This is a genomic window from Shewanella sp. 2_MG-2023, assembly GCF_030548905.1.
In the GTDB taxonomy this organism is placed as follows: Bacteria; Pseudomonadota; Gammaproteobacteria; order Enterobacterales; family Shewanellaceae; genus Shewanella; species Shewanella electrodiphila.
In genome coordinates this window covers 115,344-223,948 of the sequence record NZ_JAUOSO010000007.1, presented here as the reverse complement: position 1 = coordinate 223,948, position 108,605 = coordinate 115,344, and the positions used below count along the sequence as shown (strand labels likewise).

The 108,605-nt window shown below is 41.5% G+C and carries 91 protein-coding genes (1 of these 91 only partly in view); 54 read left to right on the top strand and 37 right to left on the bottom strand.

The genetic code is table 11. The features are described 5' to 3' along the window. The 15 genes from Q4600_RS09550 to Q4600_RS09480 form a co-directional block, all read left to right on the top strand. Nucleotides 1–235: hypothetical protein (locus Q4600_RS09550; RefSeq protein WP_303515691.1), on the top strand; the 235-nt coding region annotated here is incomplete at its 5' end. A 678-nt stretch (nucleotides 236–913) separates the two neighbouring features. Continuing rightward, nucleotides 914–1,369 (top strand): hypothetical protein, encoded by a 456-nt coding sequence (locus Q4600_RS09545; RefSeq protein ID WP_229371226.1) that lies wholly within the window; start codon nucleotides 914–916, stop codon nucleotides 1,367–1,369. Nucleotides 1,370–1,542: 173 nt separating this feature from the next. After that, nucleotides 1,543–2,001 carry a tRNA (adenosine(37)-N6)-threonylcarbamoyltransferase complex ATPase subunit type 1 TsaE gene (gene tsaE / locus Q4600_RS09540; protein WP_303515689.1) on the top strand — a complete coding sequence of 153 codons (459 nt, stop codon included), beginning with the start codon at nucleotides 1,543–1,545 and terminating at the stop codon, nucleotides 1,999–2,001. A gap of 24 nt (nucleotides 2,002–2,025) precedes the next feature. Beyond that, nucleotides 2,026–3,333: an N-acetylmuramoyl-L-alanine amidase gene (locus tag Q4600_RS09535; protein ID WP_102529198.1), complete on the top strand. Its 1,308-nt coding sequence runs from the start codon at nucleotides 2,026–2,028 to the stop codon at nucleotides 3,331–3,333. A gap of 3 nt (nucleotides 3,334–3,336) precedes the next feature. Beyond that, entirely contained in the window at nucleotides 3,337–5,274 is a 1,938-nt protein-coding gene (gene mutL / locus Q4600_RS09530; RefSeq protein WP_303515687.1) for a DNA mismatch repair endonuclease MutL, read from the top strand. Nucleotide 5,275: 1 nt separating this feature from the next. Next, nucleotides 5,276–6,202, top strand: a complete 927-nt coding sequence (miaA, locus tag Q4600_RS09525) for a tRNA (adenosine(37)-N6)-dimethylallyltransferase MiaA (protein ID WP_102529200.1) — start codon at nucleotides 5,276–5,278, stop codon at nucleotides 6,200–6,202. Nucleotides 6,203–6,291: 89 nt separating this feature from the next. Continuing rightward, the gene (gene hfq, locus Q4600_RS09520; protein WP_102529201.1) at nucleotides 6,292–6,552 is read left to right on the top strand and encodes an RNA chaperone Hfq; all 261 of its coding nucleotides are present in this window, start codon (nucleotides 6,292–6,294) and stop codon (nucleotides 6,550–6,552) included. A 19-nt stretch (nucleotides 6,553–6,571) separates the two neighbouring features. After that, nucleotides 6,572–7,891: a ribosome rescue GTPase HflX gene (hflX, locus tag Q4600_RS09515; protein WP_102529202.1), complete on the top strand. Its 1,320-nt coding sequence runs from the start codon at nucleotides 6,572–6,574 to the stop codon at nucleotides 7,889–7,891. A gap of 33 nt (nucleotides 7,892–7,924) precedes the next feature. Further along, a complete protein-coding gene (hflK, locus tag Q4600_RS09510) occupies nucleotides 7,925–9,082 on the top strand; it encodes an FtsH protease activity modulator HflK (protein ID WP_102529203.1) in 1,158 nt (385 codons plus the stop codon). Nucleotides 9,083–9,085: 3 nt separating this feature from the next. Next, the gene (hflC, locus tag Q4600_RS09505) at nucleotides 9,086–9,976 is read left to right on the top strand and encodes a protease modulator HflC (RefSeq protein ID WP_102529204.1); all 891 of its coding nucleotides are present in this window, start codon (nucleotides 9,086–9,088) and stop codon (nucleotides 9,974–9,976) included. 399 nt (nucleotides 9,977–10,375) lie between these two features. Next, nucleotides 10,376–10,966 (top strand): ubiquinol-cytochrome c reductase iron-sulfur subunit, encoded by a 591-nt coding sequence (gene petA, locus Q4600_RS09500; RefSeq protein ID WP_055024958.1) that lies wholly within the window; start codon nucleotides 10,376–10,378, stop codon nucleotides 10,964–10,966. Continuing rightward, on the top strand, nucleotides 10,966–12,180 hold the full coding sequence (locus Q4600_RS09495; RefSeq protein WP_055024957.1) for a cytochrome bc complex cytochrome b subunit: 1,215 nt from the start codon (nucleotides 10,966–10,968) through the stop codon (nucleotides 12,178–12,180). The genes petA and Q4600_RS09495 overlap by 1 nt, the downstream gene beginning before the upstream one ends. Continuing rightward, nucleotides 12,180–12,878, top strand: a complete 699-nt coding sequence (locus Q4600_RS09490) for a cytochrome c1 (RefSeq protein WP_303515674.1) — start codon at nucleotides 12,180–12,182, stop codon at nucleotides 12,876–12,878. The genes Q4600_RS09495 and Q4600_RS09490 overlap by 1 nt, the downstream gene beginning before the upstream one ends. Before the next feature lie 96 nt (nucleotides 12,879–12,974). After that, nucleotides 12,975–13,604 (top strand): stringent starvation protein SspA, encoded by a 630-nt coding sequence (gene sspA / locus Q4600_RS09485; RefSeq protein WP_102529207.1) that lies wholly within the window; start codon nucleotides 12,975–12,977, stop codon nucleotides 13,602–13,604. Beyond that, nucleotides 13,604–14,077 (top strand): ClpXP protease specificity-enhancing factor, encoded by a 474-nt coding sequence (locus Q4600_RS09480; RefSeq protein WP_102529208.1) that lies wholly within the window; start codon nucleotides 13,604–13,606, stop codon nucleotides 14,075–14,077. The genes sspA and Q4600_RS09480 overlap by 1 nt, the downstream gene beginning before the upstream one ends. A 105-nt stretch (nucleotides 14,078–14,182) precedes the next feature. Here the strand turns inward: Q4600_RS09480 and Q4600_RS09475 are convergent, their stop codons facing one another. Next, nucleotides 14,183–15,451, bottom strand: a complete 1,269-nt coding sequence (locus tag Q4600_RS09475) for a hypothetical protein (RefSeq protein ID WP_303515671.1) — start codon at nucleotides 15,449–15,451, stop codon at nucleotides 14,183–14,185. A gap of 274 nt (nucleotides 15,452–15,725) precedes the next feature. On the opposite strand from Q4600_RS09475, the gene Q4600_RS09470 reads away from it, so the two are divergent. The 7 genes from Q4600_RS09470 to Q4600_RS09440 all read left to right on the top strand — a co-directional run bounded on the left by Q4600_RS09470 (nucleotide 15,726) and on the right by Q4600_RS09440 (nucleotide 25,533). Next, entirely contained in the window at nucleotides 15,726–16,298 is a 573-nt protein-coding gene (locus Q4600_RS09470) for an aminodeoxychorismate/anthranilate synthase component II (RefSeq protein ID WP_303515668.1), read from the top strand. A gap of 142 nt (nucleotides 16,299–16,440) precedes the next feature. Next, nucleotides 16,441–18,924: a prolyl oligopeptidase family serine peptidase gene (locus Q4600_RS09465; protein ID WP_303515666.1), complete on the top strand. Its 2,484-nt coding sequence runs from the start codon at nucleotides 16,441–16,443 to the stop codon at nucleotides 18,922–18,924. A 172-nt stretch (nucleotides 18,925–19,096) separates the two neighbouring features. Continuing rightward, complete coding sequence (locus Q4600_RS09460) at nucleotides 19,097–20,239, top strand: HDOD domain-containing protein (protein ID WP_229371158.1); 1,143 nt, start codon at nucleotides 19,097–19,099, stop codon at nucleotides 20,237–20,239. Nucleotides 20,240–20,575: 336 nt separating this feature from the next. Further along, the gene (locus Q4600_RS09455) at nucleotides 20,576–21,793 is read left to right on the top strand and encodes an aspartate aminotransferase family protein (protein ID WP_102529213.1); all 1,218 of its coding nucleotides are present in this window, start codon (nucleotides 20,576–20,578) and stop codon (nucleotides 21,791–21,793) included. A gap of 118 nt (nucleotides 21,794–21,911) precedes the next feature. After that, nucleotides 21,912–22,931, top strand: a complete 1,020-nt coding sequence (gene astA / locus Q4600_RS09450) for an arginine N-succinyltransferase (RefSeq protein WP_102529214.1) — start codon at nucleotides 21,912–21,914, stop codon at nucleotides 22,929–22,931. A 10-nt stretch (nucleotides 22,932–22,941) separates the two neighbouring features. Beyond that, on the top strand, nucleotides 22,942–24,402 hold the full coding sequence (astD, locus tag Q4600_RS09445; RefSeq protein WP_229371160.1) for a succinylglutamate-semialdehyde dehydrogenase: 1,461 nt from the start codon (nucleotides 22,942–22,944) through the stop codon (nucleotides 24,400–24,402). 330 nt (nucleotides 24,403–24,732) lie between these two features. Further along, nucleotides 24,733–25,533 (top strand): DUF1338 domain-containing protein, encoded by an 801-nt coding sequence (locus Q4600_RS09440; protein WP_303515659.1) that lies wholly within the window; start codon nucleotides 24,733–24,735, stop codon nucleotides 25,531–25,533. Nucleotides 25,534–25,706: 173 nt separating this feature from the next. Here the strand turns inward: Q4600_RS09440 and Q4600_RS09435 are convergent, their stop codons facing one another. The 4 genes from Q4600_RS09435 to crp form a co-directional block, all read right to left on the bottom strand. Then, nucleotides 25,707–27,092 carry an ATP-binding protein gene (locus tag Q4600_RS09435; RefSeq protein WP_303515656.1) on the bottom strand — a complete coding sequence of 462 codons (1,386 nt, stop codon included), beginning with the start codon at nucleotides 27,090–27,092 and terminating at the stop codon, nucleotides 25,707–25,709. Then, nucleotides 27,089–27,763: a response regulator transcription factor gene (locus Q4600_RS09430; RefSeq protein ID WP_102529218.1), complete on the bottom strand. Its 675-nt coding sequence runs from the start codon at nucleotides 27,761–27,763 to the stop codon at nucleotides 27,089–27,091. Before Q4600_RS09430 ends, Q4600_RS09435 begins: the two co-directional genes overlap by 4 nt. Further along, nucleotides 27,738–28,022 carry a PepSY domain-containing protein gene (locus tag Q4600_RS09425; RefSeq protein WP_133146652.1) on the bottom strand — a complete coding sequence of 95 codons (285 nt, stop codon included), beginning with the start codon at nucleotides 28,020–28,022 and terminating at the stop codon, nucleotides 27,738–27,740. The genes Q4600_RS09430 and Q4600_RS09425 overlap by 26 nt, the downstream gene beginning before the upstream one ends. 152 nt (nucleotides 28,023–28,174) lie before the next feature. Beyond that, complete coding sequence (gene crp / locus Q4600_RS09420) at nucleotides 28,175–28,810, bottom strand: cAMP-activated global transcriptional regulator CRP (protein WP_102529220.1); 636 nt, start codon at nucleotides 28,808–28,810, stop codon at nucleotides 28,175–28,177. Between the two features lie 375 nt (nucleotides 28,811–29,185). Between crp and Q4600_RS09415 the strand changes: the two genes are divergently transcribed. Together Q4600_RS09415 and Q4600_RS09410 are read left to right on the top strand one after the other, a co-directional pair. After that, nucleotides 29,186–29,977 carry a tetratricopeptide repeat protein gene (locus tag Q4600_RS09415; RefSeq protein WP_198589600.1) on the top strand — a complete coding sequence of 264 codons (792 nt, stop codon included), beginning with the start codon at nucleotides 29,186–29,188 and terminating at the stop codon, nucleotides 29,975–29,977. A gap of 193 nt (nucleotides 29,978–30,170) precedes the next feature. Continuing rightward, nucleotides 30,171–30,590: a hypothetical protein gene (locus Q4600_RS09410; protein WP_303515645.1), complete on the top strand. Its 420-nt coding sequence runs from the start codon at nucleotides 30,171–30,173 to the stop codon at nucleotides 30,588–30,590. 205 nt (nucleotides 30,591–30,795) lie between these two features. Here Q4600_RS09410 and Q4600_RS09405 read toward each other — a convergent pair whose 3' ends face one another. The 3 genes from Q4600_RS09405 to Q4600_RS09395 all read right to left on the bottom strand — a co-directional run bounded on the left by Q4600_RS09405 (nucleotide 30,796) and on the right by Q4600_RS09395 (nucleotide 33,047). Then, nucleotides 30,796–31,671, bottom strand: coding sequence for a phosphoribulokinase (locus Q4600_RS09405; protein WP_102529222.1), 876 nt, complete (start codon nucleotides 31,669–31,671; stop codon nucleotides 30,796–30,798). A 161-nt stretch (nucleotides 31,672–31,832) separates the two neighbouring features. Further along, complete coding sequence (locus tag Q4600_RS09400; protein ID WP_102529223.1) at nucleotides 31,833–32,081, bottom strand: YheU family protein; 249 nt, start codon at nucleotides 32,079–32,081, stop codon at nucleotides 31,833–31,835. A 3-nt stretch (nucleotides 32,082–32,084) separates the two neighbouring features. Continuing rightward, the gene (locus Q4600_RS09395) at nucleotides 32,085–33,047 is read right to left on the bottom strand and encodes a hydrolase (protein ID WP_303515641.1); all 963 of its coding nucleotides are present in this window, start codon (nucleotides 33,045–33,047) and stop codon (nucleotides 32,085–32,087) included. A 166-nt stretch (nucleotides 33,048–33,213) separates the two neighbouring features. On the opposite strand from Q4600_RS09395, the gene Q4600_RS09390 reads away from it, so the two are divergent. The 5 genes from Q4600_RS09390 to arsJ all read left to right on the top strand — a co-directional run bounded on the left by Q4600_RS09390 (nucleotide 33,214) and on the right by arsJ (nucleotide 38,311). Further along, nucleotides 33,214–33,714, top strand: coding sequence for a TAT leader-containing periplasmic protein (locus Q4600_RS09390; protein ID WP_102529225.1), 501 nt, complete (start codon nucleotides 33,214–33,216; stop codon nucleotides 33,712–33,714). Nucleotides 33,715–33,758: 44 nt separating this feature from the next. After that, entirely contained in the window at nucleotides 33,759–35,348 is a 1,590-nt protein-coding gene (locus Q4600_RS09385) for a GMC family oxidoreductase (protein ID WP_303515628.1), read from the top strand. Nucleotides 35,349–35,652: 304 nt separating this feature from the next. After that, nucleotides 35,653–35,991 carry a metalloregulator ArsR/SmtB family transcription factor gene (locus Q4600_RS09380; protein WP_102529227.1) on the top strand — a complete coding sequence of 113 codons (339 nt, stop codon included), beginning with the start codon at nucleotides 35,653–35,655 and terminating at the stop codon, nucleotides 35,989–35,991. A gap of 49 nt (nucleotides 35,992–36,040) precedes the next feature. After that, nucleotides 36,041–37,057 carry an ArsJ-associated glyceraldehyde-3-phosphate dehydrogenase gene (locus tag Q4600_RS09375; protein ID WP_102529228.1) on the top strand — a complete coding sequence of 339 codons (1,017 nt, stop codon included), beginning with the start codon at nucleotides 36,041–36,043 and terminating at the stop codon, nucleotides 37,055–37,057. A gap of 27 nt (nucleotides 37,058–37,084) precedes the next feature. Further along, nucleotides 37,085–38,311, top strand: coding sequence for an organoarsenical effux MFS transporter ArsJ (gene arsJ / locus Q4600_RS09370; protein ID WP_303515609.1), 1,227 nt, complete (start codon nucleotides 37,085–37,087; stop codon nucleotides 38,309–38,311). Nucleotides 38,312–38,398: 87 nt separating this feature from the next. Here the strand turns inward: arsJ and Q4600_RS09365 are convergent, their stop codons facing one another. Next, nucleotides 38,399–38,872, bottom strand: coding sequence for a DUF2390 domain-containing protein (locus Q4600_RS09365; protein ID WP_303515606.1), 474 nt, complete (start codon nucleotides 38,870–38,872; stop codon nucleotides 38,399–38,401). Nucleotides 38,873–39,123: 251 nt separating this feature from the next. Then, nucleotides 39,124–41,034, bottom strand: a complete 1,911-nt coding sequence (locus Q4600_RS09360) for an ABC transporter ATP-binding protein (protein WP_229371180.1) — start codon at nucleotides 41,032–41,034, stop codon at nucleotides 39,124–39,126. A gap of 151 nt (nucleotides 41,035–41,185) precedes the next feature. Here Q4600_RS09360 and Q4600_RS09355 point away from each other — a divergent pair, with 151 nt between their 5' ends. After that, nucleotides 41,186–41,383, top strand: coding sequence for a YheV family putative zinc ribbon protein (locus Q4600_RS09355; RefSeq protein WP_229371182.1), 198 nt, complete (start codon nucleotides 41,186–41,188; stop codon nucleotides 41,381–41,383). A 105-nt stretch (nucleotides 41,384–41,488) separates the two neighbouring features. Here the strand turns inward: Q4600_RS09355 and Q4600_RS09350 are convergent, their stop codons facing one another. The 8 genes from Q4600_RS09350 to sfsA all read right to left on the bottom strand — a co-directional run bounded on the left by Q4600_RS09350 (nucleotide 41,489) and on the right by sfsA (nucleotide 48,383). Then, a complete protein-coding gene (locus Q4600_RS09350; protein WP_102529233.1) occupies nucleotides 41,489–42,019 on the bottom strand; it encodes a hypothetical protein in 531 nt (176 codons plus the stop codon). Between the two features lie 286 nt (nucleotides 42,020–42,305). Beyond that, entirely contained in the window at nucleotides 42,306–43,151 is an 846-nt protein-coding gene (gene panC / locus Q4600_RS09345) for a pantoate--beta-alanine ligase (protein ID WP_303515599.1), read from the bottom strand. An 85-nt stretch (nucleotides 43,152–43,236) separates the two neighbouring features. Further along, on the bottom strand, nucleotides 43,237–44,031 hold the full coding sequence (gene panB / locus Q4600_RS09340; protein WP_248955617.1) for a 3-methyl-2-oxobutanoate hydroxymethyltransferase: 795 nt from the start codon (nucleotides 44,029–44,031) through the stop codon (nucleotides 43,237–43,239). Between the two features lie 66 nt (nucleotides 44,032–44,097). After that, complete coding sequence (gene folK, locus Q4600_RS09335) at nucleotides 44,098–44,577, bottom strand: 2-amino-4-hydroxy-6-hydroxymethyldihydropteridine diphosphokinase (RefSeq protein ID WP_303515598.1); 480 nt, start codon at nucleotides 44,575–44,577, stop codon at nucleotides 44,098–44,100. Between the two features lie 2 nt (nucleotides 44,578–44,579). Continuing rightward, nucleotides 44,580–45,941, bottom strand: a complete 1,362-nt coding sequence (pcnB, locus tag Q4600_RS09330; protein WP_241906469.1) for a polynucleotide adenylyltransferase PcnB — start codon at nucleotides 45,939–45,941, stop codon at nucleotides 44,580–44,582. 180 nt (nucleotides 45,942–46,121) lie between these two features. Next, the gene (gene gluQRS, locus Q4600_RS09325) at nucleotides 46,122–46,994 is read right to left on the bottom strand and encodes a tRNA glutamyl-Q(34) synthetase GluQRS (protein WP_303515594.1); all 873 of its coding nucleotides are present in this window, start codon (nucleotides 46,992–46,994) and stop codon (nucleotides 46,122–46,124) included. Between the two features lie 122 nt (nucleotides 46,995–47,116). Then, complete coding sequence (gene dksA, locus Q4600_RS09320; protein ID WP_055024924.1) at nucleotides 47,117–47,560, bottom strand: RNA polymerase-binding protein DksA; 444 nt, start codon at nucleotides 47,558–47,560, stop codon at nucleotides 47,117–47,119. Between the two features lie 118 nt (nucleotides 47,561–47,678). Then, nucleotides 47,679–48,383, bottom strand: coding sequence for a DNA/RNA nuclease SfsA (gene sfsA, locus Q4600_RS09315; RefSeq protein WP_102529239.1), 705 nt, complete (start codon nucleotides 48,381–48,383; stop codon nucleotides 47,679–47,681). Nucleotides 48,384–48,525: 142 nt separating this feature from the next. On the opposite strand from sfsA, the gene pepB reads away from it, so the two are divergent. Next, nucleotides 48,526–49,800 carry an aminopeptidase PepB gene (gene pepB / locus Q4600_RS09310; protein WP_229371193.1) on the top strand — a complete coding sequence of 425 codons (1,275 nt, stop codon included), beginning with the start codon at nucleotides 48,526–48,528 and terminating at the stop codon, nucleotides 49,798–49,800. A gap of 109 nt (nucleotides 49,801–49,909) precedes the next feature. Here the strand turns inward: pepB and thpR are convergent, their stop codons facing one another. Continuing rightward, nucleotides 49,910–50,485: an RNA 2',3'-cyclic phosphodiesterase gene (gene thpR / locus Q4600_RS09305; RefSeq protein WP_303515587.1), complete on the bottom strand. Its 576-nt coding sequence runs from the start codon at nucleotides 50,483–50,485 to the stop codon at nucleotides 49,910–49,912. A 238-nt stretch (nucleotides 50,486–50,723) separates the two neighbouring features. Here thpR and Q4600_RS09300 point away from each other — a divergent pair, with 238 nt between their 5' ends. The 3 genes from Q4600_RS09300 (at nucleotide 50,724) to mrcB (ending at nucleotide 58,069) form a co-directional block, all read left to right on the top strand. Then, complete coding sequence (locus tag Q4600_RS09300) at nucleotides 50,724–52,970, top strand: bifunctional diguanylate cyclase/phosphodiesterase (protein ID WP_303515585.1); 2,247 nt, start codon at nucleotides 50,724–50,726, stop codon at nucleotides 52,968–52,970. A 114-nt stretch (nucleotides 52,971–53,084) separates the two neighbouring features. Beyond that, nucleotides 53,085–55,673 (top strand): ATP-dependent helicase HrpB, encoded by a 2,589-nt coding sequence (hrpB, locus tag Q4600_RS09295; protein WP_303515584.1) that lies wholly within the window; start codon nucleotides 53,085–53,087, stop codon nucleotides 55,671–55,673. Between the two features lie 29 nt (nucleotides 55,674–55,702). Then, nucleotides 55,703–58,069 carry a penicillin-binding protein 1B gene (mrcB, locus tag Q4600_RS09290; protein WP_303515582.1) on the top strand — a complete coding sequence of 789 codons (2,367 nt, stop codon included), beginning with the start codon at nucleotides 55,703–55,705 and terminating at the stop codon, nucleotides 58,067–58,069. 184 nt (nucleotides 58,070–58,253) lie between these two features. Here the strand turns inward: mrcB and Q4600_RS09285 are convergent, their stop codons facing one another. Further along, nucleotides 58,254–60,431 (bottom strand): TonB-dependent receptor, encoded by a 2,178-nt coding sequence (locus tag Q4600_RS09285; RefSeq protein ID WP_303515580.1) that lies wholly within the window; start codon nucleotides 60,429–60,431, stop codon nucleotides 58,254–58,256. A 322-nt stretch (nucleotides 60,432–60,753) separates the two neighbouring features. Here Q4600_RS09285 and Q4600_RS09280 point away from each other — a divergent pair, with 322 nt between their 5' ends. Together Q4600_RS09280 and Q4600_RS09275 are read left to right on the top strand one after the other, a co-directional pair. Continuing rightward, nucleotides 60,754–61,452 carry a DUF3581 domain-containing protein gene (locus Q4600_RS09280; protein ID WP_102529246.1) on the top strand — a complete coding sequence of 233 codons (699 nt, stop codon included), beginning with the start codon at nucleotides 60,754–60,756 and terminating at the stop codon, nucleotides 61,450–61,452. 290 nt (nucleotides 61,453–61,742) lie between these two features. Continuing rightward, nucleotides 61,743–62,129 (top strand): RNA polymerase subunit sigma, encoded by a 387-nt coding sequence (locus Q4600_RS09275; RefSeq protein WP_102529247.1) that lies wholly within the window; start codon nucleotides 61,743–61,745, stop codon nucleotides 62,127–62,129. Nucleotides 62,130–62,228: 99 nt separating this feature from the next. Here the strand turns inward: Q4600_RS09275 and Q4600_RS09270 are convergent, their stop codons facing one another. Together Q4600_RS09270 and Q4600_RS09265 are read right to left on the bottom strand one after the other, a co-directional pair. Beyond that, nucleotides 62,229–62,885 carry a lysozyme inhibitor LprI family protein gene (locus Q4600_RS09270; protein ID WP_157936236.1) on the bottom strand — a complete coding sequence of 219 codons (657 nt, stop codon included), beginning with the start codon at nucleotides 62,883–62,885 and terminating at the stop codon, nucleotides 62,229–62,231. Between the two features lie 95 nt (nucleotides 62,886–62,980). Further along, nucleotides 62,981–63,172 (bottom strand): cytoplasmic protein, encoded by a 192-nt coding sequence (locus tag Q4600_RS09265; RefSeq protein ID WP_102529249.1) that lies wholly within the window; start codon nucleotides 63,170–63,172, stop codon nucleotides 62,981–62,983. Nucleotides 63,173–63,365: 193 nt separating this feature from the next. Here Q4600_RS09265 and Q4600_RS09260 point away from each other — a divergent pair, with 193 nt between their 5' ends. Both Q4600_RS09260 and chrA read left to right on the top strand, forming a co-directional pair. Then, on the top strand, nucleotides 63,366–63,803 hold the full coding sequence (locus Q4600_RS09260) for a MarR family winged helix-turn-helix transcriptional regulator (RefSeq protein WP_303515577.1): 438 nt from the start codon (nucleotides 63,366–63,368) through the stop codon (nucleotides 63,801–63,803). Nucleotides 63,804–63,968: 165 nt separating this feature from the next. Next, a complete protein-coding gene (gene chrA / locus Q4600_RS09255) occupies nucleotides 63,969–65,120 on the top strand; it encodes a chromate efflux transporter (RefSeq protein ID WP_303515575.1) in 1,152 nt (383 codons plus the stop codon). Nucleotides 65,121–65,187: 67 nt separating this feature from the next. Here chrA and Q4600_RS09250 read toward each other — a convergent pair whose 3' ends face one another. Continuing rightward, complete coding sequence (locus Q4600_RS09250; RefSeq protein WP_102529252.1) at nucleotides 65,188–65,604, bottom strand: MarR family winged helix-turn-helix transcriptional regulator; 417 nt, start codon at nucleotides 65,602–65,604, stop codon at nucleotides 65,188–65,190. A gap of 125 nt (nucleotides 65,605–65,729) precedes the next feature. Continuing rightward, complete coding sequence (locus tag Q4600_RS09245; RefSeq protein ID WP_303515571.1) at nucleotides 65,730–66,806, bottom strand: cation diffusion facilitator family transporter; 1,077 nt, start codon at nucleotides 66,804–66,806, stop codon at nucleotides 65,730–65,732. A 402-nt stretch (nucleotides 66,807–67,208) separates the two neighbouring features. On the opposite strand from Q4600_RS09245, the gene Q4600_RS09240 reads away from it, so the two are divergent. Then, the gene (locus Q4600_RS09240) at nucleotides 67,209–67,763 is read left to right on the top strand and encodes a TMEM165/GDT1 family protein (RefSeq protein WP_102529254.1); all 555 of its coding nucleotides are present in this window, start codon (nucleotides 67,209–67,211) and stop codon (nucleotides 67,761–67,763) included. A 277-nt stretch (nucleotides 67,764–68,040) separates the two neighbouring features. Here Q4600_RS09240 and fdhF read toward each other — a convergent pair whose 3' ends face one another. Then, entirely contained in the window at nucleotides 68,041–72,273 is a 4,233-nt protein-coding gene (fdhF, locus tag Q4600_RS09235) for a formate dehydrogenase subunit alpha (protein WP_303515566.1), read from the bottom strand. A gap of 455 nt (nucleotides 72,274–72,728) precedes the next feature. On the opposite strand from fdhF, the gene Q4600_RS09230 reads away from it, so the two are divergent. The 3 genes from Q4600_RS09230 to lysS all read left to right on the top strand — a co-directional run bounded on the left by Q4600_RS09230 (nucleotide 72,729) and on the right by lysS (nucleotide 77,380). Continuing rightward, entirely contained in the window at nucleotides 72,729–74,393 is a 1,665-nt protein-coding gene (locus tag Q4600_RS09230; RefSeq protein WP_102529256.1) for a methyl-accepting chemotaxis protein, read from the top strand. A 373-nt stretch (nucleotides 74,394–74,766) separates the two neighbouring features. After that, nucleotides 74,767–75,865 (top strand): peptide chain release factor 2 gene (gene prfB, locus Q4600_RS09225; protein ID WP_198589602.1). Its coding sequence is split into 2 segments (ribosomal slippage): nucleotides 74,767–74,841 and nucleotides 74,843–75,865, totalling 1,098 coding nucleotides; the frame shifts between segments, so codons are not numbered across the junction. A gap of 12 nt (nucleotides 75,866–75,877) precedes the next feature. After that, nucleotides 75,878–77,380, top strand: coding sequence for a lysine--tRNA ligase (gene lysS / locus Q4600_RS09220; RefSeq protein WP_229371221.1), 1,503 nt, complete (start codon nucleotides 75,878–75,880; stop codon nucleotides 77,378–77,380). A gap of 102 nt (nucleotides 77,381–77,482) precedes the next feature. On the opposite strand, the gene Q4600_RS09215 is transcribed toward lysS, so the two are convergent. The 3 genes from Q4600_RS09215 to Q4600_RS09205 all read right to left on the bottom strand — a co-directional run bounded on the left by Q4600_RS09215 (nucleotide 77,483) and on the right by Q4600_RS09205 (nucleotide 80,880). Then, nucleotides 77,483–77,926 carry a hypothetical protein gene (locus Q4600_RS09215; RefSeq protein ID WP_303515560.1) on the bottom strand — a complete coding sequence of 148 codons (444 nt, stop codon included), beginning with the start codon at nucleotides 77,924–77,926 and terminating at the stop codon, nucleotides 77,483–77,485. Next, nucleotides 77,923–78,774, bottom strand: coding sequence for a hypothetical protein (locus Q4600_RS09210; protein WP_303515558.1), 852 nt, complete (start codon nucleotides 78,772–78,774; stop codon nucleotides 77,923–77,925). The genes Q4600_RS09215 and Q4600_RS09210 overlap by 4 nt, the downstream gene beginning before the upstream one ends. Before the next feature lie 918 nt (nucleotides 78,775–79,692). Next, the gene (locus Q4600_RS09205; RefSeq protein ID WP_303515556.1) at nucleotides 79,693–80,880 is read right to left on the bottom strand and encodes a BamA/TamA family outer membrane protein; all 1,188 of its coding nucleotides are present in this window, start codon (nucleotides 80,878–80,880) and stop codon (nucleotides 79,693–79,695) included. A gap of 279 nt (nucleotides 80,881–81,159) precedes the next feature. Here Q4600_RS09205 and pyrC point away from each other — a divergent pair, with 279 nt between their 5' ends. Both pyrC and Q4600_RS09195 read left to right on the top strand, forming a co-directional pair. Continuing rightward, entirely contained in the window at nucleotides 81,160–82,197 is a 1,038-nt protein-coding gene (pyrC, locus tag Q4600_RS09200) for a dihydroorotase (RefSeq protein WP_229372046.1), read from the top strand. Nucleotides 82,198–82,470: 273 nt separating this feature from the next. Continuing rightward, complete coding sequence (locus Q4600_RS09195) at nucleotides 82,471–84,087, top strand: methyl-accepting chemotaxis protein (RefSeq protein WP_303515548.1); 1,617 nt, start codon at nucleotides 82,471–82,473, stop codon at nucleotides 84,085–84,087. 88 nt (nucleotides 84,088–84,175) lie between these two features. Here Q4600_RS09195 and Q4600_RS09190 read toward each other — a convergent pair whose 3' ends face one another. Next, nucleotides 84,176–85,636 carry an OmpA family protein gene (locus Q4600_RS09190; RefSeq protein ID WP_303515546.1) on the bottom strand — a complete coding sequence of 487 codons (1,461 nt, stop codon included), beginning with the start codon at nucleotides 85,634–85,636 and terminating at the stop codon, nucleotides 84,176–84,178. Between the two features lie 159 nt (nucleotides 85,637–85,795). After that, nucleotides 85,796–88,312, bottom strand: a complete 2,517-nt coding sequence (locus Q4600_RS09185) for a putative Ig domain-containing protein (RefSeq protein WP_303515543.1) — start codon at nucleotides 88,310–88,312, stop codon at nucleotides 85,796–85,798. A gap of 352 nt (nucleotides 88,313–88,664) precedes the next feature. Here Q4600_RS09185 and Q4600_RS09180 point away from each other — a divergent pair, with 352 nt between their 5' ends. Further along, nucleotides 88,665–89,261 (top strand): hypothetical protein, encoded by a 597-nt coding sequence (locus Q4600_RS09180; protein WP_303515540.1) that lies wholly within the window; start codon nucleotides 88,665–88,667, stop codon nucleotides 89,259–89,261. Nucleotides 89,262–89,480: 219 nt separating this feature from the next. On the opposite strand, the gene rluF is transcribed toward Q4600_RS09180, so the two are convergent. After that, nucleotides 89,481–90,443 carry a 23S rRNA pseudouridine(2604) synthase RluF gene (rluF, locus tag Q4600_RS09175; protein WP_303515538.1) on the bottom strand — a complete coding sequence of 321 codons (963 nt, stop codon included), beginning with the start codon at nucleotides 90,441–90,443 and terminating at the stop codon, nucleotides 89,481–89,483. A gap of 255 nt (nucleotides 90,444–90,698) precedes the next feature. Here rluF and Q4600_RS09170 point away from each other — a divergent pair, with 255 nt between their 5' ends. Continuing rightward, a complete protein-coding gene (locus Q4600_RS09170; protein ID WP_303515535.1) occupies nucleotides 90,699–91,184 on the top strand; it encodes a GNAT family N-acetyltransferase in 486 nt (161 codons plus the stop codon). Nucleotides 91,185–91,260: 76 nt separating this feature from the next. Here the strand turns inward: Q4600_RS09170 and Q4600_RS09165 are convergent, their stop codons facing one another. From Q4600_RS09165 to Q4600_RS09150, 4 genes are all read right to left on the bottom strand, one after another. Next, nucleotides 91,261–91,803 carry a DUF4287 domain-containing protein gene (locus Q4600_RS09165; protein WP_102529638.1) on the bottom strand — a complete coding sequence of 181 codons (543 nt, stop codon included), beginning with the start codon at nucleotides 91,801–91,803 and terminating at the stop codon, nucleotides 91,261–91,263. Nucleotides 91,804–92,506: 703 nt separating this feature from the next. Further along, nucleotides 92,507–93,277 (bottom strand): hypothetical protein, encoded by a 771-nt coding sequence (locus Q4600_RS09160; protein ID WP_303515531.1) that lies wholly within the window; start codon nucleotides 93,275–93,277, stop codon nucleotides 92,507–92,509. A gap of 238 nt (nucleotides 93,278–93,515) precedes the next feature. Next, on the bottom strand, nucleotides 93,516–95,444 hold the full coding sequence (locus tag Q4600_RS09155; RefSeq protein WP_303515528.1) for an alkaline phosphatase: 1,929 nt from the start codon (nucleotides 95,442–95,444) through the stop codon (nucleotides 93,516–93,518). A gap of 13 nt (nucleotides 95,445–95,457) precedes the next feature. Further along, complete coding sequence (locus Q4600_RS09150; RefSeq protein WP_303515525.1) at nucleotides 95,458–97,041, bottom strand: alkaline phosphatase; 1,584 nt, start codon at nucleotides 97,039–97,041, stop codon at nucleotides 95,458–95,460. 398 nt (nucleotides 97,042–97,439) lie between these two features. On the opposite strand from Q4600_RS09150, the gene Q4600_RS09145 reads away from it, so the two are divergent. From Q4600_RS09145 to Q4600_RS09125, 5 genes are all read left to right on the top strand, one after another. Continuing rightward, on the top strand, nucleotides 97,440–98,696 hold the full coding sequence (locus Q4600_RS09145) for a DEAD/DEAH box helicase (protein WP_303515522.1): 1,257 nt from the start codon (nucleotides 97,440–97,442) through the stop codon (nucleotides 98,694–98,696). 249 nt (nucleotides 98,697–98,945) lie between these two features. Next, nucleotides 98,946–101,009, top strand: a complete 2,064-nt coding sequence (locus tag Q4600_RS09140; protein ID WP_303515519.1) for a PhoX family phosphatase — start codon at nucleotides 98,946–98,948, stop codon at nucleotides 101,007–101,009. A gap of 141 nt (nucleotides 101,010–101,150) precedes the next feature. After that, nucleotides 101,151–101,534 carry a VOC family protein gene (locus Q4600_RS09135; protein ID WP_102526458.1) on the top strand — a complete coding sequence of 128 codons (384 nt, stop codon included), beginning with the start codon at nucleotides 101,151–101,153 and terminating at the stop codon, nucleotides 101,532–101,534. Nucleotides 101,535–101,786: 252 nt separating this feature from the next. Next, nucleotides 101,787–104,114, top strand: coding sequence for a TonB-dependent siderophore receptor (locus Q4600_RS09130; RefSeq protein WP_303515514.1), 2,328 nt, complete (start codon nucleotides 101,787–101,789; stop codon nucleotides 104,112–104,114). Between the two features lie 20 nt (nucleotides 104,115–104,134). Continuing rightward, complete coding sequence (locus Q4600_RS09125; protein WP_303515511.1) at nucleotides 104,135–104,815, top strand: Fe2+-dependent dioxygenase; 681 nt, start codon at nucleotides 104,135–104,137, stop codon at nucleotides 104,813–104,815. Nucleotides 104,816–104,918: 103 nt separating this feature from the next. On the opposite strand, the gene Q4600_RS09120 is transcribed toward Q4600_RS09125, so the two are convergent. Beyond that, nucleotides 104,919–105,416 carry a hypothetical protein gene (locus Q4600_RS09120; RefSeq protein WP_133146610.1) on the bottom strand — a complete coding sequence of 166 codons (498 nt, stop codon included), beginning with the start codon at nucleotides 105,414–105,416 and terminating at the stop codon, nucleotides 104,919–104,921. Nucleotides 105,417–105,732: 316 nt separating this feature from the next. Between Q4600_RS09120 and Q4600_RS09115 the strand changes: the two genes are divergently transcribed. The 3 genes from Q4600_RS09115 to Q4600_RS09105 all read left to right on the top strand — a co-directional run bounded on the left by Q4600_RS09115 (nucleotide 105,733) and on the right by Q4600_RS09105 (nucleotide 108,085). Beyond that, nucleotides 105,733–106,554, top strand: coding sequence for an ion transporter (locus Q4600_RS09115; protein WP_303515507.1), 822 nt, complete (start codon nucleotides 105,733–105,735; stop codon nucleotides 106,552–106,554). Nucleotides 106,555–106,949: 395 nt separating this feature from the next. Further along, a complete protein-coding gene (locus tag Q4600_RS09110) occupies nucleotides 106,950–107,786 on the top strand; it encodes an AzlC family ABC transporter permease (RefSeq protein WP_303515703.1) in 837 nt (278 codons plus the stop codon). Further along, nucleotides 107,783–108,085 (top strand): AzlD domain-containing protein, encoded by a 303-nt coding sequence (locus tag Q4600_RS09105; protein WP_102526463.1) that lies wholly within the window; start codon nucleotides 107,783–107,785, stop codon nucleotides 108,083–108,085. Before Q4600_RS09110 ends, Q4600_RS09105 begins: the two co-directional genes overlap by 4 nt. 97 nt (nucleotides 108,086–108,182) lie before the next feature. On the opposite strand, the gene Q4600_RS09100 is transcribed toward Q4600_RS09105, so the two are convergent. Continuing rightward, a protein-coding gene (locus tag Q4600_RS09100; RefSeq protein WP_303515504.1) for a glycoside hydrolase family 9 protein crosses the window boundary here: on the bottom strand, nucleotides 108,183–108,605 show its 3' portion. Its footprint extends 1,377 nt past the window's final position; 423 of the gene's 1,800 nt are visible here — the last part of the coding sequence; its start codon lies beyond the right edge, outside the window; its stop codon occupies nucleotides 108,183–108,185.

Genomic DNA, 108,605 nt, shown 5'->3' with positions numbered 1-108,605 from the left:
CGACATTAGCTCAGTTGGTAGAGCGATACCTTGCCAAGGTATAGGTCATCAGTTCGAACCTGATATGTCGCTCCAAACTTCCCAAAAAGTAAATCAACTATATCTTTTCTGGATAGGTCATCAGTTCGAACCATTCTTGTTGAAAATATTAGGTCGCTCCAAACTTCTTTCAGTAATACCTCTTGCAAGAAACCCTCCTTATTTAAAAATTAGCTCAGTTGCGTTTTTAGCATAGTGATACCTTTATTTTGCCAAGGTATAGGTCATCAGTTCGAACCACTCTTTTGAAAATATAAGATCGCTCCAAACTTCCTCTTTGTTTTATCTCAAGTAAACTTTCAAATTAACAATTAGCTCAGTTGTGTTTTTAGCATAGTGATACCTTTATTTTGCCAAGGTATAGGTCATCAGTTCGAACCACTCTTTTTGAAAATCAGGTCGCTCCAAACTTCCCAAAAAGTAAATCAACTATATCTTTTCTGGATATGCCATCAGTTCGAACCACGTTTGTTGAAAATATTAGGTCGCTCCAAACTTCTTTCAGTAATACCTCTTGCAAGAAACCCTCCTTATTTAACAATTAGCTCAGTTGCGTTTTTAGCATAGTGATACCTTTATTTTTCCAAGGTATAGGTCATCAGTTCAAACCATGCTTGTTGAAAATATCAGGTCGCAGCTAATTTCCTTTAGTTATACCCCGAATTAAAAATTTCTTTAGATTTAATGAACACGTAGGCTGGATTTAACAGGTTTAATGTCTGTTTATTTCATATTTGCTAATTTACCTGTCTTTTATATGTAAAATATGAGCTTGCTCAAATATTCCTTGTGATTTTTCAACCATAATAAATACAAGCTTTTACAAACTAATTTATTAGCTGCAAGAGAATGCAGATACCGTGGAGTGTTTATGATACGTATCCAACAACTAAGTGAGTTACTTGAGTTTATTGCTAAGTCACGTTTAGACATGAAACAACTCTATAGCCGATTACAGCGCAATGCTGATTCGACTCGAGTAAAAATGATGTTGGAGTATTTGCAACAACATCAACAACATGTGCATGACAGTATTGAAGATTACATTGATGAAGCACCAACGCGGATGCTGGATACTTGGTACAAAGATATCACTTTCGAAGACTTTAAAAAGCGTTGCGATGACTCAACTCTAGCTGCCAACATGAATGAAGATGATGTACTCGAACTGCATCTTGATTTAGAAAATAGATTAATTGGACTGATAGAAAAGACTGCTAACAGTACTGCAGTTACAGAGATTAAAGAGGCTTTACTAGACTTGGTAAGAGTTGAACGAACTCAACAAAAAAGACTCGTGCATAGTGCATTAAGAATGGAAGATATTTAACAGATATTTTGCCCATTTCTATTTTATGTTAATATTTCCAAATAGAGTCAGCTATTAAGCTGGCTCTATTTTTTTCAGCTGTTTAAATCGGGTAATATTACAGTTAAGCGTATTTAATCTCTGTGAAATGATACTTTTTATATGATTAATCCCTCAAGTGCTGGTAAGTTAACATGACTTCTATAACAAAAAATCTTCAAGACGAACAAGCTACAATTGAATTAGGCATTGATTTGTCGCTCTGGGTTTCAGCGCCTTTGGTGATATATTTAACCGGTGACTTAGGTGCGGGTAAAACGACGTTAAGTCGTGGCCTAATTCAAAGTTTAGGTCACGAAGGTAATGTAAAGAGTCCGACTTATACTCTGGTTGAGCCTTATGAGTTAAAAGATATGGAAGTATTTCACTTTGACTTATATCGTTTACTCGATCCTGAAGAGCTTGAGTACATGGGGATCCGTGATTATTTTACTGAAAAAAGCATCAGTATCGTAGAGTGGCCTGATAGAGGGCATGGTTTACTGCCAGCAGCTGATCTTGCGATTCATTTGAGTTATCAAGGTGAGCAGAGACAAGTTGAAATTACTGGACTGACACCTTCAGGGCAGTTCATCGTCAATAAATTAAAATAATAATGACTTAAGACTTAAGATAAAATGACTCGATTTTTTGCGTTTATATTGTTGCTTAGCTTCTCATATACAGTTGATGCAGCTAATAAATTAGATAGCATCCGCATTTGGGATGCCCCCAATTCTACCCGGGTCGTTTTTGATTTATCGAAAGCGCCATCATATAGTCATTTCTCGCTAACAAACCCTCAGCGTTTGGTTATCGATCTCAAAGATGCTTCCACAAAAGTGAAATTTGATAATTTAGCCAAAGATAGCAAGCTGATTAATAAAGTTCGACTCAGTTCTCCGCCTAAAAAAGGCACCCTACGTTTGGTTTTAGAGTTGGCGTCTCCGGTTAAGGCGAGTTTATTTTCTTTGACACCAACAGCGCCTTACGGCAATCGATTAGTGGTCGATTTAGATAATTCTGCTAACCAGCCAGCAGCTAAAAAGCAAGTGGTGCAAACGAGTAAGCGATCAACTGATGTGATTGTTGCCATTGACGCTGGCCATGGTGGTGAAGATCCTGGCTCTATTGGTCCTAAAGGGACCTTTGAGAAAAAAGTCGTATTAGCTATTTCAAAAAGACTCGAACGCAAGATTAATGAAACGCCCGGTATGAAAGCGGTAATGACCCGAAGTGGTGACTACTTTGTTAACTTGAACCAACGCTCCGAGTTAGCAAGAAATAGCCGAGCGGATTTATTGTTATCTATTCATGCAGACGCATTTACGACACCTCACCCTAAAGGTGCTTCAGTTTGGGTATTGTCTAAACGCCGTGCAAATACTGAAATTGGTCGTGTGTTTGAAGATAAAGAAAAACACTCGGAGCTGTTAGGTGGAGTGGGCGACATTATTCAAAACACTGATAGTGAACAGTACCTTGTGATGACCTTGATTGATATGTCGATGGATCATTCAATGGCGGAAAGCCACAGTATTGCGACTGATATTTTATCAGGCTTAGGTAAAGTGACTAAGCTGCATAAAAATAAACCTGAATCAGCAAGTTTTGCAGTATTAAAATCAACAGATATTCCTTCAATTTTGATTGAAACAGGCTTTATTTCTAATCCAAAAGAAGAGAAACAGTTACTAAATGGCAATCACCAGCAGAAATTAGCCAATGCGATTCACAAAGGGGTGGTGAACTATTTTGAGGCCAACCCGCCTGCAGGTACTGCATTCGCAAAGACAAGTAATGTGAAGCATACGGTAAGAAGCGGTGAATCATTATCTGTGATTGCCCAGCGTTATAAAGTCAGTGTCGCCAGCATCAAGAAAAGTAATAACTTAAAGTCCGATGTATTACGAATAGGCCAAAAGCTGGTCATTCCGAGGGCATAAACTATGGCAATTCAAATTCTACCACCGCAACTTGCCAACCAAATTGCAGCAGGTGAAGTCGTTGAAAGACCAGCATCAGTCGTTAAAGAGCTCGTCGAAAACAGCTTAGATGCTGGAGCGACGCGCGTCGATATCGAGATTGATAAAGGCGGCAGTAAATTAATCCGTATTCGAGATAATGGTAAAGGCATTGCAAAAGATGAACTTGCATTAGCTTTATCACGTCACGCGACATCCAAAGTTCACTCGCTAGATGATCTAGAAGCGATTTTAAGTTTTGGTTTTCGTGGTGAGGCGCTAGCGAGTATTAGCTCTGTTGCGCGCCTGAGTTTAACTTCAAAGCCTGCTGAACAATCAGAAGCTTGGCAGGCAAACGCTGCAGGCTCGCAAATGGATGTAAAAATTACTCCAGCTGCACACCCAAAAGGCTCAACCATCGACGTGGTGGATTTATTTTTTAATACCCCCGCTAGAAGACGTTTTTTAAAAAGTGATAAGACTGAGTTTACCCATATTGATGAGTGGCTTAAACGGATTGCGATTGCTAGAACCGATGTGCATTTTACCCTAACGCATAATGGTAAATTGGTGCGCCAATATCGACCTGCAAATACCGAAATCCAGTATCAGCAACGCTTGGGGCAAATTTGTGGGCGCGGATTTGCTGAGCAAGCGCTGCACTTATCGTGTGAGCATGATGGTCTGACACTATCAGGGTATTTACAGTCTCCAAGTGATACGCATGTTACCGATAGCTGCTACTTTTATGTCAATGGCAGACTAGTGCGAGATAGACTAGTTAACCATGCGGTTAAACAAGCTTTTGGTCGTTTTAATATTCAGCATCAACCTGGGTATGTGTTGATGCTTGAGATTGACCCGCATCAAGTTGACGTTAATGTTCACCCAGCAAAACATGAAGTCAGGTTTCATCAAAACCGTTTAGTTCATGATTTTATACTTCAGGCTTTGCAGTCGGTACTTGAGCAGATTTCTGAATTGGCGATCGGTCCTGAAGGTCACTTTTCAGATAGTGTGAATGTAAATGGGCAAAGTATTACAACTACCGACTCCCATGAATCGTCACATGCTCAGGCAAATAATCCACATCAGAATGGGCGTCATCAGGGGGATTTGTATCGTGGAGAAGGAACTCAAGCGAGTGCATATTTAACCCAAATAGGTGCCAACCATACCGATAGTGATAAGGAATATCAGCCTAGAGAGGTGAGTAATAATCGCTTTGGTAGCATGTCGATACCGGCACAAGGTCATCAATATGGTGGTTCTCAAGGTGGTAATGCCAGGGCCATTGACTCTGCAGAAGTGACACCCACTGCGATAGCAAATTATGGTCAATTACTACAAACCAATAAAGAAAATGCATCGTTAACACAAATTAATGAAGTTAATACTTCAGTTGTTAATACCATGCCGCCTTTATTAGATGGTCAATATTGGGTGATGGCCAAAGAAAGCCAATTACTCTTGCTCGATATATCGCAAGTGTCAGTTATTGTTACAAAAAATGAAATACTTTCTAAAATTAACACTGGTTTAGTGGGGCAGCCTTTGCTGATGCCTGTGTCAATTCAAGCTGATGTGGATTGGAAAGCATTACTGGAAGAACGAGATATATTACTGCGCAGACTAGGATTAACCCTATCAATTCGCTACCAACAGTTGATAATAAAGAATGTGCCCCCATATCTGAGAGACAGCCAGTTAGCTGTATTAATTCCAGAACTATTAAACTGGATTAAATTAGAAACTCCTTCAGATGAAGCATTATCACTGTGGATTGCAAAACACCAAACGCAATCATTTACAGCAGCATCAGAGATTTGGTTTAAATACAGTCAATTAGATAACGAACAGAAATTGAGCCTTGAGTCACAAGCAAAGTCGTTACCATGGAAAACCTGGTTAGAAGAGAATTAATGTGAACCAAGCTAAACAACCTAAAGTATTGTTTTTGATGGGGCCAACGGCCTCAGGCAAGACATCTTTAGCCATTGAAATGGCGCAAAAGCATAACTGTGAAATTATTTCAGTTGATTCTGCGCTGATATATCGTCAAATGGACATTGGTTCAGCTAAACCTAATGCTGATGAGTTAGCATTAGCACCGCATCGTTTAATTGATATATTAGATCCGAGTGAAAGCTATTCGGCTGCAGACTTTAGACGTGATGCACTGATTGAAATAGAACAAATTATTGCTCGTGGTAAGACCCCATTACTTGTCGGTGGCACCATGATGTACTTTAAAGCACTACTTGAAGGGTTATCTCCGCTTCCTGCGGCTGATGACGATATTAGAGCTGAAATAATTAAAGAAGCAGAAGAGTTTGGTTGGGATGTGTTACACCAGCAACTTTGCGAGGTTGACCCTGTAGCGGGTGAGCGAATTCACCCTAATGATCCGCAGCGACTTTCTCGTGCTTTAGAAGTTTTTAGAATAACAGGTAAGACAATGACTGAGTTGACAGCAACTAAGTCAGAGGCGTTACCATATGATGTGGTTCAATTTGCTATTGCACCACTTGATAGAAAAGTATTACATGAATTAATCGCGAAAAGATTTAAACTGATGATGGAACAGGGTTTTATCGAGGAAGTTGAGCGATTAAAATCCCGAGGCGATTTGCATTTAGACATGCCTTCTATGCGCTGCGTTGGTTATAGGCAGTGTTGGCAGTATTTAGATGAAGAATTTGACTATGATACTTTGATAGAAAAAGCCACTGCAGCTACTAGGCAATTAGCTAAACGTCAATTAACATGGTTGAGAAGTTGGCCAGACTTAAATTGGCTTGAAAGTGGAGCCGAAGGAAATTTAGTTACACTTATACGACATTCGAGCTAGATTATTCGCCGTTGCTGTATAATACTCAAACTAAACAATAAAACATTATTCAAAAAATTTATTTTGAAAATAAAAAAAAGGAAATCGAAATGGCTAAGGGGCAATCTTTACAAGACCCATTTTTGAACGCACTGCGTCGTGAACGTGTACCAGTTTCAATCTATTTAGTGAATGGTATTAAGTTGCAAGGACAAGTTGAGTCATTCGACCAATTCGTTATTTTGTTAAAAAATACAGTAAGCCAAATGGTTTACAAACATGCTATTTCGACTGTAGTACCTGCGCGTCCATTTAATGTGACAGCTCAAAGTACTCATACACAGCATGATGAAGCACCTGCATCAGAATAATATTTAAGGAGTTTGCTACTTGTTTGATCGCTATGAAGCGGGTGAAACCGCAGTTCTTGTACATATTGACTTTTCTGATGACGACCGAAGAGAAGACATAACTGAGTTACAATTATTAGTTGAATCAGCAGGAGCTCGCTCTGTTGGTGTTATTACCGGAAGCCGTCGTTCACCTGATCGAAAGTTTTTTGTTGGTACAGGTAAAGTTGAAGAGTTAGCCGCAATGGTGGCAGCTACTGAAGCAAATGTGGTGATTTTTAATCACGCGTTAAGTCCTGCACAAGAAAGAAATTTAGAGCAAATTTGTGAATGCCGAGTATTAGATCGGACAGCACTGATTTTAGATATTTTTGCTCAACGAGCGAGAACGCACGAAGGTAAGTTACAAGTGGAGCTAGCGCAATTGCGCCACATGTCGACTCGCCTTATTCGTGGTTGGACTCACTTGGAGAGACAGAAAGGTGGTATTGGTATGCGAGGACCTGGGGAAACCCAGCTCGAAACCGATAGACGTTTGTTGCGTGGGCGAATTAAGAGTATTAATCGTCGACTTGATAAAGTAGACAAGCAACGTGAACAAAGCCGCCGATCGCGTAAACGCAGTGACTTATCAACTGTGTCATTGGTGGGTTACACCAATGCGGGTAAGTCAACTTTGTTTAATGCGTTAACCGCTTCAGAAGTCTATGCAGCGGATCAGTTATTCGCCACGTTGGATCCAACGTTGCGTAAACTAAATCTACCTGATGGTGCCGTCATTTTAGCGGATACCGTTGGGTTTATTCGTCATTTACCTCATGATTTAGTCGCAGCCTTCAAAGCTACATTGCAAGAAACTCGTCAAGCTGACTTGTTATTGCATGCCATAGACTGTGCTGATGAAAATATGACGGAAAATTTCGAACAAGTGCAAAATGTACTTGAAGAAATTGACGCAGATACTATTCCTCAACTGGTCGTTTGTAATAAAATCGACTTATTGGAAGACTTTGTACCTCGAATCGATTACGACGATGAGGGGATGCCTGAACGAGTTTGGGTATCTGCACAAAAACAAATTGGATTTGAATTGCTATTACAGGCTATCAACGAGTTAATCGGTGAAGTGATTGTAGAGCAAACATTGAAAATACCAGCGACGGCTGGGCATTATCTTGGTCAGTTTTATGGACTGGACGCGATACAGCAGAAAGAGTATGACGATCTGGGGAACTGTATTTTGTCTGTTCGTTTGTCGGAAGCCAATTGGCGCCGATTAACAAAACAGAGTCAAGGCGAATTAGAGACGTTTATCTCTGAATCTTCACTTGAAGATTCAGCAGTAGACGTTACTTGCTAATAACATTTATTTCATCCACTTATGGAGTGCTAAATGGCTTGGAATGAGCCCGGTAACAAGGGAAAAGATAAAGACCCTTGGGGAAACAAAAACGGTAACGATAAAGGCCCACCAGATTTAGACGAAGTATTTCGTAATCTTTCAAAGCGCTTTGGCGGTGGTAAAGGTGGTTCAGGTGGATCGTCAAGTCCTTCATTTAACTCAACCAGCATTATTGTTGTTTTAGTTATTGGTTTGTTGGTTTGGGGGGCTTCAGGTTTTTATACCATTAAAGAAGCTGAACGTGGGGTGACCTTACGTTTCGGTCAACATTCTGGCGAAGTTGGACCTGGTTTACATTGGAAAGCGACTTTTATTGATGAAGTTTTCCCTGTGAACATCAAAGCAGTTCGATCAATTCCATCTTCTGGCAGCATGCTAACATCTGATGAAAACTTGGTTAAAGTTGAATTAGATGTTCAATACCGCGTAGATGATGCTTATTTGTATTTGTTCAGCGCTGTTGATGCCAATGCAAGTTTAAGAGAAGCGACAGATAGTGCTTTACGTTATGTGATTGGACATAACACTATGGATGACATCTTGACCACTGGTCGTGATGCAATTCGTCGTGATACTTGGTCTGAACTAGAACGTATTCTTGAACCATATAAATTAGGTTTATCAATTCAAGACGTCAACTTCTTGCCTGCGCGTCCGCCTGAAGAAGTAAAAGATGCCTTTGATGATGCGATTTCTGCGCAAGAGGATGAGCAACGATTCATTCGTGAAGCTGAAGCTTACGCACGTGAAATTGAACCTAAAGCGCGTGGTCAAGTAGAACGTATGGCTCAAGATGCTAGCGCTTATAAACAGCGTGAAGTGTTAGAAGCTCAAGGTAAAGTAGCGCGTTTTGAACAGTTATTGCCTGAGTATGAAATGGCACCAGAAGTGACTCGTAAGCGTCTTTATTTAGATGCGATGCAAGCAGTCATGGCTGACACGAATAAAGTACTTATTGATACCAAAAACAGTGGTAACTTAATGTATTTGCCTTTAGATAAAATGATGGATAATCAAACTAAACGTGAAGTGGTTGAGCCTGTAGCGGAAACGCATATCAATACTCCTTCAAATAATTCGTTTGGTTCTTCAATGCCGCTTGATGGCCGCCAAACTCGCGAAGCTCGTTCTCGCCAAGGGAGGGACTAACTCATGGGTAGATTTGGACTGATTATTTTAGTCATCCTTTTAGGGATTGGTTTTTCATCTTTGATGGTCGTAAATGAAGGCGAACGTGCCATTGTTTCGCGTTTTGGTGAAATTTTAAAAGATGATGTCAACGGCGAAGCTGTTACTCGTGTGCTTGCACCGGGGATCCATTTTAAAATACCTGCTATCGATAAGGTTAAATACCTTGATGCACGTATTCAAACTCTAGATGGCGCAGCTGACCGTTTCGTGACTTCTGAAAAGAAAGATTTGATGGTTGATTCATACGTTAAATGGCGTATTAACGACTTTGAAACCTTCTACCTTTCAACAGGTGGCGGTAACATCGTAACTGCAGAAGACTTGCTACAACGTAAAATTAACAATGATTTACGTACTGAGTTTGGTCGTCGCACCATTAAAGAAATTGTTTCTGGCAAACGTGATGAACTGCAAAATGATGCTTTAGAAAATGCAGCTGAAAGCTCACAGGATTTGGGTATTGAAGTGGTTGACGTTCGTGTTAAGCAAATCAATTTACCTGCTAACGTGAGTAGCAGTATTTTCCAGCGTATGCGAGCAGAACGTCAAGCTGTTGCTAAAGAGCATCGTGCACAAGGTAAAGAGCAATCTGAAATCATTCGTGCAACGATTGATGCTGATGTAACGGTTAAAGTTGCAGAAGCTGAACGTAAAGCGTTAACTGTTCGAGGTGAAGGTGATGCACTATCTGCTAAAATTTATGCAGATGCGTATAACAAAGATCCTGAATTTTATGGTTTTTTGCGTAGCTTAGAAGCCTACAAAGAAAGTTTTGCTGGCAACAGTGATGTGATGGTTCTAGAACCTGATAGTGACTTCTTTAAGTATATGAAATCAATTGATGGTAAGTAAATTGTCATTTAGTTGATTAAAAACCCGGTTATTACCGGGTTTTTTTATGTCTGCGACTTTTTATATAAACAAATTGAATTTTTTGCACTTTGGCTTAATTAATCAGCTATGACTAATTTAGAAGCAAAGTATTTCATTAAATTTTATTAATTAACAGTAAGTTATAAAATTCACTTCAGCATATATTCTCTAAAAAGTATCAAAATGCTTGGTTGTTTTTTGTGCGCCTTAAAAAAAACATACAATTCCCGCAACTTAGTTGTGTGTTTTACTATGATCTGGTTCTAATTTTTCGCTATAATGAGCCCCGCCTCAAAGTATAGATTTAGCGATTAGTGATTCTAATGTTGCTAAGTTATTAAAATATAAGAATTCCAACACCCTCTGGGAGATAAGTGGATGAGCAATGCGCCAGTCGATACCGGACGCCGCAGATTCCTGACAGCCGCAACCGCCGTAGTTGGTGGAGCTGGTGCCGTCGCTGTAGCGGTGCCTTTTATCAAGTCATGGAATCCGAGCGCTAAAGCGAAAGCTGCAGGTGCACCGGTTGAAGTTAATATTAGTAAAGTAGAACCAGGTCAATTAATTCGTGTTGAATGGCGTGGCAAACCTGTATGGGTTGTACGTCGTACAGATGCAATTCTAAGTGAACTGCCAAAATTAGATGGTCAATTACGCGATCCTGCCTCTGAAGAATTACAACAGCCTGAATATGCAGCTAACCCTGCTCGTTCAATTAAGCCTGAGTTTTTCATTGCTGTAGGTATTTGTACTCACCTAGGTTGTTCACCAACTTATTTGCCTGATTCATTTGGCGAGCAAGTCGAAGGTGTTACGGCTGGATTCTTCTGCCCATGTCATGGTTCTAAGTTTGATATGGCTGGTCGTGTATTCCAAGGTGTACCTGCGCCATTAAACCTTGTTGTACCACCACATCAATATGTTGATGACGGCACGGTACTCATCGGTGTAGACACAGGAGCTGCATAATGGTTAAGAATATCGTTGATTGGATTGATGCTCGCATCCCAATGACGGCGACTTATAATCGTCACGTTGGTCAATATCCAACTCCAAAGAACTTTAACTTCTGGTATTTCTTTGGTTCATTAGCTCTACTTGTTTTAGTTAACCAACTACTGACTGGTATTTGGTTAACCATGAATTACGTGCCAACAGCAGAAGGCGCGTTTGCTTCTGTTGAATACATCATGCGTGATGTTGAATACGGTTGGTTACTTCGTTATATGCACTCCACTGGGGCCTCGGCGTTCTTTGTGGTGGTTTATCTGCATATGTTCCGTGGTCTTATCTACGGTTCTTACCAAAAGCCAAGAGAACTACTTTGGTTATTCGGTATGTTGATTTTCCTAGTGTTAATGGCTGAAGCCTTTATGGGTTACTTGCTTCCTTGGGGACAAATGTCTTACTGGGGCGCACAGGTAATTATCTCTTTGTTTGGTGCAATACCGTTTATTGGTGATGACTTAACATTGTGGATCCGTGGTGACTATGTTGTTTCTGGCGCTACGCTAAACCGCTTCTTCGCATTGCATGTTATTGCTTTGCCATTAGTGCTTGTTGTACTTGTTTTCCTTCACTTAATTGCATTACACGAAGTGGGCTCAAACAACCCAGACGGTGTTGAAGTTAAGAAGAATAAAGATGAAAACGGATGGCCAGTAGACGCTATTCCTTTCCACCCTTATTACACAGTAAAAGACATTATGGGCGTAGCCGGTTTCTTAATCGTGTTCTGTTACGTATTGTTCTTTATGCCTGAAGGTGGCGGTTACTTCCTTGAAAAGCCAAATTTCGAAGCGGCTAACCCAATGAAGACTCCTGAACATATTGCTCCGGTTTGGTATTTCACTCCGTTCTACGCAATCTTACGTGCGATCCCTGACAAGCTATTAGGTGTTGTCGGTATGGGTCTTGCGATTGCGGTATTGTTCGTTCTACCTTGGCTAGATCGCTGTAAAGTGAAGTCTATTCGTTACCGTGGTCTAATCCACAAGATTAACATTGCACAATTTACTGTGTCTTTCTTAATCCTTGGTTACTTAGGTGCTGTACCAGCAACACCAACGTTAACTATTGCAGCTCGTATCTTTACACTTACTTATTTTGGCTTCTTCGTTGCGCTGTGGGTTTACAGTAAAAATGAAAAGACAAAACCGGTTCCTACGAGGGTGACGCACTAATGAAAAAGTTATTAATTGCATTAGTTACATTGTTACCATCACTTGCTATCGCAGCAGGTGGCAGCAATGTTCATTTAGAAAGTGCCAATGTGGACTTACATGATAAAGAGTCGTTAGAACGTGGTTTGAATTTATTTCAGCAATACTGTTCTGGCTGTCACAGTACTCAATATCAACGTTATGGTCGTGTAGCTGAAGATTTAGGTATTTCAGTTGATGACATGCGTACAAAGTACATGTTTACCGATGCTAAAGTTGGTGAGTTGATGGAAAACGCGATTCCACCTGCAGATGCTGCAAAGTGGTTTGGTGGAGCGGCTCCTGACTTAACGCTAGTTGCACGTGTTCGTGGTCAAGACTGGGTTTATTCATACCTTAAAGGTTTTTATAAAGATGAAAGCCGTCCATTTGGTGTGAACAACACAGTATTCCCATTAGTGGGCATGCCTCACGTTCTTGAAGATTTACAGGGTATCCCTGTTAAGCAAGAAGATGGCACTGTTGTGACGACTGGCGGTTCTATGAACGCTGAAGAGTATGACCAAGCCGTTCGCGATATCACTGGTTTCCTTGCATATTCTGCAGATCCAGTAAAATTAGAGCGCGAAGCTTTAGGCTGGTGGGTACTCGGATTCTTGTTTATTTTCTTCATCGTTGCTTATTTGTTGAAGAAAGAATACTGGAAAGATGTGCACTAGACACGAATAACGGGTAAAATACATTATTCGCATACTTTAAACGAGGGGCTTTGCCCCTCGTTTGTTTTGTTTTTTCCGTTTTACTGGAGGGTAACAATGGCTGTAGCTGCCAACAAACGCTCTATCATGACACTTTTTTCTGGTGCCGATGATTTATATAGCCACCAAGTACGTATCGTCTTGGCTGAAAAAGGTGTAACTGTTGATGTATTGCAGGTAGAACCTAGTGAGAAACCTCAAGAGTTATTGGATGTTAATCCATACAACTCAGTACCGACTCTAGTTGATCGTGAATTAGTGCTGTATGAATCTCGTATCATTATGGAATATTTAGATGAGCGTTTTCCTCATCCTCCATTGATGCCTGTATACCCGGTTGCTCGTGGCCAAAGCCGTCTAATGATGCACCGTATTGATACAGACTGGTATGTACTAGTTGATCGTATCCGTAAAGGTGAAAAAGCTGACGCAGCTCGTAAAGAGTTAACTGAAAGCTTAGTTGCTTTAGCGCCAGTATTTGCTGAAATGCCTTACTTCATGAGTGAAGAATTTGGCTTAGCTGATTGTTACTTAGGTCCGTTATTATGGCGTTTACCTGAGTTAGGTATCAACTTAGATGTTCGTACATCTAAAGATATCCATGCTTACATGACACGCATTTTTGAGCGTGAATCATTTAAAGCATCGTTAACTGAGGTTGAGCGCGAAATGCGCATGGGTATGTAATGAAAGCGATTACACCTAACCGTCCATATTTGTTGCGGGCTTACTACGAGTGGTTGATGGATAACCACTTTACCCCACATGTTGTTGTGGATGCATTTGTAAAGGGCACACAGGTACCTCAAGAGTTTGTTAAGGACGGTCAAATCGTGCTTAATATTGCTGGCGGTGCAGTGGGCAACTTACAAATGACCAATGAATTTGTTGAGTTTAATGCTCGATTTGGTGGTGTGCCTCAGCAAGTTGTTTTACCTATGGCTGCAATCGTTGCGATTTATGCGCGCGAAAACGGTGCTGGGACTGTGTTTGATATGGAAGATGCTTATATGCCTGAAGATGAATCGGAAGATTTAGCTCCAGCACCACGCTCTTTCTCTGCAGTTGAAACAACGGATAAAGCTGACGTTACAGAAGAAAAGCCTACAAGCAATTCTGAAAAACCAAAAGGACGTGCACATTTAACCGTCGTCAAGTAACGATGTAATGTGTCAGTTCGGTTCATAAGAAAACCAGTCGCAAATGAGTGACTGGTTTTTTCATTTCTGTCTCACTAAAAATGATTGTTGAAGTAAACTATTAATTTAGTCGAGATAAGATTTTGCCATCCGAGTCAATTTAAACGCGACTTTTAAGCTGCGGTTCTCTAGATTGTCATTGTCAGTTTCTAATTGATAACGTGCGACTATGGCCAAATAGGCACAAAGTTGTTCAGAATCTTGAGCGAGTGCAAGCAAAGCAATTGGCTCGATTAATTGACGATAAGCATGATGATTATGCATGTGTTGTTTTAGATCTAATGGATCCCAATCTACGCAGATGCAATCAGCCACTTGTGATTTAAATTGCTCCGATTTTGTGTGACTGATTTCAGTTTTTGGCAATAATTCCACTAAGCCTGCTAGCAAGTTTTCAACTCCGTCAGCAATATGTTCTTCTGCTGAGGGCTGATCGATGAAACAAAACTCACCTAAACTTAATTTAGCACTCTCAGAGGCGCTTACCTCAATCGACTTTTTACGGCCTTGATGCCAAGCAAAGCTAACTAACGGATAATCGCCTACCGCTGCGTTGTAGTTAACACAAACTAAATGCTCATTTTGAATGTCAGGGAAGCTGTCTTGGGGGTAATGGCCAATTACGACAGGTGTCGATAACTGATGGTGTGGATGGTGTTCAATTAATTCCAGAACAGTATAGTTGAGACACGAAGTCATCATTGCTGATAACGGATGTGTCTCATCAAATGCAGCAGGCCAAAACTGTTGAGACAAAGCATTTTTACCGCCTTTGTCTGAATCAGTGTTTATCGTAGATGTAGACTCTTGAGTTGATAAACATAGATAAGGGTTAAGTTGGCTTATAACGGTTTCGTCCCAACATGCATGTATTGCCCGAATATGATCAAAATCGAGATAAATCGGTAATGCCATAAACCAGTCAATCCACTGGAACAACTGCTCATCACCTTGAGCGAATTCTTTTAAGAATAGCGGTGTTAACTTATTGGTTTCAGTAGAACCATTAGGTAAGTAGGGCGTATCCGTAATGGGGTGATGCTTACTCCATCCTATTGCTTCAAATTCGTTGCTACCCAGCAAGCAAAAAGCATGGCCTTTATCTACTAACTCTTTTACAAATGACAATAATGCAATGTGCTCTATGTTTTCAGCTTCATTTGCAGCAATTAAGTTTCCACAAAACACCAGTTTTACGAATTGAATGCTTGATTCTGGATCTTCAATATCAAAATCAATTTCAGAGAGTAAGTCATTCAATTTATCTAAGCGGCCATAGACATCACCTATGAAATATAAGCTGGTATTGTCGATTTGTTGTTTGTGGCTGTGCATGTTGAAACCCAGAAGACAAATAAAGTAAATTGAGCCGTATTATACCCTAGCAACGAAACGTTACAGCTGAAATAAATCATACAGAGTGCTAAAAATTTAAGTGGGCTACTAAGCTATGATATTATCCGCGGCTTGTACCCTTTGGTTGGTTATCTACAGAGTGACTGTTGATTATTAATCAACTTTATAATGGTTTGAGTTTGGAATCTTTTGCAAACCGATGAGTTCACAAGACCACACTCGTGCAAATTTCACCTTGAAGTTGGGATGTTTAATGCTGTTAATGATTGATAATTATGATTCATTTACCTTTAACTTAGTGCAGTATTTTCAGCGCTTAGGTTATGAAGTCGTGGTTAAAAGAAATGATCAAATTACTCTCAGTGAAATTGAAGCGCTTAATCCAAGTCATTTGATTATTTCGCCTGGTCCGTGTTCTCCAGACGAGTCGGGTATATCACTTGCTGCCATTGCGCATTTTGCGGGTAAAGTACCATTATTGGGCGTGTGCTTAGGTCACCAAGCGATTGCACAGGTATTTGGGGCTAGCGTGATAAAAGCGCAACGGGTTATGCATGGTAAAACGAGCGCAATAACCCATAACGAATTAGGTTTATTTCAGCAATTAAATCAGCCGTTAACTGTCACGCGTTACCATTCTCTGCTAGTTGAATCTTTGCCTGAATCGTTTCAATTAGATGCCTGGTTTGATGATCCCATTCATGGACGAGAAATCATGGCAATGAGTCATAAAAGTTTGCCAATTTATGGTGTGCAATTTCATCCAGAAGCGATATTAACTGAGCAAGGTCATGAACTATTGAATAATTTTCTGACTCGATGCTAACTTCTGTTACAACTTAAGCGATAAATCCCCACAAACATTGTCATTATTTGTGATATAAAAGGCCAATAATAAAAGTACTTGCCAAACTTTTTAACGTTTAGGCGAGAATATATCATTCATCTTTGATGACAAGGGATTTAATATGACCAGGCTACTGCGAAATGCCGCATTGAGTGCGCTTTCTCTCGCAATAATTTCAGGTTGCAGCGCTACAGCAAGCAACAATGACTCTTCGACCGTATCTAATCAATCAGCCAGTGTGGTAGTGCCATTCGCTATGCCACCGCAAGCTGAGCAAGCATTGACCTTGAATCAAATTATGGCTAATCCTGATTGGATGGGATTGTTAGCTAAGAATGCTTATTGGTCTGACGATAGCCAGTCAGTTTATTTTAGTCGCCAAGAGCATCAATCTGCGATTGCGGATGTATACCAACAAGGCATCAATCAGTCTCAAGCTACGATTCTTAAACTTAACCAGTTGCATTTAGCAGATCAAAAACGTGGTGTGTTTAATACTGACAAGTCTCAAAAAGCCTATATTTACAAAGGCAATATCTTTGTTAAACAACTTAACTCCGGTGAGATTAAACAATTAACTCGTCAAAATAATGCGATTGATGACGTTAAGTTTTTAAACTCAGGCGATCTTGCTTATATGCAAGGTAACAGTGTGTTCAAATTACATTTAGACACAGGTATGACTGAGCAACTTGTTGATATTCAAATGGCTAAAGCGCCTGCGGACGTTAAAGATCCTGAGTCATATATTGCTAAACAGCAACACCGCCTAATTGCTTATGTTGCACTACAGCATGACAAGAATAAATCTCGAGCAGAATACGCAGAAGAATTAGCAGCACAAGATCCGACGTTTGCACCTAAAACCTGGTACTTAGGTGACAGTGAAACTGTCGATGAAATGAGTTTATCTGCTGATGGTCGTTATCTTGTTGTCGCTTTATCAGATAAAAATTATAGCTGGCGAGCTGAACATGACATCATGCCTAACTACCTAGGCAAAGATGGTTATGTAGACGCTGTACCTGCAAGAGCAAGAGTGGCAGAAGACAACTATCCAGGCGAAAGGTTAGTATTACTCGACTTAGTTGAGCATGTAAAAAAAGATATCACGATTGAAGGTTTAACTGGCTTTGATGAAGATGTATTGGCATCAGTTAAAGCAGAAAATGCTAAAGCCAAAGGCGAAAGTTACACAAGTAAGCCTGAGCCGCGTGTTCTGCAGTTAATGCAAGACTGGGGCTGGGGTCAAAGTGCCATTCAATGGCATGACACTGACAATAAATTGCTTGTAATGATGGAAGCCCATGATAACAAAGATCGTTGGATCGCAAGTGTCGATCTACAGTCTGGCAAGCTTGAGACTGAACATCGTTTACATGATGATGCTTGGATTAACTATACTTTTAACCAGTTTGGTTGGGTGACCGGTGAAGATAAGTTTTATTACTTGTCTGAAGAGTCTGGATTCTCTCAGTTATATGTCAAAGCAGATGGTAAAACTACTGCTTTAACTAAAGGCGAGTATGTCGTTGATCAAGTAACATTATCACCAGATGCAAGCCATTTATATTACCGTGCGAATAAAGACCATCCTGGCACCTATAATGTCTACCGTGTAGAGATTGCAACTGGTAAGACTGAACAATTAACCGAGTGGACAGGCACTTTAGATTACAAACTAAGCCCAGACGGTCAATCATTGTTACTGACAGCTTCTACAGCTGTAAACCCAGATGAGCTATACATACAGCCAATAGGTGGCGAGCTTAAGCAATTAACTCAATACACCAGCAAAGCATTTAGCCAATACGCATGGCAAGCGCCGCAAGTAGTAAAAGTTCCTTCAACTCATGGTGCTAAAGATATTTATGCCAGAGTGTATTTGCCTCAAGGGTACGATGCTGCTAATGCTGATAAATACCCTGCGGTCATCTTTAATCATGGTGCTGGTTATTTACAAAATGCCCATAATGGTTTCTCTGGTTACTTCCGTGAGTTTATGTTCCATAACCTGCTGACACAGCAAGGTTATGTGGTAATGGACATGGATTATCGTGGTTCTAAGGGTTACGGGCGTGACTGGCGCACCGCTGTGTACCGTAATATGGGACACCCTGAAGTTGAAGATTTAAAAGACGGTGTTAGCTGGATGGCAAAACACACCAATGTCGATACTGCTAAAGTGGGTACCTATGGTGGTTCTTACGGCGGGTTCTTAACCTTCATGGCATTATTTAATGAGCCAGAGTTATTCCAAGCTGGCGCAGCATTACGTCCAGTGACGGACTGGGCACATTATAATGCACCTTACACTTCGAATATTCTTAATACGCCAGATGTCGACCCTATCGCTTATGAGCGCAGCTCGCCAATTGAGCATGCTCAAGGTTTAGAAAAGCCGCTGCTGATCATGAGTGGTGTGCTGGATGATAATGTTTTCTTCCAAGACAGTGTACGTTTAGTACAACGTTTAATTGAACTTGAAAAACCAATGTTTGAGACGGCGATTTACCCAGTTGAACCGCATGGCTTTAGACAACCATCAAGTTGGTTAGATGAATACCGTCGTATATACAAACTATTTGAGCAAGAGCTTAAGTAAATATTGAAAATTAGCACTTTATGCCATGCATGAAGCGCTTCACCTTAAAAGGGCTTCCTATTGGAAGCCTTTTTTATGTCTTTCTTTTTTGATTATTACGCTCAATTGATACATAAAGCGGCCGATATCCTTTATTATCACCAACATGTATCAAGGTTAAAGGTTTGCAGTAGTGGCAGTGTCGGTAGCAGGTGGAGTCAGACCAGGAAAAGTCATCGAAGTTGAAAATCGATTATATAAACAACTTATTGTAGGGAAAGAAAAGCTGACCCAGCAGTTTGATGATCGCGATAAACAGCTTGAGGATGATGCCAATAAATTAGAAGTCGAGCGTAAAGCCATTAAGGCGCGCATGGAAGAGCAAGCAAAAGCTCAGCATGTGCTTAAGCGTATTTCTGAGCAGCTGACCATCACAGTGATGAATGCCCTAGAGCATCAAATTAGCTCACCTAAACAAATGCTGGAACAATCTGGTCTAGCTGAGTCACAAGTCTTACTACTTGATTTACTATTGAATAAAGACCCTGATCTTCGTCGTATCCGCCCCTTAGTCGAAAACATCTCCTGGTTGTATACCGATTTAGTCAATTTAATTAATAGCCCAGCATCAAGCCATAGAAGACCTCAGCGATCAGAAGTTAAAGTCACTGATATTAAGTTAGTCCTTAATTATATTGGCATTGAAAACTTACAAGCGGTAATACCTTACTTTTGCCTACGTAACTGGTTGCCTTCTGGTAATGCCAATCTAGTCTGGACCACCAGAAAGCTATGGCGATATAGCATGATGACTGCAATTGCAGCCAAAGCCCTAGCAGTATTGCATGAGAAAGATGCGGCACTGGTTTACAGCGCGTCGCTCATGAAGCAATTAGGCAGTGCGACTATCTTGAATGCTAGCGCAAGGCAGTTTGAGAAAACCTGGGGCACTTGGCTGCGAGAAACGAGTGCTAAAGGAGATAAGAATCTCTACGATGCTGTGATGGCATCTGAGTTTCCTGCAAATGAAGTATTTAGCAAGGTAATGTCTCATGGTGAGCAGTTAAATTGGCAAATGCTGGATTTACTTGAATTTGAAAACAGTAAGCTGACAAAAATACTAAAAGAGCTCGATTTTAATTACCACTTTAGCGAGTTCTCTGCTGAAAGTGCCATCGTCGCGAAAGCGAGTTGCTTCGCTAAAGTGTTATTGTTAGAAGAATCTCGCCTAATTGATCCGCAAGAAAAGCGTGTGATGTTTGATTATTATGAATTTACTGAGCAGGAACTTATCAGGCTGAAAGGGCAAAACTACCGCAAATTGGATTTAGTGTAATCACAGTAATGGGACTGTGATTGACTAAATTGACTTGTCTAATTATGCATATTTGATGAATAGCTAAGTAAATCGAGTTCAAATAACTTTTTTTATGACTATTTATGCTCAAATTTAGCAATATAAGTACTTTGTATGCGCATTTTTATCACTCTTTATTCACTAATCATTTCAGTAATGAATAGTTAACAGCTAAAAACTGGTATTTTGATCACATTTTAGCTAATAATGACCTTCAAGTTAGACAAGCAACCGCTGCGATACTAAACCAAAACCAATACAGACAGCGGACTAGAGTGATTTTTAAATCACTTAATAACCAAAGGACGAAAAGTAATGAGCGTTGAAATGAACTTAACACGTGCCCAATTTGATGAAGTTATGGTGCCTAATTATGCGCCTGCAGCAGTAATTCCTGTTCGCGGTGAAGGTAGCCGAGTTTGGGATCAACAAGGTAACGAGTTTATTGACTTTGCTGGTGGTATTGCAGTGAACTGTTTAGGTCATTGTCATCCAGCTCTAGTTGGCGCGCTTAAAGAACAAGGCGAAAAACTTTGGCATCTTTCAAATGTAATGACTAACGAACCAGCACTTGAATTGGCGACTAAGTTAGTTAATGCCACTTTTGCTGAACGTGTTTATTTTGCTAACTCGGGCGCAGAAGCTAACGAAGCTGCGCTGAAACTAGCTCGTCGTTACGCACTAGAAAATCACGGCCCACAAAAAGATCAAATCATTGCATTTGATAAAGCCTTCCACGGTCGTACTTTCTTTACTGTTACTGTTGGTGGCCAAGCGGCTTATTCTGATGGTTTCGGTCCTAAGCCACAAAGTGTTACTCACGTACCATTCAATGATATTGCTGCACTTGAAGCAGTCATCTCAGATAATACATGTGCCATTATGCTTGAGCCGCTTCAAGGCGAAGGCGGAATTATCAATGGTGACCCAGAATTCCTTAAAGCGGTTCGTGCTTTAGCTGATAAGCATGACGCATTAGTTATTTTTGATGAAGTACAAACAGGTGTTGGCCGTACTGGTGAGCTATTCGCATACATGGGCACAGATATCGTACCTGATATTTTAACCAGTGCTAAAGCATTAGGTGGCGGTTTCCCAATCGCAGCAATGCTGACTACTGCTAAAATTGCAGCACATTTAAAAATTGGTACTCACGGTTCTACTTATGGTGGTAACCCACTAGCGTGTGCTATTGGTAACGCTGTAATGGATGTCGTTAATACACCTGAAGTACTTAACGGTGTTAAGCATCGCGAGCAATTATTCCGTGATGGTTTAGCGGCAATTAATGCTAAATATAATGTATTTGAAGAAGTACGCGGCCAAGGCATGTTGTTAGGTGCTGTACTGAATGAACAATACGCTGGTCGTAGTCGTGACTTCCTTGTTGCGTCAGTTGCTGAAGGTTTAATGAGCCTGATTGCTGGTGCTAACGTAGTGCGTTTTGCTCCTTCTCTTGTGATCCCAGAAGCCGATATTGCTGAAGGTTTAGCGCGTTTTGAACGTGCTGTAGCTAAAGTAGTTGCAGGTTAATTGATAAAATTGCGCAACCATTGGGTTGCGCTTTTTTGTTTGGGTAACCAATGAGGTTAAGTATTTAAGCCTGAAGGCATAAATACTGGCTTTATAGGTGTTATTTTAGGAGAGTTTGATGCTAATCATTCGACCAATTCGCGCCAGTGATTACGATGCTCTATACAAGGTAGCTGTTGAGTCAGGACATGGGTTTACATCTCTGCCTGTCAACGAAGAGCTATTGCGATCGAAAATCGCTCGTGCAGAAGCCTCTTTTTCCAAGCAAGTTGAAAAGCCTTTTGATGAAGGTTATTTGATGGTGCTTGAAGATCTGAAAACCAATGAAGTTGTCGGTACCTGTGGTATCGAAGCCGCTGTTGGAATGGAAGATGCCTTTTATCATTACCGTTTAGGTACTGAAGTTTATCATTCAAAACAAATCTCAGTTCGTAATGAAGTTGAAACCCTGACCTTGTGCCATGACTACACTGGTGCGGCAGAGTTGTGTACTTTATTTTTGAATAAAGATTATCGTCGTGGCTATAACGGCCGCATGCTGTCACGTTCACGCTTCTTATTTTTAGCGCAACATGAGCAACGTTTTGGCAGCACGGTCATTGCCGAAATGCGTGGCGTTAGCGATGAAAAGGGCGACTCGCCTTTTTATGAATGGTTACAAGATCATTTCCTCGGTATCGATTTTGTTGAAGCTGATTATCTCTCAGGTTTAGGTAAGAAAGCCTTTATGGCTGAAATGATGCCGCGAAGTCCAATTCATGTGTGCCTTTTACCTAAAAAAGCGCAAAAAGTGATCGGTGAAGTGCATCGCAACACTAAGCCTGCATTGAAGTTGCTTCAAGCTGAAGGCTTTAAATTTAGAAACTACGTCGATATTTTTGATGGTGGCCCAACTGTAGAGTGTGCATTAAATGATATTCGCTCAGTTCAGCTGAGCAGAGAGCTCACAGTAACCATCGGCAAAATGCCTCATGCAGACCACCAATACATTATTGCCAATACTTTGTTAGCGGATTATCGCGCGACAGCGGCAAAAGTGAAGGTGTCGGATAAGCATGACAAGGTAACGCTCAGCCCAGAGTTGGCTGAAGCATTGAAAGTGGCTAATGGCGATAACATTCGCGTACTAGAACTTTAGGACAGAACAAATGACACAATTTATTAAAGGCCAATGGTCTAATGGCGAAGGCCATGAAGTAACATCAGTTAACCCAGCTAACGGTGAGGTTATCTGGAGTGGTAAAACTGCAACTGCAGCTCAAGTGAATACTGCGATTGATGCTGCTCGTGCAGCACAATTTGATTGGTTTATGCTGGGTTATGAAGCGCGTTTAGCTATCGTTGAAGCATACCGCAGTGAACTTGAAGCACATAAAGCTGAGCTTGCTGAAGTGATTGCACAAGAAACCGGTAAGCCGCAGTGGGAAACGGCAACAGAAGTTGGCGCGATGATAGGTAAAATTGGCCTATCAGCAGCAGCTCACGATAAACGTACTGGTACAGAAACCAACGATATTCCAGCTGGACGTGCAGTATTGCGTCACAAGCCTCACGGTGTTGTTGCGGTATTTGGTCCTTATAACTTCCCAGGTCACTTACCTAATGGCCATATTGTTCCTGCATTGCTTGCTGGTAACACTGTGGTATTTAAGCCGTCTGAACTGACTCCGAAAGTGGCAGAAGAAATGCTGAAGCTTTGGGATAAAGCAGGATTGCCACAAGGGGTGATTAACCTTGTTCAAGGTGAGCTTGAAACGGGCAAGGCATTAGCGTCTCATCCACAAATCGACGGTTTGTTCTTTACGGGCAGTTCGCGTACGGGTCATTTACTGCATCAACAATATGCAGGTCACCCAGGCAAAATTTTAGCACTTGAAATGGGCGGTAATAACCCATTAATCATCAAAGATGTTCAAGATACTAAAGCCGCTGTTCACGATATTATTCAGTCAGCGTATATCTCTTCAGGTCAACGTTGTACTTGTGCTCGTCGTCTTTATATCGAGCAAGGCAGCGCGGGTGACGCATTAATTGAGCAACTTATTGCTGCCATTAAGCAAATTAAAGTCGGTAGCTGGAATGCACAGCCACAACCATTTATGGGTTCTATGATTTCTGAGGGCGCAGCTAAAGGTATGGTTGCTGCACAAGCAGAATTACAAGCGCTTGGTGGTCAATCTTTAGTTGAGTTAACGCATGTTGAAGCGGGTACTGGCTTAGTGTCTCCTGGTTTAATTGATGTCACTGAGATTGCTGAATTACCAGATGAAGAATACTTTGGTCCATTACTGCAACTTGTTAGATACCAAGATTTTGACAATGCGATTGATATGGCGAATAACACGCGTTATGGCTTATCTGCAGGTATCTTAGCTGACAGCCGTGAAGATTATGATTACTTCTTAGCGCGCATTCGTGCAGGTATCGTTAATTGGAATAAGCAAATCACGGGTGCTTCAGGTTCAGCCCCATTTGGTGGCGTTGGCGCTTCTGGTAATCATCGTGCAAGCGCATTTTATGCTGCTGATTACTGTGCTTACCCTGTAGCTTCAGTGGAAGCAGACAGTGTTAGCTTGCCAGCAAACTTAAGCCCAGGGCTTTCAATTTAAAATAACAATAAAGCTGCTAAGGCAATGACTAGGGCCTGCTAATCTTTTCTGGTTGAATTTTGTTCGAGTTAAAAACGTTTTAATTGAGGCGAATGGATTGATGCCTAGTCACCTAAGCAAAAGCCATTCAACAAAGAGTAAAATGTTTTTAGCCGAACCCTTCGGGCAGCGTTTGTTGGCCACTTTTACTGCGTTATTGACTTTTTATGTAGAATAACTACACCTCAAAGTCTCTGCCTTGTACAAATGGCCAAAAATTCGCTGCAAAAGCAACCTTGAAAGATCAACAGGCCCTTACTCATTGCCTTTTTTATAAAGAAGGATTTTATTATGCATACCGACGTAAACGCTTTGTTCGCTGCATTATGGCAAGACTATATCAACATGACGCCATCAGCGGATAGTATTCATAAGTTACTCAGTAACGGCGAGCCGATCATTAATGATCATATTGCTTTGAGAACCTTTAACATTGCTAAAGTTAACTTATCAGTGCTTGCCGAACATTTCGAGTCCATTGGTTATGTGGCTTGTGGTGATTACAACTTTGAGCAAAAGAAATTAATCGCCAAACACTTTGAGCATCCTGATGCTAATCAACCAAAAGTCTTTATCTCTGAGCTATTAGTTGAAGAGTTTAGCCCTGAAGCGCAAGCCATTATTCATGGTTTAATTGACCAAGTGGATGAGAGCGCAACTAAAGCGGATAATTTCCTTTATTCTGGTCGTCATTGGAATGTGGATCTTGCAAGCTACAAAACACTATTAGCTGAAAGTGAATACGCAGCTTGGGTTGCCGCTATTGGCTATCGCGCAAACCATTTCACAGTATCAATCAATGCGCTGCCAGAGTTTGAACGTATTGAGTCAGTCAATGAAGCATTGAAAAGTGCCGGCTTTAAATTGAACACTTCAGGCGGTGAAGTGAAAGGTTCAGCGGAAGTTTTGTTAGAGCAATCTTCGACGATGGCTGACAGAATGATGGTTACTTTTGCGGATGGTGAATTAGAAATCCCAACCTGTTTTTATGAGTTTGCTCGCCGATACCCAATGACGGATGGCAATTTGTATACTGGCTTTGTTGCGGCTTCTGCCGATAAAATTTTTGAAAGCACTAACGCTGCAGGCTAAAGTTTTGGTTTATTTAAACTGAAACTGAAACTGAAACTGAAACTGAAACTGAAACTGAAACAGCAACAAGCTGATTATTGTGGTTATTGCTTTTTATTGAATAAGCCCTGAGTCATTTTATGTTATTTAAATGACTCAGGGCTTTTTAGTGTCTGGTATAGAAGATTGAGCGATTAGACGCTGGTCATCACTTTCGGATTGTTAAATACAATCGTCACTCTGAGCCCACCTAAGCGCTCTGAACGGTCAAACGTCAAATTGTATCCATACTGTTCGATAATCTCTTTGACGATGGATAAGCCAAGCCCATGGCCTACAACAGCCTCATCTAAACGCTTACCGCGATTGGTTAACTGATTGAGTTGATCATCATTCACACCAGGTCCATCATCTTCTATCGTGAGTGTCAGAGTTTGACCTGAATTAACCTCACTCGTTTTACTGTTACTGGCTATGACGTCGATATCGACAATGATATTTGATTGTGCCCACTTATAGGCGTTGTCTAATAGATTGCCAAACAGTTCCATTCCATCTTCACGGTGAATAGGCAGTCGGTTGATATTGGCAATGATATTGACGCTGCAATCAATTTGTTTATGGTGGTGGACTTTATCTAAAGTATTGGTGAGCGCCTCGAAATCTCTTGGAATGACCATTTGTGCAGCGGGGAGCATATCGCCGGTGATACGAGCTGCGGCAAGTTTACGTTCAATCATATTGCGAATTTGATCGAGTTGCTGCTGCATAGCTTCGGCAGATTCAGGATTGGATAAACCGAGCACTTCAACTTGCTGCTGCATCACAGCAAGCGGTGTTTTTAGACCATGGCTTAAATTACCCAGGTTATTACGGCTACGCTCAATTTGATTGGCGGTGTAATCCAATAGTTCGTTATAGGTTTCTGCTAACGGTTTTATTTCTACTGGGATCTGATTAATCTCGAGAGAGTTTATTTCACCTTGCCTAAGTTTAGCGAGTGAATCCTGAATGGATTTAACAGGCTTAAAAGATTGCCTGATAATGATAAAAATACCGCCAATCATTGCTAGCAGCATGGCGATATTGATCGCAAGCTTAGTACCAAATACTTCACTAAATACCCGCCTGCCAATACTTAAATCTTGGGCAACAGTTAACGTTGCCACTTTCTGACCGCTGGTGGAACCTAAGCCAATAGATAATAACTGCATATCATTATTTTTTGGCCCTTTGGCTTGCCAGACGCGAGTTTGGTTTTGCTCAAGTAGTTCAATTTCGAGTTGCACATCCCATAGGGAGCGAGAACGAATGACTTGGCTTTCTGAATTAAACTGAAAGTAGCGTCCAGAGTATGCGGGTTTGTAAAAGCTCGACAGCTCATTTTGGTCGATAATGATTTCGCCAGCATTAATGTGACTTGCCAGAATGATGTGCTCTAAATCTTCTTCGAGTCGATTGATGATAGAGTCGTGAAAAGCTTGTCGCAGCATGGACTCAAACAGTATGAGTCCAATGACTGTCGCAATAATAATGAGTGCACTAAGCCATAAGCTTAGCTTACTGCGGATCGATATCATTCCACGATGCCGTGAAAGATGTATCCTTGGCCGCGTCGAGTTTCAATGGCCGTTTTACCGAGTTTTTTACGTAAATGAGTGACGTAAACTTCTACAACATTTGACTCTTTCTCATCATCAAATTGGTATAGTTTGTCTGTCAATTGGGCTTTTGAGAGTAACTTTTTAGGCGACATCAGGAAGATTTTAAGCAATCTAAACTCCATCGCGGTTAATTCAAAATGGTTTTCACCGATATGCACTCTCTGCTCGGCTTCATCTAATGTAATGCCGCCATAGCTTAATTGCTTTGATGAGGTATTAAGTCGGCCATGAGCACGGTGAATAAGTGCTTGAACACGTGCTAATAACTCTTGGGCATGGAAAGGTTTGCCAAGGTAGTCATCAGCGCCAGCATTAAAACCTTCAACTTTTTCATGCCACTGACTTCGGGCGGTTAGCATGATAACGGGAGTATCGATGCCTTTTTCGCGCCAAGACTGCACTAGCGTTAAGCCATTACCGTCAGGGAGACCTATGTCTAGAATGACACAATCGTATTGGGTTTCTTTAATTAGATAGTCTGCTTCAACAGCTTTGTCAGTGACATCTGTAACATAGCCAGCTTGTTTAAGTTGTTTCTCAAGTTCAGCAACTAAAAGGGTATTATCTTCGACGAGTAGCAGTTTCATTTATTTGGCATTCACTTGGTAGTTGGTCAGTAGACTCTGGCATTCCATTTGTTGCATCGATAGATAAATGGATAACATGCCCTTTTTTTAACTTTAATTGTAAATCATAACGCCATTTATCATCCTCTTGATAGAGGCTGGCATCAATTAATTCACCTTCACAGTATTGTGCAAGTAAAGTAAGGGAATAATCAAGTGAACGAATGCTACCAGATGTGACCAAGCGCTGAACTTCATCATGTTGAAGCTCGTTTGTCATTGCATGTGTCGTTGAGCTGAGAGTGTATGCAAATAGACTGAGAAAAAGCGCTGGCAGCAGCCTCATTGGAAAGACTTCCATAAAAAAAGTGATAATCAGATTGACTAATTATCACTTTAATTAATTACTCTTAAATCAAGCTGAAGCTTAACTTAACGAGTACCATATACGACTATAGTTTTACCGTGAGCTTGAATAAGGCTTTGTTCTTCAAGCATTTTTAAAATACGGCCAACAGTTTCACGCGAACAACCTACAATCTGACCAATCTCTTGACGAGTGATCTTGATTTGCATGCCATCTGGGTGAGTCATTGCATCTGGCTGTTTAGCAAGATGTAATAAAGTTTGAGCAATACGTCCAGCAACATCTAAGAATGCTAAATCACCTACTTTTTGGCTAGTGCTTTGCAGGCGGTAAGCCATTTGAGCAGTAAGCTTCATTAGGATTTCAGGATTAACCTGAATCAGTTGCTTGAATTTCTTGTAAGAAATCTCTGCGATTTCACATGGTTGTTTTGCACGAACCCAAGCTGTACGTTCTGCTTGTTCTTCGAATAAACCAAGTTCACCGATGAAATCACCCTGATTAAGGTAAGAAAGGATCATTTCTTTACCTTCTTCATCTTTAATCAATACAGCTACTGAGCCCTTTACGATGTAGTAAAGCGTGTCAGATTCTTCACCTGCGTGTATCAAGGTGCTTTTTGCTGGGTATTTATGGATGTGACAGTGTGAAAGAAACCACTCCAAAGTTGGATCAGGTTTAGGCTTGCCAATCAGAGCCATGTTTATTTCCTCGATTGATAAAATGAAAGTAAGGACTATCTAATAAAGTAATTGTACGTGACTTGTCGCTGTAAAACCTTGATGAAGATCGAGTTTAACATTATGAAAAACGCGACTAAGTCAGTATTAACTTATTAAATTTAAGATTTATTTTTGCTACATTAGATAACTATGTCAATCTAATTTAGTGTGCGTTAAATTATTTAGCAAGTCTTTAAGTAACTATTAAATCAATATTTTGACTGTTTTTTTACTCTCAGTTCGCTATTAATGCTGATATTTTCAGACTTAAACACATTTCCTTTATTGTAAAACCACTAATTGATAGTTATTGTTAATTCGATTACCAAATGAAGTTGAGTTGTAGGGGTTGATTTGAAATATTCTCAAAAGCTATTAAATCTAGGGCTTGCTTGCTCGTTATTTATGCTTGGCAGTGCTGTAACACCTGCTCATGCTTTTTCTATTCCTGCTTCATTAGAATCCCAAGCAGGCACTAAACTTGTGCACATTCAATTACGTGCTGCTGAAGGCAATGCCGATGCACAATTCCTGTTAGGCCTGATGAACTTGGCTGGGCGCTTTGTTGACCAAGATACAGAGCAAGGACTGTACTGGGTTGAACAAGCGGCGATGCAAGATCATATTAAAGCTCAGCAAACTATCGCAGACTTATCATTTGAAGGTAAATTATTACCGAGAAACCTTGGAGTGGCTGAGCAGTGGTATCAAACCTTAGCGCAGCAAGGCGATCCTCGCGCTCACTTTCGTTTAGGTTTTATCTATTCAGCTGGTGGTGATGGGGTTGAACGTAACTGTGGTAAAGCACTCGATCAGTTTAATCAAGTCGGTGACAGTATCGCATTAGGCAATGTGGCTTGGATTTTAGCCACTTGTCCTGAAGAGCAATATAGAGATGGTTCACGTGCTGTTGAGTTAGCATTACAGTTGCTGGAAAATAATGCCAATGATCCGACTAACTTAGATAATCTTGCTGCAGGTTATGCTGAAATGGGTGAATTTGAGTTAGCGGTTGATACTCAGCAAAAAGCGATTGAAGCTTTAAAGCAAGATCCGGAAGTGGCACAGAGTGATGAATTTATTATGCGCCTCGAGCAGTACCGTCAGCGTCAGGCTTACCGAGAAGTCATTCCCTTAATGGATTAAGTGTCACGCAAACCTTTCTATCTTAAACGGCCTGTTGGCCGTTTTTTTGTTTTTACTTCAAAGATTTTCTATTCCATCTCTCTGTCAGAACTATTAATGCCTATGCTTGAATGATTGAAATCGAGTTTTTAATCATTCAAGCATAGGCATGGTGGCTTTGTTTTGGTGTTTTATTTAGCTTTGAGGTGATTTGATGAATCAACAATTGAAGTGGTATCAGTTAACAGTCATTTTTAGCTTATTATTTTCGTTGATGGGTTTTTCATACAATGTTTGGCGAATGGAAATAACTGAACACAATAGTAATGTGAGAACCGCGAGTTTTGAAATGTTACTTGAGTTAGCACAATTGCAGCAATTGGTTTATGCCGCTTATTATGATCAAGACTTAAAGCTTGGCAACCCAAGAGTTGGCTGGGTAAAAGTTGGGCTGATAGAAGATTTGAGTAGTTTAACTGGCAAGCCTGTAATTGAGCAGTCGCAGCAATTAACACAAGTATGGTCGACTCAATGGCAGAATATGCCTGAAAATGAAGCTGCAGCGAATCAAATTATTAAACAAGTGGACAGCGTGCGGGCTGAAATCAAAACCTTGCTAGTGTCATTAAACTAACGAAGAAGAGCGTGCTAAAAGTAGGTTTGCTGATATGCCCAAGTGCGCTAACAGATAAAGATGGGGGAATTAACACCCATGAGCACATCAACTATCGTTCTTTCGCCTGAAATCCCGATAGTGGAGATGATAATACCTATGGCTTAAAACAAGCTTAAACAACCATAAGTAATAATCGTTCATTTAGTAAGAATGTGACTCAGTATTAAGCGTTTTCTGCGGCTTTTTTATGCATTAACTCTTTGATCAATGGGGTTAGAATTAACTCCATTGCTAATGACATTTTACCACCCGGTACCACTAAGGTATTGACTCGAGACATAAATGAGCCATCAATCATGCTGAGATAATAAGGGAAGTCGACATTGTTGATATCGCGAAAACGAATCACCACAAAGCTTTCATCTAGGCTGGGAATGTCCTTAGCGCTAAATGGGTTAGAAGTATCTACAGTCGGTACCCGTTGAAAGTTAATATGAGTGCGCGAGAATTGTGGCGTCATATGTTTGATGTAATCATCCATACTGCGAACGATTGAACCCATGACTTTTTCACGGCTATGCCCCCTGTCTGATGTATCTCGAATGATCTTTTGGATCCACTCTAAATTGACAATCGGCACCATGCCAATCAATAAGTCTACATGCTTAGCGACGTTGGCATCTTCGGTAACAACACCACCATGCAATCCTTCGTAATACAGCATATCGGTATTTTCAGGAAGAGGGTGCCACTGAGTGAATGTGCCAGGCATTTGGTTAAATGGCACAGCTTCATCAAAAGTGTGTAAATAACTGCGGGTTTGGCCTTGGCCTGTATCAGAATAGCTTTGGAAGCACTCTTCGAGTTTGACGAAGTTATTTGCTTCAGGGCCAAAATAACTAAGATTGCGATTTTCAGCTTGAGACTTGCGGATTAACACTTCCATTTCTGCACGGGTAAAGTTATGAAAACTATCACCTTCAATAAAAGCTGCATTGATACCCAGTTGACGGAAGATATGAGTAAATGCCGTTGTCGTTGTTGTTGTGCCAGCTCCTGAAGAGCCAGTAACAGCAATAATGGGATGTTTTGTTGACATTTATCCTACCTAGATCAAACGTGAAAATTAGCTAAATAACTGAGACAGTTCAGTGTTTTATCGTTCTGCTCATCGTTAACACTTTCATGATTAAACTTGAAGAAAAACAGACTCTATTTATACGGGCTGAATCGATTGAGGTCAATGCTGCAATGTTAATCCTACTCAGCAGTTGGGTAAATGATTTGATCTTTATGCCTTATAGCGATTGATTCATCTTCTTCGCTAAATTCTACTTTGAGCTCGCCTAGCTTAAGAGAGTGCTTACACTTTTCAATGGCAGCAGCAATTTGTTGATCATCAAGTTGACCAAAAGATCCATCTTCAACTTGAGTTAATAAATACTCTTTAATCAAGTTATTAAGTGTTTCTTGCGGCAGTTGTAATAACGCCTCGTAAGGGATTAGCATGAATTAGCCTTTAATAAATTGGATGATGCGAGACTCTAAATAAAAAGTCGGTTTCCAAGGTACACCGCCAGAGATAAAGCCGACATGACCACCGTTTTGATGTAGTTCGTACTCAACATGATCAGACAACTCTTCATTGGATGGGATCACCGCATCTGTCATAAAGGGATCATCTTGAGCATGAATGACTAAAGTCGATTTTTGTACCTGTTTTAAAAATGGTTTACCACTCGCTCGATTATAGTAATCATATACATCGCTGAAGCCATGTAGCGGGGCGGTGACTTTATCATCAAATAGATGGAATGTTGTTAATTCGGCAATTTCTTTCGCGGTCACTGGCATATCAGTGCTCAAGTGCGCTTCAGCAACTTTTGCCTGCATTTTGTCTTGTAACTGCTTAATTAAATGCTGTTGATATACCGTAGAAAAGCCACTTTCTAATTTTTTTGCACAAGCGGCCAAACATAACGGCGCTGAAACAATGATGGTTTTGTCTAGCAAACTATCACTACCTTGTTCGCCTTGATATTTCGCCAGTACATTACCCCCTAAGCTATAGCCTACAGCGTATAACGCTGAGTCAGGAAACTGTTGGTTTAACTGAGTGAGGGTGAAGTGAATATCTTGAGTATCACCACTGTGATAACTGCGTGCTAGGCGGTTTGGTTCGCCAGAGCAGCTACGGTGATGATGTACCACGGCACATAAACCTTGTTCTTTTGCTGCTTGAAGCATGCGACGCACATAGTGAGAATCACTGCTGCCTTCTAAACCATGCAAAATGACTAAAATAGGTTGGCCATTTACCGCTTCACCCACCCAGTCTAAATCAACGAAATCACCATCAGATAGTTCTTGGCGTTGTCTTGAAACTTCTGGTTTGTCCACTTTGAAAAATACGGGTAAAATCGTTTGAATATGGGCACTTACAGCCCACCATGGTGGTGAAAAAGTCTTTTTCATATGGGTATTTTATGTGCAATGGTTTGTTAATATTCAAACGTGTGTTTAAATGTTGATTGAGTTCACTTTAGCATAGATGCTTTTGTGGCAACAAATGTGGCACTTGGGAGTGTTTGATTTGTGGCCGTGCTTTCGTACAGAAGTAGGCAATAGAAAAGGGATAACAATGAAAAGAAGAACCTTTTTAACTGGGGCGTTTACAGGAACAGCTGCGCTCGCTTTAGGTGTGAGTTTGTATACGCCTGAAGTAAACGATAACCCAGATGACACACATCGCTTATTATTCAGTGTGCTTATTCCGATATTTATGGATGGCGCATTACCAGAAGTTGCCAACTATCGTGATGCTTTTTTAAATCGGACCATCATTGCCATTAACCAAACAATCAGTGTATTGCCTGAAGATCAAAAGCAAGAATTAACCCAATTACTGACCATGCTGGAATCAAGATTTGGCCTGCTTATTCTCACCAGCAGCATTACGCCATTGGTGCTTAGATCGCCTGAACAACTGAATGAAATGTTGGAGCATTGGCGTCATCACTTTCTTGAGATGATGCAGACTGCTTATATTGGGCTGCGTGAACTCATCATCTCTAGCTATTACGCTTGCCCAGAACATTGGGGACGTCTGCACTACGCTAAACCTACATTTTTGGATGCCTAAGCTGTTTGTATTTTCACTAATTAACATGAATTCTGGAGTAACAAATGGCTGCAAATATCATTGATCCGATTACCACTGGCTTAGCTGCTGGTTGGCAGCATATAGATGCTAATCAATTGACAGAAAATCAACACTTTGAAGCTGATGTGGTCATTGTAGGCACAGGTGCTGGAGGTGGCACGGCTGCTGAAATCCTGGCACAAGCAGGTCTTAGTGTGATTATGGTAGAAGGTGGTCCTTTAAAGTCATCAAGTGACTTCAATATGGAGGAACGCACCGCCTATCCTGATTTATACCAACAAGCTGCGGCGATGAAAACCTCTGATAAAGGTATTGGAATTTTTCAAGGTCGAAGCGTTGGCGGCTCGACGACGGTTAATTGGACCACTTCAATTCGAACGCCTGATAACGCGTTAGCTTTTTGGGAAAAAGAAAAATCTGTCACAGGCTTATCCACTGAATCCTTGCAACCTTGGTTTGAGAAAATGGAAGCCAGATTGAATATCAGTGAATGGCAATTTCAGCCTAATTTGAATAACGCGGCTTTAAAAGAAGGCTGTGAAAAGCTCGGCTGGGAATACACTGTTATCAAACGCAATGTGAAAGGTTGCTGGAACACGGGTTATTGTGGAATGGGTTGTCCAGTAAATGCTAAGCAGTCGATGCTAGTGACCACAATTCCCAGTGCGCTAGAGCAAGGCGCAACTTTAATCTCAAATGCTAAAGTTATTGATTTAAAGCATAAAGGGGACAAAGTTGAAGGCTTGTCTGCTAAAGCGCAATCGGGCAGTTCAAGTGCAGCAACGCTGACTTTTAGCGCTAAGCATTATATTTTAAGCGCTGGGGCAATACACACTCCGACTATTTTAATGCGGGCTAAAACCCCTGATCCACATAAGTTATTAGGTAAAACATTTTTACATCCAACGCTGTTATCTGGCAGTCTTTTTGATAAACAAATTGATGGTCACAGCGGCGCACCACAATCTATCTATTCCGATGAATTTGTTTGGCGAGATGGCGCAGCGGGTGAAATGGGCTATAAACTTGAAGTGCCTCCAATTCACCCGATTTTAATAGCATCTAAAACGATTGGTTATGGTCGCAGTCATGCAGAGCTTATGACTCACTTTAATAACTTACAAGTGATGATAGCACTTGTAAGAGATGGTTATTCTGACCAAAGCCCCGGTGGTCAAGTTAGGCTGACTGACGAAGGATTTGCGCTCGATTATCCACTGGAACAACCTTTTTGGGATACCGCAAGACGTGCCTTTGCGACCATGGCTGAATTACAGTTTGCTGCAGGAGCTAAAAAAGTATTACCGATTAATGATGGTATTGGTATGCAGCTTAATTGGGCGCAAGCCAAGGAAACCATAGCCACTATGGATATCGGTTTGCTCAAGACGATTGTTGCGTCAGCACATGTTATGGGAGGCTGTGCTATGGGTGATGATAAAACGTTATCTATGATTAACAGTGAAGGGCAATCCCATTATTTTGAAAACTTATCAGTCATGGATGGCTCGATGTTCCCAACAAGTTTAGGGGCTAATCCACAACTATCCATTTATGGCATAGTGGCGCGAAATGCTACGTTACTCGCTGAACGTTTAACGGCCAAAACATAAATGACACTCAATTGGGGATAAATACCTTCTTAGTATAAATCGCTAAAGTCAGATTAAAAGACTGATGATATGAAGGCTTAATCAATAAAACCGACTGTAACCAGTCGGTTTTTTGTTGCTACCCCTTGTCAAAATATGTCCAGTAATATGACATTTTTATTAAACATTTCATTTTGCATATATATGAATTTGCATATATCTGTTTTTACGCATATCCTTGCTGCATTATCTATAACGATTTTGAACTTTGATACTTTTCTTGGTTATTTACCTTGAATACAAATCAAGATGATAGAGGTTAACTATGCAACCCAGCATATTTTTTAAATGCTTAGCTGATGAAACTCGATTGAAGAGTTTACTTTTAATTTCACTTAATCAGGAGTTGTGCGTCTGTGAGCTAATGGCTGCGCTAGATGATAGTCAGCCAAAAATATCACGCCATTTAGCTCAACTTAGAAAAGAAGGTTTGTTAACCGATAGAAGGCAAGGTCAGTGGGTTTACTACCGACTTAATGATGCATTACCTCAATGGGCTCAAACCGTTATTACACAAACCGCATCAGGCAATACCGCATTCATTGAAGCTGATCTGAAGCGCTTAGCGGATATGGTTAATAGACCTAACTGCAATCGTTGTTAGTGATTTCAAACACTGATTTAACTTATTTTATTAAACGAAAGGCTAGATTATGACAATTAAAGTAGGAATTAACGGTTTTGGCCGTATGGGACGTTTATCATTTCGTGCTGCATTCGATTGGGCTGACGTTGAATTTGTTCAAATTAACGATCCAGCTGGTGATGCAGCCACACTGGCTCATTTAGTCAATTTTGATTCAGTTCATGGTCGTTGGGCTCATGAAGCTGTTGCGCATGATAATACCATCGAAGTTAATGGTCATAAGATTGTCTGCACAGCCAATAAAGCTATTGCCGATACTGATTGGTCAAACTGTGATGTTGTTATTGAAGCATCAGGCGTGATGAAGACCAAAGCAAAGCTGCAAGCTTACCTTGATCAAGGTGTAAAGCGTGTTGTAGTGACGGCACCAGTGAAAGAAGACGGTGTGTTAAATGTAGTTATGGGCGTGAATCATCAAGATTATGATAAATCAATTCACCCAATTGTTACCGCTGCATCTTGCACCACTAACTGTTTAGCACCTGTGGTTAAAGTCATCCATGAGTCACTAGGTATTGTTCATGGTTCAATGACAACTATCCATGACATTACGAATACCCAAACTATTCTTGATGCTCCCCACAAAGATTTACGCCGTGCAAGAGCATGTGGCATGAGCCTTATTCCTACAACCACGGGATCTGCAACAGCAATTACGCATATTTTCCCAGAGCTGAAAGGCCGCTTAAATGGTCATGCGATTCGTGTGCCATTAGCAAATGCGTCAATTACAGATTGTGTTTTTGAACTGAGCCGCAGCACCACAGAAACTGAAGTGAACCAATTGCTTAAACAAGCTGCAGAAGGCGAGCTTGATGGGGTGCTTGGTTATGAAGAGCGTCCGTTAGTCTCGATTGATTATAAAACAGACCCTCGCTCAGCGGTTATCGATGCGCAATCAACCATGGTTGTTAATAATACTCAGCTTAAACTTTATGTTTGGTATGACAACGAGTGGGGTTACGCAAATCGTACTGCTGAATTAATGCGTTTAGTGGGCTTGCAAGATAAAGCTGACGTGTAGTCACATGTGATTAATAGGGTTATACCGATGTCTTTATTCACAAAATTGGCAAACTTGCCCAGTGAGATAAAACAGTACTTAATTGTGACTGGCAACTATTGGGCATTTACATTGACCGATGGTGCACTGCGAATGCTGGTGGTGCTGCATTTTCATGGTTTAGGTTTTAGCCCGATTGAAATTGCAATGCTGTTTTTGTTCTACGAAATTTTTGGTGTTGTGACTAATCTTGTCGGAGGTTGGCTTGGTGCGAGAGTGGGTTTAAATCGCACCATGAATATCGGCCTGGGCTTGCAAGTGTTTGCTCTGTCTATGCTGCTGGTACCCAATGAATGGCTCACTGTGGTGTGGGTAATGGCGGCGCAGGCATTATCTGGCATTGCTAAAGACTTGAATAAAATGAGCGCCAAAAGTGCCATTAAAACATTGGTTCCCGCTGGAGCTGAAGGTAAATTATATCAATGGGTTGCTATTCTTACTGGTTCTAAAAATGCCCTTAAAGGTGTGGGTTTTTTCTTAGGTGGCGCGCTGCTGACTGTGTTTGGTTTTCAGGCGGCAATCTTAATCATGGCAGTCGCGTTATTGCTGGTGTGGATATTTAGCGTATTAACCTTAAAAAGCCAGTTAGGCAAAGCGACTGCGAAGCCCAAGTTTACAGAGATTTTCTCTAAGAGCAGTACCATTAACTACTTATCTGCAGCAAGGCTGTTTTTGTTTGCAGCAAGAGATGTATGGTTTGTGGTGGCATTGCCCGTCTTTCTTGCCAGTCAATTTGGCTGGGATCATTGGTATGTTGGGGGCTTTTTAGCCTTGTGGGTTATTGCTTATGGTGGTGTTCAATCCTTTGCGCCCCATTTTACCGGCAAAAAACAAGGTAAGGTCCCTGATGGTAAAAGTGCCTGCTTATGGGCTGCGGTATTGGCTATTATTCCTGTAGTGATTGCACTGGCTCTCACTTTCGATTGGCATAGTCATATTATGCTTATCGGCGGGTTATTGGTTTTCGGCGGATTGTTTGCAGTGAACTCATCGATGCATAGCTATTTAATTGTGAGTTACGCAGATAAAGATGGCGTGTCTTTAGATGTTGGCTTTTATTATATGGCTAATGCGATGGGTAGGCTTATTGGCACTTTGTTATCGGGTTGGGTATTTCAGCAATACGGACTTGAGGCCTGCTTGTGGATTTCGAGTGTGATGATTGCGTTAGCAGCAATCATTTCGACACGCTTACCGCAACAAAGTCATTCATAATCTTTGTTTTAACGGCTGATAGTATTGCTTTAGCGGATGTATAAGTGGTGCAGCGAATATTGATAATATCGGTATTCGCTGCTCGCTTTAAGCACTTTGTAATTGAGTAAAATAATCTGCATCGATACCAAATAAGCACAAGTAATTTTCGGTGTTATAGGTGTCTTTTTTATCAGAGGCAATATCGGAAGTAGCGTCAGCATTAATTGAGCTTTGCTCAAACTGATTTAATTTCTTCAGCAACATTTGCTGAGTTTTGCGCTCCATCATCAACTCTATATCTAACATTTGTTGATATTCGCCTGCTTGTAAATATGATTTAGCTAAGCGGCGTAATTTACGATATGGGGTAACAACTTTAGTATCCCAGTCTTCAATGGTCGAGGCGAGTACTTCCCACTGCGCTAATGGTAAATAGTGGCACTGTTGATCGAGATATTGGGCCAACAATAGTAGATTTACATTAACTTGGTAGTCGTCTTGTACGCTGATGTAGCTTACTGGATTAGTCGCGTATAGATTGTCACAATCACGCCAAATTAATGAGTTAAAAGGTTGCACTAGACTTTCTCCAACGTGTAAGTATCCATTCTTTAAGATTCAGACTGATAATGAGGATTACGTTATCTTGTATTATCGATAGCACGATAACTTGAATCTTATTGTCCTTGAAAAGCTTGGTGCATTTCAGGTGATAGTTAAATTTTGATAACTACAGGTTAAAGCTTATTAAATCAGAGGCTTTAACCTGTTTCCTCTTGTTTGAATGATTGTTGCAGGCACATATTTAGCTCATTCAAACAATTGGCAGATTAATTGAGGGTAAACTCTTGTTCGATAACTTCAATCTGCTCTTGAAGATCAAGCCAAGTCATTTCACTTTCGTCCATCGCTTGTGTCAGTTCAGTTCTCTCATTAAGCACTTTAGTCATTTTAGCTTTATTTTCCGCTTCATAAAGCGAGCCATCAGCCAAGTCGATTTCAAGTTCAGCTAAACGTGTGCTGATTTTTTGCTGTTGTGTCTCAAGCTTAATTTGCTGTTTACGCAATGGAGACACTTTCTGTCTTAATTCGGCTTCAAAACGTTTCTGCTGTTTTTTGTCGATTGTTGGCTTAGTGTCACCCTCTTTAGCGGCAGATGATTGCGCTGCTTTTGCTGCATCGAGCAACCATTGGTGATAATCATCTAAATCGCCTTGGAAAGGCTTTACAGCACCTTGGTCTACAAGGTAATAGTCACTACAGCTTAACCGTAAAAGATGTCGATCATGTGACACAATGACCATTGCACCTTCAAAAGTTTGCAATGCCATGGTCAGTGCATGACGCATCTCTAAATCAAGGTGGTTGGTCGGTTCATCTAAAAGTAATACGTTTGGTTTTTGCCATACGAGTAGTGCCAGAACTAAACGGGCTTTTTCGCCACCCGAGAAAGGTCTAACAGCCGACATAGCCATATCACCATTAAAACCAAATCCGCCTAAAAAGCTACGTAGTTCAAGCTCTTTCGCATTGGGCGCTAGACGGACTAAATGCTGTAGCGGGGTGTCATCCAAACTTAAAAATTCAATTTGATGCTGAGCGAAGTAACCAATATTCAGACCAGGATTAGGCTGATATTTACCTGTTATAGGGGCTAAATCTCCAGTGAGTAATTTTATCAGAGTCGATTTACCGGCTCCATTTCGGCCTAACAGACCAATACGCGCACCTGGAACTAGGTTAAGTTTGACTTCACTTAATACGGTTTTGTCACCGTAGCCAATAGACACATTCTCCATGGTCGCTAAAGGATTAGGTAAAGCGTCAGGCTCACGAAAAGCCATATGAAACTGGCTGTCGACTTGTGAAGGTAATAAGTTAGCCATTTTTTCTAAGGCTTTTAATCGACTTTGAGCCTGTTTGGCTTTACTGGCTTTATAACGGAAGCGGTCGACAAAAGATTGCATGTGAGCGCGTTCTTTTTGTTGACGTTCAAATGCGGCTTGTTGCTGAGATAATCTTTCAGCACGAATACGCTCAAATGAGCTGTAATTACCTTTGTAATAATTCAGTTTGGCATGCTCAACGTGAACAATTTCATCAACGATCCCGTCAATAAAGTCACGGTCATGACTAATTAAGATAAGCGTACCTTGGTAGGCTTTAATCCAACCTTCTAACCAATACATGGTATCTAAATCTAAATGGTTGGTGGGTTCATCTAGTAACAATAAGTCAGAGCGACATAATAGTGCCTGCGCTAAGTTAAGACGCATTCTCCAGCCACCAGAGAAGCTTTTTACTGGGTTACTTTGTTCTGGCTCACTAAACCCTAGACCAGCTAACAGGGAGCTCGCTCGTGAGCGAATGGCATAACCACCGATAGCATCAATTTTTCCATGTATCAGCGCGATGTTATGGCCATCATCTTTTTCTTGAGCGATAGCCAGTTGAGCCTCAAGTTGACGAAACTCAATATCACCATCGAGTACATATTCTAGCGCTGAGACTTCAAGTGCCGGTGTTTCTTGGGCAACAGTGGCGACTTGCCAACCCGCAGGTAAACTAAATTCGCCTTTATCAAGTTGTAGATTGCCTAAAATGAGCGCCAATAGAGATGATTTCCCTGTGCCATTCGCACCGACTAGGCCAACTTTATGGCCAGGATAGACGGTAAGGTTAGCTTCATCGAGTAGGGTTTTCGTTCCGCGGATGAGTTGGGCTTGGCTGATGTTAATCATGAATGGCAACTTGACTGGTGATAATACAAAAAGTGCAGCGATAATAGCGTAATTGATACTTTTTTAACACTAGAGCGAGACTGGATTAACCAATTCGTGGCAAAATACTGCTACTGATATCGCAAATGCACAGAAGAACAATAATAAGATTATGGCTAAAATAAAAAAACGCTTTGTAGCTGGGGCTAAATGCCCTCAATGTCATGCTCAAGATACTATTCAACTATTTAAAGAAAATGGTGTTGAAACAGTTGAGTGTACTGACTGTGATTACCGTGAGCAACAAACAGAGGCAAAAGTCGCTGAAAAAGCCACAGGTAATGTCATCGGCGTATTTAAGCCTGATTAATGAATGGCTAATGTAAGGTGTTGAGCGAATATCTGGATGATAGGAACTGGAGTAGCTCGAGAACGCTTTAGTTAGTGGGCGTTGCGCTGAGGGATTTGCTTACTATTATTCTTTAGCGATAGCGCCATCATTGGCGCTTTCTGCTAGGATTTTGTTTTTGTGTTCGATAAGTACAATAATCACGTGACGATTATTTTTCATTAACTCATCAAATCGATTATTAATCTCAGCTAAATCTTCTACATAATCTGGATCGTCTTTTTCTTTCTTGTGCCAATAGCGATTACGATCAAGTTTTTGAATTTCACTGGCACGTAAAATTTCAAAATAACTATTTTCTTGCTTGAGGCGATAAACTTCACTGTCCAATAATTGGATTAATTTCTCTTTGGAAATGGTTTGTTTTTTCAGCAACGCTTTAAGCGGGTCTTCTTTTAAGACAACCTTATCCGAATCAACTTCTGTGGTGATCCCAAGCTGGTATTCAATTTTGTGCTGACGATATTCTTTTGGGCAAACAGTCTGACTGAAGGCGATTTTATTGTCCTTCATGCACTTATAAATTGTATTTGCAGAGGCGAAAGTTGGCCCCATGAATAATACAATAATGAATGTGATGAGTAGTCTTATTGGCATGCGGCCACAGATCCTTTTGTAATCTAACATCGCTTCAACACCGTGTTGAAGGTATATCAGATGGTTACCGCTAGTCAGCCAAAACCCATTGGCGCTAGGTGGTTGTAAATCATTATAGCTGCTTGTAGCTATAATGTTTAAATATACTTAATTACTATGGCCTAATTTTAACGATAAAACCAGTTTTTTGACAGTAGATTTTTTATTGGCACAGAAGAACTTTGCGTTAAATTTGTAAGACTTAGTGAACAATCAGCTAAGTCTTACAAAGTCAGTGGCGAATAGATTAGCGGCTAAAGGTAAGATTATCTATAAGGCGGGTATTGCCAAGGTAGGCAGCAACTAAGATCACTAGATTATGATCTTCACTAGTAATAGGGGCTAAATTAGTGGCGTTTCTAACAGACAAGTAATCCATTTTAAAACCTACCTTCACTAACGTTTCAGCCGCAACAGCCTCACTTTCAGCAATGTTTTTTCCACAAGCAACATCAGCTGCAAGCTTATCCATACACTGTTTAATCGCAGCAGCTTGTTGCTTTTGCTCAGCAGTTAAATAACCATTTCTTGAGCTCATGGCTAAACCAGATGCTTCTCTTATTGTGTCAATACCAATAATCTCAATCGGTAATGATAAATCTTCAGCCATCGCTTTAATCACCATGAGCTGTTGATAATCTTTACGGCCAAATAAAGCAACATCGGCTTGAACGATATTAAATAGCTTGCATACAATCGTGGCTACACCACGAAAATGTCCTGGTCGACTTGCACCGCAAAACTCATCACCAATATTCGGTACTTCAACAAAAGTTTGTTGCGCTAAACCTTTTGGGTAGATGATGCTAGGAGTAGGGGTGAATAATAGCTCTGCACCTGCATTAATAAGTGCGTCACTATCTGCTGCTAACGTTCTTGGATAAGCGTCAAGATCTTCATTTTGGCCAAATTGCATTGGATTGACAAAAATGGACACCACCACATGGTCTGCGCGTTTTAGCGCTTCAGTCACTAATGTTATGTGACCATTGTGTAAGTTACCCATCGTTGGCACAAAGGCAACGGTTTCGCCTTGCATGTGCCATTGTTTTACTTGTGCTCTGATTTCAGCAATATTCGCTGTGGTAATCATCGATATTTACCTAGTTGTACAATAAATTTTAATGCAGTTACTAAGATGAACTCACACTGCATGCCAATGTTGTTTGTTATAAAACTTAGTTAAACGAGTGCTCATCGGCTGGGAATGTGCCATTGGCGACTTCTTCAATATAGGCTTTCACTGCAGAACGAATTTCGCCAGTTTGCTGCAAATAGTTTTTAGAAAACTTAGGAATATAGCCGCTTGAGATACCTAATACATCGTGCATAACCAAGATTTGCCCGTCGGTATCACCACCAGCGCCAATACCAATGACTGGGATGGTCAATGCTTCAGTAATGCGTTTTGCCAGTGAGCTCGGAATGCATTCAACCACTAATAATTGAGCACCAGCAGCTTGTAATGCTAAGGCATCATCAATCATGCGTTGAGCTTTATCTTCTTCACGACCTTGTACTTTAAAGCCGCCAAAAACATGCACCGATTGTGGCGTGAGACCTAAATGAGCACATACTGGAATACCGCGTTGAGTCAACATTCTCACACTATCAAGTAACCATTCACCGCCTTCCAGTTTGACCATGGTTGCACCTGCCTGCATCAAAATTGCAGCATTAGCCATAGTTTGTTCTGGGGTGGCGTAACTCATGAAAGGCATATCAGCAATAAGTAGGGCTCGTTTGCAACCGCGATTAACACTGGCTGTATGATAGGCAATATCATTGACTGTCACAGGCAATGTATCACTGTGGCCTTGCAGAACCATACCTAAAGAATCACCAACCAGTAGGACATCGACGCCTTCGCTATCAAATGCGCCAGCAAAGCTCGCATCGTAGGCGGTCAACGCGGTAAATTTCTTACCTTCTTGTTTGAATTTTATGAGGGTTGAGCTAGTGACTTTTGACATAATAAACTCTTAGAAGCAATTCATATTCAAGTAATGGATATGCGATGCAAACGGCATAAAAGCTGATTAAATTTGAATTAATTCAGCTCGCATTTCACGGGTAATTAAGCTTTTTAATTCGGTGCTACATGGCAGTATTAATTGTTGATTAATATCTGCAAGTGGAATGAGAACAAAACTGCGTTGCTTCATTCCATAATGGGGAATCGATAGTCGAGGCTCATCGATGATTTGTGTCCCGTACAGTAAGATATCTAAATCTAACGTACGTGGTCCCCAACGTATCTCTCTGACACGGCCTTGGGTATTTTCAATCGCTTGCAATGCGTCGAGCAAAGCTATTGGTGCAAGGTCGGTGTTAAATTGTGCCACACCATTGACGTAATCAGGCTGTTCAACATCGCCCATAGGGACTGAACGATACAGTGGTGACACATTAACAATCGCATCGAGAGCAATCTTTTTTAACGCCAGTACAGCGTCTTGGATTTGCTGTACTGGTTCATTTAGGTTTGCCCCTAACGCCACATAAACCGTGGTGCTCATGGTTAGCCTTTTGTTTCAGCTTTAGGTGCTGAGTTTTTCTCAGTCGTACCTGCAGACTCTGATTTAGGCTTACTAGGACGACGACGTTTGCGCTGTTGAGCATTGCGATTACGGCTAGGACCTTTTTTGCTGCTTTTCACTATGTCAGAACGCTGTTGTTCATCCGCTTCAACGAATGATTGCCACCACGCTGCTATTTTACCTATGTTGCCAGCTTCTGCTTCACCACGAAGGAGTAATAAATCATAAGCTGCACGGAACTTAGGGTGTTCGAGCAATTTAAATGCACGAGTGCCTTGGCTGCGCTCAAGTCGAAGTTGTAGTTGCCAAATATCTTTAGCTGGCGTGCTAAAGCGACGCGGAATACTGATGGTGCGGCATTGTTGCTCCATCACATCACCCATTGCTGCGACATGTGCATCGTAGTGGCTTAAGCCACTTTCAAGCGCTATATCATCAGCACGTTGCTTTAATGGATACCAAAGCAGGGCTGCGTAGAAAAATGCCGGTGTGACAGGCTTGTCTTGGCTTACGCGTAAATCTGTGTTGCTCATGACAGCATTGAGCATTTTGGCGGTATAACCGTTTGGTTGCTCTTTTATTTGCGCTGAAATTTGCGGGAAAAGTGGTTGGAATAACCCTAAGTCTCGCATCATTTCGTAGTTAGCTTGTGCTTTGCCAGCAAAAAACAGCTTAAGTACTTCTTCGTACATACGTGCTGCTGGAATATCTTTAAGCAGTGGTGCTAACTCTTTAATTGGCGCCGCTGTTTTTGATTCGATTTGCATATCCAGTTTGGTTGCAAAGCGCACAGCTCGAAGCATACGCACCGGATCTTCACGGTAACGGGTTTCTGGATCGCCAATCAAACGAATGGTTCTGGCATCTAAGTCACTAATACCACCGCCATAACTGCGGATAGAGTAGTCACTGATATCGTAATAAAGTGCATTGATTGTAAAGTCACGGCGTTCTGCATCTTCATCGATTTCGCCATAGACGTTGTCGCGTAATAGACGACCTTCAGCATTTGATTTCGAAATTTTTTCGTCGGTTTCGCCATGGTGACCACGGAAAGTGGCGACTTCAATCACGTCGCGGCCAAATACAATGTGCGCTAATCTAAATCTACGACCCACAAGGCGGCTATTACGGAATAGTTTTTTGATTTCTTCAGGGGTTGCATTGGTCACAACGTCGAAATCTTTCGGTTCCATGCCTAATAGGATATCGCGAACACCACCGCCGACAAGGTAGGCTTTGTAGCCTGACTTGCTCAAACGGTAAAGAACTTTTAGTGCATTTTCACTGATTTGACGCCTAGAAATTGTATGGGCATCTCTGGTGACAATGTCCAGGCGCAATCCGTCATCTTGAGCTTCTGGCTCAATGACCGGAGTGGATTTATTGTCTTCAAACAGTTGTTTGCAGAATTGGCTAATACGGCGAAAAATAATACACCTCGAACGATACGATTAATGGTTAAAATTAAATGGTTAAAAATCTGGCGGCTATGATATACCAATTGTACGCCAATGAGTATATCACTGCGCTATCAGAATCTCAGATACTTGTGGAATATCAACAATACTAAATTGCTCGCATGCTTGTTTTAGCATGATATCCACATGGTCTATGTCTACTTGGGCTTGCCCTAAAAATTGCAAAGCCGCATTGATACTGGCTTGTGGCCTAATGACATCAATTGCATTTGCATAATTTTGTTTAGAAAGCTTAAATCCGGGTTTAGTGCATGCTAGAGGTAGATGCAGCCAGTTTGGCGAACAAAAACCAAGAATTTTATTCATGCTTAATTGTCGGCAGCTGGTTTCGAGCAAATCACAGCCTCGTACAATTTCAGTAATGCCTTGAAAAGCATCGTCGATCACTACCGCAAGTTGATAAGCATATAAGCCGTCACTGCGTTTAATAATAAAATCTTCACCTGCAAATCCTTCATTGACCGTAATATTACCCATCAACAAGTCATTGAACTGATCAACTTTAGCGGTATTTCGAATTCGAATAGCGCCTTGGTTGAGTGGTGAGATTAATTGTCCGCAGCGGCTGTCATAAACGCCGCCCATCTGACCAATTTGTTTTCGAGTACATTGACAAAAGTAGGCTAAGTCTTTACTTAATAGAGTATCTATTTGCTGTTGGTATATTTCCGTTCGCTGACTTTGATAAAGAACTTGCTCATCCCAATGTAATCCATAGGCGTCGAGCGTGGCTAAAATGTCATCACTTGCGCCTTTAACTTCTCTTGGCGGGTCAATATCTTCAATACGAACAAGCCATTTGCCATTTTGATGTCTAGCGCGAAGGTAACTGCCAAGTGCAGCAATAAGAGAGCCAAAATGTAATGGGCCAGAAGGGGATGGAGCAAAGCGACCAATATAATGAGGTGAGTTCACCGATATACCTTTTGCTTAAATCAATTTAGCGGTAGGGGAAATACAAAAACAAAGGGCGAGAATCATCTCGCCCAATATCTGATATCGGAAAGTGCTTAAACCGATTGTCAGTGGTCGCTGAATTAGCCAGCCATTTGCTTTTCTTTAATTTCAGCAAGCGTCTTACAGTCGATACATTGATCAGCTGTTGGACGTGCTTCAAGACGGCGGATACCAATCTCAACACCACAAGAATCACAGAAGCCAAAATCGTCTTCTTCAATTTTTTGTAATGTCTTTTCAATTTTCTTAATGAGTTTACGTTCTCTATCACGAGCACGTAACTCTAAACTAAATTCTTCTTCCTGCGCCGCGCGGTCTACTGGATCTGGGAAGTTAGCAGCTTCGTCTTGCATATGGTTTAACGTGCGGTCAACTTCTTCACGTAACTGGTTACGCCAAGCTTCTAAAATCATTTTAAAATGACCACGTTGCTCTTCACCCATATACTCCTCACCAGCTTTTTCCTGGTAAGGTTCTACACCTGCGATAGCGAGTACGCCGAGTTTTTTAGTGCCTTCAGGCATAACGCATCTCCTGTAATAATTAGCGATTTATGTGCGTCGTAAAATTTATGGCCGCTATCTATAGCAGAAACGCTATAGCGTGGCAAATTATTTGTTTAGTATTTTACGCTTTTTTGACCTAAACAATCACTTTGCACGAACGACTTAGGGTACTTGAAATAGCCGATAATTCTGTTTGATAAGCTAAAACTTCTACGCCGCTATTTACCGCTTGTTTTAGTAATAATGCATATTGCGGATCGATATGCTCTGCAGCTTGCACAATATTGATACCAGTATGCTGAACAACAAACAGCAATACTGCTCTATGACCTAGACTAACCATATGCATAAGCTCGCGCAAATGCTTTTGCCCCCTTGTAGTGACCGAATCAGGGAAATAGCCTACTGTTTGCTCTAATAATGTACAGCTTTTGATTTCTACATAGCATAAAGGGCGATTTTCATCGCTGAGCAGTATATCTATGCGGCTATTTTCATCACCATATTTAACTTCTCGTTTTAGGGTTGAATAACCAGTAAGCTCAGTGATGACACCCGCATTGATGGCTTCTTCAGCCAAAGCATTAGCCCTACCAGTATTAATGCCAATTAAATGTTGCTCTGTTGTTTGAGCGATTTCCCACGTATTTGGATATTTCCTTTTAGGGTTATCTGAGGTTGAAAACCACACGAGTTCACCAGGAAATAAGCAATTCTTCATTGAACCAGTATTAGGGCAATGAATGGTTATTTCTGTTCCGTCATCAAGCCTAACATCAGCTAAAAAACGTTTGTAACGTTTGATCAAGGTTCCCTGTTGCAGCGCTGGGGTAAACTCCATGAAAAATTTTTCTCCGTAATAATAGTGTTTACAATTTTTATTGAAATCTATAGTAGTTTTTGTCACGTTTCATTATCGAATTACAGTACACTTAGCCCATTGGAAACAAAAGTGACAATGCAAGTACAACAAGGAAATCATAATGGAAATAATGACTGTTACCCTAACACAAGAAGCGCCACAGAGCCTTTGGGGTAAAGCTGATGTTACCTATCAAGGCAACCAAGCGTTTATACATTTATCAGGTACAGATGAACTACGCCAAGTGCAGGCGGCGGCAAGAAAAATCCGCAGCCAGGGAGTAAGCAAGGTTCAATTGGATGGTGCGCTTTGGAGCATTGACTCTCAATGGGCATTCTCACAAGGCTTTACCACTGCTAAAGGTGAGTTTGAGGTATTGTGGTGTGGTGACAGTGAGGTTCAGACTACGTTAACTCATCGCTTTGAAGCTGCCAGCTTTGCGCGCATGTTGGTCAATGAAACCCCTGAAGAATTATCTCCAGTGATATTGGCAAATCATGCTGCGAAATGGCTTAAGGCCATTGGTGGTGACAATGTTAGTTATGACATCGTGGAAGGCCAAGAACTATTAGAAGCGCAATGGATTGGCTTACATGCTGTAGGTCGTGGTAGTGAGCGTCCTCCTGCGATGTTGGTACTTGATTTTAATCCACTAGGTGATGATGCAGAAGTATCAACTGCACTTGTGGGTAAAGGCATTACATTCGATTCAGGTGGTTACAGTATTAAGCCATCTGAAGGCATGCTTGATATGAAATGTGACATGGGCGGCGCTGCCACTGTTACCGCTGCATTAGGTTTAGCAATGAAAGCTGGGCTGAATAAGCGCGTGAAGTTATTCCTATGTTGCGCTGAGAACTTAATCAGTGGTCATGCTTATAAGTTAGGTGACATCCTGACTTACAAAAATGGCGTTACCGTTGAAGTGGTTAATACTGACGCTGAAGGCCGTTTAGTATTAGCTGATGGTTTACAAGCCGCATCCGATACCGGAGCTGAGCTGATTATAGATGCAGCGACATTAACAGGCGCTGCCGTCATGGCTGTTGGGACAAATTATAACGCGATTTTCTCACCGCAAATGGAAACATTACAGTTAGCACAGCAACAAGCTGCAAGCGTTGCTGAAAATGTATGGCCTTTACCATTAGATGCATGGCATAAAGATATGTGTCCTTCACCTTATGCTGATACAGCTAACAGCCGTGCAATGAAAGGTGGCGGTGCTGGTGGTGCTTCAAATGCTGCAGGCTTCTTGTGGCGCTTTGTTCGCCCTGATGTTAACTGGTTACATATGGATTTAGCTGGCGCCTATGCGTCATCGGCTAATTCACTATGGAGCGCGGGTGCCACGGCTCACGGTGTTCTGACTATTGCTGCGATACTAAATAAATAAGCTGAGATCTAGAGCTGTCGTATTGGTTAGTCCACAATCGATTTACATCCCAAAAGCCGCTATATGCGGCTTTTTTGTGTTTAATTTTCCGATTTGCAGTTTACAGTTATCAGTTCAGTGGCCAACTTTTAAGGGCTAAATATTCAACGCCCATTGGTGTTGATTTTGATTCAAATAAAGTCAGCTCAGTGATATCGAAGCTAATAGGCGCTAGTTTTATCATGTTGGAAGCTTTTGTCGTTATCTCATTCATTAACGCTTGAGTTGAAGATGGTGTTTTTACATGACGAAATAAACTGATATGAGGCCGATAATCATGTTGGCTTTGATGCAGGTTTAGCTGCTTGGTTAACTGCGTGAGTTGCTCAACAATACTCCTTAATTCAATTGAGGCTACTCCTTCGATACACAGTATTTTTGCCTTCGGCCAATAACTAATATGCTCAAGCCTTTGGCTAAAGCGATGCAATGACATTGAGGATATCTCTGTGTCAATTTTTTCAATGTCTTGAGCACTGGTCAGTCCTAAAAAAGCCGCAGTTATGTGTAAGTTAGTATTACGCACTGGTGTGGCAGATGGATTGATGTGAGATGCTAATCGCTGTTGGATGTTTATTAGCCTTTGCTGGTTATTAATTGATATAGAAAAGCCAATAAAAGTGCGTTTGTTATCATTTTCAGACATTCGTTTGCCTTACTAAGTCGTTATGCATTGAATTATCTCGCACAGAGATAAACTCTAAGATAATTTATAGGTTACTTAAGTTAAGGATAACCAAGAAAGTTGTCGTTTTTAACCTGACGTTAATAATATGAGCTAAGATTGTAGTTAACGTTATGGAACAACAGTTCACCATCGTAATGCTAAAAGCGATACGACTAAATAGTGAGAGATAAATTGCAATTACATAATGAGTTATTTAATGATTGATAGCGAATTGGAATCGATATGGGTCAGTAAACAATCTTCTGAATTAAGTCGCTTGTTATCGTCAGAGCAAGTGGCTACAGAAGTTGAAGCGTTGCAACAGCAACTTGGCTGCGATGGCGTGATCGTTATTTTGTCCCAAGTATCAGAGCACATTACCAGTGGCTTTGTTTTACAAGCCAATGCATTGAAAGTGTATGAGAACAATCGCCAAAATGCCGAAATTCTTGGTTTATCATTGGCATCATTTCCAATCCTGTGTGAGCAATTATTACTTAATCAACACAGTGGCTTATTTCCTGATAAAGACCTAGAGCCAGAGTCCCGCGAGGTTAAGCAAAGTCATTTTTCAGTACGATTAATTGACGAATTAAATCAATTCATCACATCATCCACGCTGCCTATTCAATTACACATTAACCATACTGTCGTTATTGGCAACAGCCGATTATGTTTGGTGCCGTATCAACATCAACATAAGGGTATTGTTGCTCAAGCAGATGCTAAATTTTATCTCGTGAATGAAAGTGCGCTTACGCTTTGTTCTCAAGTGGAGCTGACTCGTGTCACTGAGTTATTAAATAATAAAGAATTACAATATTTAGAACTATTTCAACAACTCCCCGTCGCATGTGCGTTAATCGATAAAGATAACAATGTCAGTAAACAGAACCAAGTTGCCAACCAGAACTTACCATTACATCTAAACCAAAGTTTATTTTCGGTAATTAACTCAGATGATCATTTGCTGCTGGAAGATTGTTTACACATTGTGCGTGAAGGCGCTTTGCATCAGTCTTGGTGCGAAATTCCATTAATTATCGCTGGAACAAAACATTGGTATAAAATGAGCTTTTGTCGTGCGTTAGATATCGAAAATCATTTACTGATGATGGTGGAAGATATTTCCGAGCGATATCGATTAGCCGATGAACTGTCATTCCAGTCAAACTATGACCCTCTTACTGGTTTACCCAATCGTGTGCAGTTTGAAGCGATGTTAGAAGAAGCTATTGATGCTAAAGATCGCCTGCCTGCGTGTGTTGCTTTTCTTGATTTAGACCAGTTTCAGGTGATCAATGATGTGAGTGGTCATAAAGCGGGTGATGAACTTTTGTGCCAAGTATCCAAACGCCTAAGCTTGCTATTACGCACCGGTGATATTGTCGCAAGGTTAGGGGGTGATGAGTTTGGCATCTTGATGTTCTATGCTGATAAGGAATCGGCCGAATTAGTGGCAAAACGAATTTGCCAGCAACTATCGGAACACGAATTTATTTGGGGGGAAATCACCCATAATGTCAGTATCAGTATGGGCTTGTCAGAACTTGACTCACGCACTTCAGATATATATAGCATAATGAGCCAAGCTGACGCAGCTTGTCGAATTGCCAAAGAAGGCGGCCGAAATCGCTGGCACTTTTATTGTAAAAACGATCCACAAATGCACCAGTTGTACAATCAAATGCTCGCTTCAGTGGATATCATTTCAGCATTGGCTCTGAATCAATTTGAGCTATTTTATCAACTTATTGAGCCATTATCGTCCGATGAATCGGGTATTCATATGGAGATTCTGCTGCGTATGGTGCAAGAAGATGGCCGATACGTTTCACCAGGGGTTTTCCTTCCTGCGGCAGAACGTTATAACCTGGCCTCAAAAATCGATCGTTGGGTCATAGATAACTTATTAAAATGGGGCGCTCGCCACATGGAAATTTGGGAACAGCTTTCTATGGTGTCAGTAAATTTATCTGCATTGTCATTATCTGACAGTAAATTTATGAGCTGGTTAGAAATGCGTTTAATGGTCGAGCCTGAGTTAGTGTCAAAACTGTGTTTTGAGATCACTGAAACAGCGGCTGTGAGTCAGCTTGAACAAGCGACAGCTTTGATTGACTTACTTAAGCCACTAGGTTGTAAACTGGCGTTAGATGATTTTGGCTCAGGTTTCTCAAGCTTTGCTTACCTTAAATGTCTTGATGTTGATTACGTTAAAATTGACGGTCAATTTGTAGTAAATGTTTGTGATGACCGCAGTGATAAAGCCATTGTGTCGGCCATATGTCAGCTGGGTAAAGACATGGATTTTGAAGTGATTGGTGAGTTTGTTGAAAGCGAGACCATTGGCCGATTATTACGTGAGCTGGGTGTGGATTATGGCCAAGGTTATGCTATTGGTAGGCCTGCACGGTTAATTGAATTATCCTCAGGGGTTCGCAGCCCTTGGTTACTAAATTAACGCAACACAACTCAATTCAACGCAATTCAGCGCAATAGTGTCAGTCTATGAGATGGCATCAAGATTCGAATATGCGTAAACTGAATAGCATCATCCGTTGTTAAAGTTATCCTTTTGAGTTCATTACCGATCCAAGCTTTGTTTGCACCGTTGCAGCAAGCATTGACCGACCATAGTCAAATTATCCTTGAAGCGCCTACTGGGGCGGGTAAGTCCACAGCATTGCCGATGGCAATGCTGCAATGGCCGCAAATCAATGGCAAAATTCTGATGCTTGAACCCAGGCGTGTTGCTGCCCGCAGTGTCGCGCAATTTATTGCTAAATCACGGGGCGAAAAGGTTGGTGATAGTGTCGGTTATCGCGTGCGTGGTGAAGCAAAAGTCAGCGCCAACACTCGATTAGAAATTGTTACTGAAGGCATTCTAACTCGAATGATCCAACAAGATCCTGAACTCACAGGAATTGAAGTGATCATCTTTGATGAAATTCATGAACGTCATTTACCCACAGATTTAGGCTTAGCACTGGCATTAGAAGTGCAAGATTCATTACGAGATGACTTAAAGCTGATTGCCATGTCGGCGACGCTCTCAGGCTTACCGTTACAGAACTTAATGCCTGATGCTGCGATGCTAGTCAGTGAAGGCAGAAGTTTTGATGTTGAAAAAGTCTACCGCCCAGTAGCGGGTCAACAGCAGTGGTTAGATGCGTTAGCGAGTGTCATCATCGATAGTGTCAGCACTGAGTCAAAAACAGTGCCAGTCCAGTATCAGCAAGGTTCAGTATTAGCTTTTTTGCCGGGCAAAGGCGAAATTAATAAACTGCAACGACTCCTTAGTCAAAAGCTTGATAGTCAGCAATTTATCTTGTGTCCATTGTATGGGGACTTAACCCCAGCTGAGCAAGATAAAGCGATAGCGCCAGCGCCAGATGGCAAGCGGAAAATTGTCATTGCGACCAACGTTGCCGAATCAAGTTTGACCATTGATGGCATCACCATTGTGGTCGACAGTGGTTATAAGCGTGAAGCGAGCTTTAATCCCCGCACAGGTGTGAGTCGCTTATCACTTAAACGCATAAGCCAAGCCTCCTCTATTCAGCGTGCAGGACGTGCAGGTCGTCTTGCACCAGGCTGTTGTGTACGTTTATGGGGACAAGAAGAGCAAAGCCGCTTAGCCAAAACAGAAGCCCCAGAAATCAGCATTAGTGAATTAACCTCAATGGCGTTAGATTGCGCTTATTGGGGTGAAAGCAATATTGAAAACTTACCTTTACTGACGCCGCCGCCAACGATACATCAGCAAGTTGCTTGGCGCTTGTTAGCACAGCTTGCACTTGTTGATGCTCAACATAAGATTACCCAACAAGGCCAAGCCGCTTATGAACTGGGTTGCCATCCACGTTTAGCGCATATGTTATTGCAATCTAAGGCACTTGCTGATGCTCATCAACAAGCGGATTTGGTGTCGTTAGCATGCTTACTCGCTGCCGTATTAGAAGCGAGAGGCTTACCTAAAAAAGGCGTGGATATTAGTCAGTACCTTTCTCTCGCATCCCAAGGGCTAATGGCTAATCAAGTGAGAAAGTGGCAGAAATTATTAGCTGTGTCAGGTGATATAAAACAAATCGCCCGTGATGCAGCAAGTCGTGATATCAGCAGTTTACTGGCGTTAGCCTTTCCTGACCGTATAGCTAAAGCACGGGGTAAACAAGGGTTTCAGCTGAGTAACGGCACAGGCGTTACCATAGATATTGAAGATAATATGTCCAATCATGACTGGTTAGTGGTGGCAGATTTTCAAGAATCACAAGGGCGCAATGCCGGTCGAGTCTATTTAGCCGCAGCCATTAACTCTGACCATTTACATCATGATTTAGCGAGTTTGATTTCGGAACATAAAATCTGTGAATGGGATGAAGTGAAAGGGCGATTTTATGCTGAACGACAACAAAAAATAGGCGACATTATTGTTAGCCGCACATTAGAGAGTAATGTTGACTCTTCTTTAATTGTGCAAGCGTTAGTGAGCCATATTCAACGAAAAGGGTTAAGCATCCTTAACCTTGATGAGCGCTTTTATCAGTTACAATATCGTTTAAAATTAGCACAGCAGTTTGCCCCTGAACATGATTGGCCTGTTATCGATACAGAGCATTTACTTGCCAGCTTGTCGCAGTGGTTAGCGCCGTATTTAACTGAGGTTAATTCGATTGCTAAACTGCAAAAAGTGGATATATTAGGCCACGTAAAGAACCTATTAACTTGGTCGCAGCAACAAACATTAAATGAGCTGTTACCAACACATTGGAAAATGGCAACAGGGACATCAGCGCCGATCACTTATCAAGTTGATGACATTGCCAGTGATAATGCAGATATTGATCAAATAACGAATCGCCAGAACGGAAAAAGTCTCGGTATTCAAGCTCGAGCGTTATTAAGTGTGCGACTGCAAGAGGCATTGGGGTTATCACAAAGCCCGCAATTACTTCATGGTAAGCTGGTGGTCACGATGGAACTATTGTCTCCTGCGCAGCGACCTATTGCTGTGACTGCGGATTTAGCCAGCTTTTGGCAAGGGCCTTATGTTGATGTTAAAAAAGAAATGCGTGGTCGATATCCGCGCCATTTATGGCCAGACGATCCGGCCAACACTACGGCCACTAAATTCACTAAAAAGAAAACACCAGGCTTACAGTAATAGCCAAGGACGAACAGACTTACCCAAATATGACTGATAATAAGAAAAAACCTGCAGTAAAAAAAGCAGCGCCTAAAAAGACCACAGCAAAAAAAGCACCCGCTAAAAAGTCAGGTGTAAAACGTGTTAATGTGAAAAAGAAACCTCGCTCTAAATGGAAGGTATTTTGGTCATTCTTCTGGAAAATAGCCTTGATTGGTTTAGTGATTGTGAGCTCCTATGGCATTTACTTAGACCAAATCATTGCGCGTAAGTTTGAAGGGCAAAAGTGGCATTTACCTGCACAGGTTTTTAGTCGCTCAATGGCCATTTATCCCGGCGCAGCGATTAACCATCCACAATTAATGTCTGAACTTAAGTTACTGGGATATCGCAAAGTTGCTAATCCGAGACAAGTGGGCGAGTTTTCAGCGTCGAGCACAAAAATCGAGTTATGGCGTCGACCATTTTTGCATCCAGAAGGCGATCAAGTTGCACAGCGAGTGATGATTTCATTCGATAGCCAAGGTGTCTCAGCTGTTCAGCGCATGTCTGATAAACGCCAGATGGCAGTGTTCCATTTAGAGCCAGTATTATTAGATAGAATATTAGCTTCTGGGGGCGAAGATCGTTTATTTGTGCCAACAGAAGCAATGCCCCAAGCCATTGTTGATGCATTAATACTGGTAGAAGATCGCAGTTTTTATGAGCATCACGGGGTCAACCCTTTTGCGATCGCGCGCGCCGCGATCGTTAACATCACCGCAGGGCGCACAGTTCAAGGCGGCTCGACATTAACTCAGCAGTTGGCTAAAAACTTCTTTTTGACCAGTGAGCGTTCCATCGTGCGAAAAATTCGTGAAGCCTTAATGGCGATCATTATTGATTTTCGTTATAGCAAAGATGAAATTCTTGAAGCGTATTTAAATGAAGTTTATATGGGGCAAGATAAGTCTCGCGGCGTGCATGGTATGGGCTTGGCTTCGCAATTCTATTTTGGTCGTCCAATTGCCGAGTTGACTGTATCGCAGCAAGCATTTTTGATCGCTGCGATTAAAGGGCCATCTTATTACAATCCGTGGCGCTCGCCAGAGCGTGCTCAGAATCGTCGCGACTTGGTACTGCGCTTACTAATGGAAGACGACAAACTCACTGTTGAACAGTATAAAGCGGCGGTTGAATCGCCCATTGGTTTACGTGACTTTAATAAGTCAGTACATCAGAAGTTACCTGCTTTCTTTGCGGTAGTGAAAAATGAACTGCGCCGTCGTTATGGTGACAGTTTATTGCAGCAATCTGGGGTAAAGGTTTACACCACACTTGATCCTATGGCGCAAGACGCGGCTGAAAAAGCAGTTGTTTCGACCATGAAGACGTTAGATGAACGTGCCAAAAATGTGCAGGTCGGCATGGTTGTCACCGACAAATATACTGACGGTATCGCGGCAATGGTCGGTGATAGAGTGCCAAGCTTTGATGGCTTTAACCGTGCGGTAGAAATTCGACGCCCGATTGGCTCTCTGGTTAAACCGTTTGTTTACGCTACGGCGCTTCAGCAAGGCAGTAAATACAACTTGGCATCACCTGTGGCTGATAAACCGATTACTTTGCAAAATGGCCAGGGTAAAACTTGGTCACCGCAAAATGTGGATAGAGTCTTTAGAGACGAAGTACCATTATTGACGGCTTTTAAAAACTCAATGAATGTACCAACGGTCAATGTGGGTATTGAAGTCGGTGTGGATAATGTGGCTAAAACTATGGCAGATGCGGGTTGGAGTGAGGCTATACCGCGTTATCCGTCAATGTTATTAGGTGCGATTAATGGCTCGCCGTATATGGTGGCACAAGCATTTCAAACGATTGCAAATAATGGCCGATACCGTCCTTTGACCTCGATTACGGCGGTATTAGATAGCAACAATCAACCTTTGAAAGTGAGCCGAGAAAGTGCCACACAAGGAATGGAGCCAGCAACCGATTACCTGGTGCAATATGCTATGAATCAAGTGGTAAAAGATGGTACGGCAAAACGTTTAGGACGCGCTTTCCCAAATGTTGATTTAGCGGGTAAAACGGGTACCAGTAACGATAGCCGTGACTCATGGTTTGCAGGCTTTGATGAAAGAAACGTTGCCGCGATTTGGGTTGGTCAAGATGATAACTCTAAGACAGGCTTATATGGTTCCAGCGGCGCTATGGCGGTTTACCAAGCCTTCTTGAACAATCGTCCGCCTTTAGGGTTAAGAATGACTCCTGCCAATGGTATTACCCAAGGTTATTTCGATAGAACTACCGGTGTAGCAAAGCAATCTGATTGTGACAATGTCGTTGCCATGCCAGCCCGCATTGACAGCTATCAGCCAATTGATAATTGCGGTGAAGAACGTTCTTGGTGGCAAAAAATCATTAACTAGGCTAACTAAAGAGTCTTTGTTATAAGTTCATCGCTCAAATTAATGTATAAAAGGGTTCACTATCACTGGTGAACCCTTTTTGATCGTAAGCGTGTTGTTTTTAATACGCCTGTATTATCAAAATTGTTAGCCACAAAAAAAGCCAGCGATTAAGCTGGCTTTGGCTGATTAACTCATAAGTTTGTTAGAACTTGTAGTTATAACCTACAGTCGCAGTCTGTGGCTTACCTGAGAAGATAGAGCCATGAATACGGGTTGTCATATAGGTTTCATCAAATAAGTTATCCACGGTTAAGTAGACTTCTGATGCATCATTAATAAAGTAGCGTGCAGATAAATCTACAATGGTTTTGTCAGCAATTAACTGCTCTGATGGAATTGTTCCTTGACCAGCTACTGTGCGCATATCTGACGTGTAACGGCCGGCAATCGTTACTTGCCATGATTCTGCTTGTACACCTGCAGAGACAAATAGTTGGTTTTCAGGAAGGTAAGGAAGTTCGTCACCTTTTTCTACATCGCCCCATGATTCAAAATCTGAGCTAAAGCTGTTTTGGAACTCTGCACTGGTGTAGGTGTATGCCATTTTAACAGGGAATGATATTTCGCCCGTTTGATTAAACTCATAACCTAAGCTCAGTTCTAAGCCTGTGACTTCAACTTCACCTGCATTGTACTGATTGCCAATGTTGTCATCATCACAACCTTGCGCAGCGGTACAGTTACCGTGCATGTTGCTGTAGTCACTGTAAAACACAATTGCTTCTGAACTTAATGCGCCAGTGTGGTAACGAAGACCAGCTTCGTAGTTCCAGCTTTCTTCCTCTTCACCATCATCATTACCAGGCGCTGAAGGTGCGAAACCTTTCTGTACACCAGCAAGCACAATTAAATCTTCAGTGATCTGATAAGTTGCTGCTACTGATGGTAATAAAACATCAAAGCTGTTACTGATATCTTTATCTGGCGCACCTTCACGGCCTGGATTTGTTTTACCCCAATCACGACGTTGAGTCGTCACATCTTCATAACGAAGGCCCGCAGTAATGGCTAAATCACCTAAAGTAATTTGGTCTTGAACATAAAGTGCAAACGCTTCAGCACTATCGATACGGTTTGAGTCAGTACCGGGCGTGCCGCTGTCAGTTAGTGACATCACTTGGTTATTATTGAGCTCGTAAGTATCAACCCACTGGAAACGATCCATTTCATCTTCGTGATAACGAGCGCCAAATGACAATTCATGATCACCTAGCAACCAATTTAATTCAGTTTGAATGCCTTGAGATAAGTACTCACGGTTGTTTGCCTTAACTTGAACATCAATAGGTGATGAAGAAGCCGGAGCTCGGTCAAAATCTGCAGCAGCTTCTATTCCGCCGCTATTTAAGCTTTGACCATCAACCTTTGAGGTTTTATACCAGTTACGAGCAAAGTTATTGTAATAAGCAGTTGTTGCTAATGTCACAGTGTCACTGAAATCAATAATATGGTTCAACTGGATCTGTTTATGATCAGTCGTCATTTCATCTTTTTGCGATGCAGAGTAACGAGTAAAAGGACTGCTGTTATAGTCTTCTTCGGTTAAGCCCATATAAGTTTCATTTGAGACTTCATCTGAGTACTTTAATTTTAGCTCAACACGTTGTTGATACTTTGCATCTTCGCTACTGTCGATGCTAATTTTTGCTAATGCATCATTCTTGGTAAAACCGGTATCACCGCCGACACCATTAATATCGCGGAAACCATCTGCTTGATAACGATAAACTTCGGCAACTGCGCCAACTCGCTCACCTTGTCCGCCAGCATGAGCATGTAATTTAGCAAAGCCATCTTGCCCTGCAGCAACATCGATTCCACCCGATAATTCTTCTTGAGGGATTTGGCGAGAAATCATATTAATAATACCGCCAGTAGTACGAGGACCATATTTAAGCGTAGAGCCACCTTTCATTACTTCTACTGTCTGCATTCTTCCTGATGTCGGGAAGTAATAAGCAGCAGGTGAAGCGTAAGGAGCTGGAGCCGCTAAAACACCATCTTCCATCACAGTAATCTTCTCAGAACGATTTTGACCAGTACCACGCATCCCAATGTTAGGACGCAAGCCGTAGCCGTCTTCCTCTTGAATGTACACACCAGGTACAGATGCTAACGTACGCATAATATCTGTGTACTTAAAATTCTCTATTTCAACGTCGTTGATAACATGGGCACTACCAGGCACATTGTTAACAGGATTTGAACTACCAAAAATGGAGATTTGCTCCATTGTGGCGTTTTCAGCAGCGGATGCTGCAAAAGTAGTTAATAGAGCACTAGCTAGAATGCTGATACGAAGGCTGTTGCGCTGGGTCATACGGTTCTCCAAAGACGACTTGTAAGTAAAATGCAAATAGCAATTGTTTCTATTTGTATCTTAATTGTCGTGAAGTTTACTTAAATGAACATTAAAATCAACATTTACTTAACTGTGATTAACGATTGCGCTGCTTTTGAGCTTTGGATTAAGATGGATGCGATCAAGGTCACATTATGTTTTCGGTCAATCATTAACTTTAATGTTGTTAAATGAGTCATCGGCTGAGTGTTTTGGGATTTTTCTAGTACACTCGGTGCAAATAAAAAAAGCCCAGCTCGACGAGAGAGGGATTTCTTTCACGATTTAAGAATGGATGTATATGTTTTTGTCACCTTATTATGCCAAGCAAGATCAGAGCGTGTTTATTTCAGCCCAACAAGCGAGTGACTTTGCAAAACACGTCGCTGAAGACTTTAACCCTATTCATAATGTCGGTGCCAAACGTTTTTGTGTCCCTGGTGATTTGTTATTTGCCTTAGTGTTAACTGAGTTTGGTTTAAGCCAAAACATGCAGTTTAAATTTGCCGGTATGGTTGGCGATGGCATCGAGCTTGAGCTAGATAAAGATGCAGGCGAGAAGTTCAGTATCTGTGATACCAAAGGTAAAGAGTATTTACACATCGAACGCCAAGGCGAAGTTTGTCAGTGTGATGTGCAAACTGCGGCTTTTATTAAAAGTTATGTGGCTTTTTCTGGGCTTAACTTTATTCATGTGTTGGTGCCTATGATGAAAGAATACGGCATGATGATTAATCCAACGCGACCATTAGTGATATACGAAAGCATGTCGTTTCATTTAGACACGTTTGAGTTCACTGAAATGAGCTTAGAGTTAGTAGAGCAGCACATGGAGATTAACGGTAAGCGTGGTGATGTGACATTGCAATTTGCATTAAAAAGCGAAGGCAAAGTGATCGGCAGTGGAGTGAAAACCTTAGTGTTAAGCGGACTACGTGAGTATAACGAAGAACAAGCTCAACAGATGTGCCACACTTATGAAAGTAGTAAGCTAAATTAATAAGCTCATCAGCGTTATTGATGATAAAAAGCAGCTAATAACGCTGCTTTTTTTATGCTTAAAATCTGATTTTTGTGTTTGAAATATAGCTTTATGTAATATATTTGTGAGCTATATTTGTGAGATTAAGTGGAGTAAACCTTGTGTCATTTACCATTATTCCATTCGTAAAAGGTGATATTCCTTTTTTACGCTAAAATTAAGGTAGGCTATACAATATCAATATCAATGACATTGCGAATGATAACAATTGCAATGTGACGACATTAATTTCCGCTTGAGGCATTCAAATGAAAAAATTATTACTGGTTTCACTGACTTTTTTTGCTTTCTCTGCAAGCGCAAATATCATTTATGATAAAACAGGCGTAGACGATAAAGACTTTGTGTATGACGAGCATCAATGCACTGAAATGTCACAGCAAGTGCAAAAAAATAGCAACTCTCGTGGCGTGGTAAGCAGTGCTGCTAAAGGTGCAGCTGTAGGCGCTGCAGGTACTGCGATTGCAGGTGGCAGTGGTTCTGACGGTGCTAAAATCGGCGCAGGTGTTGGTGTTGTTTCTGGCTTACTGGGTGGCTCACGTGATAGACGCGCAAACGAAGCAAATTATCAGGCAGAAAAAGAAACCGTAGTACGTAATTGTATGGCTAATCGTGGTTACACTATTTTAAATTAACCACTTATCGCAACAGCGTTTCTGTAGAATAACAATGAAAACCATGTCATATGACATGGTTTTTTGTTTTATGGTTTTTGGTTTTATCTCGGGGTGATATTAATGTGATTTGCAGTTGAGATCGGCTTGCGCATATTGGCTGAAAGTCGCTTCACTTTGATGAGTCCAAAAGCTAAAGTTTTGCCCTTGATACTTTGCCCCTGATGCCGTGCGGGTTAACAAGGCTAAATTCGTCGCGTTAATATAATCGGATGTAGGCGAAACCGTGAGCATTGCTGCGGGAATTGCTGTGTCATTATAAAAATATGCCGTTACTTTGGTTAACGTATCATTTGCTTCAAGGCCGCATTCATATTGAATGGGTTCAGGTACTTCAAATTCACCTGCAGCAATTTGTAATTCAGTTAATCGTGTTTCATAAGACGATTGCACGCATTGCTTAATTTGTTCCGCTTTCCAGCAATCATCGCGACCTTTAATCCAACCTCGCTGAAAAGCCTTCACATGGGCTATTTCTTCGCTGCTAATTTGATTGATCACTTTTTGATATGTTGCATTGATTTGCATATCTAGCTTGGCAAGTTGATTGTCCTGACAAATTAACACTTCAACTTGGCTTTTGGCCTTTTGACAATCAAAAGCGGGGGAGACGGCGTCAGATGCATTAACTGAGCACGATAAAAATAAAATTGAAAAAGCGAGAGTTGAAAGTCGTGAAGTCTGAATACGCATAATTGTTTGCATTGGTGTCAACATTGTTATCAACATCCTGTTCTAAATAACTCATAGAACAAATCATAGCGTATTCAGTGTTTATTAGTACTGTTTTAAAGCGGGAGTATTCATTCAACTTACGCTTTGGTGTTGATGATGTGTCCAGCATTGCCAACAGGTTGAGGCTCAGGTTGTGCAGCTTCAATTAACTGCATTGCCATTTGTCCTTCCACTTTTTGTTGGTTTTTAGCCATCACAGCCACTTTTAAACTACTGCCAGAATCAATATTAGTTGGCATTGATGATGGTGCATTGATAGATAAAGACATGGGTATTCACTCATAAGTTGCGGCTATACAATACGACATGTAGATAGCAGTATTTTGTTATCGGCTGAAACTGGAAAAACTATAGACTATTTTTTGATAATTCGACAATCTGGATATTAACTTGTGCGCAATTAAATATGTTAAGATAGCGCCATAGGTTTGTATCATTCATTTTATCGAGAAAGGAGTCACCATGAGTCAGAAAATGGATCCCTTGGCGTTAGAGAATCAAGTTTGTTTTGCTATGTACAGTGCAACGAATGCGCTCATTCGAGCTTACCGTCCCTTGCTTGATCAATTATCTCTGACTTACCCACAATATTTAGTGATGATGGTGTTGTGGAAAGAGTCGGGCATTAGCGTGAAAACATTAGGTGAAAAACTGCATTTAGATTCAGGAACCTTAACGCCGTTATTAAAACGATTAGAAACTAAAGCATTGGTTATTCGTGATCGTAATAAAGACGATGAACGTGTTCGCGTACTGCATCTCACAGAAGCGGGCAAAGCCTTACACCAACAAGCGAAAAGCATTCCTGAATTAATGCGTTGTAAAGTGGGTGGTGATGCAGAGCAATTGCGTCAATTAAAACAGCTTTGTGAAAACGCGCTAATGAATCTTAAAGATTAAATTGATTATCTCTATGTCATAAAAGTTAAATTAAACTGTCATATAATTAGCGTGAAAGCATCTTTAGTCTCAATCGCACTGACTTTATCTAGCTCACCCTTATAAAGTCTGTCGCCGTTGTACTGATGCAAAACAGTATTTAAGCGATATGGAAGTAGTTTAATTATGTGGCAGATTTTTACTCGATTCTTAGCATTAGGTTTTATTAGCTTTGGCGGCCCAGCTGCACATATTGGCTATTTTAGACAGACCTTTGTTAATGAGCTGAACTGGCTTGATGATAAACGTTATGGCAGTTTAGTGGCGTTAAGCCAATTTATGCCAGGACCTGGTTCCAGTCAGGTTGGTTTTGCTATCGGATACCACCGTGGTGGTCTTGCGGGGGCGGTTGCTGCATTTGTTGGCTTTACCTTACCTTCTTTTGTTTTACTCTTTCTGCTTGCTGTAACCAGTGCTCACTGGCTAGAAACCCAAGTTGTTTCTGGTGTGATACATGGTCTTAAATTATTAGCTGTCGTTGTCGTTGCAGATGCCACCCTCGGCATGTTTGGTCAGTTCTGTCAGCGTAAAACAGCGCGAGTGCTCATGGTTGGCACAGCAGTAAGTATTATGTTGTTCCCGTCATTACTAACCCAAATTGTGGTGTTACTGATAGCAGCGATTATCGGTGTGATGGTACTGACTAAAGGCGCGAATATTACCCCAGATAACACGCCGATTAAATTGAACTATGCATGGCTTTCAATATTTATTGTTGGTCTACTGGCGAGCTTTTACTTTATTAACCAAACGGGCACTTTAGGTCAGGTTTTTGCGCAGTTTTATCAAGTGGGCAGTTTAGTTTTTGGTGGCGGGCATGTTGTGCTGCCATTACTTGAAGCCAATGTGGGTGAAATGGTCAGCTCAGATCGCTTTCTAACGGGTTATGCGCTGGCGCAAGCGGTACCTGGCCCAATGTTCACTTTAGCCACTTTTTTAGGGGCTGACTTATGGTTAGAGCAGCCGATACTCGGCGCACTGGTTGCTACGATAGCGATATTTGTACCAGGTTTCTTATTAATGCTAGTGGGCTTAAAAAGCTGGCATGCCATTAGTGAAAGGCCAGCAATTTCAGGCGCCATTTCTGGGGTAAATGCTGCCGTTGTCGGCTTATTGTTTGCCGCGCTGTATAGCCCTGTATTTACTTCAGCAGTGGTAGAACCGCTTGATATGGCATTGGTGTTAACGGGTTTTGCGGTGCTTAAAACATGTAAACCAAACATTGTGTTGTTGGTGTTAGGTTTTGCTGTGACTGGCGCCTTGGTGAGCTTTTTATAGTGCTTATTTGAATCCCGCCAAATCTTTTATCTCTGGGGCTATAGTCGATTTTTCTATTGCTATAGCCTTAAAATTCTTGATTCATTTTCTCTAAGCATGCCAGTAATACAGTTGCTTGTTCAGGGGCAACATGACGAGTTAAGTCGTTCATTAAGTCAAGGTGCAACTGGTTGTGCTGTCGATGAATTTTATCACCAGCATCAGTGAGTTTGATAACCGTTGAGCGGCCATCCTCAGGGTGAGCACAGCGTTCAACCAGATTAAGACTGACCAACTTATCCACTTGAACTGTTAAGGTGCCTGTTGTAATACCAAGCTTTTGGGCAAGCTCTTTCATTCTTAAGGCACCGTGAATACCAAGCACTTCAATCGTATGAGTTTGTGCCAACGAGTAACCCGTTTCCTTTACAACGGATTGCTCCCAAGAAGACATTTTGTCATAAAATTCAGTAATGGTTTGATTCAGCTTTTCAATATCGTTCATGTGATAACTCATAAATACATTCAATCTATTCGCTCAATTGGCAGGCTTAATCAGCTTAGTTAATCGACCTAGTTAATCGACTTAGTTAATTAGCCATTTAATTAGTCATTGGATTAGTCATTGGATTAAGCCATCTGATCAGTCATTTGATCAGGTAATGGATGAACTTCAAGTGTCAGATGATTGATTTTATCAAATTGACTCAGCAAGGTCTTATATTCATCGATTGAAATATCATTTTTTGTCGACACTAAGGTAATTGCTGCTGAATAATGATGACCACTGATTTTCCAAATATGGAGATCTTTTACTTCAGCATAAGGTGCTAAGGCCGCTTTAATTGACTGGCGATATTCCTCATTAATATTCTCATCTAATAAAATAGGACTGGTTTGCTTCATCAAGCCTATGGTCCATTTAGTAATCACAAGTGCGCCGACTATTCCCATAACAGCATCTAACCAATGCCAGCCATAAAACTTACCGAACACCAATGCAACAATCGCTAATACCGACGTGAGCGCATCAGCCATTACGTGCATGTAGGCTGCGCGTAAATTATGGTCATGATGTTTTTCGCCATTTTCATGAGAGTGTCCATGAGAATGTTCATGGGAATGCTCATCTGTTTTGCTATGGTCATGTGAGTGGCTATTGTGATGATTTTTTTCATGGCAGTGTTTGTGCGAGAGCTTATCAGCCTGTTCATGTGAATGCTCATGAGAGTGCCCGTGTGAGTGCCCGTCGTGATCATGATGGTGGTGGTCACCCAATAAAAATATACTGGCGACATTCACGGCCAAGCCGATAAAGGCCACAATGATAGCCTCATTAAATTGAATCGTATGAGGATTAAATAGTCGACTTACCGATTCAACTATCATCAGTAATGCCACAACACCAAGGACAATAGCACTGGTATAGCCGCCCAACACGCTGACTTTACCAGGCCCAAAAGAAAACTTATCACTGTGAGCATGCTTGCGTGCATAACGATAAGCAAACAAGGTAATACAAAAAGCGGCGGCATGGGTGCCCATGTGCCAACCATCAGCTAGTAGTGCCATCGAACCAAAAACCGTACCAGCAATAATCTCAACCACCATGGCTGTGACTGTGAGTATTAATACGTAAAGGGTTCTTTTCTCCCCTGAACTTTTCTGGGCATTAAAATCGTGATGATGCTCGACTGCAAAATTCAAAATGACACCTTAGTTTGATTATCAAAGTATTTTGGTAACTTACCTTGGCTATCAAACTAAATCAATGTCGCAAGGCCATTTTTGAGCGAGAGTGACATAGTGACGTTACATCACAATTATCTTATTTACCGTAATTGCGACTCTTGCAAAAGATACTGACAATCTTTACACTGCCGCTGTCTTTGGGGAGTAACTTGCCGCTCACATTACTGAGTCGGTTTGTTCGTCAACATAATTGATGCAAAATCATCATGGCGTTCAAGATTTCATTCCTAGCTCAATGATGGTTAATTGTCGTTGACTGAAAAATTTAGTGAGACCATAGACAATGATCACAACCCGAGGTGGGGAGTGAGCGTTGTCTTAGGTTAAACATAATCCCCACCTCTATAAGAGACCTTTTTGAGCGTTTTAGCCATATCCATAACGACCGTTGCTCTAGCAGAAATCGGAGATAAAACTCAGCTTTTATCGCTACTGCTTGCGAGTCGATACCGAAAACCAATCCCCATTATTGCTGCTATTTTTTTAGCGACCATAGCCAATCATGCATTAGCGGCTTACCTTGGTGTTGTGATCGCAGACTACTTAACCCCACAAGTATTAACTTGGGTGGTTAGCATCAGTTTTCTTGCTATGGCCGCTTGGGTGCTTATTCCTGACAAGCTCGATGATGACGAAAAAATTTCCAATCGTGGCCCCTTTGTCGCCAGCTTTATTGCATTCTTTATTGCTGAAATCGGTGATAAAACCCAAATCGCGACATCGATTTTAGGGGCGCAATATGCCGATGCATTATTGATGGTGATATTAGGGACGACGATCGGCATGCTGATTGCCAATGTTCCTGTGGTGCTCATCGGTAAGTTGTCGGCTGACAAGTTACCTTTGACAGCGATAAGAAGAGTGACAGCGGGATTATTTTTATTGCTAGCGGTTGGAACAATACTTGTCTAGCACAGATTGTTTAGTGCAGCTTGTTCACTAATAGCTGTTCACTGATGTTCGTTTAGTACAGCTTGTTTAGTTCTGCTTGTTCACTAATGTTTGTTTAGTTGTATAGGTATACCAAGAGGGTTTACCTCTAGGCGCCCGATGTTAAAAAGCTGGCGATTAAAGCTTGATAAAGTGAAGCTGTGGTCGCCAGTAAAATATGGCTACCACAGCTTTTAAAGTCCTTTTAACTTCAAATCACTATTTATTTCCAAGTGCTACCGTTTTGTCACCTGAAAGCTTATACCGCTCGTGCAACTTGAGCTTGAGCTAACTCAGCTTTAACTGCACACACTTTAAACTCTGGGATTTTAGCCACAGGGTCAATCGCATTAATAGTGAGCTTGTTCGCTGCGGCTTCAGCAAAGTGGAACGGCAAAAATAGCACCCCAGCTTGAGCACGCTTAGTCACGAACGCTGCAATTTCCAACTCGCCACGTCGGGTAGACAGTTTTAACATATCGCCATTACTGACGCCCAATTGCTCAGCATCAAACACCGACATCATCACTCTTGGCGTACCTAATATATCTAACCCTTGGGTTTTACGACTCAAAGTGCCTGTGTGGAACTGCTCCAATAAGCGCCCAGTGGATAACACTAATGGGTATTCATCACAGGTGGTTTCAGCAGGACTGCGGTGGGTGACTGCCGTAAACAAGCCTTTACCTTTAATAGGCGCAGTTTGATGTAATACTCTGGTGCCTGGGTGTTGCTGATTGGCACACGGCCACTGAATGCCTTTGCTTGGTTTGCCTTGGTCATCATTGTTGAGTCTGTCCCATGTGATCCCTTGATACTGCGGGGTCACTTGGTTTATCTCGTCAGTGATGGCTTGCTCGTTAGCGTAATCCCAATTAGCGCCCATTTTATTGGCAATAGCATGGATGATTTTCCAATCTTGCTTGGCAAGACCTGGTGGAGTTAATACAGGTTGTAAGCGCTGTACTCGGCGCTCAGTATTAGTGAAGTGACCTAGTTTTTCAGCAAATGATGCTGCTGGTAAAACAATATCCGCTAACTGGGCAGTTTCGGTTAAGAAAATATCTTGCACCACTAAGAATGGGATTTTTTCCAGTGCTTCTAATACGTGTGCTTGGTCGGGATCGCTAAGCACTGGGTTTTCACCCATCACATATAACGCATCCACTTGATCGTGACTGATTGCATGCATCACCTCGGTAGCCGTTAAGCCGACATTAGGCGAAAGAGTCGTGTTCCAGTGTTGTTCAAATTTAGCTTGTACCGCTGGGTTATCCACTTTTTGATAGCCAGTGTAATATTGTGGCAACGCCCCCATATCACAAGCGCCTTGCACATTGCTTTGACCCCGAAGTGGGTTAATACCAGCACCCGCTTTACCAATATTGCCACAGAGCATTTGCAAGTTAGCAATGGCAGTAACATTGTCATGGCCTGAAGTATGCTGGGTTATCCCCATGGCATAGTAAATAGCAGTTTTCTCTGCCGTACCGATTAATTTGGCCATTTTGGCAATGTTATCAGCGCTGATGCCGCAGACTTTCGCTGCAGTTTCTAAGGTATATTCAGGGCGCATCACAGTATCGATAACAGCCTCAAAACCTTCTGTGTGCTGTGCAATATATGCTTTGTCATGCCAGTCGTTGCGAATTATCTCAGCCATAATCGCGTTGATTAACGCCACATCACTGCCAGGCTTTTGCGCCACATAAAGCTGTGCTTCATCGGCAATCGACACGCGTTTAGGATCGGCCACCATTAAACGTGCACCGTGATGGCGGATCGCTTGTTTGATCTTCGAGGCAATAATCGGGTGAGCATTACAGGTGTCTGAACCCAAAATAAAGATTAAATCAGATTCTTTGATCCCAGGAATATCGCCTGTCATCGCGCCGCTACCTAGACTTTGTTGCAGCGCCGATACTGTGCTGGCGTGACATAAACGCGCACAATGATCGACGTTGTTAGTCCCTAATATGCTACGAACAAATTTTTGCAGTAAATAATTATCTTCATTAGTGGCTTTTGCAGAGGCTAAGGTGGCAATGGCATCGCCGCCTTTGTTGGCTTTTATTTGGGTTAACTTATCTGCAATCGTGTCGATGGCTTCATCCCAACTGCAAGGGATTAACTCACCATTTTTACGCATAAGCGGCGTGGTTAAGCGTTGCTCACTTTGAATAAAGTCATAGCCAAAACGACCTTTAACACACAGCATCCCCTCATTCACATCTGAATCATTGCTGCCTTCAACATGGCAAATTTTGCCTGTTGTTGGCGACACACTGACATTAATGCGACAACCCACACCGCAATAAGTACAAATGGTTGAAGTGGTGTTTAACTCTTCAGTTGAGCCTTGGCGTTTATCGCGGGCATCAACTAATGCGCCTGTGGGACAAACTTGCACGCAGTTACCACATTGAACACAATCACTGTCAGCCATGGTGACATTAAAACCAACTCTTGGCGCTTGGCGTTCAGTATCGTGACTGTTTGGTAAAGCTTGGAAGCTGTCTTGTTCAAACTTTATCGCATTATGACCGCTCTGCTGACCACAGATATCAACACACTTGCCGCAGCTAATACAGCGGTTGGCATCAAACTGAATAAACGGACTGGTTTTATCTACTGAAAATTGCTGCATCTTGCTGGTGTCGAGTGCTTTAGCATCAACATGATATTCAGTGGCATAGTCACGCAGCTTACAATCGGTATTGGCCTGACAAGCACACTCAAGACAACGAGCCGCTTCTTTCATCGCCTCAGTGTGCTCAAAGCCTTGTTCAACTTCATTGAAGTTAAGTTGGCGTTGGATAGCAGTGAGTTCAGCCATTTTATAGCGCGGTTCTGCTTGCGTATTTGGGTATAATTCAGCGCTTAAAGAATTGGTTTTTGCGGCTTTAGTCGCATTAAACTGCTGTGGGGTTAATTCACAACTTAAACCTTGGTGCAGCAACTTATCAATAGCAATCGCGGCCTTACGGCCATCACCAATTGCAGCAACAGCCGTTGCTGGGCCAGTGCGTGAGTCACCAATAACAAATAATTTTTCAACCCCCGCAGACATGGTGTGTTCGCATCCAATAAAGGTATTCCAGCGGCTTAAAGCGATTTCGCCACTGGTTAGATAGCTGTCAGGGTGCTCTAAAAAGCTCATGTCTGGTGTTTGCGACACAGCTGCGATAACAGTATCAAACGCTTCGATAAAGGTTTCGCCACTGGCTTTTGGCGAGCGACGTCCTGAGCTGTCTGGCTCGCCTAATACCATTGTTGCAAGCTCTATCGCGTTAACTTGACCATTTTCATCGCTGATGTTTTTAACTGGGTTGGTCAAAAAGTGAAATTTAACCCCTTCAACTTCAGCTTCATGTACTTCATAGGGCTCTGCAGGCATAGCATCACGAGTACGGCGATAGATTAAGGTGACATCATGGCCTGCTCGCACTGCGGTGCGCGCGCAATCAATCGCGGTATTTCCGCCACCAATTACGGCAACTTTTTTACCTACGGCATAACTTTTGTCAGTGCAGTAATCACGTAAATAATCAACGCCCAAATAACAGCCTTTGAGATCGCTACCAAGGTAATTCATCGGTACCGCTTTTTGCGCACCAATAGCTAAACAAACCGCATCAAAATCGTCAGTGAGTTGCTTTAAGTGAACATCTTCGCCGAGGCGAGTATTGGTTTGAATGTTAAGGCCATTATCAGTCAGTAAGGCAATTTCTTTATCGAGTATATCTTTCGGTAAACGATACTCAGGAATGCCATAACGTAGCCAGCCGCCAGCCTGGGGCATAGACTCAATAATACTGACGTTATGGCCTTGGTTTGCTAAAAAGTAACCCGCACTTAAGCCCGCTGGACCACTACCGATAATGGCTACTTTTTTGCCTGTATCGGGTTTGCGCTCAATTTGGTAGCTGTGTTCATCAGCTAAATCTAAGTCAGCTGCATGGCGCTTTAATTGGCGAATCGCCACGGGCTCATCGACTAATCCACGGCGACATTCAGCTTCACAAAAAGCAGGGCACACACGGCCAATAGATAACGGCAGTGGCAAGGTTTGTTTAATTACTTTTACCGCTTCGGTGTGATTACCTTGAGCGATATGAAATAGATAACTTTGAATATCAACGCCGGCAGGACAGGCTTGCTGACAGGGCGCTTCACAGTCAGCAAAATGATCAGACAAAATATGGGTTAACGCATTGCGTCGTAGCTCGCTTAATTCAGCCGTTTGGGTAGTGACTTGCATGTTGTCGGCAACGAGGGTTTTACAGGCTTTTACTTTACGACAGCTACCGTCATTATTTTTAATGTCGACCACACAAAGATCGCAATCTTGTTTATCAGGATTAGGGGCTGAACTTGCTTGGCTTGGGTCGCATAAGCTAGGAATGATAATGCCAGCATCATGTGCAGCTTGGAGAAGATTCCTGTCACGATTAACCGACAAAGATTTGCCGTCTATTTTGAGTGTAATCATCTTGTAGGCCTTGTTTAATTTATCATTGGCTTTATTAGCCTTTTATTAGTACTACAAAATATACTGATTTAGTTCTGAACAGAATGAAGTGAGATAGGCGGTGTTTATTTTTGCAGTCGGCTTCACATTCAAGTTTGTTATGTGCGCTAAAGCGGTTAATAAAAAACGTGTGTCTGGTCGAGGTCTCATTTTGAGGGAGGTGTGTTATCTCCACTCACTTTAGAAGGCAACTTTGTAAAGGATTTACTGGGAGAAAACTTGCTAACCTATCGACAAAAATAAGCTAAAAAAGCGCGTGGGAATAATGTTATTAGTGATTTCTTGTTAAGACTTTTCTAATTTGTATCACAATTAAGATATGTTTGTGATCAGCTTACGGTTATTGTCATATTCATGTAACAACTCTGAATATGACATATATACTTCAAAGGTTATCACTTTTAAAGGTAAGTTATATGTTGCGGTTATCTCTTCGAAATAAGCTTCTTGCGCTTTCTCTTATTCCATTAATTGTTATTCTCACCGTTGTGTTAGTGCTGTTTTATATTAGCGAACAGCAGTCTCTTAATAATGACATTAAAGATTTTCGACATGAGTTAGTGTTAGAACGCAAAAATCAGCTCAAAGAAGCTGTTGAAATAGCTCAAGGCGTTGTTGAGTACCAAATTAATTTAGGCCCACAAGGTAATGTGAATCAAGCTTTGAGAGATTTGCGCTTTGGTAGTGCGGGTTACTTTTTTATCTATGATGATGCAGGGGTCAATATTTTTCACCCGATGCAGCCACAGCTAGAAGGGCAGAATAAAATTGATATGGCCGACCCCAATGGCACTAAAATCATTGTTGGTTTGCTTAATGCTGCTAAATCGGGTGAAGGTAATTTTTCCTACTATTATCAAAAGCCAAATACCCAAGGGTTAACTGAAAAACTTGGTTATGCAGTAATGATCCCGAATACCAATTGGATGTTAGGTTCGGGCGCTTATATTGATGATATTGAAGGTGTGATAGAAAAATTTCAGGTCTTACAACAAGAAGAGATGAACAAAAGTGTGATGTTCTTTTTGTTGATTACCTCAATATTAGGCGTGATAACCGCATCAGCCCTGGTGGTAATTGCACATCGAATGGTGCAACCGATCCAAAATATGGCTAACTCACTGAATGACATTGCGAGCGGTGACGGGGATTTAACTCAACGTTTAGCGATCAATGGCCATGACGAAATTGCGCAATTGGGCATCGCATTTAATTTGTTTGTCGAAAAACTCCAAGCAATTATTACTGAAGTATCCGGCGCCACTGATGAAGTCAAAGGTGCGGCTAAAACTATTAACGATCAAACTGTGACGATTTCAAATCAGTTGTATAGCCATAACAGCGAAGTCGATCAAATCGTTACAGCGATTACTGAAATGTCAGCTACGGCAAATGACGTGGCGCAAAACACCAACAGTGTGGCTGAGGCAACAGATGTCGCATCTGACTTTGTCCTTAAAGCACAAGATTGTGTCGATATCTCATTAAATGAAGTCTCGCTGTTAATGAAGCAAATAGATGGCGCTGCAGAGAATATTAGTTCGCTAAGTGAGCAGTCTAAAAAAATTAATTCAGTGCTGACAGTTATTGGCGGCATTGCTGAGCAAACCAATTTACTGGCATTAAATGCAGCCATTGAAGCTGCAAGGGCTGGCGAACAAGGTCGCGGCTTTGCGGTAGTTGCTGATGAGGTGCGTAGCTTAGCCAGTCGAACCCAAGCCAGTACCGTTGAGATTAATGAAATGCTATCTGAACTGCATAAGTTAGTCGGCCAAGCGGTTGACGCGATGGAGCAAAGCCAGAAAAGTGGTATACGTTCGGTGGATTCATCGAAAGCGATATCTGAAAGTTTAGGTGCTGTGACCTCATCGGTGACCAGTATTAACGACATGAGTACTCAGATTGCTACGGCCGCAACAGAGCAAAGCTCAGTGACTGAAGAAATTAATCGTAATATCACCTCGGTACAAGAGATCGTCAATGAGTTGCTATCATCGAGTCAGCAAGCAGCTGAGGTGAGTACTTCAGTGGCAAGTTCTGGTGATTATTTATCGACGTTAGTAAGTCAATTTAAGGTCTAAAAAAGGCTTAATGACAGGCTTAATGACAAGGTTATTATTAGGGCTAACTTAAACGTTAATTTAATCCCGCTCCATTAAGACGACTCACAATGTTGAGTCGTCTTTTTTATGTCAGTAAATATCTACTATTGAGCGACTTTTAGAAGGTGATAAGCGTAAAAGCTAGGTTTCTTGTTAACCGATACTTACACAGTTGCTTATACCTCTACTTATAGCTGTCCTTATACTCGTATCTAAACCGATAGTTAGCACAGACCAATAAAGTGATAAAAAGTCACTAAAACGAGGGTGCTTGCCCCTAGGTTTAGCGCTTGCTATAGGTTAGAATACTCGGTTTGCAGCAATCTAAATTTCCATTAAAGTAGAAATAATCATGTTTGAAGTAAACCCAGTTAAATTCAAAATCAAGGAACTCGCTGACCGCACCGAACTTCTTCGGGGGTATCTTTGACTACGCTGCTAAGCAAGAGCGTTTAGAAGAAGTCACAAGAGAGCTTGAAAGTGCCGAAGTATGGAACGATCCAGATAACGCCCAAGCCTTAGGTAAAGAACGTTCATCATTAGAAGCTGTGGTGAAAACCATCGATGATATGGACAGTGGTCTTGAAGATATTGAAGGACTGGTTGAACTTGCCGTTGAAGAAGACGATGAAGAAACCTTTAATGATGCCAGCACTGAATTAGAAGATCTTGAGAAGCGTTTAGAGGAACTTGAGTTCCGTCGTATGTTCTCAGGCCCTCATGATGCAGCAAACTGTTATTTAGATATCCAATCAGGTTCTGGCGGCACCGAAGCTCAGGACTGGGCTAACATGATCCTACGTATGTATTTACGTTGGGGTGAAGCCCATGATTACAAACCTGAACTAATGGAAGTTACCGATGGTGATGTTGCCGGTATTAAAGGCGCAACCATCAAGTTTAATGGCGAATATGCTTTTGGTTCACTGCGCACAGAAACCGGTGTTCACCGTTTAGTGCGTAAGTCACCATTTGACTCGTCAGGTAAGCGTCATACTTCATTTTGCTCAGTGTTTGTGTATCCAGAAATTGATGATTCAATCGAGATTGATATCAATCCATCGGATTTGCGTGTCGATACCTACCGTGCGTCGGGTGCGGGTGGACAACACGTCAACAAAACCGAATCTGCAATTCGTATTACCCATTTACCGACGAACACCGTCGTGCAGTGTCAAAATGACCGTTCGCAACATAAGAACCGTGACGCTGCAATGAAACAATTAAAAGCTAAACTGTTTGAGCTAGAAATGCTCAAACAAAATGCTGATAAGCAAGCCGCGGAAGATGCCAAATCAGATATTGGTTGGGGCAGCCAAATCCGCTCATACGTACTTGATGATGCCCGTATTAAAGATTTACGTACTGGTGTTGAAAACCGAAATACCCAAAGCGTCTTAGATGGCGACTTGGACAAGTTTATTGAAGCTAGCCTTAAATCTGGCCTTTAACGAGAGAAGAAGATGACTGAACAAACTCAAGACGAAAACAAGTTAATTGCAGAGCGCCGCGCGAAGTTAGACCACATCCGCGAAAACTGCCCAGCAAATGGTCACCCAAATAACTTCGATCGAAAACACAAGGCTGCCGATATTCAAGCTGAATACGGTCATCACACTAAAGAAGAACTCGAAGGCATGGACGTTCAGCGTTCAATTGCAGGTCGTGTTATGGCTAAACGTGGCCCGTTCTTAGTTATCCAAGATGTATCTGGTCGCATCCAAGCATATGCGGGTAAAGATGTTCAAAAAGATTTAAAAGCGACTTTCCAAGGTTTAGATATCGGTGACATCATTGGTGTTACAGGTAAGCTTCACCTTTCTGGTAAAGGCGACTTATACGTGAACATGGAGCAGTACCAATTGCTCACTAAAGCATTGCGTCCGCTACCTGAAAAATTCCACGGCCTAACTGACCAAGAAACTCGTTACCGTCAGCGTTATGTTGACTTAATCGTTAACGAAGAGTCACGTGAAGCCTTCATCATGCGTTCAAAAGTGGTTTCGGCTATCCGTAACTTCATGGTGAAGAAAGAGTTCATGGAAGTTGAAACCCCAATGATGCACAGCATCCCAGGTGGCGCTTCAGCTCGTCCATTCGAAACGCATCATAACGCGTTAGATATCGCAATGTACTTACGTATTGCACCAGAGCTTTACCTTAAGCGCTTAGTTGTTGGTGGTTTTGAGCGAGTATTCGAAATCAACCGTAACTTCCGTAACGAAGGTTTATCGCCACGTCATAACCCAGAATTCACTATGATGGAATTCTATATGGCTTACGCTGACTTCAACGATCTAATGGATCTAACTGAAGAAATGCTAAGTTCAATCGCCACTGAACTTTGTGGTTCTCCACAACTTCCATACGGTGAGCACACTGTTGACTTTGGTGGCCCGTACGCGCGTTTAAGCATGTTAGATGCGATTAAGAAGTACAACCCAGACAACGAAACGATTCAGTCTATGACTTACGAAGAAGTTAAAGACGTTGAGTTCATGCGTAACCTTGCGAAAAGCATTGGCATGACTATCGAAAAATTCTGGACTTGTGGTCAACTACTTGAAGAAATCTTTGGTGAAACCGCTGAGACACAGTTAATGCAACCTACGTTCATTACCGGTTACCCAGCTGATATTTCACCACTTGCACGTCGTAACGACGACAACCACTTCATCACCGACCGTTTTGAGTTCTTTATCGGCGGCCGTGAAGTTGCAAATGGTTTCTCTGAGCTTAACGATGCAGAAGATCAAGACAACCGCTTTAAAGCGCAAGTTGATGCAAAAGATGCTGGTGATGACGAAGCGATGTTTTACGATGCAGACTACATCACTGCACTAGAGCACGGTTTACCACCAACAGCAGGTCAAGGTATTGGTATCGATCGTTTAGTGATGTTATTCACTAACACGCACACCATCCGTGACGTGATCTTGTTCCCAGCGATGCGCCCACAAGGGTAATTGTTGGTTAAGCCGTTGGCTTAACAATCACGATTAAAAAACCAGCCTACTTGAAAAGTGGCTGGTTTTTTTGTGGATGGTAGGTGGGGATGAAATTGTTAATTAAGAGTCGAAATCTATAATTATAAGTACGCTTTTAGCTGTGTCATATAAAACTAAAAGTGAATAAGTAAAAACACTTATAGATAGTACATTAAGTAGTAACGTTGCGTTTTCGATAGCATAAATACGGTAAGAGTCTTTAATACTGAATAAAACAACAGCAATTACTATTAAGGCGATTTGTTCTTTGATTGAAAGTAACATTTGTTCTCTAGTATTTTTGAAGCATGCCACTCCACCGCTGGAGTCGATCATATCCCTAACTTTAGTAAGTACAATGCCCATAGTCGTTGCATTAATAGCAAGGAGTGCAATTAATATAGTTACTAAATTTTGAGTAAGAAATTTATGTAAAAACTCAGAGCCGAACCATGAATTTATTAGTTCAGCTATGAAGCCAATTCCTAAAGCTATGAGCGCTGTTTTTATTACATGACTAGTCATTTTAATAACTCTTTTAATACAGCCGCAATTTGTTCAGCGTTACCAGTAAGTTCCATTTCACCCAAGCTCACTTCTTTGACTGTTCTCGATGTTTGATGATGTTTTTTTATACCATCTATCTTAATTGAGATGTTACCACCTCCTTCACTACTATAGTCAACTAAACCTCTAAGGGCTGCGTTATTGTCTTCAAGATGTAAAGATGAGTCAGGCTCTGATTCTATTTTTAAATGGTTTCTAGTAGAGTTTGTACATTTTGCGAATGCCTTTAAGTCTTCTGGTAATGTTCCTGAAATATTCGCCATATTGGGAGTAATAATTTCAAAATCAACAGATTTAATTTTACCTCGATATTTATCAAGTAATGACCAGAATTGTTGCTTTTCAAATAGTGGCTCATAGATAGCACGCAAATGGAAGTGTGTTAATTGGGGTTCTAATTTTCCTAATATTAATTTAGTTACTGTTTCACATGCACCGAATGCGGTTGTTCTTTTTTGGACAGCTATATACTGTTTCTTTGGATGATTCCAAACCGCTACTAATATCGAAGGCCAGCTATCTATCGCTTCATCTTTGAAGTCACGGGTTTCTCTGTGTAATTTTTTATTGTGAGCAATGCGATATAAAAAGAAATCATCTTGATGAATTAATAATTTCACTATTGTTTTATGCCGAGAGTTTGAAAAGTCACTTTGTCCTAAAAGAGCATCCGAGAAAAATTTGTTTTTCTCTTTAATTAGTTGCTCAACATTATGAATTCCATTGAAGAAATCACCTTGAAAATATCTATCTACAGGTAGAATTTGATATCTAAAAAGCTCAAATGTATTGGTTTTACTACTCATAATATCTCGCGTTCTCATCTTTGAAAGATTGTAAGAGCAGGAAGTTAGTGGGTTAATCAAACTAAACCACTATAAGTCCATGTTTATACTTTATGTAATTATTTTATTAACTTACATTATATTATTAATGGATACTATAACCGTATTGGGTTGAATTATTATCTATTTTGATTGGCAACATTCTGTAGTTTAAAAGTCGTGGCGCTTCGCCCACACCCGACGAAAGGGAAACAACAGCTTTTCCCTTCTCGACATCCCTAGCCGCCCCAACGAAATTACTCTTTCAAAGCGAGTAAGCCTCATGCTTACTCGAAAATAGCTAACGCTTTAGATAGGCCATCCATGGCCAACTAAAGCTAGCCTGACGTCCTGTCAGGCTCACGCTATTTTCTTCAACGCATTTCAGCAATTTCAATGGGGGCTTCTTGTGCCCGCAGGTTCATTTGTTTTTTCGATGCTTGGATAATTAGAACTGATAAAGAAAAACTTATGGCAGTTGTTTATACTTTTTTTGCTTTTATTTGCATGTTGAATTTGAATTGAGGTAAGCAAGAAAATTACGTGAGTCTGGCCATGGATGGCCAGCTAGCTTTCGAGGGGAAGGGACGCCCCATCGGAAGCGTTAGTGATTTTTGCAGCTTGTCGAAGCAGGCTACAAATATCGTCAAAAGCTGGATGTTTCTCCGTTGGAAATTTTGCTGTTTAAATTTCGCCGGAGCTGCGGGGTGTTCTAAGAGGGAGTCGCAGTTCACTCCCTTTTAGTCTGGTGTGGGCGAAGCGCCACGACTTTGATCTACTTCAAACGAAGTTTGAAAATCACAATTTCAGAGACATCAATTCAAAGTGAGTGAACGACGACGTTAATCCAAACGAAGTTTGGAAATCACAGTAGCAACGACCAGTTCAAGCCAGCAAACATTAAAACCCTGTGCCGACATTGATATACCATGCAGTATCTTCTGGGCCTTTAGCTACATCAACCCCCATATGCAGACCGTAACGCCTTGCTATAGTGTAGCGAAAACCAGCGCCATAGGCGGTTTGCTTGTCGCTGTCCCACATGTTGCTATTACTGTTGCCCGCAAGACCTGCTCCGACAAAAGATAACACCATCCATCTTGGGGTTATGCGCCACATAAGTTCAACTTCGCCGGTGGAAACGGCTTCGCCTTGATAGCGGTTTCGCGGAATACCACGCATTTCAATATAGGGGTAAGTGAAGATGGGTAAGCGAACATCACTGCTGATGGTTTGATAATTTAGCTTAACGCCTAAGGTGACATCTTTTATGAGTGGCCAATAGTTAATCCCAGTAGCTTTGATGGTTTGGTAGTCGTAATCACTGCCGATGGCAGTATTAAACCAGTCGTATTCTAAGGTGTAGTCATAACCGCTGGTGGGCATAAAAAAGTTATTTAAGCTGTCGTATTGCAGCACGGCGCCAAGGGATGACACGGTAGGGGAAAGATCGATTATGTCAGTGAGGCGATCGACTAACTCTGGCGGTAATAATGAAGTGTCTTTATTGCTGGCTAAATCGACCTGGGCAAATTTTTGGGTGACACCTAGAAATACTGAACTATCAAATAGCCTAAATTGCAGTTTTTGCATCAGACCATAGCCTTGCATATTTAGATCTAAGGATAAATCTTGGCCAAAGTCAGATTGGCTATAAAAGTTCATATTTACATCGCCATAGCCACCCCCGACAAGATAGCGAATATGATCCTGCTTCCAGGTTTCACGGTGGCCTAAAAAGCCAAACTTTGAGCCATTATCGGTAGCGCCAATTCCCGCTGCCGAAATACCGGGTGTAAGGAGCTGGGCACCGCCATCCACTGACTCTTTCGCGACTTGCTGGCGTAGCTCAGTTTGTTCGGGCGTCTCATGGAGGAAAATCCCCATCAATAGTAAACCTGTGCCAACAGAGGGTTCAGTAATAATGCTAGGCACAGGTAAAAAACCGTAGGCGTTTTCTGCAAGGTATTCACCCGCATCAAAGTAGCCATCAATGGGATCAAAAAAGTCGATATTGGCCTGAGCGCTTTGACCGGATAGCAGTAAGGCTGTGGCTAAGGTGATTTTGGAAAGCGAAAAATGATGCACGTATAAAATTCCCTTTATAACGATAAGCTTACCGAACGACTAGCTCTAGTTGTGTTTTGTATTATGCGTCAATATCAAATCGTGTTGTTGATTTAATTTAGCACGGAGTCATGACCAAAATACAATCTTGTGATTGATAAATAACTTGTGATTACAATAATAATTGTAGGGATTTTTTGCTGTAGCAAAGTCAGCGTTTAAATAACGTGTCTATCAAGAAAACGGGTTTTCAGGCACAATAGCGCGCAATTATTCGTAATCGATTTTTAGGGAACCTAAATGACGCAAATCACTATTACTACGCCGGACGATTGGCACCTTCATTTCCGTGATGGAGACATGTTAGCTGAAACCGTACCAGCCACCGCTCGTTTATTTCAGCGCGCTATTGTGATGCCAAATTTAGTGCCACCTGTTACTGACGCTACGATGGTTTCAGCTTATCGTGAACGTATTTTAGCTGCGCGCCCGCAAGGTAGCTCGTTCGAGCCATTAATGACGCTATTTTTGACCAACAATACCACTGCGCAAGACATCATTGATGCCAAAGCGGCAGGCGTTGTTGCAGCAAAATTATACCCAGCAGGAGCCACCACTAACTCTGATGCTGCGGTTAAAGCATTAGATGCATTATTTCCAATCTTTGAAGTGATGGCAGAGCAAGGCATGTTATTGCTGGTGCATGGTGAAGTGACTGAATCGCACATTGACATCTTTGATCGCGAAAAAGAGTTTATCGATCGCTATATGGCGCGCATTGTTGAAGCCATGCCAACGCTTAAAATCGTGTTTGAACATATCACCACTAAAGATGCCGCTGAGTTTGTGGCATCAGCGCCAAGCAATATTGCAGCAACGATTACCCCGCAGCATTTATTGTTAAACCGTAATGACTTATTAGTTGGCGGCGTACGCCCACATAACTTCTGTTTACCTGTGCTGAAGCGCAATATTCACCAGCAAGCATTGCAAGCTGCTGTGGCAACGGGTTCTAGCAAGTTCTTCTTAGGTACAGATTCTGCGCCCCATGAAAAACACCGTAAAGAATCTGCGTGTGGTTGTGCGGGTTGTTACAGCGCATGGTCTGCATTAGAGCTTTATGCTCAAGTGTTTGATGACTTAGGTGCGTTAGATAAACTGGAAGGTTTTGCTAGCTTACATGGCGCAGACTTTTATGGCCTTCCGCGCAATACAGGTACAGTGACTTTAGTTAAAGAAGAGTGGGTTGTACCTGAGCAAATCATCTTGCCAAACCAGAACCCAATCGTACCATTCTTTGCGGGCGAAACGGTAAACTGGAAAGTGAAAACAGCTTAATCTGTCTCGATAATGTTGTTTTAACATAAGAAAAAACCAGCAGAGATGCTGGTTTTTTTGTTTTAGGGAAGTTCAAAATATTGAAATAACCATTATTAGTTTTTTACTATTAAAGCAATTGCTTATTAGGTCGATGAATATGAGGAATTGATTAGTGCTTAGAGCGCTAATTTAGCAATGGTTATCGCTTAACTGGGGCTAAATCACTGTCTGCCATTTCAATAACGGCTATTGTGATGAAATAACTCAGTTGATGAATTTACAGGTATGTTTATGGGTATTGATGTCTCCATTAAGAGAATGCTTCAAGTAACAATTACGTTATCTCTATTGGCTTTAATTATTTTAGCTTGGGTAAGTAATTCACAACAATCTTTCATCCATGAAAGTATATTAAATGAAGAGAAACAGGTTAATACCGTATTCGCTTTAAAAGATACGCGATATTACGTGGTGCAAATTCAACAGTTTCTAACCGATGTGGGCGCCACTAAAAGTGACGAAGCTAAATCTGAAGCTTATGAGAGCTTGAATGCAGCCTTAACAAACCTAGATAAACTCTCAAAATTATCCCCTGAATATTCGGTACAAGCCCAAGGCATTAAACAACAGGTACAAGACTTGTATGTTTCTGGTGAAAATATGGCTGATGCATATTTGAACGAAGGAACTGAAGCAGGAAACTTGTTAATGAAAGGTGAGGGTGGTTTTGATGATGCATCGTTAACATTAGCGACTAATTTAGATGAATTGGCTCAAGAATTAGATCACAAGTTTTCCTTAGCGGTAAAAGAAACCTTAAACGCCACAGATAATGCGACAACTGTTCAACTATGGGGGAGCTTAGCCATTGGCTTATTCATACTTGTGATTTTATCGATACTATATCGAAATATTTTAACCCCACTCACAGCTTTAGATACATCAATGCGCAATGTGGCTTCTGGTTCTAAAGATCTTACTGTTTCTTTAGATGACAGCGGTCAAAGTGAAATAGCAGAAGTCGCTGGAAGTTTTAATCTTTTTGTCCGAAATATTCGTACGCTTATCACGGACTTTAGTAGCGATACACAGCAATTGGGCACTGCAAGTGTGCAGCTAAAGGCATCGAGTAGTGAAACCTTAGAAGGGATGCAACGTCTACAAGGCGAGACTGAACAAGTTGCCACAGCGATGAATCAAATGCAGGCAACAGTTATTGAAGTGGCCAATAACGCCGAGCTTGCAGCTCAAGCAGCAAAAGGTTCAGATACGCAGGCTTTACAGGGGGATAAAATTGTTCAACAAACCATTACTTCCATCGAACAACTGAGTAATGGGGTGGAGCAAGCTGCCAATGCGCTTCAGCAATTACAAGATAACGCTGATAATATAGGCAGTATTCTAGATGTGATTCGTAGCATTTCAGAGCAAACCAACTTACTCGCGTTAAATGCGGCAATTGAAGCTGCAAGAGCAGGCGAACATGGACGAGGCTTTGCCGTTGTTGCTGATGAAGTAAGAACGTTATCGAAACGAACACAAGATTCTACTAATCAAATTCAACAAATGATTGGTCAACTTCAGAAAGGTGTTCAAGATGCGGTGACAGTGATGGATTCAAGCCGTCAGCAAGCTGTACAAAGCACTGAACAGGCCGCTAAAGCGGGCGAAGCATTATCCAGTATTACTCAATCGGTTGCCTTAATTGCGAATATGGCCACTCAAATTGCCACAGCAGCAGAAGAGCAAACAGCGGTAAGTGAAGAGATTAACCGTAATATTGTCAATATTAGTGATGAAGCCAGATTAACCGTCACTAATGCAGACCAATCACATGTGGCTAGTGTGCAAATGAATGATTTGTCACAGCAACTAAGTGAACAAGTCGGGCAGTTTAAGGTGAGTTAGTTGTAATGTAATTGAGATTATTTACCTGAAAGTTATTGATAAAAAAACCAGCAGAGATGCTGGTTTTTTGTGTCTGTAATCACAGGGCTTATTTACTATCTGATCTCAGCACCAGCTCGACTCGGCGATTTTGTGTTTTACCAGTATCATTCATATTGCTAGCAACAGGCGCATATTCACCAAGCCCTGCTGATTCAACTTGAGAAGGCTTAATATTAAAGTCATTTATTAGTGTATTTCTAACCGCTTTGGCGCGTTTTTCTGACAGCGCTTTATTATAACTTTGCCCGCCTTGATCGTCAGTGTGGCCAACAACATAGAAACCTTGTTTAGGGTGACTTGTAAGATACTCTGCAACCACTTTTATAACCTCCATTGCCTCTGGCATCAGTTTGTCACTGTCGAATTCAAACAATAGGCCATCAAGCGCAACATGGCCTGTTTGCGCTATTTTGTCTGTTAGGCCATCTAAATCAATGGTTAAGCGTTCAGTGTTTAATGTATTTTCTTCAATGATCCGTAATTCGCTCGAAAGGCCATTAATATAACCAATTATGTACGTCATCACATACACATTGCCTGTTGGCTTTTTTAGTGAATAAAGGCGATAGAATTGGCTTTCTGTGGTGCCGTTTGTGGCGAGTGCATTGAAGTGTCTTTGGAACTTGCTATCGGTTCCACATTCTTTTGCAATACAGCTAAAAGTCTCGATAAACCCTAGCTTGTTAAGTGCAGCTTGATAGTTTGCATCCACTTCGTATTCTGAATAGCTGCGAGGTAATCGATAAGCAATATCGGTAATTTTCCCTTCAATGACTTCTGTGGTGAATTTCTTACCGACTTTTTTAGAAGCGACAGTGGTTTGGCCAAATTGAAAGGTCTTATAGTCTTGAATGTAAGCCCCAGGAATTCGAGTGAGCATCGGGTGATCGCTCGAGCCTCTTTCATCCTTGCTACTGTTATCCTTTACGGCAATTTCGCTCACTTCAGCTTTTAGATAGTCTTTATCAATAGCAATTATATCTAAGGGCTCATCAATAACTTCAATGATATCCAATTGAATATTAGTGGCTTTTTTCCAGTCACTGATGTATATCGATACGTACACATCACGGCTTTCAAGTGTTATTTTTGTGGTGGTTAAGGCAGGGTTACGACCACCGACAGTGTCAATTGGCTTAATAAAATTTTTAAGTTTCGACTCTTTGCCACAGGCGTTATTAATACAGCTAAAAATAATTTCACCGCCTAAGTCCTTAATTTGCTCAAGATAATTATTGTGTAAGTTATGAGGTGTAAATTTCGGGTCTAAGCGATAATTAATTCGTGTCAATCTGCCTTCTACTGGTAAAGCGTTAATCGACTTCACCGTTTGATTAATCAACGAATAAGGACTGTAGTTACGGACTAAACTTTCCGTTTTTTTCACCTCTTCAGGTGGATTAAATAGTGGCGCTTTAATTTTTGCCTGTATAGGAATAGAGACTGAAATAATGAGTGCAATAAAGACTGATTTTGTCATTTTGGTTGATATAAATGGTGAAAACATATTAAGGGTCCAACAGTAAATGCGCCCGTACAAATACGGGCGCATGGCTTTAACCGACAATAAATTTGTGTACGTTTCAATCTGGATGACTAAAGGATTTAATTGATGAACTAAACCCTTTTAAAGCTATTTCCTAATTGAAAGCGAACTAAGCTAATACTATTTGACGTAATATTTACTGTTAATCAGCTCATTCACTAATGAATCTATTGCTTTTAAAGGCAACGCTTTTAGTGGTGCAGCTTGAGTCGAATAAGACGAAGGCAAAGACAAAGATTGCGGCGTTCTGTCTGGCGCGTCGACCCATTCATTCATCGGAGTAAATGTTAGAATGCCTTCAGCAGACTTCTCTATTTGAGCAACATGCCACCATAGAGTGATATCTTCTGTTGGTGGAGTAAATAAGTATTGCTCATTATTAAAAATAACTTCTACTCGAGTCGTTGCTGGGTCTATCGCTGGTGAGCTAGAGTAGTTATAAACGAAGTAATCATAAACACCCGCAACAGGATAGCTAGGTATTGAAATAACTTCAGGTCCATAGCTTGTGATGTCATCAACATCAAGATAAATGACACTACTTTCAATAGTCACTTCACGATTTCCAAAATAAACATGTCCTAGTTCAGTATCACCTTGGCTAATAAAGAGGTGTGAATCTAAATCCCGAGGCGCTTCCCCCCAATTTAAGGTGATTTTCGTTAATGCTTCAGAAAGCACTAGACACTCAGGCAAAGTGATATCCTCGCTTCCTGTTGCCATTATTTCTGTTCTACTCTGAAAGCCCAATGATGCGCCGATTAACATTGAAGAGTTTTGACGTACTGGCAAGCTAAAATCACCATTTGAGTCAGAGTAAGTGACAGAGCGTCCAAAATAATCTCGGCCATCTGAATTTAATCTAGCGCTTGTAAGACGAGTGCCTTCAACATCTGCAACACAGCCATTGATGAATACGGTTTCATAAATTCTATCAGCATTCCAAGTGGTGAAATGGCTCACATTACCTGCGTAATAAGATTGTCCGTTGTCATTCATTAGAGTTGCTTCGCCTTCTTCAACCCATAACCCCGATATTTCATCAAAGTAATAAAGTGGAATAGTGCTAGGGGGGAAGCTACCGACTGCAGGAATTCGAATTTCTGCAGTTTTCCCCTCGGCGAGTTGTAGTGGATTACCATTTTCATCTTCAAAGCTAACGGTAATTGCGCCAAATGATTCAATCGGCACAATCTCGCCAGCTTCATTTATGGTCAACATGTCACCTGGCATCATTTCTATATCAATGGCAGGGTTAATGATTGTTAGCTCAGCGAGAACTGCAGTTTCAGCTAAATCGCCATTGGCATTAACTAGGCTATCTTCAGGTAAAGTGATTAATAATGTATCTTCAACACTGAGTTCATTAACCTGTGAGGCATCAAAACTTACCGTCTGATGTACAGGTAATAAGAGTAAGTTGTGTGCTTGAGCTAATTCTGAACTAGAGAAGCTAATGGCTGCTTCAGCGAAACCAGTTGCATCAGCAGATAAAGTTAAGCGATCAGTTATTTCAGTATCTTGAATTAAGATTGAAAAATTTCCATCAGCATCAGAAGTGGCCAGTTGCGACTGGGTATCACCGTTAGATAGCATGACGGAACTGTCAACAATGTTTTCGCCATTGAAGTAGTTGATTGTGCTACCTGAAACAGCCACAAAAAACTTCTCATCAAGACTAAAGCTAACGATTGCAGGTGCAGCGCCATCTTCACCACCATCAGCCACACTAATGGATATATCAGTTAATGTGGTCTCAGTTACAGCAGAGTTATAACTGATTAAGCCTGTTGCAGAAATGGTTAATTCTGCTGGGCCAGAAATCATTTCAAAGCTAATATCATTTTCAACATTTAAATCATCAACATCAGATACCGCTAATTGGTATGTAAATGTCTCACCCGCATTAACGGTTTGTTCTGTTATTAACGATACCGTTGGAGCGTCATTGACTGGTGTAACAATGACTTCAAATATATCTGTTGCAGCAACAGCGTTATCTTCACCACCGTCTGCGACTGTTAGAGTTACTTCGCCAGAAGTAAGAACACCTTCAGTTGGTGTCCATGAAACAAGTCCAGTCGCATCAATAACCATGCCTTCTGGTGCATTTTCTAACGAAAAATTTAAGCCTTCTAATAGGTCATCACTGTCTTCTACAACCACTTGAGATGTATACAGTGTGTCTTCTACTGCGGTCAGCATTAGGGTGGAAGTTATCAAAGGGCTATCATTGACAGGTGTAACAATGACTTCAAAATTTTGAGTTGCAGCAGTGGCACCGTCTTCACCACCATCAGAAGCACTTATTGTCACAGAGCCTGATGTCAGAACTCCTTCAATTGGCATCCAAGTAATGAGCCCCATATCTGATATAAGCATGCCTTCAGGCGCGTTGGTTAATTCATAGTTTAGATCTGTTCCATTATTACTGTCGTCAGGATCTGTCACAGTAATTTGATAGCTATATGCTATATCTTCAATCGCAGTAACGATTGCCGAAGAAGTTATTTGAGGTGCAATATTCTTGTCTTGTTCTGGAGCGCTGTCATCAGAGTCTGATGAGCCACAACCAACTAATGCAATTGAAAGCGCAGCCGCAATGATTGACGGGCGCCAATTGGGGGTAAAATCCATTTTATTTTCCTAATCCTTGAATATAAAGTACTCAAACCTAACCAGTTGAGTAACGACTTTCGTATTCTATAAGCTATTAATTATTATATAAATAATACTTAGTGATGTAATTCTGAAAATATGAGTAATTAAAGCCATCGCCGTATCAAATATGTTGATATCGCTATATTCAGCGGGGGAGTTAGCATCAATAGAATTAGCCTTCATTGTTAATTATGTCCGTATTTGAAAGAGTAAAAAGGATACTGTTATTTTAAAATCCTATTCAATTTTTTGGTATTCTGTGACTATGAATTAACTCGTTTAATGGCACTCAGAGTGCCAGCACTACATTTTTAAGGAAACCATTCAAATGACATTTGCTAAGTATGTTGCTGTAACAATACTCATGGCTGGGCTGAGTATTAATGCTTATGCCGATAACCGAGCAGCAATGCTCGAATTTGATGCCAAACTCAGGCCTATTGCACAAAGAAGTCAGTTACTTTCAGACATGCAGGTCAAGTTAATGGATGACTTTAATCAAATGGCTGAAGCGGGCAAGAGTGCTAGCGCGGTGTTTAACAGTGGTAAGGTGCAGCAACTGCAATTATTGGGGAATGAAACTCTCATTGAAGCCAACTTGTTTGTGGCTGAGTTCGAACACTTTTTAGCGCAACTCCCTGAAACGTCGACCTGTTATCTGCCTGAAAAGGTCACAGAATACCAAGGTATGATTACTCAGCTTACGCAAGCCAATAAAGCGTTAAGTAACGTGCCTGAGATTGCTGATGGTGATGAACTAGGCGCCGCAATGGCGTTATTGAACCTGCAAATGCATGCAGGGCAATTGAGCTCTTTAGTGCAAATGTTTCAGTTGGTGAAAACCTGTTATATGCCAGAAGCGATAGGACTCAGCAAAGAAGATGTTGAGCAGATGAAGGCACAAACTGAAGATGCTGATAATTAGTAGATTATCCGTTAGTTGGTTTTTCCTCTAAATTAGTTCTCATATTAAGAAATAATAATATGAGCACCAGTATTTTGAATCTTCTCTTGAGCTTTCATTGCTAAATACATTGAGTTTGCACTTAATCACTAATCACTAATCACTAATCACTAATCACTGAGCATAAAACAAAACGGGCGCCAGTATTGCTACTGACGCCCGTTTTGTTTTAATGCAGGATTAACGTGCACGATTCGGTTTACGACCGCCACTTGGCTTACCTTTACCGCTAGCTTTACCTTGTCCTTGTCCCTTCGCTTGCTGACCTTTGGTTTGGCCTTTGCCGCCACCTTTTGCTTGGCCTTTATGTTTGGTGCTGCGGTTATGCTGCATAAAGTGCTCTGGCCCTTCAATCTTTCCACGCTCTGACGCTGTTTTGGGCTTAGGTTTAGGCTTTTTCTTTGGTGCTGCTTTTTTGTCTTCAGATGATGAGTCTTTGATCATCTCAAATAACACATCTAATTCTTGTTTGTCTAAGTCACGCCATTCGCCAATCGGTAGCCCTTTTAGGCTGACATTCATGATTTGCTGACGTTCAAGCTTAGTGACTTCAAAATTGAAATATTCACACATGCGGCGAATTTGACGGTTAAGACCTTGTACAAGCACAATTTTGAATGCGTAAGGCGAGACTTGTTCAACCTTACATTTTTTAGTCACTACGCCAAGAATAGGTACGCCAGCGCCCATGCCTTTAATGAAGTCATCAGTAATCGGTTTATTCACCGTGACAATATATTCTTTATCGTGATTATTCCCAGCACGGAGGATTTTATTAACTAAGTCGCCGTTATTGGTCAAAAAGATCAAACCTTGGGAGTCTTTATCTAAGCGGCCAATAGGGAAAATACGGGTGGAGTGATTGACGAAATCAACAATGTTGTCTCGCTCAGTGCCTTCTGTGGTACTGACAATACCGACAGGTTTATTCAGTGCGATAAACACCAAATCTTCAGCATCTCTTGGCTCAATATCTTGGCCGTTTACTTTAACTTTATCGCCAAAAGAAACTTGGTCGCCCACTTGTGCACGTTTACCATTGATAAACACATTGCCTTGCTCAATAAAACGGTCGGCATCACGGCGTGAACATATGCCACTTTCACTGATGTATTTATTAAGGCGCATTGATGAGTCGGTCACTTGGGTCGTCCTATTAAAAATTTAAAAAGCAGCTAAGAACAGATTGAAAACAGACTTGCTTTCATTTCAATTTTATTTAGCATTAGGCAATTGGGTGTATTGTAAAACAGCAGTCTAAAAAAGCAGAGCAGTTTATCATTTTTACTGAACTTTCTTAAGTAGGGTGATGAAATGGGCTTTGAAAATAATCTATTAACATAAGCTTTAAACACGAGCTTAAAACAAGAGCTTTGCTGAAATGAATAAGGATAATTCATGTTGATCCAACTTAGAGATTTAACCGAAGCAGATTTAGAGGCACTTTATCAATTTCAAGATGATCCAGTCGCTAATCAAATGGCGGACTTTCCAGCAAGAGATCGAGACAGCTTTTTTGAACATTGGCGCACCAATGTATTAGGCCGAGAGGATGTTTTTGCCCAGGGAATAATCGCAGATGACGTGCTGGTGGGCAGTGTGCTGTTATGGTCGATGAATTCGGCTAGCGCCCACCCTGATTGGTTTTTAGGTTATTGGCTCGGACGTGAGTTTTGGGGCAAGGGCATAGCCAGTCAAGCAGTAAGCATATTTGTTAAAAGCCATTCTAAAAGGCCGATTATTGCTGAGGTTGCCAGCCAAAATAAAGGCTCTATTCGTATCTTAGAAAAACTAAGTTTTGAGCATTGTGGCGCAGTCGAAGAGAGTGAGCACTTTAGTCAAAACCCGCAAAATCCTTTGCTTGAAATGAAGTTAGCTCATTAGCTCCATTTCAAGCTATCGACCATTAAAGTCAGCTTTTACAAATGAACTAGTACAAATGAGCTGGTACAAGTGAGCATTAAACCGATTGCTGATAAGCAAGTTGTAGCCATTGTTTTACTTCATCATTCACATCACTAATATCTTTGAGCTGTATGCGGTGGCTACACATTGCGCCAAAAGGCCCTGAGTCTTCTAGGCAACCTTGGGGCTCGGTATCTTTAATTTTTAAGCCAAGATCGATACGGGTTTTGGTGGCTGGTTTTATCAGGGCAAATTGTTTTTTCCTAATGATGCTCACTGTCGCTTTTTTAGGGGTTATTACTACGTCTTGGCCAAAGTTGCTTACAATAGAAATCAGTAAATCGTAAATTGGCGTCAGTGCTTCTTTGCCTTGATATTGTTGGGTAACTAACTCATCAGTAGACTCATCTTTTTGTTTTGATAAGGTCACAATCGTATTGGCAAAGCCATGGGTTACTCCATGTTCGGTTTTTAAATATTTAACTGCCATTCCATGCTTTTCAATATTCTGCTGTGCAAGTATGTCGAGCCACTCTGGTAATGACTTGCCGGTTTTTTCCGGCATGTTATCAATCATGGTTTGCAGTGCTTTATCCATTTGCCTCTCCCATTTTCTGTTCCATTTATTTGCGAATGATTAGGGCCTGTTGATCTTTGCTGGTTAAGTTTTGTTCGAAATAAAAGCGTTTTAATCGAGGCGAATGAATTGATGCCTAGTCTTCTAAGCAAAGTTCATTCAACAAAGAGTAAAACGCTTTTAGTCGAACCCTTCGGGCAGCGTTTGTTGGTCATTTTTACTGCGTTATCGACTTTTTATGTAGAATAACTACACCACAAAGTCTCTGCCTTGTACAAATGATCAACAATTCGCTGCAAAAACAACCTCGAAAGATCAACAGGCCCTAAATATCATCTTTATCCTTATATGTATAAAGGTAGCTATTTGAACTCAATAATGCACTTGTTTTATATCAAGCCTCATAGACGACTGCAGACTAGAAGGTAGGGGGCGGATTGTAGAAGATAGAAGGTAGAAGATAGAAGGTAGGGCGGGTTGTAGAAGATAGGGTGGAGTGTCGACCGGAATGAAAATGATCACTCAAGTTTGTTGATTGCTTATAAGAAAGATTAGCAGGGAGTTACGAGCAACTCCCTTTTAAAGCGTGGTATAAAGAGCGCCTTTAACTCAAAACTGGTTTGGAAACACTATATAAACTGAATGTTTAATCAGCATGTCCATGTTTATGTCCATGTCTATGTCCATGTTTATGTCCATGTTTATGTCCATGTCTAAGTTAATGTCAGTGTGAATGCCCATCACTGATTGCTTTTCCTTCTGTGTCATAAAACCCAGATGCACCGTGTTCAACAAACCCTAGCGTCACCATTTTAGTTAAAAACTCATCGCTATGATCGTCGCCAATATCGGCGTAATCGGTCATTTTGTAATGATTAATCTGTTTGAAAAAAGCAGTGATTTTATTTGCATCATGGCTGAGCTCAGTCAGTTGCCATTGCTCATGTGTTTGATGTTTTCCTTGGTTTTTTGTCCAGCTAAAACGACTGATAAGTTGAAGTTCAGGTAACCAAACTAACTCAATTTTACTGTTGGCAGAGGTTTGAGTGAGCACTTGCTGACGCTCACAGCCTTTGCCAGTTTCGGCGCTAAGGGTTAACTGTGAAATAAGCTTGTCTGAGATAAATTGATAACGATATGACCAGTCGTGTTCAGATTTCCCGTGTACGACTTCTCCGGGTTGGTATTCTATACCGCGTTGATAATGATCAAAAAAGCGGGTGGGTTTGATTTGCTTATTATTGAGCAAAAACCACGATTCGGTAATGTCTGTTTGTGGATATTGATGTGCGACAGTGTTTCCCTGACGCCATAGGTTTAGCTTGCTTGTGTGGCTCGAATTTTTACTCGATACGTTTGGCGAATTATCAGAGGAGGTGAGTTGATAACTTGCCTGCAAGTTTGATGGTGATAACTCACATTGAGCCTCAGCAGCGCTTGATAACGTGATGAGTAAGCTTGATAGCATGAATGATAAAGGCAGTGATAACTTCACAAAAACTCCTATGACATTGGTTGTTTTACTTAATGTCGGTGTAAATTGGTTAAGACTAAATAATTAATTAAACCCTATGGCTACAACTGGGTTACAGCCAAAGGGTTTATTACAACTGCTCGTATTACTGTTCAAAGAACTGCTCTTATTAAAGCTAGTATTGCAGCTCTTATAGCAGCTCTTATAGCAGCTCTTATAACAGCTCTTATAACAGCTCTTAGTACAATTACAGTAATGACTAGTTGGTTTGCGCAGCGTTAGCTTTGTTAGTTAAATCAGCAGCAAAGTCCATGATGTGGTAAATCACACTCTGTTCATTGGTGCCATTGACTAACATTGCTCCTGGGCCGTAAGCATAGATCCCAACATCTTCACCCGCGTGAGTTTCAGAGCTGGTAGGCACTAATGACTCTTGGTGGAAACCAGAAGAGGCTGTGTCGACATCAGTGAGGTCAAATCGACCTGCGGTAATGTCTTCACCGTAACCTGCATCTGCATCGGTTTCTGTACCTAGGTTTTTAAAGCCGCGACCATTGGTGTAACCCAGTGTGGTGTATGGCATGCCATCTGAAGCTGTTGAAGGTTCTTCGCTACCAATGCCAACGACTGTTCCTAAGATTGGGTTACCGCGTTTTGGGTAACCTGCAATGGTAAACACGTGGCCGTGATCGGCAGTAACAATGATTAATGTGTCAGACATATCCGTCATTTCAACTGCTTTGGCAATCGCATTTGAGAATGCCAAAGTGTCAGTTAATGCGTTATACGCACTGCCTGCGTGATGACCATGGTCGATACGACCAGATTCAACCGTTAAGAAGAAACCTTCATCGTTGTTATCTAGGATATCAATGGCTTTAGCAGTCATTTCAGCGACAGAAGGTTCACCTGCAACATCATTGGCGCGATCAGCTTCGTATTGCATATGAGATTCGTTAAATAAGCCCATCACACGAGTCGTATTAGCGGCATCAATAGCATCAAAGCCTGCTTGATCCATCACATACACACCGTCTGTGTAGGTCGCTTGCCACTCAGCTGTTAAATCACGACCATCGGTGCGGTCGCCTTCAACTGAACTGACTGCATCTGCTGAGTTATAAGCTGCATCTTTAGGTAAGAAATGACGGCGACCGCCCCCCATAACAACGTCGATACCGTCAACATCAATCCCGTTAATGCGCGCTTCAAGATTGGCTTCAAAGTTAACCAGTTGGTCAGCAATATCTTTACAACCAGCTGTAACGGCCTCTTCAGGCATATCTGAGATGTCTTCCCAGTTACGATCGGCAGATTTAGCATAAGTAGCAGCGGGTGTTGCATGGGTAATACGTGCAGTTGAGATTACACCCGTTGATTTACCCGCTATTTCTGCCAGTTCTAATGCGGTGATTAACTCAGTGCCTGCCACTGTACTGCAATCGCCACGCTCAACATTTTCATCAACCCCTAAAATGCCCGCATCCGTTTTCACACCACTCATCATCGCAGTCATGGTGCCTGCTGAATCTGGCGTTTGTGCATCAACATTGTAGGTTTTAGCAAGACCTGCAAATGGGAAGGTATCGAATGAAAGGTTATGCTCTTCACCGTTTTTACCTTGCATTTGTCCTTCTAAAATACGCGCTGCTGTGACAGTTGAAATACCCATACCGTCACCAACAAACAAAATCACGTTTTTAGCGCTGCCACGTAACTCATTTAAGGCGCTAGCATTGACTGCTGCGACTGATTGCGCTGATGTTTTAGCGCTGTTACTTGCCACTAGATTTGGCATGGTTGCATTCAGCCAATTTTGGCGTGCGGTGGTGATTTCTTGCTGGCCCGCTACAAACCAGTCGTTATTAACACTGGTTAAGATTTCGCTGGTACTAATTTCAGTATTACCTGGTGCACATACGTATTCTGTAGCAGTGATTTCAGCGGTTTGTAATGCACCGTCACTATCAGCATCAATACCTGAATCAATTTGTACACCGCTGTTAGGGCAGTTAGCGTCGCCAATGGCTAATGCTGTTTGTACGATAAGACTCGTTGAACCATTTGAACCATCAGCACCATTTGTTCCGTCAGTACCATTGGTTCCGTTAGCGCCATCATCACCGTCTGAACAAGCAGATAGACCGATTACAGCAAGGGCGACAAGAGATAGATTTAAGTTTTTCATATTCATTTCCTGCTTATTCCTGAATTAAGTCGAGAGATTGTTCAATAAGATGAAATACTACGCTTTGCTCAACAACACCTTGCACAAGTTGTGCGCCAGGGCCTTGTGCATGCAAAGTAATGTCTTCACCTGAATGGGTCTCTGAACTCATTGGAATCAAGGCTTCTTGGTGAAATCCTGATGTAGTGGTATCAACGTTTGTTAAGTCCTGACGACCAGCATTTACGTCTTCGCCATAACCCGCATCGGCATTGGTTTCGTCGCCTAAATCATGGAAACCATTACCATTGGTGTAGCCGAGTGTTGTGTACGGTAAGCCATCAGATGCCACTGTTGGTTCAGTTTCGCCAATAGCGACGACTTTACCTAAAATTGGGTTGCCGCGTTTTGGGTAACCAGCAATAGTGAATACATGGCCGTGGTCAGCGGTAACCAAAATAAGGGTCTCGCTTGGGTCAGTTTTTGCGACAGCTTCTTTAACTGCATCAGATAGGGCAATAGCGTCAGTTAATGCGTTATAAGCGCTACCAGCATGATGACCATGGTCAATACGACCAGACTCAACCATTAAGAAGAAACCATTGTCATTGTTATCAAGAATATCAATCGCTTTACCTGTCATTTCAGCTATTGAAGGTTCACCTGCCACATCATTGTCGCGGTCTGCTTCATATTGCATATGAGACTCATTAAATAGTCCCATGACTTGCTTGGTATTTTCAGTGTCGATGGCATCAAATCCTGCTTGATCCATGACGTAAACACCTTCGCTGTATTTGGCTTGCCATTCTGCGGTTAAATCACGTGAATCTGTGCGATCGCCTTCAATTTCACTCACGGCATCTGCGCTGTTAAATGTGGCGTCTTTTGGTAAAAAATGACGACGACCGCCACCCATGACAACTTCGATACCATCGATATCCACACCTTGAAAACGTGCTTCGAGATTGGCTTCAAAATTCACCAGTTGTTCGGCAATGTCTTTACAGCCGCCAGTTAGTGCATCTTCTGGCATGTCTGAGATATCTTCCCAGTTACGATCAGCTGATTTTGCATAGGTTGCAGCTGGTGTTGCATGAGTAATACGCGCTGTTGAAACAACACCCGTTGATAAGCCTTTGATTTCAGCTAGTTCAAGTGCAGTAACCACTTCATTTCCAGCAACCGTTGAACAGTCACCGCGAACGATATCTTCATCAACACCTAGAACACCAGCATCACTTTTAAGGCCTGACATCATGGCTGTCATCGTGCCCGCAGAATCCGGCGTTTGAGCATCAACGTTATAGGTTTTTACTAAAGCAGTGTGAGGGAATGTTTCGAAGCTTAAGTAACCTTCTTCACCAGGTTGTCCTGCCATTTGTCCCTGAAGAATGCGCGATGCAGTTAGGGTTGAAACGCCCATCCCATCACCGACAAAAATGATCACGTTTTTGGCTTTAAATTGATTATTAGTATCCAGTTTTGTGTCGATTGCGCTTTGCGCATCAGTAAACCAAGCATTCTCAGTTTGATATGACGGTAGCACTTCAGCATTTAAGGCACTTGAAATGACTAAAGCAAGCACACCATATGATGCTTTCCAGGTCTTATTCATTATGTTGTCTATCCTATTGACGAGTGGTGGTTGAAAGCAGAGTTAGCTGCCCAATGAAAACGCACAAAGGTTAATCGGATGTTGTGAATGTTAGCTTGCAGTTATTTGATGTTTTGATGACCGAAATGTGACCACTTAAAACTGAATAAATTGTACTGATATAATCTGTTTATTAATGTTTGAATTATAAAGGATTAATTTTTTGATATGTTATAACATATTGTATTTATGGCTGTTTTTGTTCCCATTGAATTAGTGATATTTTTGAATAATATTTAAATTTTTTGCATGAAAATGACGTTTATGATGAGAATTTAGTGGCGGAAATCATCACTGCTACATCGTGAAAATGTGACTGACATGGTAAAATAACGGTCAATATTTTTGGAGATAGATTAATGCCTTTTGCCGAACTTGAGCTTCAGACTCAACTTTTACAACGTTTAACCGAGTTGAAATACCTACAGCCTTCTTCAATACAGCAACAAGCAATACCTGTCATTCTTGCTGGTAAAGATGTATTAGCTGGCGCGCAAACTGGCACAGGTAAAACGGCGGCGTTTGCATTACCTATCTTGCAGCAATTACTTAATCAGATTGAACCAGCGACTCCACACTCAGCAGCTCCGCAATCTGGTTCAACTCAAGCACTAATATTGGTTCCAACCCGAGAACTGTCGCAGCAAGTAAGCCAAAGTGTCGAAAGCTACGCTAAGTTAACGCCTGTTAAGACAGTGTCTGTTTATGGCGGCGTTGCTATTAAAGCGCAAATCGAAGCGATAAAACGTGGCGCTGATATTATTGTTGCAACGCCTGGGCGCCTGCTGGATTTAGTTCGTCAGCAGGTTTTGTCTTTATCTGACATTAACTATCTAGTGCTTGATGAAGCTGACCGCATGTTAGACATGGGCTTTAGAGATGAAATCATCGACATCTTGAAACGCTTACCGAAAACTCGCCAAACATGTCTTTTTTCAGCCACATTGGATGATCGCATTTTTAAATTTAGTAAGCGATTACTGCAATCACCCCATGTGATTGAAGCGAGTGAGCGCAATACAACGGCAGCCAAAATTGTGGAGCGAGTCTATAACGTCGATGCTAGTAATAAGCTGCCTTTGTTATGCCACCTTATTAAAAAAGAAGATTGGCAACAGGCATTAGTGTTCAGCCGTACTAAACAAGGTGCGGATAAGCTTGCAAAACAAATGGTGCAAGCGGGCGTTAATGCGGCGGCATTTCATGCTGACTTATCGCAAGCGGTGCGTGAAACCGTGCTTGAGCAATTTAAATCGGGTGAAGTTAAAGCGTTGGTGGCTACCGATGTCGCGGCCAGAGGCTTAGATATTAATGAATTGCATTATGTGGTTAATGTTGAGCTGCCATTTCAAAATGAAGACTATATTCATCGTATTGGCCGCACGGGCAGGGCAGGCAAAGAAGGCCAAGCGATTACCTTATTAAGTGTTGATGATGAGCCACAATTAATAAAGCTTGAAGCCTTTTTAGACAGGCGATTACCACAGCAATGGTATAGCGGTTTTGAGCCTGATTTAAGCCAAGTCGCGCCTGTGACGCGTAAAACTAAAAAAGGCTCACTGAAGCAGCAAGCGCGCCAAAAAGCACTGGCAAAATCTGCCAAAAAACAACGCTAAAAAGGTATTTTCAACGCAACTTAGTTTCATTATCTCGGCAATAAGCTCATTTATTGCCGTTATTTTTATAAAAAAAAATCATTGCTTTAAGTGTATCTTGTAGGATTCAGTTGTTGTTCATCTGTTTCCTGTTGTCATTTTTGTCACATTTATTTGTCATCTCCATCACATCGGCTTGTCATATTTAATTCTTATCTTTATCGAAAAATTACAACAATGTTTGGCAACTTTTGATCCCAAGGATAATTTATGAGCAAGGCTACATTTGATCCAACTCGTTTTAATAAAAGCAACAATACACCGTTTAACGAAGTATTAGATAAACACCTTTCAAGACGTAACTTTGTAAAAAGTGGTCTTGGATTAAGTGCTATGACGGCTTTCAGTGGTTTCGGTATCGCAGGTTGTAGTTCTAGTTCTGATAATGACTCAAACCCTGTCGATGGCACACCTTCAACGCCAGATACACCGAATGTGAGTCAGGCTACTCTAGGCTTTGAATCTATTGCTGGTTCTAAAACTGATGCGGTAACTGTTGCTGCTGGTTACTCGGCCTATGTACTTGCGCCTTGGGGGGAGCCGTTAAACGATAAAGCTAATGCGTTTAAAGAGGACGGTTCTAATACTGCTGAAGATCAGGCTAATTCTATGGGCATGCATCATGATGGAATGCATTTTTTCCCATTAACTGAAGCGGGTGATGACGGCTTATTATGTGTGAACCACGAATATATTGACCAAGCAGCTTTGCATCCAATGGGACCAACGGTTGATGCTGATGGTAACCGCACTGTACTTGATGAAATCCGCAAAGAAATCAATGCCCATGGTATTTCTGTTGTTCGTATCAAACTTAACAATGGTATGTGGGAAACGGTTAAAAATGACGATTATAACCGTCGCTTTACGGGCGCAACAGTCATGGATATCGCCGGTCCTTTAGCCTATAGCTCCTATCTTGAAACGCGTTACTCTCCAGATGGTAGCCAAGCGCGTGGCACACTGAACAATTGTGGTAATGGTTACACGCCTTGGGGCACTTACTTAACATGTGAAGAAAACTGGCCTGGTTACTTTGTTAACCGAGGTGAGTTAACGCAAGAGCAAGAGCGTATCGGTCTATCAACATCTGGCACTCGTTATGGCTGGGATCACCTAGCTGGTAACGATGATGAACGCTTAGATGAATTTGCTCGTTTTGATGTCACGCCCTCAGGTACAAGTGCGGCTAATGATTACCGTAACGAAGCCAATGGCCATGGTTACATTGTTGAAATTGACCCTTACAACCCCAATTCACGTGCTGTAAAACGTACAGCACTGGGTCGTTTCCGCCATGAAGGTTGTACCTTTGGTAAGCTTGAAGAAGGTAAGCCAGTAGTATTTTATTCAGGTCATGATTCTCGCTTTGAATACCTTTATAAATACGAGTCTACCGCGCTGTGGACAGAAGCTGATGCTAACTCAGCTAATCGCATCATTACTGGTGATAAGTACATGAATGACGGCACATTATATGTTGCCAAGTTCAGTGAAGATGGCGTGGGAGAATGGTTAGCACTAACCCTAGACAGTGTGACTACCGATGGAAACACGCTAGCAGACAGCTTTGATTCAGTAGCTTCAATCATTCTCAATACAGCAGGTGCAGCTGATTTAGTGGGCGCAACGCCAATGGATCGCCCTGAATGGGCAAGTGTTGATCCATTCACTGGGACTGTTTACTTAACCCTAACCAATAACACTAAGCGTGTTGATAGCACTAACCCTGCTAACCCACGTTTAAATAACAGCTTTGGTCATATTATCCGTTGGGATGAAGGCAGCAATGCTACTGAATTTACATGGGATATCTTTGTATTTGGTTCACCTGCTGATGGCGATGAAGAGACTAACCGCTCAGGCCTAACTGATATGAATCAGTTTGCGAGTCCTGACGGTTTAGCATTTGATAAGCGCGGTATTTTATGGGTGCAAACCGATAATGGCGCTGATGAAGTTGAAGAATACACTAACGATCAAATGCTAGCGATCGTGCCTTCACCGATGACAGACGACAATGGTCAACAACAGGTCGTCAGTGCAGATAACCAAGCGGAATTAAAGCGCTTCTTTGTTGGTCCAAATGGTTGTGAAGTAACAGGTTTTGCGATTACGCCTGATTACACCACAGTGTTTGCAAACATTCAGCATCCACGTAACTGGCCTTATAGCGCTGTTGCAACTGAAGAAACGCCAGATGGCACCACAGTGCGTCCGCGCGCGGCCACTGTGATTATTCGTAAAGACGATGGCGCTGAAGTGGGCGTTTAGTCATTAGTTGGGTTAAAACTGTTTGAATCTCATTCAGCTGTGAGTTCTCAGCAGTGACTCCTCAATAGTGAGGTCTACAGCAAACCCTGATAGAGTGATCTATCAGGGTTTGTTTTTATCAAGTATTTAAACAGGAGCGATATGTTTAACGGAATTCATCATGTGGCGATTATTTGCAATGACTATGTTAAGTCCAAGCATTTTTACACTGAGATTTTAGGTTTCAACGTCATTGCCGAAAATTACCGTGAAGAAAGAGACTCCTATAAGCTCGATTTAACCTTACCTGATGGCAGTCAAATAGAGTTGTTTTCACTCCCTAATGCACCGCAAAGACCTAGCTATCCTGAAGCGCAAGGCTTACGCCATTTGGCGTTTAAGGTTAATGATATTGATGCGGTAGTTAAGTATTTAGTCAGTCACAGTATTGATGTTGAGCCTGTTAGAGTGGACGAGTACACAGGTAAAAAGTTTACATTTTTTAGTGACCCTGATGATTTGCCGTTAGAGATTTACCAAGTGTAATTCGTATTTTTAATCCTCCCTCCCTTATTGTTAAACCCAGTCATTACTATGAAATAAAAGCCTAGTATTTATAATTATTTAGGCTCTTTATATCCCTGTTTATTATTTTGAATCTTCACTTAATGGTTCACTAATTTAAAATGAGCTTAATTATTAATGTAAATCTAAATGATAACGATTTACATTGGTGTTAATTCTTTGTTAGGATGCGCCTAATTTTTAGGAAGTTGTTAACAAAGGACAGTTCATAAGATGAAACCTGTACAGAGTAAAAACTTATCATTAGGCGCACAAGCCGTTGCTGCCGCACTAGTGTTTGGTAGCCCAGTCGCATCAGCTGAAGAAGTGAATCAGCAAAGCTGTAACCCAGAAGTCAGTGGTGTTGAGTGTGATAAAAATCAATCAGCTGAGGCGATTGAACGGATTAAGGTTCATGGCGTTAAGAGCTCGATTTATCTTTCTGAATCATCTGGTGATTTACGCCGAGTGGCAGATTTAGTTGATACTCCGCAGGTGATTACCGTACTGACACAAGATCAGATCCAAGAGTCAGGTAAGACCGATTTAAAAGATATTTTATCTGCCCAGGCTGGTATTACATTAGGCACGGGTGAAAACGGTAATGCCTTTGGCGATCGTTATATTATTCGTGGTCATGAAGCGCGCAGTGATGTGTTTGTTGATGGCCTGCGTGACCCAGGTATGACGACACGTGAAAGTTTTGCCACAGAAGTTGTTGAAATCACCAAGGGCCCTAGCTCAACATTTGCTGGTCGTGGTTCTTCTGGTGGTGCGATTAACAGCGTCACTAAAAAAGCGTCAACATCGTATAACTTAGGCCGCGTTGATTTAGGTTTAGGCACTGATGAACACCGCCGCTTAACTGTGGATTATAACCACGCTATTTCAGATACAGTTGGCGTGAGATTTAATGGCTTATTGTCTGATGAAGATAAGCCTGGGCGTGAGGGCATTAGCCGCGAGCGTAATGGTGTGCAATTATCGGCAGTTTTTGAACCAAGCAATGACTTATCTTTTACCGCTGATGGTTACTATTTAGATGCCAAAGATGTGGCTGACTTAGGCAGCTATTTTGATCAAACAACACGTGAACCTATTTCAGATATTCCTGTTTATGCCCAAGAATCCGACTTTTTAGATTCAGAGGTAATGACATTTACTCTACGTACTGAATATGACATCAATGATAACCTGACATTTTATAACGCGACTCGAGTTGGTAAAACCGAAAATGGTTATATCACCACGGGTGTGCGCGGTACAACAAGAAGTGAAACTGACCTTGAAGCACCAGGTGCAGATACGTTGACGTTAAGTACGCACCAGGGCAATCAAGAAGTTGACTACATTAGCACTCAGTTCAATCTGTTTTGGAATACTCAAATCTTGGGTATGGAAAACAAATTTGTATTTGGACTTGAGTATACCGATCAGCAAGTTGATAACGGCATTTACGACATCGCATACGCCAATGAAACTAACTGTATAACGGCAGGCCGCCGTGGTGATGCTGGCGCATACTGTATTCTTGATGGCGACGGCAATACTGTAGATAACATCGATAAGTTAATGGGGCGTACATATAGTAAAGGCACTAACGATGCTGAGTACCAAATCGAAACCGTTTCTGCCTACTTTATGGATACTGTTGCGCTAACTGAGGATGTAGAACTCTTCTTTGGTGTAAGACAGGATAGTTTTGATTATCAAAACGATACATCAAGTACACGTAATGGCGACATACTCTATGAGTACGATGACACTATGTATAACGGTCATATCGGCTTAGTGTACAGCATTACAGATGAAGGTAATATTTACGCCAATTACAGCACGGCAACCAATATTAATGGTGGCGAGTCTGATTTAGGCGCAAGTTGTGGCTATGGTGGCGTGTGTGGTGATGTTGAACAAGCCCGTGCAGCAGACCCTGAATTAGTAGAAAACATTGAACTAGGCACTAAGTGGATGCTATTTGAAGACAAAGTTATGTTTTCAGCATCGGTATTCCAAATCACTAAAAGTGATGTAATGGAAAGTGTAGGTGATAGTTACTCGACGCTAGGAACATTAAATACCGGTAAAAACCGCGTGCAAGGTGTTGAATTCGGTATGGTTGGTAACATCACTGAAGCATTTAGTGTTCAGTTCTCTGCCGCAATTATGGACTCAGAAGTGCTGGAGTCATTTACCGAAGAAAACGTGGGCCTTGCATTAAGTAACTTTGCTGATGAAAGTGCCTATTTACAATTACGTTATCAAATTAATGATGCATTCGTGATTGGTGCAGGTTACACCTACCAAAGCGAAATGTACGGCGGACAACCCGATACAGCAGCAGGTTATGATGCCGAAAATGGCCGTTACAGTATCGTAGTGCCTGACTATCAAGTGGTTGACTTATTTGCTAATTACAATGCAACGGAGGCGCTGACTTTCCGTTTAAATGTGGGTAACGTACTTGATGAAGAGTACTTTACAGCGGCATACCGTTCTGGCTCATTTATGTATTTAGGTGATGCAAGAAATGCTAAACTATCAGCTACTTATGAATTTTAATAACAGAGTTTAATGTCGTTATGATTGTGATTGAGCAAATACTGTCGAAACAAGAAGTGGCTTTATATCGAAAGCAACTGCAAACAGTAAATTGGGATGATGGCCGCAATACAGCCATGGGCATGGCGGCTGATGTGAAAAGCAACCGCCAAGCACTGGCTAGCGATCCTGATGTGCAACAGCTAGCTAATCAGTTACTCACTAAAATTGGCGCTACGCCAAAAGTGGTTTCTGCTGCACTGCCACATCAGATTTTCCCGCCTTGCTTTAATCGTTACTCTGAATCAGAAGAGTACGGTTTTCATGTTGATGCTGCTGTGATGCGAGTACCTAATACTCAGGTGGTGCTTCGTAGTGATGTGTCGATGACGGTATTTTTGTCTGAGCCGGAAGAGTATGACGGTGGCGAGCTCATTATTGCCACTGAATTTGGCGAGCAATCTATTAAGCTACCTGCCGGATATGCTGTGGTGTATCCATCAAGTAGTTTGCATAAAGTGACTGCCGTGACCCGCGGCGAACGTGTAGCTGCGATCACTTGGATGCAAAGTATGGTGGCAGATTCAGGCTTAAGGCAAAACTTATATCAGCTCGATCAGTCTATCCAAGTATTAATTGCAGCAGGTAATACCGATCGCACCGAACTAGATAAGTTGCATCACGTTTATCACAACTTGATACGGCAATTTGCCCAGTTATGATTATCAACTGCTAATAAAAGCCCCTAAGTTTATAACTCTGGGGCTTTTTAGTATGGGGGGAAGGACGTAATTACAAAATTCTTGTTACATATAGATTAGTTGGTCATATTTCTTCTGTGCATTTACGCCATTCTTTACTATAACCGGGCTCCGCAGTTAAAAATTCTACATCTCTAACTATATTACCCCTGTTGGATACTTTCACTTCGCAGCCAGCAAATGCCATTCCATAGTGTATTTCGTACTTTTCATCAAGCAAAGGAGTAAAGCTGAAGTGGGTATGACAATTCCAACTAGGTTCTGTTGTACCGAATTGAAAATACAGCTTATTTCCAGCAGGAATCAATAAAATATCAGGTGTTTTATCTTTATGCTCGGTAATGACATGGCCGATTACATTTTCTGAATTATAGTTTTTCTTATAGCACCCATCAAAAATTTCTAGCTGAGTCACTTTCCCATGTAGAAATAGCCCAGAAAGTCCTGCGCTCACTTTTAACTCTGCCGAATTGGTATTTGTACTAGGTTCATATTCAGGTATTTTAGTCGACTTACAACCTTGTAAAGCGAATATAAACAATAACGATATAATAATTTTCAAGTTGAACTCCATTTCATTAATAACATTTTGTGTGCTGTGCATATATTGAGCTTACTAATATTAACAAGATCATATACTTGATATATTGTTAATGCAAAGTTATAACGGGCTGATTTAAATTAGAATACTGGTAATTTTAGTTGTTATACACAAATAGGAGCTATTGGTTTTTTTGGAATTAGTGTGTTCTATAGGGATTACAGGTGGATAAAACTTAACCGTAAAAACCGTGATTTTTAAGCCTATTTTAAGTTTGGTTAAGTAGGCTCTGCGATCCTCAAAAGTTGAGGGGTTATCTGGGAGAAAAAACGTCATCATGCAAGCTACGGGTGTGCTATCTGTTTTAAAAAAAGTTGATCAAAGTAAAACCTTTCAGGGCTTTGTTATTTTTGTCATTATCGTGTCGGCTTTGTCGATTGGTGCGCATACCTATCATTTACCGCCTTGGCTTGATCAAAGCTTATGGGTACTTGATATTGCCATAACGGCCTTCTTTTTATTTGAGCTGATTATCCGTTTTATGGCCAGTGATGGCATCAAATCCTTCTTTTCGAAAGGCTGGAATATCTTCGATACCATCATTGTTATTGGTAGTTTAGTGCCGTTAGGCGGCTCAACGATATTACTGGCGCGCTTACTGCGTATATTCAGAGTTTTGCGGTTGGTCTCTATGGTACCAGAGCTGCGAATGCTGATTAATGCGCTACTAAAAGCCATTCCGCGCATGGGTTATATAGCGCTATTAATGTTCGTGATTTTCTATATTTACGGCGCTGTTGGCAGCATGTTCTTTGCTCATGTAAATGACTTTTTATGGGGGGATGTCTCCATTGCGATGCTGACCTTGTTTCGTATTTCTACGTTTGAGTCTTGGACATCCATCATGTACGAAACCATGGAAGTGTACCCATTAAGCTGGATTTACTATCTAACCTTTATCTTTTTAACCACTTTTGTTTTCCTGAACATGATGGTTGGCGCCGTATTAGATGTGATGGGTGAAGAAACTAAAATCATGCGTGATGAGCAAGCGGATGAAAATGACACGCCAAATGAGCAAACCGCAACGGCTGAAGATATAAAATTGCTTAATGATAAGATAGATAAGCTGACTGAGATGCTGGCCAAGAAAGCTTAATGCAGCGGGATTTAGCTCGCTTAATTGAGCTAGCCAATCGACTTGTTAAATGAATAATTAAATAAAAAGGCTTCCATTTGGAAGTCTTTTTTATGGCTGAATATTGTATAACAGGATAATAGTCGCTAATTCTTTACTGCTATTAGCTTAACGGTCAACGCAGATTATTCTATTTTTCACGCTTTACTTCTCCTCAAACTGTTTATTCAGGTATGCTAATTTTCAATGGTTTTCGACGTTTGTTAGCGACCTTACTTTATTGTCCCGTATATGTGTCGCAGTCAAAATATGAAAAGTGTTTTTAACAAGGAAGTACCGAAACTATGCCTGATACTGATACTGATACTGATACTGATACTGATGTTGATGTTGATGATACTAATGCCGCGAATGATATGCTCGATAATCGGGAGGCTAAACAAAAACGCCAATCCTTTATCAAGGGGCTATTGGCGGTGTTGCCTTTAACCATTGCAGTGATCCCATGGGGGATTTTAGCGGGTTCTTTAGCATTAGAAATCGGCTTAACAGCAACTCAAAGCCAAGCAATGTCGGCGATTATTTTTGCCGGTAGTGCGCAGTTAGTTGCACTTGGAATGATTAAAGCGGGTGTGGGCTTAGGCAGTATTTTAATTACCACTCTATTAATTACTTCACGGCATTTACTCTATGCCATGGCATTACGCACTCAGATTAGCCCATTACCGCTAAAATGGCGTTTGGGACTTGGCTTTCTACTTACCGATGAGCTATTCGCGATTTCAAATCATAGTCAGGCCCCTGCGCGATCAAAACCCGACAGCCTAAATCCCCCAAAAGAGAAACAAGAGGGCTTAAAAACCGAAAAGCAATCGCCTGAAAGCCAACGACACAAGTTTGACCGTTGGTACGCACTAGGTGGTGGTTTGACGTTTTATATTGGTTGGAATATTGCCACCTTACTGGGCATTATTGCTGGTCAATCCATTGATAACTTAGGTGAACTAGGGTTAGATTTTGCAATAGCGGCAACGTTCATTGCTTTAGTGGTTCCTACCGTTAAAAAGCCTTCGATTCTGATTTGTGTCTTGGTGTCATTAACCTTGGCTGTGATATGTGCAGTATTTGAGATTCAAGCAGGGTTATTAATTGCTTCACTATCTGGGATGGGGGCAGGCTTTGCTTATGCCAAACTGACTAATGAACATAAAGATGAAAAAGCTAATGTTAACTCAACTGGAGAGCAGTCATGACTTGGTTGATTATTTTATCTATGGCTGCGGTGGTCTTTATTAGCCGCTATTTACTGTTAGAGCCTAAATTGCCTCTAAAACTCAGCGATAAAACGCTGACCTTTTTGAGTTATTCGGCGCCAGCAGTATTAACCGCCATTTTAGCGCCGATTGTATTTGTGCCCGAAGGCCAGTTGAACTTAACGTTTGATAATACCTATTTAGTTTGTGGTGTGGTGGCCACGTTACTTGCGTATTTCACTGGTAATACTTTATTGACCACCGTACTCAGTATTGGATTATTCTTTATCCTTTTCTAGCACTTTTCTAGCACTTTTCACACTTAGCAAACGAAGCTAACGGGCACGTTAACAATATGGATCTTAGCTTCAGTTGTTTAAGTTGCTTAAGTTCATTTTACTGAGAAAGCGCCGCTAGCATGTATACCAGTGGCGCATTCCAGTTAATCGCCACCTCATTACTGGCATAGCTGCAACCATGGTCAATATATGACTTAGCAGGATGTTTCGACGGGTAAATTCCGCCTTGTTTTTTACAGTCGCCAGCATCTTGTTGACCCGGTTGAGGCCCGCCAGCTAAGAATCCTGGGATTGGCGCTTTAATGCCATCAGCCATAGAGGCTCGGTGATGAACATTCATTGGTGACATTAGCCCTACACCTGTCACGAAAGACATTCCTAAAGGGTTACGGCCAAAAATGTAATCGACAATGGCCTCTGCATGTTTGTTATATAAACTGTCTTGTTGTTCTGTGGTGGATAATAACTGACTAACGCGATGCAAAGTCACTGCTTTATTAAGCATGTTGGAGTTACTGCC

Bases quoted from the DNA above. Each gene is read 5' to 3' on its own strand.
- tsaE (WP_303515689.1), top strand. From the start codon at position 1,543: ATGACTTCTATAACAAAAAATCTTCAAGACGAACAAGCTACAATTGAA.
- Q4600_RS09535 (WP_102529198.1), top strand. From the start codon at position 2,026: ATGACTCGATTTTTTGCGTTTATATTGTTGCTTAGCTTCTCATATACA.
- mutL (WP_303515687.1), top strand. From the start codon at position 3,337: ATGGCAATTCAAATTCTACCACCGCAACTTGCCAACCAAATTGCAGCA.
- hfq (WP_102529201.1), top strand. From the start codon at position 6,292: ATGGCTAAGGGGCAATCTTTACAAGACCCATTTTTGAACGCACTGCGT.
- hflK (WP_102529203.1), top strand. From the start codon at position 7,925: ATGGCTTGGAATGAGCCCGGTAACAAGGGAAAAGATAAAGACCCTTGG.
- hflC (WP_102529204.1), top strand. From the start codon at position 9,086: ATGGGTAGATTTGGACTGATTATTTTAGTCATCCTTTTAGGGATTGGT.
- petA (WP_055024958.1), top strand. From the start codon at position 10,376: ATGAGCAATGCGCCAGTCGATACCGGACGCCGCAGATTCCTGACAGCC.
- Q4600_RS09495 (WP_055024957.1), top strand. From the start codon at position 10,966: ATGGTTAAGAATATCGTTGATTGGATTGATGCTCGCATCCCAATGACG.
- Q4600_RS09490 (WP_303515674.1), top strand. From the start codon at position 12,180: ATGAAAAAGTTATTAATTGCATTAGTTACATTGTTACCATCACTTGCT.
- sspA (WP_102529207.1), top strand. From the start codon at position 12,975: ATGGCTGTAGCTGCCAACAAACGCTCTATCATGACACTTTTTTCTGGT.
- Q4600_RS09480 (WP_102529208.1), top strand. From the start codon at position 13,604: ATGAAAGCGATTACACCTAACCGTCCATATTTGTTGCGGGCTTACTAC.
- Q4600_RS09475 (WP_303515671.1), bottom strand. From the start codon at position 15,451: ATGCACAGCCACAAACAACAAATCGACAATACCAGCTTATATTTCATA.
- Q4600_RS09470 (WP_303515668.1), top strand. From the start codon at position 15,726: ATGCTGTTAATGATTGATAATTATGATTCATTTACCTTTAACTTAGTG.
- Q4600_RS09465 (WP_303515666.1), top strand. From the start codon at position 16,441: ATGACCAGGCTACTGCGAAATGCCGCATTGAGTGCGCTTTCTCTCGCA.
- Q4600_RS09455 (WP_102529213.1), top strand. From the start codon at position 20,576: ATGAGCGTTGAAATGAACTTAACACGTGCCCAATTTGATGAAGTTATG.
- astA (WP_102529214.1), top strand. From the start codon at position 21,912: ATGCTAATCATTCGACCAATTCGCGCCAGTGATTACGATGCTCTATAC.
- astD (WP_229371160.1), top strand. From the start codon at position 22,942: ATGACACAATTTATTAAAGGCCAATGGTCTAATGGCGAAGGCCATGAA.
- Q4600_RS09440 (WP_303515659.1), top strand. From the start codon at position 24,733: ATGCATACCGACGTAAACGCTTTGTTCGCTGCATTATGGCAAGACTAT.
- Q4600_RS09435 (WP_303515656.1), bottom strand. From the start codon at position 27,092: ATGATATCGATCCGCAGTAAGCTAAGCTTATGGCTTAGTGCACTCATT.
- Q4600_RS09430 (WP_102529218.1), bottom strand. From the start codon at position 27,763: ATGAAACTGCTACTCGTCGAAGATAATACCCTTTTAGTTGCTGAACTT.
- Q4600_RS09425 (WP_133146652.1), bottom strand. From the start codon at position 28,022: ATGACAAACGAGCTTCAACATGATGAAGTTCAGCGCTTGGTCACATCT.
- crp (WP_102529220.1), bottom strand. From the start codon at position 28,810: ATGGCTCTGATTGGCAAGCCTAAACCTGATCCAACTTTGGAGTGGTTT.
- Q4600_RS09410 (WP_303515645.1), top strand. From the start codon at position 30,171: ATGAATCAACAATTGAAGTGGTATCAGTTAACAGTCATTTTTAGCTTA.
- Q4600_RS09405 (WP_102529222.1), bottom strand. From the start codon at position 31,671: ATGTCAACAAAACATCCCATTATTGCTGTTACTGGCTCTTCAGGAGCT.
- Q4600_RS09400 (WP_102529223.1), bottom strand. From the start codon at position 32,081: ATGCTAATCCCTTACGAGGCGTTATTACAACTGCCGCAAGAAACACTT.
- Q4600_RS09395 (WP_303515641.1), bottom strand. From the start codon at position 33,047: ATGAAAAAGACTTTTTCACCACCATGGTGGGCTGTAAGTGCCCATATT.
- Q4600_RS09390 (WP_102529225.1), top strand. From the start codon at position 33,214: ATGAAAAGAAGAACCTTTTTAACTGGGGCGTTTACAGGAACAGCTGCG.
- Q4600_RS09385 (WP_303515628.1), top strand. From the start codon at position 33,759: ATGGCTGCAAATATCATTGATCCGATTACCACTGGCTTAGCTGCTGGT.
- Q4600_RS09380 (WP_102529227.1), top strand. From the start codon at position 35,653: ATGCAACCCAGCATATTTTTTAAATGCTTAGCTGATGAAACTCGATTG.
- Q4600_RS09375 (WP_102529228.1), top strand. From the start codon at position 36,041: ATGACAATTAAAGTAGGAATTAACGGTTTTGGCCGTATGGGACGTTTA.
- arsJ (WP_303515609.1), top strand. From the start codon at position 37,085: ATGTCTTTATTCACAAAATTGGCAAACTTGCCCAGTGAGATAAAACAG.
- Q4600_RS09360 (WP_229371180.1), bottom strand. From the start codon at position 41,034: ATGATTAACATCAGCCAAGCCCAACTCATCCGCGGAACGAAAACCCTA.
- Q4600_RS09355 (WP_229371182.1), top strand. From the start codon at position 41,186: ATGGCTAAAATAAAAAAACGCTTTGTAGCTGGGGCTAAATGCCCTCAA.
- Q4600_RS09350 (WP_102529233.1), bottom strand. From the start codon at position 42,019: ATGCCAATAAGACTACTCATCACATTCATTATTGTATTATTCATGGGG.
- panC (WP_303515599.1), bottom strand. From the start codon at position 43,151: ATGATTACCACAGCGAATATTGCTGAAATCAGAGCACAAGTAAAACAA.
- panB (WP_248955617.1), bottom strand. From the start codon at position 44,031: ATGTCAAAAGTCACTAGCTCAACCCTCATAAAATTCAAACAAGAAGGT.
- folK (WP_303515598.1), bottom strand. From the start codon at position 44,577: ATGAGCACCACGGTTTATGTGGCGTTAGGGGCAAACCTAAATGAACCA.
- dksA (WP_055024924.1), bottom strand. From the start codon at position 47,560: ATGCCTGAAGGCACTAAAAAACTCGGCGTACTCGCTATCGCAGGTGTA.
- sfsA (WP_102529239.1), bottom strand. From the start codon at position 48,383: ATGGAGTTTACCCCAGCGCTGCAACAGGGAACCTTGATCAAACGTTAC.
- pepB (WP_229371193.1), top strand. From the start codon at position 48,526: ATGGAAATAATGACTGTTACCCTAACACAAGAAGCGCCACAGAGCCTT.
- thpR (WP_303515587.1), bottom strand. From the start codon at position 50,485: ATGTCTGAAAATGATAACAAACGCACTTTTATTGGCTTTTCTATATCA.
- Q4600_RS09300 (WP_303515585.1), top strand. From the start codon at position 50,724: ATGATTGATAGCGAATTGGAATCGATATGGGTCAGTAAACAATCTTCT.
- mrcB (WP_303515582.1), top strand. From the start codon at position 55,703: ATGACTGATAATAAGAAAAAACCTGCAGTAAAAAAAGCAGCGCCTAAA.
- Q4600_RS09285 (WP_303515580.1), bottom strand. From the start codon at position 60,431: ATGACCCAGCGCAACAGCCTTCGTATCAGCATTCTAGCTAGTGCTCTA.
- Q4600_RS09280 (WP_102529246.1), top strand. From the start codon at position 60,754: ATGTTTTTGTCACCTTATTATGCCAAGCAAGATCAGAGCGTGTTTATT.
- Q4600_RS09275 (WP_102529247.1), top strand. From the start codon at position 61,743: ATGAAAAAATTATTACTGGTTTCACTGACTTTTTTTGCTTTCTCTGCA.
- Q4600_RS09270 (WP_157936236.1), bottom strand. From the start codon at position 62,885: ATGTTGACACCAATGCAAACAATTATGCGTATTCAGACTTCACGACTT.
- Q4600_RS09265 (WP_102529249.1), bottom strand. From the start codon at position 63,172: ATGTCTTTATCTATCAATGCACCATCATCAATGCCAACTAATATTGAT.
- Q4600_RS09260 (WP_303515577.1), top strand. From the start codon at position 63,366: ATGAGTCAGAAAATGGATCCCTTGGCGTTAGAGAATCAAGTTTGTTTT.
- chrA (WP_303515575.1), top strand. From the start codon at position 63,969: ATGTGGCAGATTTTTACTCGATTCTTAGCATTAGGTTTTATTAGCTTT.
- Q4600_RS09250 (WP_102529252.1), bottom strand. From the start codon at position 65,604: ATGAACGATATTGAAAAGCTGAATCAAACCATTACTGAATTTTATGAC.
- fdhF (WP_303515566.1), bottom strand. From the start codon at position 72,273: ATGATTACACTCAAAATAGACGGCAAATCTTTGTCGGTTAATCGTGAC.
- Q4600_RS09230 (WP_102529256.1), top strand. From the start codon at position 72,729: ATGTTGCGGTTATCTCTTCGAAATAAGCTTCTTGCGCTTTCTCTTATT.
- lysS (WP_229371221.1), top strand. From the start codon at position 75,878: ATGACTGAACAAACTCAAGACGAAAACAAGTTAATTGCAGAGCGCCGC.
- Q4600_RS09215 (WP_303515560.1), bottom strand. From the start codon at position 77,926: ATGACTAGTCATGTAATAAAAACAGCGCTCATAGCTTTAGGAATTGGC.
- Q4600_RS09210 (WP_303515558.1), bottom strand. From the start codon at position 78,774: ATGAGTAGTAAAACCAATACATTTGAGCTTTTTAGATATCAAATTCTA.
- pyrC (WP_229372046.1), top strand. From the start codon at position 81,160: ATGACGCAAATCACTATTACTACGCCGGACGATTGGCACCTTCATTTC.
- Q4600_RS09195 (WP_303515548.1), top strand. From the start codon at position 82,471: ATGGGTATTGATGTCTCCATTAAGAGAATGCTTCAAGTAACAATTACG.
- Q4600_RS09190 (WP_303515546.1), bottom strand. From the start codon at position 85,636: ATGTTTTCACCATTTATATCAACCAAAATGACAAAATCAGTCTTTATT.
- Q4600_RS09185 (WP_303515543.1), bottom strand. From the start codon at position 88,312: ATGGATTTTACCCCCAATTGGCGCCCGTCAATCATTGCGGCTGCGCTT.
- Q4600_RS09180 (WP_303515540.1), top strand. From the start codon at position 88,665: ATGACATTTGCTAAGTATGTTGCTGTAACAATACTCATGGCTGGGCTG.
- Q4600_RS09170 (WP_303515535.1), top strand. From the start codon at position 90,699: ATGTTGATCCAACTTAGAGATTTAACCGAAGCAGATTTAGAGGCACTT.
- Q4600_RS09165 (WP_102529638.1), bottom strand. From the start codon at position 91,803: ATGGATAAAGCACTGCAAACCATGATTGATAACATGCCGGAAAAAACC.
- Q4600_RS09155 (WP_303515528.1), bottom strand. From the start codon at position 95,444: ATGAAAAACTTAAATCTATCTCTTGTCGCCCTTGCTGTAATCGGTCTA.
- Q4600_RS09150 (WP_303515525.1), bottom strand. From the start codon at position 97,041: ATGAATAAGACCTGGAAAGCATCATATGGTGTGCTTGCTTTAGTCATT.
- Q4600_RS09145 (WP_303515522.1), top strand. From the start codon at position 97,440: ATGCCTTTTGCCGAACTTGAGCTTCAGACTCAACTTTTACAACGTTTA.
- Q4600_RS09140 (WP_303515519.1), top strand. From the start codon at position 98,946: ATGAGCAAGGCTACATTTGATCCAACTCGTTTTAATAAAAGCAACAAT.
- Q4600_RS09135 (WP_102526458.1), top strand. From the start codon at position 101,151: ATGTTTAACGGAATTCATCATGTGGCGATTATTTGCAATGACTATGTT.
- Q4600_RS09130 (WP_303515514.1), top strand. From the start codon at position 101,787: ATGAAACCTGTACAGAGTAAAAACTTATCATTAGGCGCACAAGCCGTT.
- Q4600_RS09125 (WP_303515511.1), top strand. From the start codon at position 104,135: ATGATTGTGATTGAGCAAATACTGTCGAAACAAGAAGTGGCTTTATAT.
- Q4600_RS09115 (WP_303515507.1), top strand. From the start codon at position 105,733: ATGCAAGCTACGGGTGTGCTATCTGTTTTAAAAAAAGTTGATCAAAGT.
- Q4600_RS09110 (WP_303515703.1), top strand. From the start codon at position 106,950: ATGCTCGATAATCGGGAGGCTAAACAAAAACGCCAATCCTTTATCAAG.
- Q4600_RS09105 (WP_102526463.1), top strand. From the start codon at position 107,783: ATGACTTGGTTGATTATTTTATCTATGGCTGCGGTGGTCTTTATTAGC.